At 55.4% G+C, this 111,601-nt stretch carries 112 protein-coding genes and 13 pseudogenes (3 of these 125 cut by a window edge); 67 read left to right on the top strand and 58 right to left on the bottom strand.

Going from position 1 to position 111,601, the window contains the following annotated elements; all coding sequences use genetic code 11:
- The 3 genes in view from ACQG1K_RS23490 to ACQG1K_RS23480 are tightly spaced (at most 60 nt apart) and all read left to right on the top strand, a layout consistent with a single transcriptional unit that may run on beyond the window.
- Positions 1-851: the 3' portion of a DNA cytosine methyltransferase gene (locus ACQG1K_RS23490; RefSeq protein ID WP_000833382.1), read on the top strand. The gene continues 577 nt to the left of window position 1, outside the view; 851 of the gene's 1,428 nt are visible here — the last part of the coding sequence; the start codon falls outside the window, past its left edge; it ends in the stop codon at positions 849-851.
- A 60-nt stretch (positions 852-911) separates the two neighbouring features.
- Complete coding sequence (locus tag ACQG1K_RS23485; protein WP_000220758.1) at positions 912-1,079, top strand: hypothetical protein; 168 nt, start codon at positions 912-914, stop codon at positions 1,077-1,079.
- A 22-nt stretch (positions 1,080-1,101) separates the two neighbouring features.
- Complete coding sequence (locus ACQG1K_RS23480) at positions 1,102-2,421, top strand: DUF1173 family protein (RefSeq protein WP_000078514.1); 1,320 nt, start codon at positions 1,102-1,104, stop codon at positions 2,419-2,421.
- 279 nt (positions 2,422-2,700) lie between these two features.
- On the opposite strand, the gene ACQG1K_RS23475 is transcribed toward ACQG1K_RS23480, so the two are convergent.
- Both ACQG1K_RS23475 and ACQG1K_RS23470 read right to left on the bottom strand, forming a co-directional pair.
- Complete coding sequence (locus tag ACQG1K_RS23475; RefSeq protein WP_001572381.1) at positions 2,701-3,906, bottom strand: hypothetical protein; 1,206 nt, start codon at positions 3,904-3,906, stop codon at positions 2,701-2,703.
- On the bottom strand, positions 3,903-4,721 hold the full coding sequence (locus ACQG1K_RS23470; protein WP_000193209.1) for a DUF4942 domain-containing protein: 819 nt from the start codon (positions 4,719-4,721) through the stop codon (positions 3,903-3,905). Before ACQG1K_RS23470 ends, ACQG1K_RS23475 begins: the two co-directional genes overlap by 4 nt.
- A gap of 204 nt (positions 4,722-4,925) precedes the next feature.
- On the opposite strand from ACQG1K_RS23470, the gene ACQG1K_RS23465 reads away from it, so the two are divergent.
- Entirely contained in the window at positions 4,926-5,093 is a 168-nt protein-coding gene (locus ACQG1K_RS23465) for a hypothetical protein (protein WP_001572379.1), read from the top strand.
- A 93-nt stretch (positions 5,094-5,186) separates the two neighbouring features.
- On the opposite strand, the gene rcnR is transcribed toward ACQG1K_RS23465, so the two are convergent.
- A complete protein-coding gene (gene rcnR / locus ACQG1K_RS23460; protein WP_000019951.1) occupies positions 5,187-5,459 on the bottom strand; it encodes a Ni(II)/Co(II)-binding transcriptional repressor RcnR in 273 nt (90 codons plus the stop codon).
- Between the two features lie 122 nt (positions 5,460-5,581).
- On the opposite strand from rcnR, the gene ACQG1K_RS23455 reads away from it, so the two are divergent.
- On the top strand, positions 5,582-6,697 hold the full coding sequence (locus tag ACQG1K_RS23455) for a nickel/cobalt efflux protein RcnA (RefSeq protein ID WP_001572377.1): 1,116 nt from the start codon (positions 5,582-5,584) through the stop codon (positions 6,695-6,697).
- A 257-nt stretch (positions 6,698-6,954) separates the two neighbouring features.
- Here ACQG1K_RS23455 and ACQG1K_RS23450 read toward each other — a convergent pair whose 3' ends face one another.
- The 4 genes from ACQG1K_RS23450 to catA all read right to left on the bottom strand — a co-directional run bounded on the left by ACQG1K_RS23450 (position 6,955) and on the right by catA (position 10,243).
- Entirely contained in the window at positions 6,955-7,389 is a 435-nt protein-coding gene (locus ACQG1K_RS23450; protein ID WP_000723070.1) for a hypothetical protein, read from the bottom strand.
- 217 nt (positions 7,390-7,606) lie between these two features.
- Positions 7,607-8,845 carry a sensor histidine kinase gene (locus ACQG1K_RS23445; RefSeq protein WP_077269371.1) on the bottom strand — a complete coding sequence of 413 codons (1,239 nt, stop codon included), beginning with the start codon at positions 8,843-8,845 and terminating at the stop codon, positions 7,607-7,609.
- Positions 8,838-9,535 (bottom strand): IS1-like element IS1B family transposase gene (locus ACQG1K_RS23440; RefSeq protein ID WP_095033700.1). Its coding sequence is split into 2 segments (ribosomal slippage): positions 8,838-9,286 and positions 9,286-9,535, totalling 699 coding nucleotides; the frame shifts between segments, so codons are not numbered across the junction. Before ACQG1K_RS23440 ends, ACQG1K_RS23445 begins: the two co-directional genes overlap by 8 nt.
- Positions 9,536-9,568: 33 nt before the next feature.
- On the bottom strand, positions 9,569-10,243 hold the full coding sequence (gene catA, locus ACQG1K_RS23435; protein ID WP_031942326.1) for a type A chloramphenicol O-acetyltransferase: 675 nt from the start codon (positions 10,241-10,243) through the stop codon (positions 9,569-9,571).
- A gap of 278 nt (positions 10,244-10,521) precedes the next feature.
- Between catA and ACQG1K_RS23430 the strand changes: the two genes are divergently transcribed.
- A protein-coding gene (locus ACQG1K_RS23430; protein ID WP_095033700.1) for an IS1-like element IS1B family transposase occupies positions 10,522-11,219 on the top strand; the annotation gives its coding sequence in 2 pieces (ribosomal slippage) (positions 10,522-10,771 and positions 10,771-11,219; 699 coding nt in all).
- A gap of 95 nt (positions 11,220-11,314) precedes the next feature.
- Here ACQG1K_RS23430 and aadA1 read toward each other — a convergent pair.
- Positions 11,315-12,153: pseudogene (gene aadA1 / locus ACQG1K_RS23425) on the bottom strand (ANT(3'')-Ia family aminoglycoside nucleotidyltransferase AadA1).
- Between the two features lie 145 nt (positions 12,154-12,298).
- Here aadA1 and intI1 (ACQG1K_RS23420) point away from each other — a divergent pair.
- Entirely contained in the window at positions 12,299-13,312 is a 1,014-nt protein-coding gene (intI1, locus tag ACQG1K_RS23420) for a class 1 integron integrase IntI1 (RefSeq protein ID WP_000845039.1), read from the top strand.
- A gap of 70 nt (positions 13,313-13,382) precedes the next feature.
- Entirely contained in the window at positions 13,383-14,087 is a 705-nt protein-coding gene (locus tag ACQG1K_RS23415) for an IS6-like element IS26 family transposase (protein ID WP_001067855.1), read from the top strand.
- Here the strand turns inward: ACQG1K_RS23415 and ACQG1K_RS23410 are convergent.
- From ACQG1K_RS23410 to aac(3)-IIe, 3 genes are all read right to left on the bottom strand, one after another.
- A protein-coding gene (locus ACQG1K_RS23410) for an IS3 family transposase (protein ID WP_369700724.1) occupies positions 14,033-15,189 on the bottom strand; the annotation gives its coding sequence in 2 pieces (ribosomal slippage) (positions 14,033-14,922 and positions 14,922-15,189; 1,158 coding nt in all). The genes ACQG1K_RS23415 and ACQG1K_RS23410 overlap by 55 nt on opposite strands.
- Before the next feature lie 91 nt (positions 15,190-15,280).
- Positions 15,281-15,823 carry an AAA family ATPase gene (locus tag ACQG1K_RS23405; protein WP_002063889.1) on the bottom strand — a complete coding sequence of 181 codons (543 nt, stop codon included), beginning with the start codon at positions 15,821-15,823 and terminating at the stop codon, positions 15,281-15,283.
- 12 nt (positions 15,824-15,835) lie between these two features.
- Positions 15,836-16,696 carry an aminoglycoside N-acetyltransferase AAC(3)-IIe gene (gene aac(3)-IIe, locus ACQG1K_RS23400; RefSeq protein WP_000557452.1) on the bottom strand — a complete coding sequence of 287 codons (861 nt, stop codon included), beginning with the start codon at positions 16,694-16,696 and terminating at the stop codon, positions 15,836-15,838.
- 106 nt (positions 16,697-16,802) lie between these two features.
- Here aac(3)-IIe and ACQG1K_RS23395 point away from each other — a divergent pair, with 106 nt between their 5' ends.
- Positions 16,803-17,507, top strand: a complete 705-nt coding sequence (locus ACQG1K_RS23395; protein ID WP_001067855.1) for an IS6-like element IS26 family transposase — start codon at positions 16,803-16,805, stop codon at positions 17,505-17,507.
- Between the two features lie 53 nt (positions 17,508-17,560).
- Here the strand turns inward: ACQG1K_RS23395 and ACQG1K_RS23390 are convergent.
- The 4 genes and pseudogenes from ACQG1K_RS23390 to ACQG1K_RS23375 all read right to left on the bottom strand — a co-directional run.
- Positions 17,561-18,001 (bottom strand): annotated as a pseudogene (locus tag ACQG1K_RS23390) (CatB-related O-acetyltransferase); the annotation flags it as partial.
- Positions 18,002-18,138: 137 nt separating this feature from the next.
- Positions 18,139-18,969, bottom strand: coding sequence for an oxacillin-hydrolyzing class D beta-lactamase OXA-1 (locus ACQG1K_RS23385; RefSeq protein ID WP_001334766.1), 831 nt, complete (start codon positions 18,967-18,969; stop codon positions 18,139-18,141).
- 130 nt (positions 18,970-19,099) lie between these two features.
- Complete coding sequence (locus ACQG1K_RS23380) at positions 19,100-19,654, bottom strand: fluoroquinolone-acetylating aminoglycoside 6'-N-acetyltransferase AAC(6')-Ib-cr5 (RefSeq protein ID WP_063840321.1); 555 nt, start codon at positions 19,652-19,654, stop codon at positions 19,100-19,102.
- Positions 19,655-19,797: 143 nt separating this feature from the next.
- A complete protein-coding gene (locus ACQG1K_RS23375; protein WP_001067855.1) occupies positions 19,798-20,502 on the bottom strand; it encodes an IS6-like element IS26 family transposase in 705 nt (234 codons plus the stop codon).
- A gap of 65 nt (positions 20,503-20,567) precedes the next feature.
- Here ACQG1K_RS23375 and ACQG1K_RS23370 point away from each other — a divergent pair.
- Positions 20,568-21,071 (top strand): annotated as a pseudogene (locus tag ACQG1K_RS23370) (Tn3 family transposase); the annotation flags it as partial.
- A gap of 32 nt (positions 21,072-21,103) precedes the next feature.
- Here the strand turns inward: ACQG1K_RS23370 and ACQG1K_RS23365 are convergent.
- On the bottom strand, positions 21,104-21,709 hold the full coding sequence (locus ACQG1K_RS23365) for a recombinase family protein (RefSeq protein ID WP_000509965.1): 606 nt from the start codon (positions 21,707-21,709) through the stop codon (positions 21,104-21,106).
- A 94-nt stretch (positions 21,710-21,803) separates the two neighbouring features.
- Here ACQG1K_RS23365 and ACQG1K_RS23360 point away from each other — a divergent pair, with 94 nt between their 5' ends.
- From ACQG1K_RS23360 to ACQG1K_RS23350, 3 genes and pseudogenes are all read left to right on the top strand, one after another.
- Entirely contained in the window at positions 21,804-24,701 is a 2,898-nt protein-coding gene (locus ACQG1K_RS23360) for a Tn3-like element Tn5403 family transposase (RefSeq protein WP_001553819.1), read from the top strand.
- A gap of 33 nt (positions 24,702-24,734) precedes the next feature.
- A pseudogene (locus ACQG1K_RS23355) lies at positions 24,735-24,959 on the top strand (nucleotide-binding domain containing protein); the annotation flags it as partial.
- Positions 24,952-25,383: a class II aldolase/adducin family protein gene (locus ACQG1K_RS23350; protein WP_011977770.1), complete on the top strand. Its 432-nt coding sequence runs from the start codon at positions 24,952-24,954 to the stop codon at positions 25,381-25,383. The pseudogene ACQG1K_RS23355 and the gene ACQG1K_RS23350, both read left to right, overlap by 8 nt.
- On the opposite strand, the gene ACQG1K_RS23345 is transcribed toward ACQG1K_RS23350, so the two are convergent.
- A complete protein-coding gene (locus ACQG1K_RS23345; RefSeq protein WP_001067855.1) occupies positions 25,329-26,033 on the bottom strand; it encodes an IS6-like element IS26 family transposase in 705 nt (234 codons plus the stop codon). The genes ACQG1K_RS23350 and ACQG1K_RS23345 overlap by 55 nt on opposite strands.
- A 35-nt stretch (positions 26,034-26,068) precedes the next feature.
- Positions 26,069-26,284: pseudogene (locus tag ACQG1K_RS23340) on the bottom strand (NAD(P)-dependent dehydrogenase); the annotation flags it as partial.
- 248 nt (positions 26,285-26,532) lie between these two features.
- On the opposite strand from ACQG1K_RS23340, the gene ACQG1K_RS23335 reads away from it, so the two are divergent.
- The 4 genes and pseudogenes from ACQG1K_RS23335 (at position 26,533) to ACQG1K_RS23320 (ending at position 31,146) form a co-directional block, all read left to right on the top strand.
- On the top strand, positions 26,533-26,886 hold the full coding sequence (locus tag ACQG1K_RS23335) for a hypothetical protein (protein ID WP_022631167.1): 354 nt from the start codon (positions 26,533-26,535) through the stop codon (positions 26,884-26,886).
- A gap of 25 nt (positions 26,887-26,911) precedes the next feature.
- A complete protein-coding gene (locus ACQG1K_RS23330; protein WP_004199413.1) occupies positions 26,912-29,929 on the top strand; it encodes a Tn3-like element IS3000 family transposase in 3,018 nt (1,005 codons plus the stop codon).
- 75 nt (positions 29,930-30,004) lie between these two features.
- A pseudogene (locus ACQG1K_RS23325) lies at positions 30,005-30,406 on the top strand (helix-turn-helix domain-containing protein); the annotation flags it as partial.
- Between the two features lie 95 nt (positions 30,407-30,501).
- Positions 30,502-31,146 carry a quinolone resistance pentapeptide repeat protein QnrB1 gene (locus tag ACQG1K_RS23320; protein WP_014386481.1) on the top strand — a complete coding sequence of 215 codons (645 nt, stop codon included), beginning with the start codon at positions 30,502-30,504 and terminating at the stop codon, positions 31,144-31,146.
- Between the two features lie 91 nt (positions 31,147-31,237).
- Here the strand turns inward: ACQG1K_RS23320 and ACQG1K_RS23315 are convergent.
- The 3 genes and pseudogenes from ACQG1K_RS23315 to intI1 (ACQG1K_RS23305) form a co-directional block, all read right to left on the bottom strand.
- Positions 31,238-31,969, bottom strand: a pseudogene (locus ACQG1K_RS23315) (SDR family oxidoreductase); the annotation flags it as partial.
- 49 nt (positions 31,970-32,018) lie between these two features.
- The gene (locus ACQG1K_RS23310; RefSeq protein WP_001067855.1) at positions 32,019-32,723 is read right to left on the bottom strand and encodes an IS6-like element IS26 family transposase; all 705 of its coding nucleotides are present in this window, start codon (positions 32,721-32,723) and stop codon (positions 32,019-32,021) included.
- A 545-nt stretch (positions 32,724-33,268) separates the two neighbouring features.
- Positions 33,269-34,282, bottom strand: coding sequence for a class 1 integron integrase IntI1 (gene intI1, locus ACQG1K_RS23305; protein ID WP_000845048.1), 1,014 nt, complete (start codon positions 34,280-34,282; stop codon positions 33,269-33,271).
- 155 nt (positions 34,283-34,437) lie between these two features.
- Here intI1 (ACQG1K_RS23305) and dfrA14 point away from each other — a divergent pair, with 155 nt between their 5' ends.
- The 4 genes from dfrA14 (at position 34,438) to ACQG1K_RS23285 (ending at position 37,780) form a co-directional block, all read left to right on the top strand.
- A complete protein-coding gene (dfrA14, locus tag ACQG1K_RS23300) occupies positions 34,438-34,911 on the top strand; it encodes a trimethoprim-resistant dihydrofolate reductase DfrA14 (RefSeq protein ID WP_004201280.1) in 474 nt (157 codons plus the stop codon).
- Between the two features lie 220 nt (positions 34,912-35,131).
- On the top strand, positions 35,132-35,398 hold the full coding sequence (mobC, locus tag ACQG1K_RS23295; protein WP_001144737.1) for a plasmid mobilization relaxosome protein MobC: 267 nt from the start codon (positions 35,132-35,134) through the stop codon (positions 35,396-35,398).
- Between the two features lie 142 nt (positions 35,399-35,540).
- Positions 35,541-36,305 (top strand): IS6-like element IS6100 family transposase, encoded by a 765-nt coding sequence (locus tag ACQG1K_RS23290; protein ID WP_001389365.1) that lies wholly within the window; start codon positions 35,541-35,543, stop codon positions 36,303-36,305.
- 266 nt (positions 36,306-36,571) lie between these two features.
- Positions 36,572-37,780 (top strand): type II site-specific deoxyribonuclease, encoded by a 1,209-nt coding sequence (locus ACQG1K_RS23285; RefSeq protein WP_001749969.1) that lies wholly within the window; start codon positions 36,572-36,574, stop codon positions 37,778-37,780.
- A 33-nt stretch (positions 37,781-37,813) separates the two neighbouring features.
- Here ACQG1K_RS23285 and ACQG1K_RS23280 read toward each other — a convergent pair whose 3' ends face one another.
- On the bottom strand, positions 37,814-39,247 hold the full coding sequence (locus ACQG1K_RS23280; protein ID WP_001288432.1) for a DNA cytosine methyltransferase: 1,434 nt from the start codon (positions 39,245-39,247) through the stop codon (positions 37,814-37,816).
- Positions 39,248-39,345: 98 nt separating this feature from the next.
- Here ACQG1K_RS23280 and ACQG1K_RS23275 point away from each other — a divergent pair.
- A pseudogene (locus ACQG1K_RS23275) lies at positions 39,346-39,618 on the top strand (IS1 family transposase); the annotation flags it as partial.
- Between the two features lie 10 nt (positions 39,619-39,628).
- Here the strand turns inward: ACQG1K_RS23275 and ACQG1K_RS23270 are convergent.
- The 3 genes from ACQG1K_RS23270 to ACQG1K_RS23260 form a co-directional block, all read right to left on the bottom strand.
- Positions 39,629-39,835, bottom strand: coding sequence for a hypothetical protein (locus ACQG1K_RS23270; RefSeq protein WP_001749967.1), 207 nt, complete (start codon positions 39,833-39,835; stop codon positions 39,629-39,631).
- 4 nt (positions 39,836-39,839) lie between these two features.
- A complete protein-coding gene (locus ACQG1K_RS23265) occupies positions 39,840-40,277 on the bottom strand; it encodes a restriction endonuclease (RefSeq protein ID WP_020325134.1) in 438 nt (145 codons plus the stop codon).
- Between the two features lie 88 nt (positions 40,278-40,365).
- Positions 40,366-41,070 carry an IS6-like element IS26 family transposase gene (locus ACQG1K_RS23260; protein WP_001067855.1) on the bottom strand — a complete coding sequence of 235 codons (705 nt, stop codon included), beginning with the start codon at positions 41,068-41,070 and terminating at the stop codon, positions 40,366-40,368.
- Positions 41,071-41,324: 254 nt separating this feature from the next.
- Between ACQG1K_RS23260 and ACQG1K_RS23255 the strand changes: the two are divergent.
- Positions 41,325-41,528: pseudogene (locus ACQG1K_RS23255) on the top strand (DDE-type integrase/transposase/recombinase); the annotation flags it as partial.
- A gap of 363 nt (positions 41,529-41,891) precedes the next feature.
- Here the strand turns inward: ACQG1K_RS23255 and tetR are convergent.
- The gene (gene tetR, locus ACQG1K_RS23250; RefSeq protein ID WP_013851373.1) at positions 41,892-42,533 is read right to left on the bottom strand and encodes a tetracycline resistance transcriptional repressor TetR; all 642 of its coding nucleotides are present in this window, start codon (positions 42,531-42,533) and stop codon (positions 41,892-41,894) included.
- Between the two features lie 127 nt (positions 42,534-42,660).
- On the opposite strand from tetR, the gene tet(A) reads away from it, so the two are divergent.
- From tet(A) to ACQG1K_RS23230, 4 genes and pseudogenes are all read left to right on the top strand, one after another.
- A complete protein-coding gene (gene tet(A) / locus ACQG1K_RS23245; protein WP_031942321.1) occupies positions 42,661-43,860 on the top strand; it encodes a tetracycline efflux MFS transporter Tet(A) in 1,200 nt (399 codons plus the stop codon).
- A 514-nt stretch (positions 43,861-44,374) separates the two neighbouring features.
- A complete protein-coding gene (locus tag ACQG1K_RS23240) occupies positions 44,375-44,878 on the top strand; it encodes a shikimate dehydrogenase family protein (protein ID WP_013851371.1) in 504 nt (167 codons plus the stop codon).
- A gap of 36 nt (positions 44,879-44,914) precedes the next feature.
- Entirely contained in the window at positions 44,915-45,619 is a 705-nt protein-coding gene (locus tag ACQG1K_RS23235) for an IS6-like element IS26 family transposase (RefSeq protein ID WP_001067855.1), read from the top strand.
- Between the two features lie 54 nt (positions 45,620-45,673).
- Positions 45,674-48,567 (top strand): annotated as a pseudogene (locus tag ACQG1K_RS23230) (Tn3 family transposase); the annotation flags it as partial.
- A 36-nt stretch (positions 48,568-48,603) separates the two neighbouring features.
- Here the strand turns inward: ACQG1K_RS23230 and ACQG1K_RS23225 are convergent.
- The 4 genes and pseudogenes from ACQG1K_RS23225 to ACQG1K_RS23210 form a co-directional block, all read right to left on the bottom strand.
- Positions 48,604-48,774: pseudogene (locus ACQG1K_RS23225) on the bottom strand (TnsA endonuclease N-terminal domain-containing protein); the annotation flags it as partial.
- Between the two features lie 543 nt (positions 48,775-49,317).
- A pseudogene (locus ACQG1K_RS23220) lies at positions 49,318-50,259 on the bottom strand (transposase); the annotation flags it as partial.
- A 34-nt stretch (positions 50,260-50,293) separates the two neighbouring features.
- Positions 50,294-50,845, bottom strand: a pseudogene (locus tag ACQG1K_RS23215) (Tn3 family transposase); the annotation flags it as partial.
- Positions 50,846-50,893: 48 nt separating this feature from the next.
- A complete protein-coding gene (locus ACQG1K_RS23210; RefSeq protein ID WP_001067855.1) occupies positions 50,894-51,598 on the bottom strand; it encodes an IS6-like element IS26 family transposase in 705 nt (234 codons plus the stop codon).
- Between the two features lie 24 nt (positions 51,599-51,622).
- Between ACQG1K_RS23210 and ACQG1K_RS23205 the strand changes: the two genes are divergently transcribed.
- From ACQG1K_RS23205 to ACQG1K_RS23180, 6 genes are all read left to right on the top strand, one after another.
- Positions 51,623-52,126: an IS5 family transposase gene (locus ACQG1K_RS23205; RefSeq protein WP_259420315.1), complete on the top strand. Its 504-nt coding sequence runs from the start codon at positions 51,623-51,625 to the stop codon at positions 52,124-52,126.
- On the top strand, positions 52,108-52,326 hold the full coding sequence (locus ACQG1K_RS23200) for a hypothetical protein (protein WP_306307795.1): 219 nt from the start codon (positions 52,108-52,110) through the stop codon (positions 52,324-52,326). Before ACQG1K_RS23205 ends, ACQG1K_RS23200 begins: the two co-directional genes overlap by 19 nt.
- A 75-nt stretch (positions 52,327-52,401) precedes the next feature.
- Positions 52,402-52,857: a hypothetical protein gene (locus ACQG1K_RS23195; protein WP_000916941.1), complete on the top strand. Its 456-nt coding sequence runs from the start codon at positions 52,402-52,404 to the stop codon at positions 52,855-52,857.
- Complete coding sequence (locus ACQG1K_RS23190) at positions 52,829-53,134, top strand: hypothetical protein (protein ID WP_426721130.1); 306 nt, start codon at positions 52,829-52,831, stop codon at positions 53,132-53,134. Before ACQG1K_RS23195 ends, ACQG1K_RS23190 begins: the two co-directional genes overlap by 29 nt.
- A 25-nt stretch (positions 53,135-53,159) precedes the next feature.
- Positions 53,160-53,453, top strand: a complete 294-nt coding sequence (locus tag ACQG1K_RS23185; RefSeq protein WP_001100635.1) for a hypothetical protein — start codon at positions 53,160-53,162, stop codon at positions 53,451-53,453.
- Between the two features lie 177 nt (positions 53,454-53,630).
- A complete protein-coding gene (locus tag ACQG1K_RS23180; RefSeq protein WP_001287391.1) occupies positions 53,631-54,035 on the top strand; it encodes an H-NS family nucleoid-associated regulatory protein in 405 nt (134 codons plus the stop codon).
- A gap of 606 nt (positions 54,036-54,641) precedes the next feature.
- Here ACQG1K_RS23180 and ACQG1K_RS23175 read toward each other — a convergent pair.
- The 15 genes from ACQG1K_RS23175 to ACQG1K_RS23105 all read right to left on the bottom strand — a co-directional run bounded on the left by ACQG1K_RS23175 (position 54,642) and on the right by ACQG1K_RS23105 (position 67,403).
- Complete coding sequence (locus ACQG1K_RS23175; protein ID WP_000784387.1) at positions 54,642-55,499, bottom strand: HNH endonuclease signature motif containing protein; 858 nt, start codon at positions 55,497-55,499, stop codon at positions 54,642-54,644.
- A gap of 15 nt (positions 55,500-55,514) precedes the next feature.
- A complete protein-coding gene (locus ACQG1K_RS23170) occupies positions 55,515-55,823 on the bottom strand; it encodes a hypothetical protein (protein ID WP_001224686.1) in 309 nt (102 codons plus the stop codon).
- A gap of 548 nt (positions 55,824-56,371) precedes the next feature.
- Complete coding sequence (locus tag ACQG1K_RS23165; RefSeq protein ID WP_000278471.1) at positions 56,372-56,797, bottom strand: hypothetical protein; 426 nt, start codon at positions 56,795-56,797, stop codon at positions 56,372-56,374.
- Between the two features lie 252 nt (positions 56,798-57,049).
- Positions 57,050-57,865, bottom strand: coding sequence for an HNH endonuclease signature motif containing protein (locus tag ACQG1K_RS23160; protein ID WP_001641519.1), 816 nt, complete (start codon positions 57,863-57,865; stop codon positions 57,050-57,052).
- A gap of 12 nt (positions 57,866-57,877) precedes the next feature.
- The gene (locus ACQG1K_RS23155; protein ID WP_000985909.1) at positions 57,878-58,288 is read right to left on the bottom strand and encodes a hypothetical protein; all 411 of its coding nucleotides are present in this window, start codon (positions 58,286-58,288) and stop codon (positions 57,878-57,880) included.
- Positions 58,289-58,388: 100 nt separating this feature from the next.
- Entirely contained in the window at positions 58,389-58,595 is a 207-nt protein-coding gene (locus ACQG1K_RS23150) for a hypothetical protein (RefSeq protein WP_000134171.1), read from the bottom strand.
- Positions 58,596-58,655: 60 nt separating this feature from the next.
- A complete protein-coding gene (locus tag ACQG1K_RS23145; RefSeq protein ID WP_000088044.1) occupies positions 58,656-59,981 on the bottom strand; it encodes a type II toxin-antitoxin system HipA family toxin in 1,326 nt (441 codons plus the stop codon).
- Positions 59,982-59,985: 4 nt separating this feature from the next.
- Positions 59,986-60,279, bottom strand: coding sequence for a helix-turn-helix transcriptional regulator (locus tag ACQG1K_RS23140; protein WP_012477377.1), 294 nt, complete (start codon positions 60,277-60,279; stop codon positions 59,986-59,988).
- A gap of 400 nt (positions 60,280-60,679) precedes the next feature.
- Positions 60,680-62,068, bottom strand: coding sequence for a hypothetical protein (locus ACQG1K_RS23135; RefSeq protein ID WP_000083579.1), 1,389 nt, complete (start codon positions 62,066-62,068; stop codon positions 60,680-60,682).
- Positions 62,069-62,072: 4 nt separating this feature from the next.
- Positions 62,073-62,570 carry a membrane protein gene (locus ACQG1K_RS23130; protein WP_000340139.1) on the bottom strand — a complete coding sequence of 166 codons (498 nt, stop codon included), beginning with the start codon at positions 62,568-62,570 and terminating at the stop codon, positions 62,073-62,075.
- Positions 62,571-62,772: 202 nt separating this feature from the next.
- A complete protein-coding gene (locus tag ACQG1K_RS23125) occupies positions 62,773-63,429 on the bottom strand; it encodes a trypsin-like serine protease (RefSeq protein ID WP_000462754.1) in 657 nt (218 codons plus the stop codon).
- Positions 63,430-64,087: 658 nt separating this feature from the next.
- Entirely contained in the window at positions 64,088-64,480 is a 393-nt protein-coding gene (locus ACQG1K_RS23120) for a hypothetical protein (protein WP_022652193.1), read from the bottom strand.
- Between the two features lie 527 nt (positions 64,481-65,007).
- Positions 65,008-66,081 carry a hypothetical protein gene (locus ACQG1K_RS23115; protein WP_022652192.1) on the bottom strand — a complete coding sequence of 358 codons (1,074 nt, stop codon included), beginning with the start codon at positions 66,079-66,081 and terminating at the stop codon, positions 65,008-65,010.
- Between the two features lie 291 nt (positions 66,082-66,372).
- Positions 66,373-67,014, bottom strand: coding sequence for a hypothetical protein (locus ACQG1K_RS23110; protein WP_015063153.1), 642 nt, complete (start codon positions 67,012-67,014; stop codon positions 66,373-66,375).
- Between the two features lie 176 nt (positions 67,015-67,190).
- Positions 67,191-67,403 (bottom strand): Hha/YmoA family nucleoid-associated regulatory protein, encoded by a 213-nt coding sequence (locus tag ACQG1K_RS23105; protein WP_022652191.1) that lies wholly within the window; start codon positions 67,401-67,403, stop codon positions 67,191-67,193.
- Positions 67,404-67,716: 313 nt separating this feature from the next.
- Between ACQG1K_RS23105 and ACQG1K_RS23100 the strand changes: the two genes are divergently transcribed.
- The 3 genes from ACQG1K_RS23100 to radC all read left to right on the top strand — a co-directional run bounded on the left by ACQG1K_RS23100 (position 67,717) and on the right by radC (position 70,838).
- The gene (locus ACQG1K_RS23100; RefSeq protein WP_014603550.1) at positions 67,717-68,916 is read left to right on the top strand and encodes a tyrosine-type recombinase/integrase; all 1,200 of its coding nucleotides are present in this window, start codon (positions 67,717-67,719) and stop codon (positions 68,914-68,916) included.
- Positions 68,913-69,977 carry a PDDEXK nuclease domain-containing protein gene (locus ACQG1K_RS23095; RefSeq protein WP_016487843.1) on the top strand — a complete coding sequence of 355 codons (1,065 nt, stop codon included), beginning with the start codon at positions 68,913-68,915 and terminating at the stop codon, positions 69,975-69,977. Before ACQG1K_RS23100 ends, ACQG1K_RS23095 begins: the two co-directional genes overlap by 4 nt.
- 351 nt (positions 69,978-70,328) lie before the next feature.
- Positions 70,329-70,838, top strand: a complete 510-nt coding sequence (radC, locus tag ACQG1K_RS23090; protein ID WP_016487841.1) for a RadC family protein — start codon at positions 70,329-70,331, stop codon at positions 70,836-70,838.
- A 66-nt stretch (positions 70,839-70,904) separates the two neighbouring features.
- Here radC and ACQG1K_RS23085 read toward each other — a convergent pair whose 3' ends face one another.
- Complete coding sequence (locus ACQG1K_RS23085; protein ID WP_016487840.1) at positions 70,905-73,361, bottom strand: ATP-binding protein; 2,457 nt, start codon at positions 73,359-73,361, stop codon at positions 70,905-70,907.
- Between the two features lie 392 nt (positions 73,362-73,753).
- Here ACQG1K_RS23085 and ACQG1K_RS23080 point away from each other — a divergent pair, with 392 nt between their 5' ends.
- From ACQG1K_RS23080 to ACQG1K_RS23065, 4 genes are all read left to right on the top strand, one after another.
- Complete coding sequence (locus tag ACQG1K_RS23080; RefSeq protein ID WP_003092327.1) at positions 73,754-74,581, top strand: DUF932 domain-containing protein; 828 nt, start codon at positions 73,754-73,756, stop codon at positions 74,579-74,581.
- 80 nt (positions 74,582-74,661) lie between these two features.
- The gene (locus ACQG1K_RS23075) at positions 74,662-76,731 is read left to right on the top strand and encodes a ParB/RepB/Spo0J family partition protein (RefSeq protein ID WP_006379606.1); all 2,070 of its coding nucleotides are present in this window, start codon (positions 74,662-74,664) and stop codon (positions 76,729-76,731) included.
- Between the two features lie 61 nt (positions 76,732-76,792).
- Positions 76,793-77,002, top strand: coding sequence for a hypothetical protein (locus ACQG1K_RS23070; RefSeq protein WP_016487839.1), 210 nt, complete (start codon positions 76,793-76,795; stop codon positions 77,000-77,002).
- Between the two features lie 770 nt (positions 77,003-77,772).
- On the top strand, positions 77,773-78,087 hold the full coding sequence (locus ACQG1K_RS23065; protein ID WP_001273857.1) for a DUF736 domain-containing protein: 315 nt from the start codon (positions 77,773-77,775) through the stop codon (positions 78,085-78,087).
- 312 nt (positions 78,088-78,399) lie between these two features.
- Here ACQG1K_RS23065 and ACQG1K_RS23060 read toward each other — a convergent pair whose 3' ends face one another.
- Positions 78,400-78,693 (bottom strand): helix-turn-helix domain-containing protein, encoded by a 294-nt coding sequence (locus ACQG1K_RS23060; protein WP_006379425.1) that lies wholly within the window; start codon positions 78,691-78,693, stop codon positions 78,400-78,402.
- Between the two features lie 287 nt (positions 78,694-78,980).
- Here ACQG1K_RS23060 and ACQG1K_RS23055 point away from each other — a divergent pair, with 287 nt between their 5' ends.
- The 9 genes from ACQG1K_RS23055 (at position 78,981) to ACQG1K_RS23015 (ending at position 86,430) form a co-directional block, all read left to right on the top strand.
- Positions 78,981-79,328 carry a DUF2958 domain-containing protein gene (locus tag ACQG1K_RS23055; protein ID WP_016487838.1) on the top strand — a complete coding sequence of 116 codons (348 nt, stop codon included), beginning with the start codon at positions 78,981-78,983 and terminating at the stop codon, positions 79,326-79,328.
- A 342-nt stretch (positions 79,329-79,670) separates the two neighbouring features.
- The gene (locus ACQG1K_RS23050; RefSeq protein WP_006379424.1) at positions 79,671-80,441 is read left to right on the top strand and encodes a DUF2285 domain-containing protein; all 771 of its coding nucleotides are present in this window, start codon (positions 79,671-79,673) and stop codon (positions 80,439-80,441) included.
- 111 nt (positions 80,442-80,552) lie between these two features.
- Positions 80,553-80,837 carry a helix-turn-helix transcriptional regulator gene (locus ACQG1K_RS23045; RefSeq protein ID WP_001247107.1) on the top strand — a complete coding sequence of 95 codons (285 nt, stop codon included), beginning with the start codon at positions 80,553-80,555 and terminating at the stop codon, positions 80,835-80,837.
- Between the two features lie 50 nt (positions 80,838-80,887).
- Positions 80,888-81,709, top strand: a complete 822-nt coding sequence (locus ACQG1K_RS23040) for a replication initiator protein A (protein WP_022580213.1) — start codon at positions 80,888-80,890, stop codon at positions 81,707-81,709.
- 241 nt (positions 81,710-81,950) lie between these two features.
- The gene (parA, locus tag ACQG1K_RS23035) at positions 81,951-82,589 is read left to right on the top strand and encodes a ParA family partition ATPase (protein WP_003092312.1); all 639 of its coding nucleotides are present in this window, start codon (positions 81,951-81,953) and stop codon (positions 82,587-82,589) included.
- Entirely contained in the window at positions 82,586-82,849 is a 264-nt protein-coding gene (locus ACQG1K_RS23030) for a hypothetical protein (RefSeq protein ID WP_022652187.1), read from the top strand. Before parA ends, ACQG1K_RS23030 begins: the two co-directional genes overlap by 4 nt.
- Entirely contained in the window at positions 82,846-83,403 is a 558-nt protein-coding gene (locus tag ACQG1K_RS23025; RefSeq protein WP_426721134.1) for a DUF2840 domain-containing protein, read from the top strand. Before ACQG1K_RS23030 ends, ACQG1K_RS23025 begins: the two co-directional genes overlap by 4 nt.
- The gene (locus ACQG1K_RS23020; RefSeq protein WP_006379345.1) at positions 83,400-83,987 is read left to right on the top strand and encodes a S26 family signal peptidase; all 588 of its coding nucleotides are present in this window, start codon (positions 83,400-83,402) and stop codon (positions 83,985-83,987) included. Before ACQG1K_RS23025 ends, ACQG1K_RS23020 begins: the two co-directional genes overlap by 4 nt.
- A gap of 448 nt (positions 83,988-84,435) precedes the next feature.
- On the top strand, positions 84,436-86,430 hold the full coding sequence (locus tag ACQG1K_RS23015; protein ID WP_016487835.1) for a relaxase/mobilization nuclease and DUF3363 domain-containing protein: 1,995 nt from the start codon (positions 84,436-84,438) through the stop codon (positions 86,428-86,430).
- Between the two features lie 75 nt (positions 86,431-86,505).
- Here the strand turns inward: ACQG1K_RS23015 and ACQG1K_RS23010 are convergent, their stop codons facing one another.
- The 6 genes from ACQG1K_RS23010 to ACQG1K_RS22985 form a co-directional block, all read right to left on the bottom strand.
- Positions 86,506-87,111: an ABC-type transport auxiliary lipoprotein family protein gene (locus ACQG1K_RS23010; RefSeq protein ID WP_223231737.1), complete on the bottom strand. Its 606-nt coding sequence runs from the start codon at positions 87,109-87,111 to the stop codon at positions 86,506-86,508.
- A gap of 92 nt (positions 87,112-87,203) precedes the next feature.
- Positions 87,204-88,133, bottom strand: coding sequence for an MlaD family protein (locus tag ACQG1K_RS23005; protein ID WP_016487833.1), 930 nt, complete (start codon positions 88,131-88,133; stop codon positions 87,204-87,206).
- Positions 88,134-88,224: 91 nt separating this feature from the next.
- Positions 88,225-89,046, bottom strand: a complete 822-nt coding sequence (locus tag ACQG1K_RS23000) for an ABC transporter ATP-binding protein (RefSeq protein WP_016487832.1) — start codon at positions 89,044-89,046, stop codon at positions 88,225-88,227.
- Positions 89,043-90,200 carry an MlaE family ABC transporter permease gene (locus ACQG1K_RS22995; RefSeq protein ID WP_016487831.1) on the bottom strand — a complete coding sequence of 386 codons (1,158 nt, stop codon included), beginning with the start codon at positions 90,198-90,200 and terminating at the stop codon, positions 89,043-89,045. The genes ACQG1K_RS23000 and ACQG1K_RS22995 overlap by 4 nt, the downstream gene beginning before the upstream one ends.
- Positions 90,197-90,817 (bottom strand): DUF3313 family protein, encoded by a 621-nt coding sequence (locus tag ACQG1K_RS22990; RefSeq protein ID WP_016487830.1) that lies wholly within the window; start codon positions 90,815-90,817, stop codon positions 90,197-90,199. The genes ACQG1K_RS22995 and ACQG1K_RS22990 overlap by 4 nt, the downstream gene beginning before the upstream one ends.
- Positions 90,818-90,832: 15 nt before the next feature.
- A complete protein-coding gene (locus ACQG1K_RS22985) occupies positions 90,833-91,321 on the bottom strand; it encodes a TetR family transcriptional regulator (RefSeq protein WP_022652185.1) in 489 nt (162 codons plus the stop codon).
- A gap of 101 nt (positions 91,322-91,422) precedes the next feature.
- Between ACQG1K_RS22985 and ACQG1K_RS22980 the strand changes: the two genes are divergently transcribed.
- From ACQG1K_RS22980 to ACQG1K_RS22965, 4 genes are all read left to right on the top strand, one after another.
- A complete protein-coding gene (locus tag ACQG1K_RS22980) occupies positions 91,423-92,826 on the top strand; it encodes an efflux transporter outer membrane subunit (protein WP_426721136.1) in 1,404 nt (467 codons plus the stop codon).
- A gap of 89 nt (positions 92,827-92,915) precedes the next feature.
- On the top strand, positions 92,916-93,821 hold the full coding sequence (locus ACQG1K_RS22975) for a LysR family transcriptional regulator (protein WP_006378999.1): 906 nt from the start codon (positions 92,916-92,918) through the stop codon (positions 93,819-93,821).
- Positions 93,822-93,853: 32 nt separating this feature from the next.
- Positions 93,854-94,117, top strand: a complete 264-nt coding sequence (locus ACQG1K_RS22970) for an EexN family lipoprotein (protein ID WP_016487824.1) — start codon at positions 93,854-93,856, stop codon at positions 94,115-94,117.
- Positions 94,118-94,175: 58 nt separating this feature from the next.
- Positions 94,176-94,493: a DMT family transporter gene (locus ACQG1K_RS22965; protein ID WP_000539741.1), complete on the top strand. Its 318-nt coding sequence runs from the start codon at positions 94,176-94,178 to the stop codon at positions 94,491-94,493.
- Between the two features lie 335 nt (positions 94,494-94,828).
- On the opposite strand, the gene ACQG1K_RS22960 is transcribed toward ACQG1K_RS22965, so the two are convergent.
- The 3 genes from ACQG1K_RS22960 to ACQG1K_RS22950 form a co-directional block, all read right to left on the bottom strand.
- Positions 94,829-95,335, bottom strand: a complete 507-nt coding sequence (locus ACQG1K_RS22960; RefSeq protein ID WP_006378996.1) for a hypothetical protein — start codon at positions 95,333-95,335, stop codon at positions 94,829-94,831.
- 44 nt (positions 95,336-95,379) lie between these two features.
- Positions 95,380-95,910: a polyketide cyclase gene (locus ACQG1K_RS22955; RefSeq protein WP_016487823.1), complete on the bottom strand. Its 531-nt coding sequence runs from the start codon at positions 95,908-95,910 to the stop codon at positions 95,380-95,382.
- Positions 95,911-96,190: 280 nt separating this feature from the next.
- Positions 96,191-97,096, bottom strand: a complete 906-nt coding sequence (locus ACQG1K_RS22950; protein ID WP_006378991.1) for a LysR family transcriptional regulator — start codon at positions 97,094-97,096, stop codon at positions 96,191-96,193.
- Between the two features lie 306 nt (positions 97,097-97,402).
- On the opposite strand from ACQG1K_RS22950, the gene ACQG1K_RS22945 reads away from it, so the two are divergent.
- The 14 genes from ACQG1K_RS22945 (at position 97,403) to ACQG1K_RS22880 (ending at position 111,290) form a co-directional block, all read left to right on the top strand.
- Positions 97,403-99,400, top strand: a complete 1,998-nt coding sequence (locus ACQG1K_RS22945) for a conjugal transfer protein TraG (protein ID WP_016487822.1) — start codon at positions 97,403-97,405, stop codon at positions 99,398-99,400.
- Entirely contained in the window at positions 99,397-99,873 is a 477-nt protein-coding gene (locus ACQG1K_RS22940) for a CopG family transcriptional regulator (protein ID WP_006378865.1), read from the top strand. Before ACQG1K_RS22945 ends, ACQG1K_RS22940 begins: the two co-directional genes overlap by 4 nt.
- Positions 99,870-100,949, top strand: coding sequence for a P-type conjugative transfer ATPase TrbB (trbB, locus tag ACQG1K_RS22935; protein ID WP_022652184.1), 1,080 nt, complete (start codon positions 99,870-99,872; stop codon positions 100,947-100,949). The genes ACQG1K_RS22940 and trbB overlap by 4 nt, the downstream gene beginning before the upstream one ends.
- Complete coding sequence (locus ACQG1K_RS22930) at positions 100,936-101,322, top strand: TrbC/VirB2 family protein (protein ID WP_006378803.1); 387 nt, start codon at positions 100,936-100,938, stop codon at positions 101,320-101,322. Before trbB ends, ACQG1K_RS22930 begins: the two co-directional genes overlap by 14 nt.
- Entirely contained in the window at positions 101,319-101,588 is a 270-nt protein-coding gene (locus ACQG1K_RS22925) for a VirB3 family type IV secretion system protein (protein ID WP_006378802.1), read from the top strand. The genes ACQG1K_RS22930 and ACQG1K_RS22925 overlap by 4 nt, the downstream gene beginning before the upstream one ends.
- Before the next feature lie 12 nt (positions 101,589-101,600).
- Positions 101,601-104,051 (top strand): conjugal transfer protein TrbE, encoded by a 2,451-nt coding sequence (trbE, locus tag ACQG1K_RS22920; RefSeq protein WP_426721138.1) that lies wholly within the window; start codon positions 101,601-101,603, stop codon positions 104,049-104,051.
- Positions 104,048-104,791, top strand: coding sequence for a P-type conjugative transfer protein TrbJ (trbJ, locus tag ACQG1K_RS22915; RefSeq protein ID WP_006378800.1), 744 nt, complete (start codon positions 104,048-104,050; stop codon positions 104,789-104,791). The genes trbE and trbJ overlap by 4 nt, the downstream gene beginning before the upstream one ends.
- A gap of 12 nt (positions 104,792-104,803) precedes the next feature.
- On the top strand, positions 104,804-105,130 hold the full coding sequence (locus ACQG1K_RS22910) for a hypothetical protein (protein ID WP_006378798.1): 327 nt from the start codon (positions 104,804-104,806) through the stop codon (positions 105,128-105,130).
- Positions 105,127-106,494: a P-type conjugative transfer protein TrbL gene (gene trbL, locus ACQG1K_RS22905; RefSeq protein ID WP_006378795.1), complete on the top strand. Its 1,368-nt coding sequence runs from the start codon at positions 105,127-105,129 to the stop codon at positions 106,492-106,494. The genes ACQG1K_RS22910 and trbL overlap by 4 nt, the downstream gene beginning before the upstream one ends.
- Before the next feature lie 18 nt (positions 106,495-106,512).
- On the top strand, positions 106,513-107,217 hold the full coding sequence (gene trbF / locus ACQG1K_RS22900; protein WP_006378793.1) for a conjugal transfer protein TrbF: 705 nt from the start codon (positions 106,513-106,515) through the stop codon (positions 107,215-107,217).
- On the top strand, positions 107,214-108,206 hold the full coding sequence (trbG, locus tag ACQG1K_RS22895; RefSeq protein ID WP_016487821.1) for a P-type conjugative transfer protein TrbG: 993 nt from the start codon (positions 107,214-107,216) through the stop codon (positions 108,204-108,206). The genes trbF and trbG overlap by 4 nt, the downstream gene beginning before the upstream one ends.
- A gap of 2 nt (positions 108,207-108,208) precedes the next feature.
- Positions 108,209-109,492, top strand: coding sequence for a TrbI/VirB10 family protein (locus ACQG1K_RS22890; RefSeq protein ID WP_016487820.1), 1,284 nt, complete (start codon positions 108,209-108,211; stop codon positions 109,490-109,492).
- Entirely contained in the window at positions 109,489-109,734 is a 246-nt protein-coding gene (locus ACQG1K_RS22885; protein WP_006378741.1) for a DUF2274 domain-containing protein, read from the top strand. The genes ACQG1K_RS22890 and ACQG1K_RS22885 overlap by 4 nt, the downstream gene beginning before the upstream one ends.
- Positions 109,735-110,108: 374 nt before the next feature.
- Complete coding sequence (locus ACQG1K_RS22880) at positions 110,109-111,290, top strand: tyrosine-type recombinase/integrase (RefSeq protein ID WP_015063151.1); 1,182 nt, start codon at positions 110,109-110,111, stop codon at positions 111,288-111,290.
- Positions 111,291-111,314: 24 nt separating this feature from the next.
- Here the strand turns inward: ACQG1K_RS22880 and ACQG1K_RS22875 are convergent, their stop codons facing one another.
- On the bottom strand, positions 111,315-111,601 hold the 3' portion of the coding sequence (locus tag ACQG1K_RS22875) for a hypothetical protein (protein ID WP_015063150.1). 58 nt of this gene lie beyond the right edge of the window; only the last 287 of its 345 coding nucleotides appear in the window; its start codon lies off the right edge, out of view — the gene reads right to left on this strand; the stop codon is at positions 111,315-111,317.
- Positions 111,595-111,601, bottom strand: partial view of a hypothetical protein gene (locus ACQG1K_RS22870; protein WP_022652181.1) — the 3' end only. Its footprint extends 902 nt past the window's final position; only the last 7 of its 909 coding nucleotides appear in the window; its start codon lies off the right edge, out of view; the stop codon is at positions 111,595-111,597. Before ACQG1K_RS22870 ends, ACQG1K_RS22875 begins: the two co-directional genes overlap by 65 nt.

The raw sequence follows: 111,601 nt of genomic DNA, 5'->3' as shown, positions 1-111,601 counted from the left end.
AGAACTCTATGGGTCGCAAACACGGTTTCGAGTGCGACACTCAGGGTACGCTCTTCTTTGATGTGGCCAGGATCATCCGGGCAAAACAACCTGCAATTTTTGTTCTGGAAAACGTAAAAAATCTGAAGAGTCACGATAAGGGTAATACCTTTAACATCATCATGAAAACGCTCGATGAGCTTGGCTACGACGTCGCAAACAGCGAAAGCACGGGCGCGGATGATCCTAAAGTCATCGATGGCCGTCATTTCCGACCCCAGCACCGTGAACGTATCGTCCTTATTGGTTTTCGCCGCGACCTACGTCTGAAAGACGGTTTTACTCTGAGAGACATTAAAGACTTTTATCCGGACAAGCGCCCTTCTCTCTCAGATTTACTGGATCCGAGCGTAGATAGTAAATACATCCTCTCCCCTAAACTCTGGGAGTACTTATACAACTATGCAAAGAAACATGCGGCAAAAGGCAATGGTTTTGGTTTTGGACTAGTAGATCCTTCCAATGTTAATAGTGTCACCAGAACCCTCTCAAGCCGCTATATGAAAGACGGATCTGAAATTCTTATTGATCGGGGCTGGTCTCATGAACTGGGAGAAACTGATTTCCATAACACATACAACATGGACCGTCGGCCACGCATGCTAACGCCACGTGAATGCAGCAGGCTAATGGGCTTCGATAAACCCGGGGAAAGTGTTTTCCGTATCCCTGTGTCCAATACACAGGCTTACAGACAGTTTGGGAACTCCGTGGTCGTTGATGTCTTTGCGGCCGTCGCCAAACTGCTGAAGTCACGAATTGAATTTGCAGCCTCCCAGCGCTTGCGGCAGTTTTACGACGAAGTCAGCTGACCTGAGCTCCTTCATCAATTTAAATGCTTAAGATTGTTGTAATAATGTCAGAGGTCAACCATGACGTATTTCGAATCAGCTGAAGGTGAGACGGTATCTAAAGAACGAGCATTACAAGAACTGTCCAGGCATTGCGTTCCCGAAACAGATTTCGAAGAATTCTTTAGCGACATGGGCGTAAAGGAACAGTATGACGCTCAGGAAGTGTTGCTCTGGTTGGGATATTAAACTTCCTGTTTAGGAGACTACTATGAGCCAAAAATTCGCAGTGATGATTGCTTACGACGACGATCCAAACGTCAAAAGGTATTCACCTGACTTTCAAACGCAGGATGAGTTTGCTAAAGGGTGGCAGTCGGCTCTTAAAAAGGCACACCACACCTCAGGTCAAAAATCAGTCATCACCTGCGGATGTCGTGGAAAAGGAGAAAAGCGACTTTATGTTCGTGCTTTACCGAACGGTGATGCCTTTATTCTCGTCAAAGCCGCTAACACGGGCATTGAGCATGATCCTTCCTGTGTATTCTTCTCCCTTGATGCCCGGCATACCGGCCTGAAAGGATATGCGAGTGGTGTGGTCCGGATTACAACCGAAGGTGATATGGCTGTAAGGCTCGGTATCGGTATGACAGAGAAAGATCCTCCTGAAAAATCAGAAGTGCCTCCCCTGCCCCATGTTCAGCGACCAGAAGGAGGTCAGGCCTCAATGACCCTCCTGGGCTTGCTTAGTCTTTTGTGGACAGAGTCTGGTCTGAATGTCTGGTACCCGAAAATGGCAGGGAAACGTAACGATTCACTGGTACGGTATCGTCTGCTTGAAACCGCTAAACAAATTCGTACCGGCAGAGCCTGCATAGGTGACCATTTATTCATTGGTGTACCTGACCCGAAACAACCTGTCGCTCAGTCGCAAATTCAGCGTCTTTCATCACAGGCGATGAGTGATAAACGTCTCATGCTCCTGTCAGTTTTACCTCGCTACGATGCTGAAAAGCATGAGAAGCCACTTAAATTTTTACCCCTGCGGAATTTTGGGGGGCTACCGCTGATTTTTTTCAATTCAGAAGTCCATTGGGATAGCGTAAAGAAACGATTTTCATCGGAGTACGCAGCATGGAAATCCGGGGCGAAAATAGTTGTCTTTGCGTTGACGTCACCAGCTGCGGTAACCGGCAGAGGCCCTTCTGTAAGAGCTCATCAAATTGTGCTGATGCACGTTAGCGAGAACTGGATACCTCTGGACTCCTCCTATGAGGCGGTTGTTGCAGAAAAGCTGGATGCAGAGCACCGGCAGTACGTTAAGCCCATGCGTTATGATGCGAGTATTAGTGAGGTGTTCCCTGACTTCTACCTGCTCGACACAAAAAGCGATAAGCCGTTCCCGATGGAAGTATTTGGTATGGCCACTCCTGCTTATCTGGCCCGAAAGCAACTCAAAAAAGATTATTACAACCGTGAATATGGGCCTTATGGATGGTGGCACTGGGATGCGACCACAGCATCTGAAACTATGGTGCTGCCTCATTTTCCAGAATCACGCAAACCTCTTTCAACTGACACACCTGCTTAAAATGGAGAAAAAATGTCCTACATGCTTTCGCTAAGCGAACAGACAAAACTGAACGCTTTCCTGTCAGGGATCCTAGATGATTACAAGACTGGGGTTATCACTCAGATACAAGCTGTTGGTAGAATCGGTAACGTGTTTTCTGCTCTGGAAAGTGGAGACTCAAAAAAGGTAGTGCATTTGTTGACTGAAGGACGAAAACTCCTGCGGACGGGCTGAATGTCCGCAGAAGTTCTTATGTGCCAGGGGATGCAGAGAAGTGTATCAACCTGGCTTCATTTATCATGATGTTTTTCTGCTACGCGGCTGTTTTGACTTTCCAGTACCTCCCCCTGCCATTGCACCAGTTAATGTATCAATGGTGCCTTTCAGGGATTCTGAGATTGTTTTCTCCGCCTCCAGGGTAGCTTCCAGCTTCATTACTTTGGCCTGGAGCGTTTTGAGTTCATTGCTTTGTTCAGCCACTTCCGCTTCATAGCCCTGGCTGACCAAAGTTACTTTATTCAGGTCGGCGCTCAGCGACTCGTTTAGTTTATGGAGTTCAGTAAGTTCGGCATTCACCGCCACCAGGTCACCCTCTTTCCCGGACAGTGCACTTTTCAGCTCAGTACAAAGGTTCTGTGCAGCAATCAATTCCTGTTCAAACCTGTCCCTCTCTGCCTTTGTATCTGACACAGTCTGACTTAACTGGTCGCATTGTCTGGAAAGACCGGCGTTATCAGAACGCTGCGTGTTGATCTCTTCGTTCAGCTTTTTTTGATATTCAAGGTGACCAGCGATCTCTGTTTTACGTTCAGCCAGTTGCTGGGAGAGTGAGTCATTTGACTGCTGTGCGAGGCTCAATTCATGCCGTGTGCTATCTAACTGGTGATGGCAGGTTTCGAGTTCTGCTTCGGCAACATTCAGCCTTGTTTCTAACTCCTTGACGGTACTGTCCCGGATCTCTAATCGACCCTGTAGTGCCTGATTCTCAAGTTTCAGCTCATCCATATCGGTAGCGCTTTGCTCAAGCCGCTGTAACAGCTGCGTTACCTCCTCCTCCAGCTGCATGCTACGTGCTTCAGCTTTTTTAACACTATCATTCTGTATTGCGGTATAGCTTCTACGGTAGTGCCAGGTGATGTACGAGATAATATCGCCGAGTGCAACCTTTACCTCATCGGGTATATCCAGGTAACGGGCCTCTTCAGGAACCTCTTTAACATACTTCTGGTACTCCGCGAACATCTCCTGTGACCTTGCAAACGAGCCGCCAACAGCGTTTCTGAGCCAGTGAACTTTGAAGCTCAGATCGATATTTTCCGGGTTAATTTCTTTCTCTTTGCACAGACGTTCGATTGCATTGAAGTAATCGATCATCGCGATAGATGAGTACCTTGAACGACCCATTTCCTTTGATTTTTCAGTGGATTCGCTGCGGATGTCATTCTGCACCTCTGGCGGGGTAGCATCGTTCAGGCTTTTTTCTTTATCATTTTCAATCATCATTTTTTTCCTGCGGCCGGAAGCTGGTTTGCAAAATATATGCTGATAAGATCGTTCAGAGCATTCAGAAGCGAGATACTGTCGATGCAAATATGAACGTTTCCATTCTCAAACAGGCGACACCGCCAGCCATTCTCATCACTGACCTCGCCTGTGAATTCTGTATTTCTCATGGCCGTCAGCCTGTCGACCATACTCAGCCCACCGCCGGTTGCAGGTGTTGGAGTATCAGAACAGATGCATACAATATTCTCAAAGTCGCGTAAACAAAAGTGATTGTCCTGCGAGAAACCGTTGTACCTCAGCACGTTCACACCAGGAAAAATCCCCCGAAGAACAAGCTTTTTTGGCATTGTATATTGCCTGGCATTGCTTTTGAAACTTCGGTCAAGCTTGTTGAGAACATCAACGAAACCTTCTGCAAGGGTGTCTCGTCTGTTAGCCAGTGCATGCTGTAATGTTCCCTTAACAATCTCCAGGGAAGCGACGGGCGGATCCGTACGAAGGGATTCGTTAAAGGCTTCTTTTTGCTTATGGTTCCAGTACCGGTCCATACCTGTTTCTTCAAAGAGCCTTTTCCACGTTTTACGGTCAATTTCCTTACGCCCCTCCTCGATGGTGCGATCCAGTGACGACGGAAGACCAAATGCGTTGGGCTGCATAATTCTGCTGGTGAAGAGAGAGAGACCGCACAGTTCCGACGCTTCCGAGATTAACCGCATCCCTTCTTCGAATTTCTGCATGGCCATATCCCGGGCGCTGATGAGCTGCCCTGTCCGGCTCGCCGGTACTGGCTCAGAACCCTGGTTTTGAGTCATTTTACACTCCATTTTGGTATGTCAGAACATTTTGATTTGAGCAAAGGTAGGTGTACACAGACATTAAAGTTGTCTCCTTTAACATGAAAAAGACTTTAAAGTTGTCTACTTCTTCAGATAGACCTACTTAACAGGATACTAAGTAGGTCATCTCCTTTCTCGCGTAGCATCTCTCGACGTTCACAGCAGAGGACACGTTTCAAAATGTCATCCAAAATTTTTTTCCATTATCTGACGTTGGGTGATTTTGATGGTCAGCGAGTAGAGGCTTTAACAATGTGGGTTGCCCTGAGCAAAGTAAGGGAAGTAGATGTACCAGAAATGTACGCGTTGCCTTGCATGAAGGGGGGCATCTTAAAGCTCATTGATTAAACAAACTCACTATGCCGCTACAAACAGCCCAAAACCGTCACTTGATAACGTGTTATTTAGATAAATTAATGCTCAGGGCTTTTAGCCAAACTGTCACTTGATGTAAGAATCCAGAACCTTCAGCACAACGTCCAGGTCTTCTTCTCGTTTCTGTTCTTCACTTTCATGAACAATATGTTCAGTCAAATGTCCTTTAATCACTTCACGCAATAAACCATTCACGGCACCACGTATGGCGGCTATTTGTTGCAGTACAGCGGCACATTCGTGAGGTTCATCAAGCATTTTTTTCAGCGCAGCAACCTGCCCCTGGATCTTGCTTGTACGTGCTTTCAGTTTTTGTTTATCGCGGATGGTATGTGACATGTGGGCTCTCACTCTCCTGGATATTTTATGTAACTATACCAGCGTTATTCTACTGGGGGGTAGTATATTTTACTGGGGGGGAGTAGAATCCGGCCTACACTTAATAACCAAGAATGATTCTCATGAACGAATTTACGACACTTCTTCAGCAAGGCAACGCATGGTTTTTCATCCCCAGCGCCATTCTGCTTGGCGCGCTTCATGGACTGGAGCCCGGGCACTCCAAAACAATGATGGCAGCATTCATCATTGCTATAAAAGGCACCGTACGTCAGGCCGTGATGCTGGGTGTCGCGGCAACATTGTCGCACACTGCAGTCGTATGGCTGATTGCTTTTGGAGGGATGTATATCAGTAATAAATTTACCGCAGAATCAGCCGAACCCTGGCTACAGATGGTCTCTTCAGTGATCATCCTTGGTACGGCTTTTTGGATGTTCTGGCGAACCTGGAGCGGTGAGAAAAACTGGCTGGAGGGAATGCAGGAGAATGAACATCATCACCATGACGAAACAAGGTTGATCGATACTGGCCATGGAAAAGTTGAACTGTCCATTTTTGAAGAAGGACAACTTCCCCACTGGCGGCTACGCACTCTTAGTGGCCAAAGATGGGCTTCTGAAGATATCTCATTAACCACACTTCGGGAAAACAGTACGATCTCTCAGACTTTTGAATTTGTTGATCATGGTGATTATCTGGAGTCAACATCTCCCATCCCTGAGCCTCACAGTTTCAACGTACGTCTGTCTCTGGGACATCGTGGTCATGTCCATGACTATGATGTGGCGTTCGCTGAACACGACCATGACCATGACCACTCTGAGCTTGATGGGCTGGATGTGAATTCGAAAGAGTATCAGGACGCTCACGAACTGGCTCATGCCAATGACATAAAACGCCGCTTCGACGGGAAAGAAGTAACCAACGGGCAAATCCTGATATTTGGACTGACAGGAGGGCTTATCCCTTGCCCGGCAGCTATAACTGTATTGTTGATCTGCCTTCAGCTTAAAGCGCTTACGCTGGGTGCCACACTGGTTGTTTGTTTCAGTATCGGCCTGGCATTGACCCTCGTAACGGTTGGAGTGGGTGCGGCGATCAGCGTTCGTCAGGTCGCCAAACGCTGGAGTGGCTTCAATACCATCGCCAGAAGAGCCCCCTATATTTCAAGCGCCCTGATTGCTGCTGTTGGGATTTACATGGGTATACATGGCTGGAATGGGCTGGTGCATTAACACCGGTACTGATGACACACACTCTGGGTACTTACAAAGTACATCCTAAGCGCCACCGTTGAGGTTATGAGCAGAAAAACCCGGAATATAAAGCTGCTCTTTCCGGGACTTGTTGCTGAGGCAGGGATTAAGTAACTGATTAAATCCATTCCCATAAGACTCAATGATAAATGAAAGAATAAAAAAAACGCTCCCGGACGGGAGCGTAAGCCAGTGACTTCGGCGTCAAATGAGGGTCTAACAAGTGGAGCTGCGGGTTAATTCTGGGTGATCTGGCTGCGATGCTTTTCAGCCTGCTGCTGATGAATAACGGAAGACTGACCATTATTCGCCTTCTCGTGCACAACAGCGGCTTTTTCATGCTCGTTCATTTCTGAAAATGACGTTGCTGATTCGTTGGTGGCCCCTGGTTTGCCTTTCATCATTTTTTTATGCATCTCCGCCATGTCCTGGTGGGCAGAAGCGTTGCCGTTTTGCATCATTTCATGGGACATTGCAGCCTGATCGTGTCCGCTCATATCCATCATTGTCATACTGTCTCCCTGAACAGCGCTTTTTTCAGAGGTTGACTGCATCTGATGGGCGGGTGCCTGGGCATTATTTACCTGGTCATGCATGTTCATTGTCTCTGCAGCCATGGCGGATGAAGCGACAGCCATAATGGCAACAAATGATACAAGGATCTTTTTCATGGTTGGGTCTCCGGTGTTTTCATACCCAAACAATCAACGGCTTATAACAGAGAAAGCATTTGATCTCAGGGCGGGTTATTCATCACTCCAGGAACCAGGCGATTGCGTTATCACTCTGCTCCTGATTTATGTATGATTATAAAAAACCGCCTCTGTTTATCGCGTGACTGAATGATGACAATTTTGTCACCTTCCAGGTTTCTCCTGAAGAACGGGATTAATCCATTAACAGGCGCACACTGAACACAATTTCCCGCCCCTGCTGTTCTGCTGACAGCTCGCCGCCATGAGCATGAATGATCGACCTTGTAATTGATAATCCCAGCCCCGCGCCTTCCGTGTTGTGGACCCTTGATGAATCAGCTCGATAGAACCGATCAAACAAACGTTCCAGATTAGCGGGAACCTGGCCGGACATCGTATTCGTAATCATCACGTTCACACAGTCACTGTCACGCTCAAGGTGTATCGCTGTACAGGTGTTATCGGGAGAATACTTGATTGCATTGGAAAGCAGGTTACTGAAAGCACGTCGCAGCATATCGCTGTCTCCGGCAACAACGCCCTCTCCTTCAACGGTGATTGTCTTTCCTGTTTCGTCTGCCAGAGGCTCGAACAGCTCACGTAATTCATTCAGTTCGGCGGCCAGATCCACATCATGTTTATCCAGCTGCAGCAGACCATGCTCTGAACGTGCCAGAAAAAGCATATCACTGGTCATTCGTGACAACCTTTTCAGTTCTTCCAGGTAAGCGAATAAGATTTCGCGGTAATGCGAAACATCCCTTTCCTTAGCCAGTGCAAACTGCGTCTGCATCATCAGATTACTGACCGCTGTGCGCAGCTCATGCGCGATGTCAGACGAGAAATCTGACAGTTTCCGGAATGACCCCTCCAGGCGATCGAACATGTTATTGAACTCCTGCATGGTCTCAGAAATTTCCGGCGGAGCCAAATCGGGATTAAGACGCTGATCCAGGCTGTGTACGGTCATGGAGGAAGCCAGACTGGTCATTTCCCGTAGCGGTTTCAGACCAATACGTGTGGTCAGCCAGCCCAGAAAAACAGAAATAAAGACCAGACCGATATTGAACCAGAACAGCCAGGTACTGAGCTTATCCATAAACAGGGTGTGATACCCAGTATCCGTGGCAACCGTAATGATGACATGTTTGCTTTTACCCTGTTCCGGCGTCACGGCAACCCGCCGCGAGATACTGCGGTACACGGTGTTATTTTCTTCCGTCTGGATCATATAGTCGAGAATATCACCCGACTTATTAAGCAGGACCGCTGGAACAACAGAATTTTTGGCATAGAGTTCAACAATTTTTTCATTTTCCATGTTTTTTATAGAAATGAATAAACCATTGTGCCCTACCATCGCATCGTTTATTTTTTCTGATAATGACTTAATATCCGTTTTGTTCCGGGGTAATGACTCCAACTTATTGATAGTGTTTTATGTTCAGATAATGCCCGATGACTTTGTCATGCAGCTCCACCGATTTTGAGAACGACAGCGACTTCCGTCCCAGCCGTGCCAGGTGCTGCCTCAGATTCAGGTTATGCCGCTCAATTCGCTGCGTATATCGCTTGCTGATTACGTGCAGCTTTCCCTTCAGGCGGGATTCATACAGCGGCCAGCCATCCGTCATCCATATCACCACGTCAAAGGGTGACAGCAGGCTCATAAGACGCCCCAGCGTCGCCATCGTGCGTTCACCGAATACGTGCGCAACAACCGTCTTCCGGAGCCTGTCATACGCGTAAAACAGCCAGCGCTGGCGCGATTTAGCCCCGACGTATCCCCACTGTTCGTCCATTTCCGCGCAGACGATGACGTCACTGCCCGGCTGTATGCGCGAGGTTACCGACTGCGGCCTGAGTTTTTTAAATGGCGGAAAATCGTGTTGAGGCCAACGCCCATAATGCGGGCGGTTGCCCGGCATCCAACGCCATTCATGGCCATATCAATGATTTTCTGGTGCGTACCGGGTTGAGAAGCGGTGTAAGTGAACTGCAGTTGCCATGTTTTACGGCAGTGAGAGCAGAGATAGCGCTGATGTCCGGCAGTGCTTTTGCCGTTACGCACCACCCCGTCAGTAGCTGAACAGGAGGGACAGCTGATAGAAACAGAAGCCACTGGAGCACCTCAAAAACACCATCATACACTAAATCAGTAAGTTGGCAGCATCACCCCGCCCTGCCACTCATCGCAGTACTGTTGTAATTCATTAAGCATTCTGCCGACATGGAAGCCATCACAAACGGCATGATGAACCTGAATCGCCAGCGGCATCAGCACCTTGTCGCCTTGCGTATAATATTTGCCCATGGTGAAAACGGGGGCGAAGAAGTTGTCCATATTGGCCACGTTTAAATCAAAACTGGTGAAACTCACCCAGGGATTGGCTGAGACGAAAAACATATTCTCAATAAACCCTTTAGGGAAATAGGCCAGGTTTTCACCGTAACACGCCACATCTTGCGAATATATGTGTAGAAACTGCCGGAAATCGTCGTGGTATTCACTCCAGAGCGATGAAAACGTTTCAGTTTGCTCATGGAAAACGGTGTAACAAGGGTGAACACTATCCCATATCACCAGCTCACCGTCTTTCATTGCCATACGGAATTCCGGATGAGCATTCATCAGGCGGGCAAGAATGTGAATAAAGGCCGGATAAAACTTGTGCTTATTTTTCTTTACGGTCTTTAAAAAGGCCGTAATATCCAGCTGAACGGTCTGGTTATAGGTACATTGAGCAACTGACTGAAATGCCTCAAAATGTTCTTTACGATGCCATTGGGATATATCAACGGTGGTATATCCAGTGATTTTTTTCTCCATTTTAGCTTCCTTAGCTCCTGAAAATCTCGATAACTCAAAAAATACGCCCGGTAGTGATCTTATTTCATTATGGTGAAAGTTGGAACCTCTTACGTGCCGATCAACGTCTCATTTTCGCCAAAAGTTGGCCCAGGGCTTCCCGGTATCAACAGGGACACCAGGATTTATTTATTCTGCGAAGTGATCTTCCGTCACAGGTATTTATTCGGCGCAAAGTGCGTCGGGTGATGCTGCCAACTTACTGATTTAGTGTATGATGGTGTTTTTGAGGTGCTCCAGTGGCTTCTGTTTCTATCAGCTGTCCCTCCTGTTCAGCTACTGACGGGGTGGTGCGTAACGGCAAAAGCACCGCCGGACATCAGCGCTATCTCTGCTCTCACTGCCGTAAAACATGGCAACTGCAGTTCACTTACACCGCTTCTCAACCCGGTACGCACCAGAAAATCATTGATATGGCCATGAATGGCGTTGGATGCCGGGCAACCGCCCGCATTATGGGCGTTGGCCTCAACACGATTTTCCGCCATTTAAAAAACTCAGGCCGCAGTCGGTAACCTCGCGCATACAGCCGGGCAGTGACGTCATCGTCTGCGCGGAAATGGACGAACAGTGGGGATACGTCGGGGCTAAATCGCGCCAGCGCTGGCTGTTTTACGCGTATGACAGGCTCCGGAAGACGGTTGTTGCGCACGTATTCGGTGAACGCACGATGGCGACGCTGGGGCGTCTTATGAGCCTGCTGTCACCCTTTGACGTGGTGATATGGATGACGGATGGCTGGCCGCTGTATGAATCCCGCCTGAAGGGAAAGCTGCACGTAATCAGCAAGCGATATACGCAGCGAATTGAGCGGCATAACCTGAATCTGAGGCAGCACCTGGCACGGCTGGGACGGAAGTCGCTGTCGTTCTCAAAATCGGTGGAGCTGCATGACAAAGTCATCGGGCATTATCTGAACATAAAACACTATCAATAAGTTGGAGTCATTACCCGCTTAAAAATAATAAAAGCAGACTTGACCTGATAGTTTGGCTGTGAGCAATTATGTGCTTAGTGCATCTAACGCTTGAGTTAAGCCGCGCCGCGAAGCGGCGTCGGCTTGAACGAATTGTTAGACATTATTTGCCGACTACCTTGGTGATCTCGCCTTTCACGTAGTGAACAAATTCTTCCAACTGATCTGCGCGCGAGGCCAAGCGATCTTCTTCTTGTCCAAGATAAGCCTGTCTAGCTTCAAGTATGACGGGCTGATACTGGGCCGGCAGGCGCTCCATTGCCCAGTCGGCAGCGACATCCTTCGGCGCGATTTTGCCGGTTACTGCGCTGTACCAAATGCGGGACAACGTAAGCACTACATTTCGCTCATCGCCAGCCCAGTCGGGCGGCGAGTTCCATAGCGTTAAGGTTTCATTTAGCGCCTCAAATAGATCCTGTTCAGGAACCGGATCAAAGAGTTCCTCCGCCGCTGGACCTACCAAGGCAACGCTATGTTCTCTTGCTTTTGTCAGCAAGATAGCCAGATCAATGTCGATCGTGGCTGGCTCGAAGATACCTGCAAGAATGTCATTGCGCTGCCATTCTCCAAATTGCAGTTCGCGCTTAGCTGGATAACGCCACGGAATGATGTCGTCGTGCACAACAATGGTGACTTCTACAGCGCGGAGAATCTCGCTCTCTCCAGGGGAAGCCGAAGTTTCCAAAAGGTCGTTGATCAAAGCTCGCCGCGTTGTTTCATCAAGCCTTACGGTCACCGTAACCAGCAAATCAATATCACTGTGTGGCTTCAGGCCGCCATCCACTGCGGAGCCGTACAAATGTACGGCCAGCAACGTCGGTTCGAGATGGCGCTCGATGACGCCAACTACCTCTGATAGTTGAGTCGATACTTCGGCGATCATCGCTTCCCTCATGATGTTTAACTTTGTTTTAGGGCGACTGCCCTGCTGCGTAACATCGTTGCTGCTCCATAACATCAAACATCGACCCACGGCGTAACGCGCTTGCTGCTTGGATGCCCGAGGCATAGACTGTACAAAAAAACAGTCATAACAAGCCATGAAAACCGCCACTGCGCCGTTACCACCGCTGCGTTCGGTCAAGGTTCTGGACCAGTTGCGTGAGCGCATACGCTACTTGCATTACAGCTTACCAACCGAACAGGCTTATGTCCACTGGGTTCGTGCCTTCATCCGTTTCCACGGTGTGCGTCACCCGGCAACCTTGGGCAGCAGCGAAGTCGAGGCATTTCTGTCCTGGCTGGCGAACGAGCGCAAGGTTTCGGTCTCCACGCATCGTCAGGCATTGGCGGCCTTGCTGTTCTTCTACGGCAAGGTGCTGTGCACGGATCTGCCCTGGCTTCAGGAGATCGGAAGACCTCGGCCGTCGCGGCGCTTGCCGGTGGTGCTGACCCCGGATGAAGTGGTTCGCATCCTCGGTTTTCTGGAAGGCGAGCATCGTTTGTTCGCCCAGCTTCTGTATGGAACGGGCATGCGGATCAGTGAGGGTTTGCAACTGCGGGTCAAGGATCTGGATTTCGATCACGGCACGATCATCGTGCGGGAGGGCAAGGGCTCCAAGGATCGGGCCTTGATGTTACCCGAGAGCTTGGCACCCAGCCTGCGCGAGCAGCTGTCGCGTGCACGGGCATGGTGGCTGAAGGACCAGGCCGAGGGCCGCAGCGGCGTTGCGCTTCCCGACGCCCTTGAGCGGAAGTATCCGCGCGCCGGGCATTCCTGGCCGTGGTTCTGGGTTTTTGCGCAGCACACGCATTCGACCGATCCACGGAGCGGTGTCGTGCGTCGCCATCACATGTATGACCAGACCTTTCAGCGCGCCTTCAAACGTGCCGTAGAACAAGCAGGCATCACGAAGCCCGCCACACCGCACACCCTCCGCCACTCGTTCGCGACGGCCTTGCTCCGCAGCGGTTACGACATTCGAACCGTGCAGGATCTGCTCGGCCATTCCGACGTCTCTACGACGATGATTTACACGCATGTGCTGAAAGTTGGCGGTGCCGGAGTGCGCTCACCGCTTGATGCGCTGCCGCCCCTCACTAGTGAGAGGTAGGGCAGCGGGCACTGTTGCAAATAGTCGGTGGTGATAAACTTATCATCCCCTTTTGCTGATGGAGCTGCACATGAACCCATTCAAAGGCCGGCATTTTCAGCGTGACATCATTCTGTGGGCCGTACGCTGGTACTGCAAATACGGCATCAGTTACCGTGAGCTGCAGGAGATGCTGGCTGAACGCGGAGTGAATGTCGATCACTCCACGATTTACCGCTGGGTTCAGCGTTATGCGCCTGAAATGGAAAAACGGCTGCGCTGGTACTGGCGTAACCCTTCCGATCTTTGCCCGTGGCACATGGATGAAACCTACGTGAAGGTCAATGGCCGCTGGGCGTATCTGTACCGGGCCGTCGACAGCCGGGGCCGCACTGTCGATTTTTATCTCTCCTCCCGTCGTAACAGCAAAGCTGCATACCGGTTTCTGGGTAAAATCCTCAACAACGTGAAGAAGTGGCAGATCCCGCGATTCATCAACACGGATAAAGCGCCCGCCTATGGTCGCGCGCTTGCTCTGCTCAAACGCGAAGGCCGGTGCCCGTCTGACGTTGAACACCGACAGATTAAGTACCGGAACAACGTGATTGAATGCGATCATGGCAAACTGAAACGGATAATCGGCGCCACGCTGGGATTTAAATCCATGAAGACGGCTTACGCCACCATCAAAGGTATTGAGGTGATGCGTGCACTACGCAAAGGCCAGGCCTCAGCATTTTATTATGGTGATCCCCTGGGCGAAATGCGCCTGGTAAGCAGAGTTTTTGAAATGTAAGGCCTTTGAATAAGACAAAAGGCTGCCTCATCGCTAACTTTGCAACAGTGCCAATGTGGGCGTCTGGTGTTGTAGAAGTTCAGATATCGGGCGATGCCAGCGCGTGCCTCGGACACAGTCTTGTAGGCATGGAGGTAGACTTCCTCGTATTTGATCGAACGCCAGAGCCGCTCGACGAAGACATTGTCTCGCCACGCACCCTTGCCATCCATCGAGATGGCAATCTGTGACCTCTTCAGCACGGCGGTGAAGTCGATGGAGGTGAACTGCGATCCCTGGTCGGTATTGAAGATTTCCGGCCTGCCATGACGGGCAAGTGCCTCCTCCACCGCCTCGATGCAGAAGGCTGCTTCCATCGTGATCGACAACCGCCATGACAAGACCTTCCGGCTGAACCAGTCCACGACGGCGCACAGATAGACAAATCCCCGCGCCATGGGGATGTAGGTCAGGTCCATTGCCCACACCTGATTGGGCCGGGTGACTGCCAGCTTTCGTATGTGCCCTGGCGCTGGTTTCGAGGTGTTCGGGCGGCGGTAGATCGCCTTGATGCCCATCTTCTTCATCAGCGTGGCGACGTGTCGCCGCCCGGTCTCCAGACCTTCTCCTCTCAAGAGCCCTTGCAACATCCGACTTCCGGCAAAGGGGTAGTCGAGATGCAATTCGTCAATCCGGCGCATAAGGGCCAGATCGCCGTCAGACACCGGACGAGGCAGATAGTAGACGCTGCCACGGCTGAAGCCGAGAAGCTTCGCCTGGCGCACGACGGATAGCTTGTGCTCGCGGTCGATCATTTCTTTCCGCCCAGCAATCCCGCCTTGCCGAGCGCACCGGATAAAAAATCGTTCTCCAGTGTCAGTTCGCCGATTTTCGCGTGCAGCGTTTTGACATCGATGGTCGGACCCGACGGCTCCGCTTTCGTTTCATCGCCGAACACACCTGTCGCCCCCTCAAGGAGCTGGTCTTTCCATTGCTTGATCTGGTTGGCGTGCACATCGAACTGCTGGGACAACTCCACCAGCGTCTGCTCACCTCGGATGGCGGCAAGTGCCACCTTCGCCTTGAAAGCCGGGCTATGGTTCCGGCGCGGTCGTCTCGTCATGGTCTCTCCTGTTCCCGGCATCTAAGCCGAAGTCAGGCAGAAACTCCACTTATCCCCGCTGTGCAGATTTCCCGAGCCAGCTCTAAGGCGATCAGGTGCGCTGATCGAGTCTGTCGAGCACCATCGCTGCAAGTTCATCGCTGGTGTGTGCACCACTATCGAGAACACGGGTTGTGGACGGAAGCCGTTCCCTTGCGGCCAAGCATCGGGCGACATTCGCTAATCGCCACTCTCGAATCTCCGCATTCCGATTCGGGTCAGGATGCATGGTCTGGTTCGAGATCCGGTGACGCAATAGGTCCTCGTTAAGCATCAGAAAGATGTGCAGCAGCTGATCGTCGATCTGCCTTAACCCGTCGAGTATCTCAGTCAGATAGTCCGGGTGCACGAGCGTCATTGGGATGATGATGTCCTGCGAGTAATTCCTGCGAATCTCGCTGACCGCAGCGATCGTAAGTCCCCTCCACAAGGGGAGATCCTGATAGTCTCCGCTCGCTGGTATGGGGACCGTTTCTTTCACCACGAACCCGATTTCCTCAGGGTCAAAGATCAGCGATTTCGGACGCCGATCGCGCAGCCGCTCAGCGAGAGTCGTCTTTCCGGCGCCGAAAGGTCCGTTGATCCAGATTATCATTGTCGACGGCCTCTAACCGGAAGGCTCGCAAGAGCGCTGGGCGGCTTCGTGTGCTGGCACGATCGGAGTGGCTCCGAAGTGCTTCTCAAGATAGGTGACGCCGAACGTCACGATGTCCTGCGCGTCGAACAGGTAGCACTGAGCAAAGCCCACGACACCTTCTCGATGGCGACCGAGCTTCACGTAAGCATTTGCTATAGTTTCGACCGCATCCGGCTTTCCTTCGATAGCAAAGCAATCGAGAATGCCGTTTGAATCGTATTCTGATGCCGTTTTCCAGGCGACTTCACCGTTTCTTCCAAGCATCGGCATCTCATACGTCACCCATCGTTTGTTGGGGATATCCGCAACCGCCTCGGCGTAGTGCAATGCGGTAACGGAGTTTAGCGGCGCACCCAACAGCAGGGCCTTCCCGCCAAGGCGGACGAACCGCTCGACGGGCGACCCTTCCCCCAAGGCGTGACCGAGTTCGTGAGGCTCCGTCAGCGTTTCAGCTAGCGGACCAACCGCGACCATCGATGCATCGGGGTGCGCGCTGCGCCGCGCGCCGGGGGCTTGAACCAGAAATTGATTCAGCAGGCCGAACCCACGGTAAGTCCCGGCCGTTGCGGGATCGAACGGCGGCCAGGTACGGCGGGCTTTGTCATCCAACCGAGCGCCATTCAGAGTCTCCTCGTAGGGTGATCGGTCCCACGACGCGTATCCCATCACAGTGCCAGTCGGCCCAACCGCGGAGCGTAACGCGGCAACGACCGTCTCCGCTCCTCCTTCGACCGGACCAATCGCTTTAAGTGAGGCATGCACCATCAACAGGTCACCGGTTTGGACTCCTAATTTTCGAATTGCCTCCGTTATTGCCTTCCGCGTATGCATCGCGATATCTCCTCTAAACTGCAAAACACTATACCTATCGAGAGGCACTGTTGCAAATAGTCGGTGGTGATAAACTTATCATCCCCTTTTGCTGATGGAGCTGCACATGAACCCATTCAAAGGCCGGCATTTTCAGCGTGACATCATTCTGTGGGCCGTACGCTGGTACTGCAAATACGGCATCAGTTACCGTGAGCTGCAGGAGATGCTGGCTGAACGCGGAGTGAATGTCGATCACTCCACGATTTACCGCTGGGTTCAGCGTTATGCGCCTGAAATGGAAAAACGGCTGCGCTGGTACTGGCGTAACCCTTCCGATCTTTGCCCGTGGCACATGGATGAAACCTACGTGAAGGTCAATGGCCGCTGGGCGTATCTGTACCGGGCCGTCGACAGCCGGGGCCGCACTGTCGATTTTTATCTCTCCTCCCGTCGTAACAGCAAAGCTGCATACCGGTTTCTGGGTAAAATCCTCAACAACGTGAAGAAGTGGCAGATCCCGCGATTCATCAACACGGATAAAGCGCCCGCCTATGGTCGCGCGCTTGCTCTGCTCAAACGCGAAGGCCGGTGCCCGTCTGACGTTGAACACCGACAGATTAAGTACCGGAACAACGTGATTGAATGCGATCATGGCAAACTGAAACGGATAATCGGCGCCACGCTGGGATTTAAATCCATGAAGACGGCTTACGCCACCATCAAAGGTATTGAGGTGATGCGTGCACTACGCAAAGGCCAGGCCTCAGCATTTTATTATGGTGATCCCCTGGGCGAAATGCGCCTGGTAAGCAGAGTTTTTGAAATGTAAGGCCTTTGAATAAGACAAAAGGCTGCCTCATCGCTAACTTTGCAACAGTGCCCCACATCTTTTGTCACCAACGAGCGGCTGCCTATCACCGCACCGTGCCCGATCTTGATTCCGGGCATGACCATTGCCTCAGAGCCGATCCAAACGTCATTGCCAATGACAGTATTACCTGCTTTTTGGAAGGCATCGAGTGCGCTTGAGAATGCAGGTTCTTCCTGCATATAAAAGAACGGGAAAGATGATGCCCAGTCGTACCGATGCCCCTGATTGCCAGCCATGATAAAGGAAGCCCCACTCCCGATAGAGCAGAAACTACCGATGATCAACTTATCAACGTCATCACGGTCCGGAAACAGATACCGTGCGCAGTCATCGAATGAGTGCCCATGATAGTAGCCAGAGTAATAGCTGTACCGCCCAACTTTGATATTGGGGTTCTTCACTTGCTCAGAAAGCAGCTTGCCTTTGAAGGGGCTATCAAAGTAGTTGGTCATAAGAGATCCCGCGGTCTGTGACTTTGCCGTCTAACGTTTGAAATAAGGGGCGCCGAGCGCCAGCGAGGGGAGCCAAAAGCTTGCTTTTGGCCGTCCCGACTTGATTGAAGGGTTGGGCGATTTTGCCATTAGATTTTTTATAAATTTAGTGTGTTTAGAATGGTGATCGCATTTTTCTTGGCTTTTATGCTTGATGTTAAATTCGACCCCAAGTTTCCTGTAAGTGCGGACACAAAAACATATTTATGTCCTGATTTGCTTATAATAAACCCTTCAAACCATCCGTTTTGTAAGGTTCTATTTGCTGTGAATCCTGCACCAGTTTTCCCATACAGTTTTGTACTATTATCCAGATCTTGTAGATACATGTTCTCTATGGTGTTTTCTATGGCTGAGTTTTTAACTGGGAGATTGTGATTAATAATTTTACGCAGGAATTGAATTTGTTCTTCTGGTGAAATTTTTAAGCTACTTTCGAGCCATGCTTCTGTTAATCCGTTGTTTCTTTCTTTATCTCCAGAGAAGTCTTGATTTCCATAATCAAAATCTTTGAGATAATTCTTGATTTTATTTAATCCAATTTTTTGGGTTATTTCTTGCGAAACCCAAACAACAGAAAATTGCATCCACGTCTTTGGTGTATGATTGCTGTTCCAGATCTCCATTCCTTTGGGGGTTTTATCCCATTTGAATATGGTTTTCTGATCTATTATTTCCGCATCAAATGCCATAAGTGATAATGCGATCTTGAAAGTTGAATCTGGTGCCATTTGCGTTGCACACTTTGCTTTATTGAATTGAGCAATTTCAGCGTTTGTGGATGCATCGTAAAGTAAAAAACAACCTTCAGTTCCTTCAAATAATGGAGATGCAACAGTAGAGATATCTGTTGATGCACTGGCGCTGCTGTAGATAATATTTGCAATTATTAAAAAAATAGCGAAGTTGATATGTATTGTGTTTTTCATAATAAGTATTGGTTTGGTAAAGGGCTTAATTTTAACGGCTAACAATTAATGAGGCTCCGGGTTCGCCCAACGTTTGACATGAGGGGCGGCCAAGGGCGCCAGCCCTTGGACGTCCCCCTCGATGGAAGGGTTAGGCATCACTGCGTGTTCGCTCGAATGCCTGGCGTGTTTGAACCATGTACACGGCTGGACCATATGGGGTGGTTACGGTACCTTGCCTCTCAAACCCCGCTTTCTCGTAGCATCGGATCGCTCGCAAGTTGCTCGGCGACGGGTCCGTTTGGATCTTGGTGACCTCGGGATCATTGAACAGCAACTCAACCAGAGCTCGAACCAGCTTGGTTCCCAAGCCTTTGCCCAGTTGTGATGCATTCGCCAGTAACTGGTCTATTCCGCGTACTCCTGGATCGGTTTCTTCTTCCCACCGTCCGTCCCCGCTTCCAAGAGCAACGTACGACTGGGCATACCCAATCGGCTCTCCATTCAGCATTGCAATGTATGGAGTGACGGACTCTTGCGCTAAAACGCTTGGCAAGTACTGTTCCTGTACGTCAGCAAGTGTCGGGCGTGCTTCTTCTCCGCCCCACCACTCGACGATATGAGATCGATTTAGCCACTCATAGAGCATCGCAAGGTCATGCTCAGTCATGAGGCGCAGTGTGACGGAATCGTTGCTGTTGGTCACGATGCTGTACTTTGTGATGCCTAACTTTGTTTTTGCGTTGCTCATGATGTCTAACTCCCAATTTGTGTAGGGCTTATTATGCACGCTTAAAGGCACTGTTGCAAAGTTAGCGATGAGGCAGCCTTTTGTCTTATTCAAAGGCCTTACATTTCAAAAACTCTGCTTACCAGGCGCATTTCGCCCAGGGGATCACCATAATAAAATGCTGAGGCCTGGCCTTTGCGTAGTGCACGCATCACCTCAATACCTTTGATGGTGGCGTAAGCCGTCTTCATGGATTTAAATCCCAGCGTGGCGCCGATTATCCGTTTCAGTTTGCCATGATCGCATTCAATCACGTTGTTCCGGTACTTAATCTGTCGGTGTTCAACGTCAGACGGGCACCGGCCTTCGCGTTTGAGCAGAGCAAGCGCGCGACCATAGGCGGGCGCTTTATCCGTGTTGATGAATCGCGGGATCTGCCACTTCTTCACGTTGTTGAGGATTTTACCCAGAAACCGGTATGCAGCTTTGCTGTTACGACGGGAGGAGAGATAAAAATCGACAGTGCGGCCCCGGCTGTCGACGGCCCGGTACAGATACGCCCAGCGGCCATTGACCTTCACGTAGGTTTCATCCATGTGCCACGGGCAAAGATCGGAAGGGTTACGCCAGTACCAGCGCAGCCGTTTTTCCATTTCAGGCGCATAACGCTGAACCCAGCGGTAAATCGTGGAGTGATCGACATTCACTCCGCGTTCAGCCAGCATCTCCTGCAGCTCACGGTAACTGATGCCGTATTTGCAGTACCAGCGTACGGCCCACAGAATGATGTCACGCTGAAAATGCCGGCCTTTGAATGGGTTCATGTGCAGCTCCATCAGCAAAAGGGGATGATAAGTTTATCACCACCGACTATTTGCAACAGTGCCACTTCGACGACTACCTGCTGCCGGCCGAGAAGTTCGCCGCACTCAAGCGCGAGCAGGCCCTGCCCCTGGCGATCAACCCGAACAGCGACCAGTACCTGGAAGAGCGTTTGCAGCTGCTGGACGAGCAGTTGGCCACCGTCACCCGCCTGGCCAAGGACAACGAGCTGCCCGATGCCATCCTCACCGAGTCAGGGCTGAAAATCACCCCGCTGGATGCGGCGGTGCCGGATCGGGCGCAGGCGCTGATCGACCAAACCAGCCAGTTACTGCCGCGCATCAAGATCACCGAACTGCTGATGGACGTGGACGACTGGACGGGCTTCAGCCGCCACTTCACCCACTTGAAGGACGGGGCCGAGGCCAAAGACAGGACGTTGCTGCTGTCCGCAATCCTCGGTGATGCGATCAACCTCGGGCTGACCAAGATGGCCGAGTCGAGCCCCGGCCTGACCTACGCCAAGCTGTCCTGGCTGCAAGCCTGGCACATCCGCGACGAAACCTATTCGGGGTCGGTTCCGGCTGAGGGCGAAATGACACCCTAAGCGTTAGCTCTGTGTCGTTGCACGATGTCAGCGACGGTATTCTTGCTGATACCGAGCTCGCGTGCGATCCAGCGATAGCTGCGTCCCTCGGCCCTCATCGCAACCACCTTAGGCAAAAGTCGGTCTGATTTTGGTCGCACTCCGGCCTGACGACCAAGCCTCTTACCACGTGCCTTCGCAACAGCAAGGCCTGACTTGACCCGCTCGCTGATGAGATCCCGCTCAAACTCCGCAATGCCGGAAAGAAACGTCGCCAGCATTCGTCCATACGGCGACGAAAGATCGAACGCCATTCCATTCATGGCTATCACGGAAACCTTCCAGTTCTCCAGTTCACGTAGCGTATTGAGCAGATCGAGCGTCGAGCGCCCCCACCGGGAAAGCTCAGTGACCAGGATTGCATCAATTTGTCTGGACTGGGCAAGCGCCAGGACTTTCTTTCGCTCGGCCCGGTCGAGTTTAGTTCCTGAACCTGTTTCCTTAAATATTCCCACCACGTCGTAGCCGGCACAGCCGGCGAAGGCTCGCAGATCAAATTCCTGGCGTTCACAAGACTGATCCGCTGTTGAAACCCGGCAGTAAATGGCGGCACGATGTCCCAATTGAACCCTCCTGGATTTTTGTATCGGAACGCCCTGATTTATATGGGCTGGCTGTTGTCCAAAACAGACTATACTTCAAAAGGGACGAATTTGTATGTCACGACGCCATATTTTCACCGAACGGCAGCGAGCAGCGCTGTTCGATCTGCCCACGGACGAACTGTCGCTACTGAAGTTCTACACGCTGGGCGATGATGACCTGGAAAACATTAGGCAGCGCCGCAGACCGGAAAACAGGATTGGCTTTGCCCTGCAACTTTGTGCCTTACGATATCCGGGCCGTGCACTGGCTCCTGGTGAGATGATCCCGCGTGAAGTCCTTTCCTTCGTCGGTGCTCAGCTTGGAGTTCCGGCTGATGCGCTTCTCACTTATGCCACACGGCGCCAAACCCGTCAGCAGCACATGGACACGCTGCGCGAAATTTACGGCTACAAGACCTTCACGGGCCGTGGTGCCCGTGATCTGCGGGAGTGGACTTTCGGCCAGGCCGAAGATGCCAGATCAAACGAGGATCTTGCTCATCGTTTTATTGTGCGGTGTCGGGAAACTTCCACCATTCTGCCCGCAGTATCGACAATCGAGCGCTTGTGCGCGGATGCTCTGGTCGCCGCTGAGCGGCGGATTGAAACGCGGATTGCGGAAAATTTAACAGCGGATGTTCGCGATCACCTGGACAAACTTCTGAGTGAAATGCTCGCCGGCAATATCAGTCGTTTCATCTGGCTTCGCAACTTCGAGGTTGGTAACAACTCGGCTGCTGCTAACCGTTTGCTCGACAGGCTCGAATTTCTGCGTACCCTGAATATCAATCATAGTGCTTTGGCCAGCATACCTGCCCATCGCATTGCCCGGCTGCGTCGGCAGGGTGAACGCTACTTCACCGACGGTTTGCGTGACATCACTTCGGACCGCCGCTGGGCGATCCTTGCCGTCTGTGTTGTGGAGTGGGAAGCGGCGATTGCTGATGCCATAGTCGAAACCCATGACAGGATCGTAGGAAAAACCTGGCGGGAAGCGAAGCGCCAGCATGACGAAACAATTTCCGGCTCTAAAGCCACACTCACGGATACGATCCGTACCTTCACCGCGCTGGGAGCTTCGTTGCTTGAGGCCCGCAGTGACGGAACCCCGCTGGAGATGGCTGTCGCCAGTTCGGTTGCATGGGACCGGCTCGCTCAACTGGTAGCGACAGGGACTCAACTCAGCAACACGCTAGCCGATGAGCCTCTTGCATATGTCGGGCAGGGATACCATCGCTTTCGTCGTTATGCGCCCCGCATGTTGCGCTGTCTGAAGCTCGAAGCCGCGCCGGTCGCCGGACCATTGGTAGCAGCAGCTTTGTCGATCGGAGAGATGAAAGGTGTTGCATCGCCAGAAAGGCGTTTCCTGCGGCCCAGCTCCAAATGGAACCGTCATTTACGAGCTCAGGAAAAAGGAGATACCCGTCTTTGGGAAGTGGCGGTACTCTTTCACCTCCGGGATGCTTTTCGTTCCGGAGATGTCTGGCTCGCTCATTCGCGCCGCTATGGTGACCTCAAGCAGGTACTGGTGCCGATGATCGCGGCGCAGGAAAATGCAAAACTGGCCGTGCCTTCCAACCCACAGGATTGGCTGGCAGACAGAAAGGCGCGACTCACGATCGCTCTTAAGCGGCTGGCCCGGGCTGCCCGTAACGGCACTATTCCGCACGGTAGCATAGAAGATGGAACGTTGCGGATCGACAGGTTGACAGCAGACGTGCCGGATGGTGCCGAGGCACTCATACTGGATCTGTATCGCCGAATGCCGTCCGTTCGGATTACCGACATGCTGCTTGAAGTTGATGCAGCCCTTGGTTTCACAGATGCGTTTACCCATCTGAGAACCGGGGCTCCATGTCGCGACCGGATCGGTCTGCTCAACGTCCTGCTCGCTGAAGGGCTCAATCTGGGCCTGCGTAAGATGGCGGAAGCTACAAACACGCATGATTACTGGCAGCTCTCACGCCTTGCCCGCTGGCATGTTGAAAGCGAAGCCATGAACCAGGCATTGGCAATTGTGGTGGCCGCGCAGGGTAAACTGCCGATGTCACGCGTCTGGGGGATGGGCACGTCAGCATCGAGCGATGGTCAGTTTTTCCCGACAGCGCGGCATGGCGAAGCCATGAACATGGTCAATGCCAAATATGGTTCTGTTCCCGGCCTCAAAGCGTATACTCACGTAAGCGACCAGTTCGCGCCATTCGCTTGTCAGTCGATCCCGGCGACCGTGAGCGAGGCACCGTATATTCTCGATGGACTACTGATGAACGAGGTCGGTCGCCATGTTCGCGAACAGTATGCCGATACAGCAGGATTCACCGACCATTTGTTCGGAGCCAGTAGCCTGCTCGGCTACAATCTCGTTCTGCGAATCAGGGATCTGCCATCGAAGCGGTTGTACGTATTTAATCCCGATACGACCCCCAGGGAGTTACGCAAGTTGGTAGGTGGAAAAGCCCGGGAGGATCTTATCGTTGCGAACTGGCCTGATATTTTCCGTTGTGCCGCGACGATGACCGCTGGCAAAATCAGGCCCAGCCAACTCCTGCGCAAGCTCGCTTCTTACCCACGACAAAACAACCTTGCAGTTGCGCTTCGTGAAGTTGGTCGTATTGAACGGACCCTTTTCATTATTGAGTGGATCCTGGATACGGACATGCAGCGGCGTGCTCAGATCGGTCTTAACAAGGGAGAGGCCCACCATGCGCTCAAAAATGCGCTCCGTATCGGGAGGCAGGGGGAAATTCGCGATCGCACGACAGAGGGGCAGCACTACCGAATCGCTGGGCTCAATTTATTGACTGCGGTGATCATTTACTGGAATACCGTCCATCTTGGTCATGCCGTCACGGAGCGGCGGAACGAAGGGTTGGATGTTCCCCCTGAATTTCTTCCCCACATATCCCCATTGGGCTGGGCGCACATTCTACTGACTGGCGAATATCTTTGGCCCAAGGAACCGAAAGCTTAGGGTGTCATTTCGCCCTCAGCCGGAACCGACCCCCTGAAGGCGAACGGATTTACCCGCTTTATTGTGGCCGGAGGGGAAACGTCGAGCATTGTGGCGCAGACCCTGGGGGTTGAGGCGTTCCATATTGGGCCGACCATCTCCCCTGGCGTGCCCTGGGTGCGTGACACCCGCCAGCCGCTCTCCCTGGCGCTGAAGTCAGGTAACTTCGGCGATATCCAGTTCTTTGCCCGTGCCCAGCAGGAGTTTCGTCATGACTGAGCAACAACTGCGAGAGGAAATGGTGCAGATTGGCGCCTCGTTGTTTAGCCGCGGCTATGCCACCGGCTCCGCTGGCAATCTGTCGCTGCTGCTGCCGGACGGCAACCTGCTGGCGACGCCGACCGGCGCCTGCCTCGGCGAACTGCAGGCTCAGCGGTTGTCGGTGGTGACGCTGCAAGGGGAATGGATCTCCGGCGACAAACCGTCGAAAGAGGTCACTTTTCACCGGGCGGTCTATTTGCACAACCCGGCCTGCAAGGCGATCGTCCACTTGCACAGCCACTATCTGACCGCGCTCTCCTGCCTGCAGGGGCTCGGGCACTGTTGCAAAGTTAGCGATGAGGCAGCCTTTTGTCTTATTCAAAGGCCTTACATTTCAAAAACTCTGCTTACCAGGCGCATTTCGCCCAGGGGATCACCATAATAAAATGCTGAGGCCTGGCCTTTGCGTAGTGCACGCATCACCTCAATACCTTTGATGGTGGCGTAAGCCGTCTTCATGGATTTAAATCCCAGCGTGGCGCCGATTATCCGTTTCAGTTTGCCATGATCGCATTCAATCACGTTGTTCCGGTACTTAATCTGTCGGTGTTCAACGTCAGACGGGCACCGGCCTTCGCGTTTGAGCAGAGCAAGCGCGCGACCATAGGCGGGCGCTTTATCCGTGTTGATGAATCGCGGGATCTGCCACTTCTTCACGTTGTTGAGGATTTTACCCAGAAACCGGTATGCAGCTTTGCTGTTACGACGGGAGGAGAGATAAAAATCGACAGTGCGGCCCCGGCTGTCGACGGCCCGGTACAGATACGCCCAGCGGCCATTGACCTTCACGTAGGTTTCATCCATGTGCCACGGGCAAAGATCGGAAGGGTTACGCCAGTACCAGCGCAGCCGTTTTTCCATTTCAGGCGCATAACGCTGAACCCAGCGGTAAATCGTGGAGTGATCGACATTCACTCCGCGTTCAGCCAGCATCTCCTGCAGCTCACGGTAACTGATGCCGTATTTGCAGTACCAGCGTACGGCCCACAGAATGATGTCACGCTGAAAATGCCGGCCTTTGAATGGGTTCATGTGCAGCTCCATCAGCAAAAGGGGATGATAAGTTTATCACCACCGACTATTTGCAACAGTGCCGTAATTAATACCTTGCGCCCATTCAGGCGACCGCTTCCCTGATAGCTGTCTTCTCCATGATCGGGGCGCGGTTGCATTTTCCCCGCCAGCCCGGGAAAGGGCTGCTGCTGCTGTTGAAAAGGCGGCGCCGGAAAACGCGCAGAATTGGTTTTATTGATGGTCTTTTTTTCCTTGTTTAAGCCAGCCATTCAATTACCTCTCATTATTTATCACAAAGACTAATAAGCGTAGACCAAAATGAATGGCATGACCTATATTATCCAGCTACACTTAATTTTCTCGGAATATTACCCCCCCTACTTTCCTCTACCGTTGCGCTTATATCCCCACCAACGTTAGATTTAATTTAAACAATATTATTTGAGACTTATCCAGTTCGCAGTGTTAATAAATAGCAACCACACTTAACATTTCAACCTTGGCAAAAGGAGAACATATGAAATTATCCATAACGCCATTATTATGTTGTTTTTTATTGTCGCCAGCGCTTGCTGATGATAACGGCGGGTTGAAAAATGATACAGCTCCACCGCCAGCCCACGCTCTGGATGAAGGTTATCGTGGGACTGAAGATGCAAGAATCATGACTGTCGAACAGGCCAAAACGATGCATGACGGTGCGACCATTTCTCTGCGAGGTAATCTCATCGAGGATCAAGACGGAGACAAATTTGGGGTTCTAGGGATTTTCCGTCCAAAAACGACAAAGTGCTCTGGAGGCCCCGCCGTCTGTGGCCTCCAGAGGGGTATTACTTTTTTCGAGATCCCTATTTGGGCTCTGTTTGAGTAAGATTTAGTCTTTTTGGGCTAAATCCATGGCATTCGAAGAACGTGTCCAAATCTTGTCCGAGGCAGAACAAGATGAGTTATATGGACCCCCCGCTTTCACCTCCGCCGACCAACGCTTCTTTTTCTCGCTGAACGATAAGGAACTGGCGATCGCTAAAAGCCTCCGTCATCGGGGCCAGCGTTACATGCTGGTGGTACTGCTGGGCTATTTCAAAGCCAAGCCGGTGGTGCTGAATCCCGGCTTTCATCAGATCAAGCAGGACCTCAAATACGTTTATCAAACCGTTCTACCAGGCCCAGGCTGTAGACCCTTTAATCTCACGCCAAAAGAGAACGAACGGATTTACCAACGTGTTTTCCAGCTCTGCAACTACCAGCGCTGGAATGTCAAAGACCATGGAGCGGCGTTGAGAGATTACTTATCCCAGCAAGCCAGAGCCTGGACAGCGCCTAGGCACCTCTTCGATGCGGCCAATGAATATTGTTCGGGGCAGAAGATCGCAATCCCTGCCTACAGCACGCTGCAAAAGATCATCAGTCAGGTGGTGGGAGACGAACAGGAACACATGGCCGCGCACCTTGAGCGTGCAATGTCACGCGGTCTTAAGCAAGCACTGGCGGAGCTCGTGAACGGCACAGGTCCACTGCCGTTCCGACAGTTGCGACAATCGGCTCGTAACTTCACCGGAACCGAGTTGGAGAAAGAACTGATTGTCTATCGCCATATCCAGCATTGGATGCCGGAAGTGGATCTGCTGTTGAGCACGCTATCACTGTCGCAGAAAAATCTGCAACACCTGGCAGAGAAAGTCGACTACTACGGTGCCAAACTGAAACGTCAAACCGTAGGCAGCCAATGGCTGTATTTATTGTGCTATCTTCAAACGCGATGGCAGCAAGCGCTGGAACGTATTGCCGATGGCTTTGTGCATCATGTCAGACAGACCAAACAGAAGGCAAAGGATTATGCGCAGGAAGCGGTGTTTAAGGATTGGCAAAAAGCAGCTAAAAATGTCAGCAAGGCAGCTGAAGTACTGCACCTGTTCATTGATGACAGCATTGATCTGCAACTACCGTTTGCAACAGTAAGACAGCAAGCACTGAGCCTGCTGACCAAAAGGGATCTGGAATCTGTATGTCTCTTCCTGAACGAGCAGCGACGATCGGTCGATGAAGCCATGTGGCAGTACTGCGACGAGAAAGAAAGTCTGCGGAAAGGTTTGCTGCGAGAGTTGTTCCTATGTCTGCGCTTCGAAGGCTGCGACGGCACCCAGCACTTAGCGGCCGCCTTGGCGAAAACACAAAACGAACTCAACGGCCAGGACGCTCAGTTGCAAACTGCCGACACCAGACTCCTTTCCAAAAAATCACGTGAATTCCTGCTGGATGGTGAAGGGAATATCCTGATCGATCGTTATGAGTGGTTCCTCTATCAACAGATTCCTGATCGCCTGAATGGCCAGCTGACGCTGCCTGATATCACTAAATACCGGGCACTCGACGCCGACCTGATCGACGGGGAACATTGGCGAAAAAACAAATATACGCTGCTTCAACAGAGCCATTTTACAAAATTAGCGGAGGAGCCTGAAAAGCTGATCAAACAGATGGCCATGGAATTGGATACCCGTTTGTACGAAGTCGGCGAATATCTTGAACAGGAAGACAACCGGAATATCATCTTGCGTAATCCGCAGGGTAAACGCTTCTGGCGCCTGCCTTCGGCCAGCAAACATCATCTGGTCAACAATCCCTTCTTCCAGCAAATTCCCACAACGGGGATTGCGGATGTACTGCGCATGGTTGATCGTGACACCGGTTTCATTGACTGCTTCGCTCATGTGCTGGGTTCCCAATCCAGAAGCCGTTCCCATGAATATGACCTGTTGGCAATTCTGGTCGGCAATGCAACCAATCAAGGCATTTACGGCATGGCACAGATCTCTGATCGTACCTATGATCAGCTCAGCACTATCCAGGCGAACTATCTTCGCCTGGAAACATTGAATGCTGCTAACGACAACATCAATAACGCGACAGCCAAGCTACCCATCTTCCGGTACTACAACATCCAGGAAGATGTGATCCACGCCAGTGCCGATGGTCAAAAGTTCGAAGCCCGGCGCGAGACCTTCAAAACCCGTTATTCGTCGAAGTACTTTGGCACTCAAAAAGGTGTTTCTGCCATGACCTTGATCGCCAATCACGCTGCGATCAACGCCAGAGTGATCGGCGCCAACGAACATGAATCGCACTACATCTTTGATTTGTTGATGAGCAATACGTCAGACATCATTCCGGATGTGCTCTCAACCGATACCCATGGGGTGAACCATGTGAACTTCGCGTTACTGGATCTGTTCGGATACCAGTTTGCCCCACGCTATGCCCAGGTTGGCAAAGTGATCAATGACATGTTTGATGTCAAGGAAGACAAAGAACACCGAATTCAGCTGTGCTTAAAAAAGCCAATCAATACCCATCGTATTGCGCAGCACTGGGATACCATCCAACGGATTGCAGTATCACTTAAGCAGCGGAAAACAACGCAAGCCACCTTGGTGAGAAAGCTCTCGGAGTACAAGCGCAATCACCCGCTGCTGGAAGCCCTGACGGAATACAATCGCCTGGTGAAAGCGAATTATCTACTGTGCTACATCGATGATGCCAGTTTAAGAAACTATGTTCAGCGCGCGCTGAACCGGGGAGAGGCCTATCACCAACTGCGTCGGGCCGTGAGCAGCGTCAATGGGGATCAGTTCCGGGGCAGTTCAGACGAAGAAATCCAGCTATGGAATGAGTGCGCTCGCCTGGTCACCAATGCCATCGTTTACTTCAACTCCAGGATACTCAGCCAGCTGTTGACCAGCTTCGAATACCAAGGAGATACCAAGAGAATAGATATCGTCAAACAGGCATCCCCTGTGGCCTGGCACAACATTAACCTCAAGGGGACTTACCACTTCGAATTGAGCGAAAAATTGCCAGATCTGGAGGAGCTTATGCGCTCAATCGAGGGATATTTACCCGTCAGCGAAAAGTAATACCCCTCTGGAGGCCACGGACGGCGCGGCCTCCAGAGCACTTTGTCGTTTTTGGACGGAAAATCCCTAGAACCCCATTTTGCCATTCAGATGTGCCGCGAGATCGGATTACCTCTGTTTCCGGGTTTTAGTGCCGAGGCCAGAGAAACTCTCCTCCACTACCGTTGGCCGGGCAATATTCGTGAACTGAAAAACGTCGTGGAGCGATCCGTTTACCGGCATGGAACCAGTGATTACCCGCTGGATGAGATAATCATTGACCCCTTCCGCCGCCACACTACTCAGCCGCAGGCGCCGGAAACTAAACCGATGTCTGTAGGGTTACCGCTGGATCTGCGTGAATTCCAGCAGCAGCAAGAGAAAGACTTTCTACAAACCAGCTTACAGCAGGCAAAATTTAACCAGAAAAAAGCCGCTGAATTACTGGGTCTGACTTACCATCAGCTTCGCGCTTTGCTGAAAAAACACCAGATTTAACGCACATTTGCAGATGTCATATTGGCGGATTTGACGCATAACCTCATCAGGGTTTACCATGACGCCATTACTGTATAAAAAAAACAGGTACAAATATGGCTCTGGCACTCGTTGGCGAAAAAATTGACAGAAACCGTTTCACCGGTGAGAAAATTGAAAATAGTACATTTTTTAACTGTGATTTTTCAGGTGCCGACCTGAGCGGCACTGAATTTATCGGCTGTCAGTTCTATGATCGTGAAAGCCAGAAAGGGTGCAATTTTAGTCGTGCGATGCTGAAAGATGCCATTTTTAAAAGCTGTGATTTATCCATGGCGGATTTTCGCAATTCCAGTGCGCTGGGCATTGAAATTCGCCACTGCCGCGCACAAGGCGCAGATTTCCGCGGCGCAAGCTTTATGAATATGATCACCACGCGCACCTGGTTTTGTAGCGCATATATCACGAATACCAATCTAAGCTACGCCAATTTTTCGAAAGTCGTGTTGGAAAAGTGTGAGCTGTGGGAAAACCGTTGGATAGGTGCCCAGGTACTGGGCGCGACGTTCAGTGGTTCAGATCTCTCCGGCGGCGAGTTTTCGACTTTCGACTGGCGAGCAGCAAACTTCACACATTGCGATCTGACCAATTCGGAGTTGGGTGACTTAGATATTCGGGGCGTTGATTTACAAGGCGTTAAGTTGGACAACTACCAGGCATCGTTGCTCATGGAGCGACTTGGCATCGCGGTGATTGGTTAGCATTCACGGAGCGGTAAGTACCGCTCCCGCCCTTATACAATAGTGTCCGCCCTTGCCTTAAAAGTCACTTTCGACGCACAGATCGTAAACGTTAGAGGGTTCCGGTCCCCCCATCAGAACACCAGACCTGACCAGACGTATAGCTGTTCTCCCGAGCGGCCAGGGTGACATAAAGCGGCGCGATTTCCACCGGTTGACCAGGGCGTCCCAGCGGCGCATTTGCCCCAAATTTCTCCACCTTTTCCTGCGGTTGACCACCACAGCACTGCAGTACAGTCCAGTATGGACCCGGCGCGACGGCATTGACACGGATCCCTTTCGGGGCCAGCTGTTTCGCCAGCGATTTAGTAAATGCCACGATAGCTGCTTTAGTCTGAGCATAATCAAGCAAGATTTCACTTGGCTCATAAGCCTGTACGGAGGAGGTATTAATTATCACGCTGTCTGGTGAAAGATGGGGTATGGCCGCTTTGGTGATCCAAAACATAGCGTAAACATTGGTTTTGAATGTTGCGTCGAAGTCTTCTGTGGTGAGTTCCTCAATTGACTCACAAAATTGCTGACGACCCGCATTATTGACGAGGATATCCAACCCTCCCAGTCCTTTTACCGCCTGTGTTACCAGATGACCGCAAAAAGCCTCATCACGGATATCTCCGGGGATGGCCAAAACATTTCTGCCTGCTTTTTTTATCAGATCGACCACTTCACGCGCATCGTCTTCTTCTTCAGGTAAATAGTTAATCGCAACATCAGCGCCTTCACGAGCATAGGCAATAGCAACAGCACGACCAATCCCTGAATCCCCACCGGTAATTAAGGCACTGTTGCAAAGTTAGCGATGAGGCAGCCTTTTGTCTTATTCAAAGGCCTTACATTTCAAAAACTCTGCTTACCAGGCGCATTTCGCCCAGGGGATCACCATAATAAAATGCTGAGGCCTGGCCTTTGCGTAGTGCACGCATCACCTCAATACCTTTGATGGTGGCGTAAGCCGTCTTCATGGATTTAAATCCCAGCGTGGCGCCGATTATCCGTTTCAGTTTGCCATGATCGCATTCAATCACGTTGTTCCGGTACTTAATCTGTCGGTGTTCAACGTCAGACGGGCACCGGCCTTCGCGTTTGAGCAGAGCAAGCGCGCGACCATAGGCGGGCGCTTTATCCGTGTTGATGAATCGCGGGATCTGCCACTTCTTCACGTTGTTGAGGATTTTACCCAGAAACCGGTATGCAGCTTTGCTGTTACGACGGGAGGAGAGATAAAAATCGACAGTGCGGCCCCGGCTGTCGACGGCCCGGTACAGATACGCCCAGCGGCCATTGACCTTCACGTAGGTTTCATCCATGTGCCACGGGCAAAGATCGGAAGGGTTACGCCAGTACCAGCGCAGCCGTTTTTCCATTTCAGGCGCATAACGCTGAACCCAGCGGTAAATCGTGGAGTGATCGACATTCACTCCGCGTTCAGCCAGCATCTCCTGCAGCTCACGGTAACTGATGCCGTATTTGCAGTACCAGCGTACGGCCCACAGAATGATGTCACGCTGAAAATGCCGGCCTTTGAATGGGTTCATGTGCAGCTCCATCAGCAAAAGGGGATGATAAGTTTATCACCACCGACTATTTGCAACAGTGCCGATTTGCTCACATCCAGCTTTTGTTAGTTCGTCAACCTGGTGCGCCACATCCTGAAGATGCGTAGATTTACGTGCATAGCCGATTTTCATTCTTTTCTCGCTAATTAGTTATGGGGTTATTGTTATGTTGATACAGTAACGAGTTTTGTTACATGAGGGGAGTCATTTTTCGGGAGAAGTCAGGACTTTTCAAGACTGTCACAAAAACCATCGTTTTTGATACATTAATTTAACCAATAGGTTGCAGATCAAATCGCCTGTAACAGCCTTTCTGGCTGTTTGTCGTTTTCAGAAGACGGCTGCACTGAACGTCAGAAGCCGACTGCACTATAGCAGCGGAGGGGTTGGATCCATCAGGCAACGACGGGCTGCTGCCGGCCATCAGCGGACGCAGGGAGGACTTTCCGCAACCGGCCGTTCGATGCGGCACCGATGGCCTTCGCGCAGGGGTAGTGAATCCGCCAGGATTGACTTGCGCTGCCCTACCTCTCACTAGTGAGGGGCGGCAGCGCATCAAGCGGTGAGCGCACTCCGGCACCGCCAACTTTCAGCACATGCGTGTAAATCATCGTCGTAGAGACGTCGGAATGGCCGAGCAGATCCTGCACGGTTCGAATGTCGTAACCGCTGCGGAGCAAGGCCGTCGCGAACGAGTGGCGGAGGGTGTGCGGTGTGGCGGGCTTCGTGATGCCTGCTTGTTCTACGGCACGTTTGAAGGCGCGCTGAAAGGTCTGGTCATACATGTGATGGCGACGCACGACACCGCTCCGTGGATCGGTCGAATGCGTGTGCTGCGCAAAAACCCAGAACCACGGCCAGGAATGCCCGGCGCGCGGATACTTCCGCTCAAGGGCGTCGGGAAGCGCAACGCCGCTGCGGCCCTCGGCCTGGTCCTTCAGCCACCATGCCCGTGCACGCGACAGCTGCTCGCGCAGGCTGGGTGCCAAGCTCTCGGGTAACATCAAGGCCCGATCCTTGGAGCCCTTGCCCTCCCGCACGATGATCGTGCCGTGATCGAAATCCAGATCCTTGACCCGCAGTTGCAAACCCTCACTGATCCGCATGCCCGTTCCATACAGAAGCTGGGCGAACAAACGATGCTCGCCTTCCAGAAAACCGAGGATGCGAACCACTTCATCCGGGGTCAGCACCACCGGCAAGCGCCGCGACGGCCGAGGTCTTCCGATCTCCTGAAGCCAGGGCAGATCCGTGCACAGCACCTTGCCGTAGAAGAACAGCAAGGCCGCCAATGCCTGACGATGCGTGGAGACCGAAACCTTGCGCTCGTTCGCCAGCCAGGACAGAAATGCCTCGACTTCGCTGCTGCCCAAGGTTGCCGGGTGACGCACACCGTGGAAACGGATGAAGGCACGAACCCAGTGGACATAAGCCTGTTCGGTTCGTAAACTGTAATGCAAGTAGCGTATGCGCTCACGCAACTGGTCCAGAACCTTGACCGAACGCAGCGGTGGTAACGGCGCAGTGGCGGTTTTCATGGCTTGTTATGACTGTTTTTTTGTACAGTCTATGCCTCGGGCATCCAAGCAGCAAGCGCGTTACGCCGTGGGTCGATGTTTGATGTTATGGAGCAGCAACGATGTTACGCAGCAGGGCAGTCGCCCTAAAACAAAGTTAACCCAGGATGAGAACCTTGAAAGTATCATTGATGGCTGCGAAAGCGAAAAACGGCGTGATTGGTTGCGGTCCAGACATACCCTGGTCCGCGAAAGGGGAGCAGCTACTTTTTAAAGCATTGACCTACAATCAGTGGCTTCTGGTGGGTCGCAAGACGTTTGAATCTATGGGCGCACTCCCCAATAGGAAATACGCGGTCGTTACCCGCTCAGGTTGGACATCAAATGATGACAATGTAGTTGTATTTCAGTCAATCGAAGAGGCCATGGACAGGCTAGCTGAATTCACCGGTCACGTTATAGTGTCTGGTGGCGGAGAAATTTACCGAGAAACATTACCCATGGCCTCTACGCTCCACTTATCGACGATCGACATCGAGCCAGAGGGGGATGTTTTCTTCCCGAGTATTCCAAATACCTTCGAAGTTGTTTTTGAGCAACACTTTACTTCAAACATTAACTATTGCTATCAAATTTGGAAAAAGGGTTAACAAAGCTATGCAATCGACGGCAAAAAGCTTCGTTCGCTTCGCGCACTACGCCTTTTCCGCGATTGATAGCGACGTTATGTGAATATTGAAATGAGCATTCCAAAGAAAGGAAGTAGAAAAATTATCGTGGGCGAAAATGAGTTTTTGTGGCTCATTAGGTCAAAACTCACATATTCGCAGGACTGTTTAGGTACAGAAATGACTGCGGTCGTTGAACCGGATGCCGGTCCTCACTGATGAAGAAGTGAACACCGTACGGGAATCGTGCCGGCAGCTTGGAGCTATCGGCCGGAACCTCAACCAGGTGGCCAGGGCCTTGAACATCGAGTTCAGGGAAAGTGACAAGCTCAAGCAAGAGGCCATCGAAAAACTGGCCGAACGGATCGACCAGCATTTGGACCATGTGTCTGAGCTGTTCGATAAGACCTGGAGCCGGTGGCACGATTGTCATTTTCAGAAGACGACTGCACCAGTTGATTGGGCGTAATGGCTGTTGTGCAGCCAGCTCCTGACAGTTCAATATCAGAAGTGATCTGCACCAATCTCGACTATGCTCAATACTCGTGTGGGCTCTGTTGCAAAAATCGTGAAGCTTGAGCATGCTTGGCGGAGATTGGACGGACGGAACGATGACGGATTTCAAGTGGCGCCATTTCCAGGGTGATGTGATCCTGTGGGCGGTGCGCTGGTATTGTCGCTATCCGATCAGCTATCGCGACCTTGAGGAAATGCTGGCGGAACGCGGCATTTCGGTCGACCATACGACGATCTATCGCTGGGTCCAGTGCTACGCCCCGGAGATGGAGAAGCGGCTGCGCTGGTTCTGGCGGCGTGGCTTTGATCCGAGCTGGCGCCTGGATGAAACCTACGTCAAGGTGCGGGGCAAGTGGACCTACCTGTACCGGGCAGTCGACAAGCGGGGCGACACGATCGATTTCTACCTGTCGCCGACCCGCAGCGCCAAGGCAGCGAAGCGGTTCCTGGGCAAGGCCCTGCGAGGCCTGAAGCACTGGGAAAAGCCTGCCACGCTCAATACCGACAAAGCGCCGAGCTATGGTGCAGCGATCACCGAATTGAAGCGCGAAGGAAAGCTGGACCGGGAGACGGCCCACCGGCAGGTGAAGTATCTCAATAACGTGATCGAGGCCGATCACGGAAAGCTCAAGATACTGATCAAGCCGGTGCGCGGTTTCAAATCGATCCCCACGGCCTATGCCACGATCAAGGGATTCGAAGTCATGCGAGCCCTGCGCAAAGGACAGGCTCGCCCCTGGTGCCTGCAGCCCGGCATCAGGGGCGAGGTGCGCCTTGTGGAGAGAGCTTTTGGCATTGGGCCCTCGGCGCTGACGGAGGCCATGGGCATGCTCAACCACCATTTCGCAGCAGCCGCCTGATCGGCGCAGAGCGACAGCCTACCTCTGACTGCCGCCAATCTTTGCAACAGAGCCTCCGTCGCCATGCTCACCTCGCTTTGGTGCACACGAGTATTGAGCATAGTCGAGATTGGTGCAGATCACTTCTGATATTGAACTGTCAGGAGCTGGCTGCACAACAGCCATTACGCCCAATCAACTGGTGCAGTCGTCTTCTGAAAATGACACTGTTTGTATATAATCATGAAAAAATGGTGAGTAGAGTTTCAGGGTAACAGGGGATGCTTATGTCGGTTTTCCACAACTGGCTACTTGAGATCGCATGTGAGAATTACTTCGTCTACATCAAACGCCTTTCCGCCAACGATACCGGCGCAACAGGTGGTCACCAGGTAGGGCTTTATATCCCTTCAGGTATCGTTGAAAAACTCTTTCCGTCTATCAACCATACCCGTGAACTGAACCCTTCGGTTTTTCTCACCGCACATGTGTCATCGCATGATTGCCCTGACAGCGAAGCCAGGGCAATTTATTATAACAGCCGTCATTTTGGTAAAACCCGGAATGAAAAAAGGATTACCCGCTGGGGTAGAGGCAGCCCACTTCAGGATCCTGAAAATACAGGGGCTCTGACGCTCCTGGCTTTCAAGCTTGATGAGCAAGGGGGGGACTGTAAGGAAGTAAATATTTGGGTATGCGCCAGCACTGATGAAGAGGACGTCATTGAGACCGCTATTGGTGAAGTTATACCCGGAGCGCTTATATCCGGCCCCGCAGGACAGATTCTAGGCGGACTATCTCTACAGCAAGCGCCAGTAAATCATAAATATATTCTACCTGAAGACTGGCACCTGCGCTTTCCGTCGGGAAGTGAAATTATTCAGTATGCAGCCAGCCATTATGTGAAAAATTCCCTTGATCCGGATGAGCAACTTCTTGACCGCCGGCGCGTGGAGTACGACATATTTCTATTGGTTGAGGAACTGCATGTTCTGGATATCATCCGGAAAGGATTTGGCTCTGTGGATGAATTTATTGCGCTGGCCAATTCTGTCAGCAATCGCCGTAAATCCAGAGCCGGGAAGTCGCTGGAACTGCACCTGGAGCATCTATTCATTGAGCACGGCCTGCGACACTTTGCGACGCAGGCCATCACAGAAGGTAATAAAAAACCCGATTTCCTTTTCCCTTCCGCAGGGGCTTACCACGATACTGAGTTTCCCGTAGAAAATCTGCGCATGCTGGCAGTCAAGACTACCTGTAAGGATCGCTGGCGTCAGATACTGAATGAGGCCGATAAAATTCATCAGGTGCATCTGTTTACACTCCAGGAGGGAGTTTCTCTGGCTCAATATCGGGAGATGCGGGAGTCGGGTGTCAGATTGGTCGTGCCATCATCTCTGCACAAAAAATACCCGGAGGCGGTGAGAGCTGAGCTAATGACGCTAGGTGCGTTTATTGCTGAGCTGACAGGGCTTTACGCAGATATTCCATAGATTATCTCCCGGCATAAATACCGGGAGGAGCGATCAGATTCGTTCAACCTTGCACGAATCGGCATTAACCGCTTTCAGGATATAAGGTTCAAGCAGTTTGGCTACGGCTTCAAACACGGGCACCACTACGGAGTTACCGAACTGCCTGTACGACTGAGTGTCTGACACAGGAATGCGAAAAGGCCTGCCATCTACTTTTTCAAAACCCATAAGGCGCGCGCACTCTCGCGGAGTCAGCCTGCGGGGCCGATGCGCCTGATTTTCTTCGTTCGCGAAGTCTGTTTCACCTGTGGCCATATCCCAGCCACGGTCTATCAGAATTTCAGACCCGTCTTTGTGATAGCGAGCAGAAAGCGTACGGGCAATGCTTTCTTTATTTTCAGGATTAACGAGGCCAAAACCGAATCCGTTACCCTTAGCTGCGTGCTTTTTGGCGTAGTTATAGAGATACTCCCAGAGTTTCGGCGTCAGTATATATTTGCTGTCAACCACGGGTTCCAGCAGTTCGCCAAATGACGGACGCTGTTCCGGATAAAAACGACTAATATCGCGCAGGGTAAAGCCCTGGTGAATGTTCAGATCACGGCGGAAACCGACCAAAACGATACGTTCTCGGTGCTGAGGTAAAAAGTGCTTTCCGTCGATAACTTTAGGATCGTTTTTGCCCATCTCAGCTGCATCCGCAACTTCATAGCCCAGTTCGTCGAGGGTATCCATGATGACTTTAAAGGTTTTACCCTTGTCATGGCTCTTCAGGTTTTTAACGTTTTCAAGAACAAAGATGGCAGGTTTTTTTGCGCGGATAATACGCGCCACATCGAAGAAAAGCGTTCCCTGAGCCTCACATTCGAAACCATGCGCGCGCCCGAGCGAGTTTTTCTTGCTTACGCCCGCAAGGCTAAACGGTTGACAGGGGAAACCTGCTAGAAGTACATCATGATCCGGCACATGCTCATTAATGTAAGCATAGGCATCGTTTTCAGGTACTTCAGGTTTATCACTGAGCGTGACTTCACGAATATCGAGATTGAAAGTGTGTTCCTGAGCATCGTTAAACCAGTTAGCTTTATATGTGCGCACAGCCTCTTTATTCCATTCACTGGTAAAAACGCACTGGCCACCGATGGTTTCGAAGCCCTTCCGTATACCTCCAATCCCAGCAAACAGGTCAATAAACCGGAAGGCATAGTCAGGGTGATGTGCAGGCGCTTCCGGAAGCATTTTTCGTAGAAGTTCCTCTTCGGCTAACGTCAGCGTCTTAGGTGAGCACTTACCATTAATCCAGCGATTAAGAGTCTCGCGACTCCACTCATTTTTACCAACTTTTCTAAGCAGTTCAGCCACGTACTTCTGGTCATAGATTTCCAGCACCTGCCCGAGCAGCTTTTTATCATTTTCCTGTCGCAGTTGTTCTTCCGCTTCTGCTTTCTCAAGCAGATCCTGCGCCAGTAATTCAAATTCAGACATATTGCCTCCATTGGGTCTTATGGGTGAAACTGTATCACTCATTTGACCCAGATTGAATGTTTTTATCTGGATATTTAAACAGGTTTATTGTTAGGTAACGCACGTTGGCCACGCTGGAGCGTCTTCTGGGCCTGCTGTCGGCCTTTGAGGTCGTGGTATGGATGACGGATGGCTGGCCGCTGTATGAACCCCGCCTGAAGGGAAAGCTGCACGTTATCAGCAAGCGTTACACTCAGCGCATTGAGCGACATAACCTGAATCTGAGACAACATCTGGCAAGGCTGGGACGGAAGTCACTGTCGTTCTCAAAATCGGTGGAGCTGCATGACAAGGTCATCGGGCATTATCTGAACATAAAACACTATCAGTAAGTTGGAGTCATTACCGGTTCTCTTTGTCTTTTAGTGATTCTATAAACCTCATTACGTCTGAATATAAAAATCTATTATTTGATTTATGTGGCTCATGAGGTTGTGGGATGGTCTTGTTTTTGAATGTGCCAGTTTTCTTAATGGCAAAGATTAACTCACCTTCTGTTATTCCTAACATTTCAGCAAATGTTTTTGCTTCTATAGTTACTGACTTCATTTAATTAACTCTCATGGTATCGATTTTCTTTACCGGCATCTTTAACAATGGTGCTCGTTTCTAGTGTTGCTGCGGTACGCTTCATCATCGTCTGCGGGGCGGTTGCGATAGTGAAGGAGCTGCCGGGCGTGAGCAAATCTATCAGGCGCTGGCCGCTGATAATCTCCATCCGTTCACTGGCAATACTGACAGATTTTGAACCTGCGCCGGTTTTCCCGGTATGGCAAAACAGACCGCGACAGTTATGACGTTTAAGCAACTTCTCGAACTCCTGTACGTGCTGTAAAGCAATATGGCCGCGATAGCGTTTAGCCTGAATAAGATAGCGATATTTTCCTATTATTACCTGGCCGTCAATGCCTCCATCGCCGGTATAGCGTTTGTTTCTGATGGTTCTGAAGCCATGCGCTTCAAATCCTTCCAGCAACAGTTCTTCAAACACAAAAGGATCAATTTTCCTCAGGTAGTTAATTTTTTGGGCACTGTTGCAAAGTTAGCGATGAGGCAGCCTTTTGTCTTATTCAAAGGCCTTACATTTCAAAAACTCTGCTTACCAGGCGCATTTCGCCCAGGGGATCACCATAATAAAATGCTGAGGCCTGGCCTTTGCGTAGTGCACGCATCACCTCAATACCTTTGATGGTGGCGTAAGCCGTCTTCATGGATTTAAATCCCAGCGTGGCGCCGATTATCCGTTTCAGTTTGCCATGATCGCATTCAATCACGTTGTTCCGGTACTTAATCTGTCGGTGTTCAACGTCAGACGGGCACCGGCCTTCGCGTTTGAGCAGAGCAAGCGCGCGACCATAGGCGGGCGCTTTATCCGTGTTGATGAATCGCGGGATCTGCCACTTCTTCACGTTGTTGAGGATTTTACCCAGAAACCGGTATGCAGCTTTGCTGTTACGACGGGAGGAGAGATAAAAATCGACAGTGCGGCCCCGGCTGTCGACGGCCCGGTACAGATACGCCCAGCGGCCATTGACCTTCACGTAGGTTTCATCCATGTGCCACGGGCAAAGATCGGAAGGGTTACGCCAGTACCAGCGCAGCCGTTTTTCCATTTCAGGCGCATAACGCTGAACCCAGCGGTAAATCGTGGAGTGATCGACATTCACTCCGCGTTCAGCCAGCATCTCCTGCAGCTCACGGTAACTGATGCCGTATTTGCAGTACCAGCGTACGGCCCACAGAATGATGTCACGCTGAAAATGCCGGCCTTTGAATGGGTTCATGTGCAGCTCCATCAGCAAAAGGGGATGATAAGTTTATCACCACCGACTATTTGCAACAGTGCCGGCCGAATGTCTGCAGCTCGGTGAATCGGACTTTACGCATGGAGATCTCCTCAGAGGACATAATTAGTATGTCGGAGGATCTCTAAAAGTGAATGGTTCGTTTTGCAGGGATACTTACATGGGGAAACAAGATGAAACTTGAATATATACAGATAAATTAGTGGTCTGGGCGTTCTCGTCAGAAGCAAACAGCCTGCTTGCAAAAACAAGCGCTGGCAATGGCTTGGCAGGGCCGAGGTTGCCCGGGAGGTATAATTTTCCATTCGGACCAGGGAACCCAATATTGCAGCCTGCCGTACCGGATTCTGGCCGCTCAATATGGAATGATGCTCAGCATGAGCCGCAGCGGGAACTGCTGGGATAATGCTTTGCAGAATGACTGTTCCGCAGTCTGAAATCGGAGTGGATACCACGGGGTGGTTATCGGGACAGGACTGAAGCTGCTGGCGATATTGTTCAGTATCAAGGGGTGAGTCCCGAGAGGCGAGACAAGTCAAGGGCGCAGGCTGCGATGCGCAGCACGACATAGCCGGTATTTCCCTGCGGTGCCCCACAAGTATCAATGAAAGCCTCCAACGCGAGCCATTCGCGAGAGCCTTGAGTCCACGCTAAATCTATCTTATCTGCGCAGGGCAGAATGTGAAGACGGCCGCCCTGGCTCTTGCCCGCCAGGCGCACGAGGCGGTGGAAAGGGGGAGGGGATGTTGTCTATATGGCTCTGCTGTAGTGAGCGGGTTGCGCTCCGACAGCGGTCCTGATCAATCGTCACCCTTTCTCGGCCCTTGAATGTTCCTCGCAACGAGCCTCCTTTTCGCCAATCCATCGACAATCACCGCGAGCCCCAGCTCGAACACTGCGTCCGGACCGGCTTCGTCGAAGGTGTCTATCACGGCCCGCAACAACGGAGCCTGTTCAATGGTGCCGCCGCGCTCACCGGCATCGCTGTCGCCGGCCTGCTCCTCAAGCACGGCCCCAACAGTGAAGTAGCTGATTGTCATCAGCGCATTGACGGCGTCCCAAGCCGAAAAACCCGCCTCGCAGAGGAAGCGAAGCTGCGCGTCGACCACTTCCATCTGCGGTGCGCCCGGTCTCGTGCCAGCATGGATACGCGCGCCATCGCGATAAGCGAGCAGCGCCTGCCTGAAGCTGCGGGCATTCCCGATCAGAAATGAGCGCCAGTCGTCGTCGACTCTCGGCACCGAATGCGTATGATTCTCCGCCAGCATGGCTTCGGCCAGTGCGTCGAGCAGCGCCCGTTTGTTCCTGAAGTGCCAGTATAACGCCGGCTGCTGAACCCCCAACCGTTTAGCCAGTTTGCGTGTCGTCAGAGCCTCTACGCCGACCTCATTCAACAGGTCCAGGGCGACACGGATAACTGTATTAGGCTGCAACTTTATCATGCTTGACACTTTATCACTGATAAACATAATATGTCCACCAACTTATCAGTGATAAAGGATCCGTGAGTTCTATCGGACCAGCGGAGGCTGGTCCGGAGGCCAGCGGAGGCTGGTCCGGAGGCCAGACGTGAAACCCAACAGACCCCTGATCGTAATACTGTGCACTGTCGCGCTCGACGCTGTCGGCATCGGCCTGATTATGCCGGTGCTGCCGGGCCTCCTGCGAGATCTGGTTCACTCGAACGACGTCACCGCCCACTATGGCATTTTGCTGGCGCTGTATGCGTTGATGCAATTTGCCTGCGCGCCTGTGCTGGGTGCGCTATCGGATCGTTTCGGCCGGCGGCCGGTCTTGCTCGTCTCGCTGTCCGGCGCCGCTATCGACTACGCCATCATGGCGACGGCGCCTTTCCTTTGGGTTCTCTATATCGGGCGCATCGTGGCCGGCATCACCGGGGCGACTGGTGCGGTAGCCGGCGCCTATATTGCCGATATCACAGATGGGGATGAGCGCGCGCGGTACTTCGGCTTCATGAGCGCCTGTTTCGGGTTCGGGATGGTCGCGGGACCTGTGCTCGGTGGGCTGATGAGCAGTTTCTCCCCCCATGCTCCGTTCTTCGCCGCAGCAGCCTTGAATGGCCTCAATTTCCTGATGGGCATTTTCCTTTTGCCGGAGTCGCACAAAGGCGAACGTCGACCATTACGCCGGGAGGCTCTCAACCCGCTCGCTTCGTTCCGGTGGGTCCGGGGCATGACCGTCATCGCCGCCCTGATGGCTGTCTTCTTCATCATGCAACTCGTCGGACAGGCGCCGGCCACGCTTTGGGTCATCTTCGGCGAGGATCGCTTTCATTGGGACACGAGCTTGATCGGCATTTCGCTTGCCGCATTTGGTATTCTACATTCACTCGCCCAGGCAATGATCACCGGCCCTGTAACCACCAGGCTCGGCGAAAGGCGGGCACTCATGCTCGGAATGATTGCCGACGGCGCAGGCTACATCCTGCTTGCCTTGGCGACAAGGGGATGGATGGCGTTCCCGATTATGGTCCTGCTTGCTTCGGGTGGCATCGGAATGCCGGCGCTGCAAGCAGTGTTGTCCAGGCAGGTAGATGAGGAACGTCAGGGGCAGCTTCAAGGATCTCTTGCGGCGCTCACCAGCCTGACCTCGATCGTCGGGCCCCTCCTCTTCACGGCGATCTATGCGGCCTCTATAACAACGTGGAACGGGTGGGCATGGATTGCAGGTGCCGCCCTCTACTTGCTCTGCCTGCCGGCGCTGCGTCGCGGGTTTTGGAGCGGCGTAGGGCAACGAGCCGATCGCTGATCGTGGGAACGATAGGCCTATGCCATGCGGGTCAAGGCGACTTCCGGCTACCCGTCTTTCAATCACAACAAGTACAGCAATATTAGGACTGCTTTTCGCTCACAGCGGACCTCTAACCCAGCCATCTTGTCCGCTTCGTTCTAAGAACAGACATCCCTCACTTCAGAATGTGTAGTCAACGGGGGACAGGACAATACGAATGTTCCACTAAAAAATACAGATGAGATAATTATTTACACCAAATTTTGGAGATTTATCGTTGTATCAGGTATTAAAAGTACAATTTAAATCTATTATATCTCGCAATAAGCCTGACATGTAGGTTTCTACAAATTCTCTAATTACGTTATTGACATATGAGCATTTGAAGGCGTAACCTTCAATCACTGTATGTAGATGTGTCTTCCCCTGTTGAGGTGGCTGATACAGCATTTCTACTTGCCATTAAACCAGTCTTTCATGTAATCCTATGTAAAATAGTCTGGTTAATTTATTTTACATACGGGTATCAGTGATGAATGAACTCAGTATTGTTAGTGGTAAATTGCAACTGTTGTCGATCATAGGTGACCCGATCGCTCAGGTCAGCGCTCCACTCATGATAAATGCCGCCATCCTTGAAAAACAAATCCCCGACACTTTGATGGTCCCTCTCCATATAAACTCTGTAGGTCTGCAAACCGCTGTCAATGGTCTGAAATGTATTCAGAATTTTCGTGGTGCCATTATAACGATGCCTCACAAACAACATGCGCTTTCATTAATTGATTCAGCCAGTGAATCTGCTATGGCAATCGGAGGATGCAACGTCATCAGGAGGAATGCTCAGGGCCAACTACATGGGGATATGCTCGATGGTGAAGGTTTCGTATCGAGCCTTTTGAAAAGAGGCTTCGATGTGACAGGTAAAAGAGTCTATCTAGCTGGAACAGGCGGTGCTGGCTCAGCTATTGCTTATGCTATGGCCGCCAAACAGGTTGGAGAATTAATTGGCACTGTTGCAAATAGTCGGTGGTGATAAACTTATCATCCCCTTTTGCTGATGGAGCTGTACATGAACCCATTCAAAGGCCGGCATTTTCAGCGTGACATCATTCTGTGGGCCGTACGCTGGTACTGCAAATACGGCATCAGTTACCGTGAGCTGCAGGAGATGCTGGCTGAACGCGGAGTGAATGTCGATCACTCCACGATTTACCGCTGGGTTCAGCGTTATGCGCCTGAAATGGAAAAACGGCTGCGCTGGTACTGGCGTAACCCTTCCGATCTTTGCCCGTGGCACATGGATGAAACCTACGTGAAGGTCAATGGCCGCTGGGCGTATCTGTACCGGGCCGTCGACAGCCGGGGCCGCACTGTCGATTTTTATCTCTCCTCCCGTCGTAACAGCAAAGCTGCATACCGGTTTCTGGGTAAAATCCTCAACAACGTGAAGAAGTGGCAGATCCCGCGATTCATCAACACGGATAAAGCGCCCGCCTATGGTCGCGCGCTTGCTCTGCTCAAACGCGAAGGCCGGTGCCCGTCTGACGTTGAACACCGACAGATTAAGTACCGGAACAACGTGATTGAATGCGATCATGGCAAACTGAAACGGATAATCGGCGCCACGCTGGGATTTAAATCCATGAAGACGGCTTACGCCACCATCAAAGGTATTGAGGTGATGCGTGCACTACGCAAAGGCCAGGCCTCAGCATTTTATTATGGTGATCCCCTGGGCGAAATGCGCCTGGTAAGCAGAGTTTTTGAAATGTAAGGCCTTTGAATAAGACAAAAGGCTGCCTCATCGCTAACTTTGCAACAGTGCCCTTTCATCAACCTGCGTAGGGGCAGGCATAACCGGTTGGGAATTGCCCTTCAACTCACAACTGCCCGCTTTCTGGGAACCTTCTTGTCCGATCTCATGCAAATACCGCCCGGTGTCCAGTTTTATGTCGCAAGGCAACTTAACATCCGCTATCCAGAGATCATTTCCCGCTATGCTCAAAGGGAAAACACACGTTGGGAGCACCACGGGCTTATCAGGCAGCACTATAGCTATCATGATTTCGGTGATTTCCCGTGGTCGTTCAGACTGAAGCGATTGCTGTATACCCGTGCATGGCTCAGTAATGAACGCCCCGGACTGATGTTCGATTTTGCCACCGCGTGGTTGCTTCAAAATAAAGTGTTGTTGCCAGCCGCATCCACCCTGACGAGAGTCATTGGTGAAATCCGTGAGCGTGCGACCCGCCGCTTGTGGCGAAAATTGGCCGCGCTGCCAAACCGTTGGCAGACCGCACAACTGGCTGGGTTACTTGAAATCCCCGAAGGACAGCGACTCTCAGTGATGGAGCACCTAAAAAGAGGCCCTGTCACTATCAGCGGCCCCGCGTTCACTGAAGCACTTGAACGTTACACTCGCCTGCGCAGCCTGGAGTTTTCCTGTCTGAATTTCACTGGGCTGCCCGCCATACAGCTCCGCAATCTGGCACGCTATGCCGGAATGGCATCGGTGAAATATATCAGCAGAATGCCAGAAGAACGGCGGCTGGCGATCCTTACCGCATTCGTGAAAGCGCAAGAAATCTCGGCGCTGGACGAGGCCGTTGACGTGCTGGATATGCTGATCCTCAATATTACCCGGGAGGCGAAGAAAACCGGGCAGAAAAAGCGACTTAGGACGCTCAAGGATCTTGACCGCGCGGCGTTGCTGCTGGCGCGGGCATGCGCACTTTTACTTGATGAAGATACCGCCGATGATTTGCTGCGAAAGACCATATTCAGCAGTGTGTCTGTCGCCAGACTGGCAGAGTCCGTGGAAAAAGTGAATGAACTGGCCCGCCCCCAGGATACAAACTTTCAGGATGAAATGGTGGAGCAATACGGACGGGTAAGGCGTTTTTTGCCCGCACTACTGCGCGATCTGCACTTCCGTGCGGCCCCAGACGGTGAACATACCTTGGCTGCCATCCATTACCTGGCAGAGCTAAACGGCTCGAAAAAACGGATCCTGGACGATGCACCTGAACATATCATTTCAGGCCCTTGGAAACGCCTGGTGTACGATGCTGACGGTCGGATACAGCGAGCAGGTTACTCGTTGTGTCTGCTGGAGCGACTTCAGGATGCGCTACGCCGTCGTGACATCTGGTTGGAAAACAGCGATCGTTGGGGTGATCCGCGCCAAAAACTTCTTCAGGGGGAGGAATGGCAGGCGCAGCGGGTTCCAGTCTGCCGGGCATTGGGTCACCCCACTAATGGCAGTAAAGCATCGGAGCAATTGGCCGCTCAGTTAGATGAAACCTGGAAAACGGTGGCATCACGTTTTGATCGCAATACCGCCGTGGACATCTGCAATGAAGGTAAACATCCTTCGCTGACCATCAGCAGCCTGGATAAATTGGATGAACCACCGGCGCTGATACAACTGAGCAGCCGAGTCAGACAATTGCTTCCACCCGTTGACCTGACAGAACTGTTGCTCGAGATTGACGCCAGAACTGGCTTCACCCGTGAATTCAGCCATGTCAGCGAGTCAGGTGCCCGTGCGCAGGATCTGCATATAAGCCTGTGTGCGGTGATGCTGGCTGAGGCCTGCAATATCGGACATGAGCCGCTGATCAAGCACAATATCCCTGCACTGACTCGCCATCGTCTGAGCTGGGTGAAACAGAACTACATCCGAGCAGAAACGCTGGTTAGCGCCAATGCGCGGCTGGTTGATTTTCAGTCCTCGTTAGCGTTGGCAGGATACTGGGGGGCGGGGAGGTAGCCTCCGCTGATGGTATGCGTTTTGTCACGCCAGTGAAAACGGTGAATTCTGGCCCCAACAGAAAATACTTTGGTTCAGGGCGCGGCATCACCTGGTACAACTTTGTCTCTGACCAATATTCGGGTTTTCATGGCATAGTGATTCCTGGAACACTGCGGGATTCCATCTTTGTGCTGGAAGGGCTACTTGAGCAACAAACGGGACTAAACCCGGTTGAAATCATGACGGACACAGCAGGTACCAGTGACATTATCTTTGGCCTGTTCTGGCTACTGGGATACCAATTTTCACCTCGTCTGGCGGATGCGGGTGAGGCTGTGTTCTGGCGGGCCGACAAAGCAGCGAATTACGGGGCGTTGGACAAACTGGCGCGGGGTTGTGTTGACCTTTCTAAAATCGAAAGCCACTGGGATGAGATGATGCGGGTTGCCGGTTCGCTGAAGCTGGGCACTATTCATGCGTCAGAACTCATTCGATCGCTATTGAGAAGTACCCGACCGTCAGGGCTTGCTCAGGCAATAATGGAGGTCGGAAGAGTTAACAAGACACTGTATCTTCTCAACTATATTGATGATGAGGACTATCGTCGCCGGATCCTAACACAGTTGAACCGGGGTGAAGGCCGCCATGCCGTTGCAAGAGCCATCTGCTACGGTCAGCGTGGCGAGATCAGAAAACGTTACCGCGAGGGGCAGGAAGATCAGTTGGGTGCGCTGGGTCTGGTGACAAACGCAGTGGTGCTGTGGAATACGCTTTATATGCAGGAAGCCTTGTCGCACCTGCGCAGCATCGGGGAAGGGCCAGAGGATGAACATATCGCGCGGCTTTCGCCTCTGATGCACGGTCATATCAACATGCTGGGACATTATACGTTCACACTACCGGAGGATATTATGAAGGGGGAATTGAGGCCGTTAAATCTCAATTTAAACAATGAATTATCTCCTTAGCGTGGTTTTTTACATCATTGGCCCTCAAACCCCATGATGATGGTTTCGAAACGTCTTAAGGCCAAAGACTATCGAACGGTTTCCACGGGATTTAACGTCCTGAGCTCTAAGCCAGGGCTGATAACTTTGGCCATAGCCCACTCCTATGCCGTCACCTAGCGCATTTTCATAATCCAAATAGGATTTGAGACGCCTACCCCTACCCATGATCGTACCCAAAAAACGACATTGATACGTACCTATATGTGCATTTTATAGTCTCCAACCCTATAACCACACATTCAGTAAGCATACAACATTAGCGTCGTTTTTTGAGAATGGTTACAACTTTAGTGCTTTGTGTACAACTTTATTGTCTTCGGACAGTAGGACCCTCTAAAACCAATAGAATTTACGTAGAAACGCGTTTAGTAAAGGCTTTACTAATTACTAATGACTAACATATTAGCACTTTCAGATCTGTCAGCAATAACCCCGGGCGGCGAAATAATGAGAAGAGTTCTTCCGGAGAGCCTTTTCTTTCTATCTGATTGATTTTTAACACTTTTAAATGTCAGCTTTATGTAAACCTGTGGGATTTACTCCTAATTAAATCCCATAGTATGAAAATTAGGCATTTGCAAACCTTAATGACGTGACGTTGTCACGTAAATCAATGGAATTTAGTCTCTAGTAAAGAGTTAACTAGTGACTAACTGCCTGATCGGTGTGCTTGAAGGGGTTTGAGAGCCAATGGAACGAAAACGTACGCTAAGAAGTTAATTCATTGTTTAAATTGAAATTTAGTTCTCTCAGTTCCCCCTTCAAAATATCCTCCGGTAGCGTAAACGTATAATGCCCCAGCATATTGATATGCCCGTGCATCAGTGGGGACAACCGGGCGATATCTTCAACCCCGATTTCTTCTCCATTACTGCGTATCCAGCTCAGGGCTTCCTGCATATAAAGTGTGTTCCACAGTACCACTGCGTTAGTGACCAGGCCCAGTGCCCCCAGCTGATCTTCCTGACCTTCACGATAGCGCTTTCTGATCTCACCGCGCTGCCCGTAGCAGATCGCCCTCGCCACAGCATGGCGGCCTTCCCCCCGGTTTAGCTGCGTCAGGATCCGCCGACGATAATCCTCATCATCAATATAATTAAGAAGGTACAGCGTCTTGTTGACGCGCCCCACTTCCATGATCGCCTGTGCCAGCCCTGATGGGCGCGAGCTTTTCAGCAAAGAGCGAATGAGTTCTGAAGCATGAATGGTGCCCAGTTTCAGCGAACCGGCGGTTCGCATCATCTCATCCCACTGATCCTCGGCTTTCGACAGATCGGCACAACCACGTGCCAGTTCGTCCAGTGCACCGTAATTTGCCGATTTATCCACTCGCCAGAATACCGCTTCACCGGCATCGGCAAGCCGGGGGGAAAACTGGTATCCCAGCAGCCAGAAGAGGCCAAAAATAATGTCGCTGGTACCGGCTGTGTCTGTCATGATCTCAACCGGATTCAGCCCTGTCTGCTGCTCCAGAAGGCCTTCCAGCACAAAAATGGAATCTCGTAATGTGCCGGGGACAACGATGCCGTGGAATCCAGAGTACTGATCAGAGACGAAGTTGTACCAGGTGATGCCACGTCCGGAACCAAAATATTTTCTGTTAGGTCCTGAATTGACGGTTTTCACCGGCGTGACAAAGCGCATGCCATCAGGGGTCGGTTCCGGCTGAGGGCGAAATGACACCCTAAGCTTTCGGTTCCTTGGGCCAAAGATATTCGCCAGTCAGTAGAATGTGCGCCCAGCCCAATGGGGATATGTGGGGAAGAAATTCAGGGGGAACATCCAACCCTTCGTTCCGCCGCTCCGTGACGGCATGACCAAGATGGACGGTATTCCAGTAAATGATCACCGCAGTCAATAAATTGAGCCCAGCGATTCGGTAGTGCTGCCCCTCTGTCGTGCGATCGCGAATTTCCCCCTGCCTCCCGATACGGAGCGCATTTTTGAGCGCATGGTGGGCCTCTCCCTTGTTAAGACCGATCTGAGCACGCCGCTGCATGTCCGTATCCAGGATCCACTCAATAATGAAAAGGGTCCGTTCAATACGACCAACTTCACGAAGCGCAACTGCAAGGTTGTTTTGTCGTGGGTAAGAAGCGAGCTTGCGCAGGAGTTGGCTGGGCCTGATTTTGCCAGCGGTCATCGTCGCGGCACAACGGAAAATATCAGGCCAGTTCGCAACGATAAGATCCTCCCGGGCTTTTCCACCTACCAACTTGCGTAACTCCCTGGGGCACTGTTGCAAAGTTAGCGATGAGGCAGCCTTTTGTCTTATTCAAAGGCCTTACATTTCAAAAACTCTGCTTACCAGGCGCATTTCGCCCAGGGGATCACCATAATAAAATGCTGAGGCCTGGCCTTTGCGTAGTGCACGCATCACCTCAATACCTTTGATGGTGGCGTAAGCCGTCTTCATGGATTTAAATCCCAGCGTGGCGCCGATTATCCGTTTCAGTTTGCCATGATCGCATTCAATCACGTTGTTCCGGTACTTAATCTGTCGGTGTTCAACGTCAGACGGGCACCGGCCTTCGCGTTTGAGCAGAGCAAGCGCGCGACCATAGGCGGGCGCTTTATCCGTGTTGATGAATCGCGGGATCTGCCACTTCTTCACGTTGTTGAGGATTTTACCCAGAAACCGGTATGCAGCTTTGCTGTTACGACGGGAGGAGAGATAAAAATCGACAGTGCGGCCCCGGCTGTCGACGGCCCGGTACAGATACGCCCAGCGGCCATTGACCTTCACGTAGGTTTCATCCATGTGCCACGGGCAAAGATCGGAAGGGTTACGCCAGTACCAGCGCAGCCGTTTTTCCATTTCAGGCGCATAACGCTGAACCCAGCGGTAAATCGTGGAGTGATCGACATTCACTCCGCGTTCAGCCAGCATCTCCTGCAGCTCACGGTAACTGATGCCGTATTTGCAGTACCAGCGTACGGCCCACAGAATGATGTCACGCTGAAAATGCCGGCCTTTGAATGGGTTCATGTGCAGCTCCATCAGCAAAAGGGGATGATAAGTTTATCACCACCGACTATTTGCAACAGTGCCTGGCACTTTGGCATGAAGGCCCACATTGGTGTCGATGCCAAGAGTGGCCTGACCCACAGCCTGGTCACCACCGCGGCCAACGAGCATGACCTCAATCAGCTGGGTAATCTGCTTCATGGAGAGGAGCAATTTGTCTCAGCCGATGCCGGCTACCAAGGAGCGCCACAGCGCGAGGAGCTGGCCGAGGTGGATGTGGACTGGCTGATCGCCGAGCGTCCCGGCAGGGTAAAAACCTTGAAGCAGCATCCGCGCAAGAACAAAACGGCCATCAACATCGAATACATGAAAGCCAGCATCCGTGCCAGGGTGGAGCACCCGTTTCGCATCATCAAGCGGCAGTTCGGCTTCGTGAAAGCCAGATACAAGGGGCTGCTGAAAAACGATAACCAACTGGCGATGTTATTCACCCTGGCCAACCTGTTTCGGGTGGACCAAATGATACGTCAGTGGGAGAGATCTCAGTAAAAACCGGAAATAACGCCAGAAATGGTGGAAAAAATAGCCTAAATAGGCTGATTCGATGTGTTTGCGGGAAAAAAATCGGCCCAGATCCGCGAAATTTTAATCAGCGAGTCAGCTTGGGAAGAAATGACCTGCTTATTCGCACCTTCCCTAGAGTGCAATATGGTGTGCCTGAATATAAAACTGGCTCAATACATACTTAAAAGTGGTAGTCGTTAGAACTAGACTGTTAATGATACAATTCTCCTGTTATTTTATTTTTATAAAAGGTCTCAAATATGCTCAAAAACAGATTTTCTTTATTGTGTCTTGCTGTGGCATCGTCACTTACTCTTACTGCTTGCGATGTAGTTGATGCTGCCTATGACGAGACTTTAAATGATAATGCACCCGAAATTGTAATAGCTGGAGGATTCAAAATTGATATCCAAGGTAATGCAGTTCCGGTTGAGGGATATGATAATTGCTCTTTGAATACTCTTCAGGGAAGCGTTGATACGGATAAATCAAATTGTATTGTTCTGGATAGAACACGTAAAAAAGTACCGGTTCTAGTTCATTTGTCATCCGGTCCCGTCAAAGAAGAATGGAAGATCGAGCACCAGGTTGAAAAAACCAAATCCGGCAAAAATTTCATCCAAACTCGTATGATTAGACCTGACGGTAACTTTGTAGTGCCTGCATCCTCAGAACGAGGGATCTTTAGTGGCAAACATTACAGTCAAGCCAGCTAAGTCAAGTCTATCCGTTCAAACAGAAAAAGGTTTCTTAAAAATGACGTTATCCGCTGCATTGCAAGGCACTTTTAAAGAGATGAGGAAAGACAATACAGTAGGCATCACAGTTCAAATTTGTTCAGATATTTTTGACAGCAATGTTCCTCCGGCTTATGTTTTCTGGCTTTATCGTCTCAAAGCGGGAGAAACTTTGCCGCGCGGAAGGTTCTTCAGAAAAAGAAAGCCAATCATCAATGTTATGGCAGTTGTTCATGATGCTGCATTCGAAAAATAACTGCGCTATCAGGAAAGTTACTTTTATGAACGTAATTGCAGCTGGAATTTTTTGCTTTATTTTTTACCCTACAGCTTTCGCTTATGCTTGTTATAAAAAGAGATGGCTAGAGTGGATTTTTCTTACTTTAATTATAATTTTTGCTTCTGCCATTTCGATTCAACAATACAATGAAGCGAATTTTGTAAGTGAGTTAAATTACCCTATGTTTATCTCCGCCATATATGGCCTGTCACTGGCATGGTTTCCTTTTCCGATTGCTTATGTTGTTCTGCGCTTCCTTCTTGATGATTTACAGCATGAGTACCCTAAACAGTGAGCAGATTTTAAGACTCATGAACAACATCGAAAGCACGAAACAGTCTGCACAAGGAAGATAAGGAGTATTCTTAGCAAGATATCTTTGTACCTGAAGACATAAAGCTGGCATCTTTTTCCTTATAGAGTGTATTATGATTAAGTAAATCCTTATCAAAGAATTAGAAAGTGAGGTCGTATGTCTGAAGCACTCAAATCGTTAAACAATATTCGTACTCTTCGCGCCCAGGGCCGCGAGCTGCCTTTAGAAGTACTTGAGGAAATCCTCGAAAAGCTTAATGTCATTGTTGATGAGCGTCGTCAGGAAGAATCATCCAAAGCTGCCGAACTGCAAGCTCGTCAGGAGAAACTTGACGCCCTGCGTAAGTTAATGGAAGAAGATGGTATCAACCCGGAAGAGCTGCTTGGCTCATTCCAGGCCAAATCTACGGCTACCAAGAAAAGCCGTGAACCACGCCCGGCCAAATACTCATTTACTGATGAAAATGGCGAAACAAAAACGTGGACTGGACAGGGCCGTACCCCCAAAGCTCTGGCAGAACAAATTGCAGCCGGTAAAAGTCTTGATGATTTCCTGATCTAACTTTTGCCACCAGTTTTGATAGAGGCCACTTCGGTGGCCTTTTCTCATACGGAATCAATTTCAGGTACAGAACATATGAAAAATTCAGAACCTAAGAGCTGTGATCCCTATGTGGACAGTTTGATTAGAAATGCAGATGCAAAGGAAGCCAGGTCATTTCTCAAAATATTGAAGCCCTTACCATTCCTTATCGTTATCATCGCTGTATTCTTTTTTTGGGTATCGTTTTCCCGTTTATTATCCCAGGTCGCGTAAAACCTTTTTAAAGACTCTTCTTTACCAGATATGCTCCCTCACCGGGATGGTTTCAACCTCTTCAGTTTCCCATATTGGCAAAACCTTCAGGAAATAAGACGATACCCTCCACGCTTTCCATTAAAGCGGGATGACGACGCCCAGTTCTTACGACCAGACTCCACGTTTTCGATTAGGATGCCTTTGGGCCCTTCTAACGAGGCCACCTCAACAACTCGCACTTTCCGGATCAGTCTTGGATCCACTTCTTCCCAGATCTGGCCAACTGTAATATCTTTTTGGGTTTGCATTTAATCTCTCGCTGTCATTTAGTGAACAAGACTAATCCTCGCCGTGGTTCAGCTTATGGCTTTATTTACGCTGACGATCCTTAGCCTTAAATTTTTGCCATCGTATCCGAAGGTTTTCGATGTTAACCGGAACCTGCATGCGTGTCGTCTCTATCTCATTCCCATGCCATTTCAGGAGATCATCATCCAACTCCCGGGCCTCCCGGCTGAAGTAAATTTTCATAGTGTCAGGGTTTATGGCGCAATGGTCATTGTCGAACAGTGTATGGATATCACGGCGAAGTAAAATTCCGTTCGTTACGTCGGGAATGCCTTCTTCATGACGTGGCGTTAAGTGCGCGGCCTCAGTACGCCAGGGGGACCTTACGCCGGTGACAACACATCGCCCGTAGCAATTCAACCTAACATCCCGGGCGAAAGGACCTTGGTCAGGACTGGTGACAGAAGTACATTCCTGGCCCTCTTTGTAGATACGCTTCGGGAAGTCGATAGTGGTTTGAGCTGTTTGGGAAAGTGACACATACGTAACCCCTTTGTATCTCTTTATCCCACCATTAAAAGTGGTAGGAATCGAGCTGGTTATGGCCACCAGTTTCACATCGCCCATTTCGACGATCTTAAGGCTCTTATTAGCGGCTACATGTAACTGGATGAATTTACCTACGTACACATCATGGTTCTCATCTTGTCTTTCAACACACAGAACGACATGGTCGAAGGTTCTCTTGTCAGAGATTACCCAGTTGCCGGTTTTCACACGGCCTGCTTCACTCACCCCTGCGGTAAGATCGGGTATGAGCGTCCCCTGCATGCCGTCAGTTCGAATTGAAAGAATTTCACCCGATAAACCCAGCTCTGCAAGCTCACTAATAAACGGTCTTTTCATCCGGCTTACCGGTTTTGGCTTCGTCATTTTCATCTTTGCTGTAACACCTCAGTACCCCATTGCTCGTTCCTGGCGGGACAGCCGTTCATCAGCAGCCTGAAGACGCTCATCACGCCGCCGTGCTGCCAGAACCCGTCGTTCTGAAAAAGACATAGCCGCTACGTTTGGTACGCTGAGCTTACCGTCACCGGCACAAACGTCACAGCGAACATCAAATGCTCCGGCAAAATACTTTTCACGCATTTCTGGCTCCCACTCAGCCATTTCTGATTGGGTGAATCCATTTTCAAAGGCCGGGTTTTCCATGGTCCCGTGGCCTTCGCACTGGTGACAGATTATGTACTTAAATTTGCGCATGTAACGCTCCTGTATATGATGGATGAACCACTCTCGTTCAGGGTTATGGCGAAATGTTTATCGCCGCAGCGAGAGATTCAGTCTTGCTATCAATATTCCTGAAGGTTGTCCGCCTGATTTCAGGGAAAGCATTCATTCACTGGCCGGTTCTACCTTATTATTCATACAGATTAAAGTAGTTGTGCCTACTACTGCGGTCACCTTCCTTGACAAAGTAAGCAAAGTTTGAAAAATTTAACACCGACGAAAGGCCATACCTTCGTTAGTGTGCGAAAGCCGCTTGCGAGCGACGGAATAGGTGAAAGCTTTAGTCAGGGTTAATTACCCTGTCTGCGGTGATGGGATGGCTCAGGCGTATATCATCACTCCTTCCAAAGTCCGTACACACTCTTTCAGCCTTTGCAGAAATGCAGGGGCTGTTTCATATCAGACAAGCGCAATGAAATTTTCAAATGCTTTCCAGAAATTCAAAGGCCTTAAGCTTTATCTGTATCTTACGGTCCCCGCACGGAAAGTAACTTTCCTGAACAGGAACCGCCTTGCCAGCCTTAACTTTCTAAACGGTTAAAGTTACACCAGGCTGTAAATGGTGAAACAGTTTTTGAAGCCCATGAAACACCGCTGTCGGAAAGATAACTAGCCCCAAGACGTCTAACTTCTTTTTGATGTAGAGCTAATTCTTTCGGATCGGCAATATCTTCCACCACGCTCATCATGGCAATCTGAACTCCGGGAGATGCCATTTTATAAGCTGTCGAGCTTGCAACTGAATTTTTCAGGATTGCCAATCTTTCTTTTTCTGGTCGCCCGTTGTCAGACGTATTCGCGTACGTTGTACCCGCAACTAACAATGGAAGACTGGCGTTGGCACAGAACTGCATAACGCGTTTTTGCTGGAGCTGTAATTCAGTGGCTGCAAATGCTTTACTGCATCCGAGGATCCCGATAATCATCACTAATGCTGTTTTATACATAAAATTGAAACCGTCCTTATTGAACTTTAAATGTTGCGGTTAACACTGTGTGGAGATGTATGGACTGGATAATACCCACATGCCTGCGCCTGCCAGTATACCGGCTCAGGTATTAAACCTAAGAGATCTGGTGCACCGGATTTTACCTTTTCATTTCGGTTTTATCTTGAGCCTGGCTCTTGAGTTTAAATTTAAAGGTATGGCGCATGCAGGTTTCACTGACGGGTTTTCACACATCCCGGCTGTAACCCATCATTGTTCATGAGCCAGGCCCTGGTATCCTGCCCAGCGTACGGCCAGCCGCTCTAAGTCCAGATCGTACACCAGCGGTGTGATTTTACGGCCTTCAAACAGCTCGCCCAGCTCAATGCCTGGCTTAAAATGAACGGTCAGGGTGGCCGGATCTATGCCCATAAGATCGGCATCAAACAGAGCATGCATTGTTGGAGTCATCAGGATGCCATTAGACGGATTGTACCGGGTTCCATGTTCAATGTGTGCCGCATCCAGGACACCGCCATTAACCCAACCGGTTACCGCACAACGGCCCGCGAAATTCTCGATGAGCAGAGCTTTAAATTTACCCTGTGCCACGCCACTACGTTGCGTCACTACGCGCTCGCAGTGCTCACCCTGGATATCTACGTCAGGTTTCCGCTTTGGTTCGCTGGTGGCCGTCTCAGCTTGTTTTAGGGTGGAACGTGGATAGGCCAGGTTATATGCTGCGCCTGTGGTCATTTGCTCGATGACCGCAGGTGCATAACCTTCTGCTTCCAGCTTACGATATGCAGCCCGGTAGTCTCTTTGGGTTTTCAGCGGGTATATCTTTCCGCCTTTACCATCGAAAGCGATAAACCAGAAATCGTCCGTGCCAGTTTCCAGATTTCTGCAACGTTTCAGATGCCATCCGCCTTCTCTCGCCCAGATGGTACGGTTATTTCTGGCATTCGTTTTGTCATAACCGTTCTCGTCAAGCCAGCTATCAAAGCTGGTCAGCCCCAGATCCTGAACCTCCAGAGAAGGCACTCGAATGACCTGCAAGGTATGGCGGGGTCTTGGCTCTCTCATCTTGATCTCTTCCTAGCGCTGGTCTGGGAAATACGGATATTGCGGGCCATATTCATAGTCATGCGGGCCTGGCTCAACTTCCCAGAATGGACGGCCGCTAATTGTCTTTGGACCGCGCTCGTTTACGATGTCTTCTACATCCTGAATATTAAATGGCATCGTTGCCAGTAACAGCTGATCTTCGGGTGTCAGCGTCACAGTTGCACCGTCGATACGGCTGTAAAGGTCGGCAAACTGTTTACCTGCACCGTGCAACCGGTGCTCCGCTACACTTCTGATTGCGTGTAAGTCCAGCTCCGCCGCTTCCATGCGATCCACGTATAGTTTCATTTCTTTACGCAAAGCGCTCAGCTCACGGGCTTTAATAAACCCGCAGGCGTACCCACCCAGGGCGATAACTGCAATGATTGCTAAAATTGCCATTTTTTTCTCTCACGTGATTGCGGCCGTTACTCTAGTCTTAATGTGAAGTCTGGGAATTCGCTGGATGTTAAGTACGTTTTCATCCCCAGACTGACAGATGCTAAGGCGCGATCCCAACACTCCATTTGTAAGTATCAGGCCCATCTTCTCCGCTGGTGGCATCTGCTACAATCTGTGCATAACGTTCTCCAGCAAGTTCTCTTACCATCTGATCCACGACCCATTGCAGATGATGCATTTCATCGGTTCCGCCGTAACGACAAGCCAACTCAATAGCCCGCTCTATTCTTTTTTGTTCTTCAGTCATACTGAATCCTCACGCTTACATCAGCTATTCTGAAAACATGCACACTATAAATTGCGGCTGTCATTTCTCAGCCAGGCGCCTGCATTGCTGCCTCATTCCATCAAAAATACTTTCCGCAAGCTGCTGGGGGAACTGGTCCGGAAGAAGCCCGCTAACACGTTCAATGACACCCGGGGTTCTGGCGATGATTTCCTCTATCATCGCCTCTGTCTGCTGTTTACTCAGGCCGGTTATCTCACCATGCCTGATCCAGTGGCGTCGTTGTATTCGATATATCTGGTAATAGTTGCTACTGCCACGTACGGCCATCGCCAGTTTGCACTTCTGCCAGGATATCTGATTGTTCCCATGACCGATCACCGGCCATGCCGACAACACATCATAGAGTGGTGTAAGGTGATAACGTCCCTGTGGCCCAATAGAAATACTGAAATTTTTAGCGTGGCCATCTGTTGCGGCCATCATCCAGAAAACTATCTGCGTCATAAAAAACTGCGCTTTGTCACGCTCAGCACGGTCTGAATTACTCAGAACTTCCATAATTTCCGATATACCTGGCCCGCCGTCCGCCTGATATTTTCGTAATGGCGAAATGCCCAGGGCCTGACACATATCCTCCTGGGGTAAACGAATGATCCATTGTCCGTTTCCTGACCATTTTCGGTCAAAACGTTCTACCACCAGCGCTTTCTGATCTTCAAAGTGAGCAATCTGCGTTCTTGCCACGGGGAGCCCGTACTGTTCGAGAAGTACCGAGCAGAGCCATTCATTTTCAACCGACGAGCGCATGTCGGCTTTCATGTTCCCCACAAGTCCGAGCGGTAGCTTGAATATATGCGTCGTTGGTGTATTACCCTCCGGCATACACCACCGATCTTCATGCCACAGTAGGGCTGTTTTCTCCTGAGCACCGGCAATAGATAAACGTAAGTCGTCGTTATCTTCTGGCCTGCCCGGTAGCAATGTCTCCGTGGTATTACGCAAAGTTGCCGCAATTTCTGATTCAGTAAGCGGGTGATACTTCACGGAATATAAATCTGTGGGTTCATCTCCGTCATGAAGCAGCTGTATCGCGCCCACGCAGTCTTTTCCCAGCTCCGTCAGAAGATCAAAAGGCTCCAGGCTATCGGCCTTGTAACGCATTGCCAGACGTCTGCGTATGCCTTCGCTGTCCGGGAGTAAATTATCAAAATAGTCACGTACCACATTTCCACGCCAGACCTGGTTCCCGGGAGTAAAAGGAAGGGACAATGACAGCGGCCTTCCCTGTTCGTCTGCACTCCAGTCAGGAAGGTATTGTAAGCTGTCTACCCCTTTACTTTTTTCCCAGTATCCGACTTTGATTCCGTTCATCCAGATTGCCAGACGCTGCTGTTTCCGGCTCATATCGTTACCATTTCTCCTGTCGTGCAGGTGAGTTTGATTTAAGCATTTCTTCCGTCTGCTTCCCCTCTGAAGAGGCGGTTGTCGAGGAGAAGCTGATTTTTACGCCCAGGATAGAAAACACCTTGAATAGCCGTTCAATGCTCGCACTGGCAGGGTTGGCTTCCAGACGTGAGTATGTCTGTTGAGTGACCCCTAACCTTTCGGACAGGTCTTTTTGCGTCAGGCCATTCGCCTTGCGAAAACCAATGAGCAAGGGACGCAACTGGTTGAGCGTGTTTAACGGGTAATCATTATTGATCATAAGCTGGCCTCAGTAGTTCCTCTGATACACCTTGTACGCTGTTTTCTAAACATACACCCTAAAAGCTGTAATATCAAATTAACAGCCTAAAAGCTGTTAAATAGAGAGTACAACCTTTAGGCTGTTACTAAGTGGCAGCATAAATCTTTATGAGGTTTGATATGAGAGAACTATCAATAATAAGCCGTTACGCTCGTACAGCATCCGGTAAGAGAGCTGACAGATCAGGATCATCGGTAAACGAGAAGCGGAGTATCTTATGGCCCTGTTGTGAGCTGTATAAATAACTACGAGCTACTCTCTGCCTCGGGGAGGAGGCAGAGAGAGTATTAAAAGCAAAGGCAGACATTTTTAGCAGCTGGTGGGCTATGGGGTTCCGGAGGTGCTCCGGTGAATGTTACTTGACTGGCAAGTTTCCTGCTCTGATGGTCAATGCCTCGATGCTGTCTATATTGTTCTGAAGCCGTTCCAGTTCTGCCTTTTCAATACCGGCCCAAAGCTTTAAGTGTCGCTGATAAAGGGACCACTTGAGTGAGTGAAAACCATTCCAGGCCAACCCCATCCAGGAGGCGTAATTCGCATTGAGAATATTGCCGGTGATATACATTTTACCTGCGTTAACAGCACTGGAAGTTCCATAACCCAGGGCAAGCATCATCCGGAAGCGTGGATTTAGCCGCAACGGCATGGTATCCAGTAAGGTCTCCCCAAAAGCTCCTTTTCCCAGCGATACCTGTTTCGCCACATAGAAAACCCGCATCAAAACTTCCATTATGCTCATCGGAATACTTGTCACGATAAACTGACGAAAGTCATACCCGTTGACATACATGTACTCTATTTGTTTGCCGAAGTTAGAACTCCCCACAGGGATCCCCTCAAGCATACGAAGTAGCCCCATAAAAGGAGCCGGTAACCCCATGCCACGGTTTCCTTTTGCTGAGGGGGCATTAACATCCGATGCCAGGTGTCCAAACATTCTGGCGATGAGCCTGAAAATATTGGTTTCGTCTGTAACGCCTTTACTGGAAGGATAAACCACGATCTGTCCATTCTGAACCACCGTACAGGTCCCGTTCAGCATATCCTTTATACCGAAAATAATGCCCAGTACGGGATCGTGTGACAAAGCTCTTAAGCGGTGATTTGTGGGAGACAAAACGCCACCGGCCGCACCCACTAAATCGCTGCTGATCGAACTGTCTGGTGCCCCTATAGGGAACAAATCTGAGAGTTTTGTACTCAGGTCCTCCGGCAAAATGGCATTGAAGGCTTTCTGCACCTGTTTATTGAAAATACCATCCACTTCTGCCGTAAAGCTCACCGTAGGTTTTGGCGGGGCTCTGACGCAAAGTAAATCCAGCATGGATGCTATGAGCCCGCATCCGCAGGCAATAGCATAATCCCAGGCGTCGAGTGCGTAGCGATCATTAAATTCTTTAATATGATTCTGGATCCGGGCATCTACAACAGCCAAGTCATCCGTGGAGAGTATTGTGGCCAGTCCAATATCACCGCATACACGCTGGTTAGCCTCGCTATATATAGTCTTGAGACCAGTAGAATGCATGGCAGTATCTGAAGGGGTCATTTCTCGCAGATGATGTTCTTTAAGCGCCAGATGCTCCGCTTCATCAAGTTCAGTGCCGCTGATTAGCCCGGTCAACTGTGCCTTAAGGCTCTCTATATCACTGTTAATTGTCTCGTGAGCGTTCGCGATATCCTGACCACGGAGCTGAATATAACGGATGGCCCTGAACTCATCATCATAAGGAGACTGACTCATGTGTTTACCTCACCGCGACCAGGCTACCTTTTGGAGCTTTCTTAGTAAGCATGTCGATTGTTGCCTTGATGCCAGCAATTTCTGCCTTAAAATATTCCGCATTCGACATCAACCTTTCCTGAACTTCGTAGAGCTTTTGGATGGCCTGACTAAGGGCGGCAGTCAGTTTCGCATTTTTTTTGTGTTTCACTATCGCGTACCCGCCAATCCCTAACACAGCTACAGGTGCGGCCAATACCGCAATGCCTGCAACCATACCGCCACCGACGATAGACCCTGCTGTAGCGAGCCCGGAGGTTATGCCTGCTGCTGACACTCCCGTTGTACCAAGCGTATAGAGAGCACCGAAGGAAGCCGCTGCGCCTACGCCTGACCCCGCCAAAGCTGCTGCGCCCTCAGTAATACCCGGGAACTTATTTTCAAGCGCCTGAAGAGCACTTGTAACTTCATCCATTGCCTTCTTGCGAATTTTTTCGAGCTCTTCAGTTTCGGTAGCGTCCATTACAGGCCTCGTATTCATAACTTGCTGTGTGATAGGTGAAAAAGAGCACCATAAAAGTGATGAAGAAATCATGACTTACTATTGTGGCACTTTCGAGTTCATGTTTGTCAGTTTCAATGCTGTTGCTGTTAGTAAGGGCAGACGCCATATCGGGCAGACCCAAAATAACTATCGTGCCAGCGTCATTTTGGAACTGACTTTGCTAAAAATCAGTAGCGGACTGAACAGACATGTGTGGATTTGAATCTGGGCAGGTTCCAGACATTATTCCAACCAGACTTCCAATGACAAAATGCTCGTCATTCTCGGAGACGACATAGGGTCCACCAGAGCAACCATCGGTGTTGAAATGTGCTATTACAAAGCGAGTTGTGAGATGTTGGGGAGAATGATTTGAGCAATTTAAAGGCCAAATGCCTGAAACTTCACCAGGGAATGTCGAAATTGTTGTCTCATTCATTGGATATCCGACACCCAATGTACCCATGCCAGCTGCGGGAGCCAGGACCTTAAAGTAACTACTTACAGGCTGTTGTATTCCAGCTGGTAATACGATTTCTGCACTGTCAACAAACGGAATGCCGTCTTTAAAGTCTGCCCTGTCATTAGCCTCATTGAGAATGAAATCGACTAGAACAGGCTCTTCGTTCACCAGTCCTTGATGGTTAAGAAATTTGACGTAAAGTTTAAGTGTATTGCTGACGGGATAAATTTTTCCAAGAGCATTGGTAACAACATGGGCTGCGGTGAGAATCTTTTGCTGCTGACCATTATCGAAACCAAACGCAGTTGCTTCGAGATGGCTACTAAAATGAGGATCATTGCTTACATAGATTTTACAAACGTAGTTTTCAAACATTATTTCCTCCTTTTGCCGGTACCTAATCAGTTACACGGCTGCATGTTATAAACAACTAAACTCGCTTCCTGATATTTGAGTTTGTATGTTTTGCCAGGCACCAGCTCACCTCTGAAACACGGTTAGTCTCCTCCATGACATGGTTATGGCGATGGTCAGAAACTGTTATCGACGAAAGGCTGGAATTCCTTTAATGGCATTATCCATTTCAAGTCGTATGTCCTGAACGGGAGCGTATATTTTTATGATTCCAGATCTTAACCCTGAAACATTCCCCGTATCAAAACTGACCCGTTACAGATAAGTCACCACCGGTGCTGTCGATTAATTTAGTGAATTGCATGTCCTCATCCCATAAAGGGTAGGGCCTACCCCCGGCATCGAGCAAACCTGACCACCCTGCCCTTATTAAGACCCCACATGCGGCAATGGTGCCCTGTCCACGCCGCCCGCGAACTTTGAGGAAATGGGGAGAAAATAAAAAGAAAACAAAAAGTTATCGGCTGAAGTACCGGCGCAGATCGGGAATCAGGCGAAGCCTGACAGCACGTTGGGGCCTGGCAGGGGGCTTGAGGGATGAGGACATGCAATTGTGTTATCACGTCCGCACCAACTGTCGTGGAAATCATCCCCGGCCGGTTAACCCGGTTTCGGATGTTCACCAGTTTTCCGGGTAGCAAGGCCAGCTCATCCAGACATCGAGCACCTCGGTATCACTGACCGCCGCAGCGTAAATCCCGGCACCCGGGAAGAAATAGACAGGCAGGCTGGCGGCGGGTGACGTGCTGTCATCCGTCAGGGAGCCGACAACCTCATGCGGCCCCCGGAGTAAATCACCCAGGTAGTCATCCGGCCTGATGCCGTTGCGGGATGCAGCCATCTCCACAAACTCCGCCAGCGGATGGCGGGTCGGATAACCCCTGAACACTTCATACGATGGCGAAACACATTCGCCGCTGGTGGACCGCCCCCAGTACCCGGCCAGTTGTTCCGGACCGAGTCCACAGGCATGTTGGGTGACCTGTGCTTTAAACTGTTCGAACGTATTCATTCCTGAAGTCCCTGTAGGGTATATTTGGCAAACCTCCCTGCCAGCGTCACTACCGGCAGGACACCGCATTGTCAGACGCGACCACCGGCTATGAACCGGCAAGACGTCAGTCGCCCGCCAGCCCGGGTGAGGTGGAATACAGTTTACCAGTTCCGGCCGACTGACTTTGCCGCCAGGAGACGCTAATTACACTATTATTGAATCTTTGCATCTTCGATGACCAATATCGCCCCGACGCTGAACGCTACTGGAATGCATCTCTTGCCACGATTGAAAGGATCAAACACACCTACCGCGCAAAAATCCGGAACTCCTGATCCAGTCTTTCGGCCATAACAGCCCAACGCTAATGTATGTCCATTAGCGTTGGGCTGTTATGATGGCTGTGCCAGTTTATATTACCGGACTGATCATGATAGGTACTCTGAGACCATGTAAGAAATGAACAACCCATTACTGCTTAAGGCGAGCAAGTAGATTTTGTTTACGTTTCCATGCCCGCCAGGCCCGTAACTCACCAGCCCCCTTCAGAGCAATGAGAAATTTGTTGGTCCTTCAGTTGTTGCCACCTTACTGTCTTCGCAGGCCGTCAGGCAGACACTTTTAAGTCGGTGGTTGTAGAGGCCAATACGGGCGATTTCCTGGAGATAATCCCGTTCCTCCATCGTTAGCGACTGCCCTTCCTGTGATTTTGTGATCATGTCCTGCCAGTTCAGCAATTTCTCGTAATTCACATGCTCACTGGTGTCGAGACAATGCAGACGGAAGTAACGTATAAACAGCGGAAATTCATCAGTCTGGGCTATATTGGATGCTCTGACGGTGAGCCGACACAAACAAACGATGGTGTCCTGCTGCATTCTTATCAGCGTATTCATGCTCTGGGGTAAGATGTCCGGCAGCTTCATGTAGCAGTCGGAAAGACGCTGGAGAAGTGGTCCTGCTTCCGCAGGCTCACGGCCCTGATAAACCTTCAGGGGTTCAGTCCCCAGTTCCTGCATCATGGGATGATACAACCACTCTCGTGACTCCGTCTCATCAATGATAATTTTCTCGATACGTTCGCTGTAGGTTCCATCTCGCCTGCCAAGTTGTACCTGACTGATTTCGTATTCTATATCCGGCAGATCGATACGTAATGCTGCTACCATTTCCGAGGGATGGAGATGGTCGAACGTCAGCTTCCCGGCCACGCTGCGATCGGTATCAAGAAACACGGCGACACAGAGGTCGTTAACCTTCACAAACAGATCTGCCGTGGCGCCGAACATGCTTCCGCTGCCGCTTACCTCATCAAGTGGCACCTTCCCGCCTTCATAACCGGCCAGAAGATGCGGGAAACCGAGAAGATGTCTTTCCCGGACAACTTCAATAATTTTTCCCCGAATCGCCTCCATCAAGCCGTCACAATCACCGAAGAGGTCCGTGGTGTGGCTATAGTGCCAGAGTTTGACCTCACCCTGCCTGGCGATCAAATCCGTACGACACCCGGGGCAGATACAGTTGCATGCACTCCCTCTGCTTACTTCCGTGATGTCCAGATACCGTCCAGTTTCGCGATGGAGTCCGAAAGGAATCCCATAGGTATAGCTCTTTCGCATGTTATTTCCCCCGCAGCATACAGACATTCACTATATCGGACGAAAGCAGTATGACATTTCGATAAGAGGTCTTTTTTCATGAGTTTTTAAGTTGCTTTTATTACTGTGGCAGGGGCAAATGGATAAAGCGATGGCAATTCTATGCTGGTAAAAAGCTACTTTTCCGGTTGCCCGTCCCTCCACCAGCAGTGAGACTTATTAATACGGACGGAACCGGAATTAGTGAGCATTCCAACAGTGGGCTCACTTTCAGGACGAAAGCTGATTTAATATAAATACTGGACCCTACATTCAATGCAGTTTGTGTTGATCAATATAACCCATCATAAATTGCATAAGTTCCGGGTCACTCCGGGCAGAAAAAAGTACAGTCACTACGTTTTTCATCGCACTTGTCGCATTGCTGGCGTCAATAGCATTCTTGTCATTTATAATTGCATTATTCCCAATTTTATTAATCTGATTAATTACTTCATCCTCACTGATGCTTGTACTCCGGATTGAATCAAAAATCGGGTAGGCCTGCGCCGCATATTCAGTGAAGCGGACAGCATCAAGGCTCGATGCCAACGCCGCCTTTTCCTGTCGGGAATATACCGCCAAAGCGGTCTGACTCAGCAACTCCGAAGGCGTCTCGCAGGCCGCAGTACTGGTGTTCCCCTGGATCATGCCCATTCTGAAAAAATTCGAGACAACCTTGTTTATTTCATCATTCATTATCTGGCTGAAACCAACTTTTGGGTCTGAGGTAGTGAAATTTGCCCTGTAGTTCTCAAGCGCCAGAGAGGCAACCTCTGCGTTGCCCGTCTGAGTTGCGTTACAGGCGTAACGGTAACCTTCATCCAGTTTTTGACTGAACTCGTTTAGGCTCGCCGCGTTTAAATAAAAGGAGATGAATGGAAGAGTTAAAATTAATAAAGGTTTAATTCCCATGCGTTTTACCACAACAGAGCAAGTAAAGCATTTTAAGTGAAGTTATTACTTTTCTGATTAAACTAATTCCCAGAGGTGGTAATAAATAATTTAATAAATTTATATGTTCAACAGACGATTTCATAAACCTCTTTTTGTTAAACGTCGGCTGTATAATGGTTCCCGGGATTTTCATTTTACTGACGAACCAGGGTCCATACACTGGCGGGGACTTTATCGTAGAGTTTTTTCATTGTCAGTTCAGCTTTTCGATGGTCATATGCCCCGGAAATTTCTAGTGAAACTATACCAACATTCTTTTCACAGAGTCGTTCAAATACTTTTTCCAGTGTGTCAAATGAAGAGCACTTACGAAATTTCATCAAATACGCCTGTTTAGTTTCGGACATGGTCAACCTTAAGTTATTTTCAGCAAAAGTACAGTATCCCAATCTTATGTGGATTTGTTCCGGGAATCTAATTTTTTTTGCAACTATTTGACGTATAACTCCGGCTCGTTGCTGAACTGGCGGGCCCCCTTTTTTTGTTTCACGATGACTCCAGCCCGGTAGTTCGCTGGACTGCGACGTAGCCCGATACAACAGGTTTATCAATAGCTTACGCGCGTCCATCATATGCCGGTGCTTTCTGAAACTTGACCCGGTTCTCCCTCGCGCCGCTCCTATCTGGCTCCTGGAATCCGGGTCGTTCCAAGGAGTCATCATGGCAAAGATCAAGCTCACCAAGACCGCCGTAGAGTCGGCGCAACCCCAGGCGAAGGACATCGAACTACGGGATACCGTCGTGCCCGGCTTCCTTTGCAAGATTACCCCGACGGGACGCCGGGTGTTCATGCTCCAGTACCGCACGAACTCTGGCCAGCCCCGCAAGCCCTCGCTGGGACTCTACGGGGAGCTAACCGTCGAACAGGCGCGGGTCAAAGCGCAGGACTGGCTGGCCGAGGTTCGCCGGGGTGGTGATCCCGGCGGTGCCAAGGCCGAGGCGCGCAAGGCGCCCACGATGGCCGAGTTGTGCAAAAAGTTCATGGAGGACTACTCCAAGAAGCGCAACAAGGTCAGCACGCAGGACGGCTACCAGGGCGTCATCGACCGCAACATCATCCCGCTGCTGGGCCGCAAGAAGGTGCATGACGTGAAGCGGCCCGACATTGCGGGGCTCATGGAAAAGCTGGCCTACAAGCCGACCGAGGCCAACAAGACCTTCGGCGTGCTGCGCAAGATGTTCAACTTGGCCGAAGTCTGGGGCTTCCGCCCGGACGGTACGAATCCGTGCCGCCACGTCCCGATGTACCCGCCGGGCAAGGAAACCCGGCTCATCGTGGACGAGGAAATGGTGCGGATCTTCCGCCAGTTGGAGAAACTGGAGGCGGAGGGGCTGGAGAACTACGTCATCCCGTTGGCGATCCGGCTGCAATTCGAGTTTGCGGCGCGGCGCTCCGAAATCTGCCCGCTCGAATGGAGCTGGCTGGACTTCGAGAACCGGCGCGTGGTGTGGCCCGACAGCAAGGTTGGCGGCATTTCCAAGCCCATGAGCGAGGAAGCCTATCGGCTGCTTTCGACGGCGCCGCGTCTGGAAGGCTGCCCTTACGTCCTGCCGTCGCCGAACGACCCGGCCAAGCACCTGACCTTTGGCGAGCACTATGGCGGCTGGTGCCGGACGCTCAAGGCCGCCAGCGTGCCGCACGTAGGCACGCACGGCATCCGTCATCGCTCGACCACCGACATTGCCAATTCCGGTGTGCCGACCAAAGTGGGAATGAAGCTGACGGGCCACAAGACCGTGGCGATGTTCATGCACTACGTCCACACCGAGGACAAGCCGGTGCGCGAGGCGGCCGAGCTGGTGGCCAGCCGCCGCCAAGCCATCACGGGCGCGCGGCAGCTTGCGGAGGCGGTGGCATGAACGGGCGCCGGCCATCAGCAGCATCGCTCGCAGCGCCCGCGGCGCTGCTGGGCGACATTCGGGCACTGATCGAGGCGGCGCGCAAGCGCGCCGCCTCGACGGTGAATAGCGAGCTTACGATGCTCTACTGGCGCATCGGCCAACGCATCCACACGCAGGTCTTGGACAGGCGCCGGGGCGCCTACGGCAAGGAAGTTCTGCCCACCTTGGCTGCGCAGTTGGTGGAGGAGTACGGCAGCAGCTTTGCAGAGCAGAACTTGCGCCGCATGGTGCAGTTCGCCGCCACCTTCCCCGACGAGCGAATTCTCGTATCACTGATACGAGAATTGAGCTGGACGCACTTCATCGCCCTGATGCCGCTGAAAGACCCGCTCCAGCGGGACTACTACGCACAGATGGCCAGCACCCAACGCTGGAGCGTGCGGACGCTGCGCGAGCGTATCGACTCGATGCTGTACGAGCGCACGGCGCTTTCCCAAAAGCCGGAAGAAACCATAGCGCAGGAGTTGGCGACCCTGCGCGATGCGCAGCGCATGTCGCCGGCCCTGGTCATGCGCGACCCGTACATCCTCGACTTCCTGGGCCTGCGGGACACTTGGCAGGAAGGCGACTTGGAAGCGGCGATCATCCGTGAAATGGAGTCCTTCCTGCTGGAGCTGGGCGCGGGCTTCTCATTCGTCGCCCGGCAGAAGCGCATTCCGATCGACGACGAGGATTTCCACCTTGACCTTCTGTTCTACAACCGCAAGCTGCGGCGGCTGGTTGCGGTGGAGTTGAAGGTAGGTGACTTCAAGGCGGCCTACAAAGGGCAGATGGAGCTTTACCTTCGGTGGCTAGACAAGCACGAACGGGAGCCGGAGGAAGCCTCGCCGCTCGGGATCATCCTTTGCACCGGCAAGAAGCGCGAGCAGATCGAATTGCTGGAGCTGGACAAGTCCGGCATCCACGTTGCCGAGTATCTGACCGCCTTGCCGCCGAGGGGCGTGCTGGTGGAGCGGCTGCAACAGGCAACGCAACGGGCGCAGTTGCAAATCGAGCAGCGCAAGACGGACAACGAGTAGTCCTGTCCCAAGCAGTCGGGCGTCCCGGCGTGCCGCCGTCGCGCTGTCGTGCTGCGCATCGAGCTTCGCTGCGCGAGTCTCGCCCCTGTCGGGCTTCCATCACTGACGCCTCCGTCCCGGCTCGTTGATCCGGGCCTGCGCGCTCCGCTTGCCAAAAATCGACTCTGTGCAGTGGGCGGGTGTGGGCGGTCTTGCTGTTCCCTTCACCGTATCACGGCGTTCTCGCCGTCAAGGGCGGCGCGCGCCATGCGCGCTTGCGTCCTGGCGGCCGTCTGCGACCCCTGACTGCTTGCGCTGCGCCGTGCTGCCGCCGGTTCCGGGCAATTCCGCCCGAGCAACCGGAGCACGATCATGTCGCAACTGTCCTTTCCCTCGTTCGATTCCTGTCTGCTGGTGCGCGACGCGCACGGGCGCTATCTACCGGCATCGGCCGACGACATTCTGGAAGCTGCGCGCCAGGTCATTGACCGGAAAATGCAGCGCGGAGCAGAGTTCACTTCGCCGGCGGCGGTCAAGGAATACTTGCGTACAAAGTTGGCCAGCTTCGAGCATGAGGTGTTCGTAGTGCTGTTCATGGATACGCGCCATCGTCTGATCGAATACAGGGAGATGTTCCACGGCACTATTGACGGTGCGTCGGTGTATCCGCGCGAAGTGGTCAAGGAGGCGCTGCGGCTCAATGCGGCGGCGGTCGTCGTTTCGCACAACCATCCGAGCGGAAACCCCGAGCCGAGCGCGGCTGACCGGGCGCTGACCCAGCGGCTCAAGGAAGCGTTGGGTCTGGTGGACGTGCGCGTGCTCGATCACATCATCGTTGCGGGCAACGAAACGGCATCGTTCGCCGAGCATGGGCTGATCTAGCCCAAGGGGCTTCGGCCCCTTTTTGCTGCGCCTGGTGGCATAGCTATGGCCCTCGCGGCCTGATGCTCAGGCCGTCGCAACCTGAATCATCTCGTCGTAATGTTTCTTGTCCACCTCTTCCAGCCACTGGAAGATGTTCCCGATGACGCTGTGGCTTTCGCCTGCCAAGTTTTCTGCGGATTCCTCTGTTATCTCAATAACGTCGCTATGTGAATACTTATTGATAAAGCGGTAGATTTTTTCTTTAAGCTCTGGTGTCGTGATGGTGCAATCTTTTAGGCCAGCCTCCATCAATTGACTAATGTCGCTTCGCCGCCTTGGATATTTGAAGGTAAAAAACGATTCAACAAGCTTTCGGGCGAGGTTGGCGGTCAAGAACGCCTCATCTCGATTGAGTGTCGTGTGCGCCCTATATTCGTAAAGCTTCTTGAAGATATAGTGGTACTCGGAACCGTAGTTCTTGAGTGAGTCGTCGGCATCCACAAGTAGGGAGTGACGAGGGGAGCCAGGTGGCGCATCCAGGCGATAAAAGAAGCAATTCTCGGCGTTGCCTTTTTTGACTCGATTCCTATTGGTGCCAGTGAACCAGTCTCTCACTAGCTTAAAGTAAGTGAAGTTGTGAGTCAGCACAAAAAGTTGCTTGGCTTCAGTGCATTGCGTTCTCAAAAACGAGTAGGCGTGAAACAAGTGATTAGAATCAAAGCTTGAGACCGGATCGTCAACGACGACGATCGTATCCTTGATGTTATTTCCATTTTCTTTGAGCTTCGTGATGAAATAGACAAATGCAATCGCAGTCTTCTCACCTTCGCTCAAATTCCCATCGTGCTCACCAACCCCGTTTCTGATGATCTCATAGCCTTTCTTCTTCTGATTGAAGTTCAGGCAAAGCTCAGAGCGGCCAATGAAGCGATGCAGGATGTCATTGAACTCCTTTGCCCCGACCGTTTCATTCGAGAGCGCCGCTTCTATGGCTCCGACCTCTAGACTAATTTTTTCAATTTCCTTATGGTCGTTCTTTGCTTCTGACTCAAGGTCATTGCACTTCTTCTCACTTCCAGCATAGTCAAACTCTTGCACCTCAGCCGCAGCAAAGTGAAGCTCCAGTGCCACCTTGCTTTTTGAGGTCTCAGATTTGAAATTTGAAGTCTTATTGTTGTGCTTTCCAACGAGAGCAACAATCGACTTCAGGATGTCATTGAAATTGGTGACATCGTCTTCAACCACATCCGAGATCTGAATGTCTGTCTTCCCAGGGTCTGTGATCTTGGCCTTCAGGGCTTCCCGCCAGGCGTCCATTTGCTGGTCGATCTTTTCAGCAGCAGTTGCGTAGTCCTTTTGAAGCTTTTCTGCCTCGGCCGATAGTTCTTTATAAAACTCGGTCGATGCGGGAAACTGATTAGCTGGAGCGCCTTGAGATTCAATCCATGTCGCCGCATTCTGAAGTCGGCTCTGAAACTCCGTGAACTCCTTGCTGAAGTGGGCAGCAAGCGCCTCGGCACGAAGCTGGGCGAACGGAGAGCCGCAGAACTCGCAGGATTGCGAGTCGTGGTTTTTATGGATTTCCAAGCCTGCTTGAACCCATTCGCGGATGTCCGGGTTATCGGTAAGCCGCTGGATTGCTTGATTGACCGCCGTAGTCCCAATCAAATCTCTGATGCGGCCCGCCGCTTTCTTAAAGTAGTCCGGCTCAATGGCCGTTGAGGCGAAAGCAATGCTTGGAAGCTGATCTGGCTTGGCGGCATTCGTAAGGTCGATAACCCTCTCATCTGGAAGAACCGACTCCGCCTTGATAATTGTCTCGCCGTTATTCTGTATGAAGTTGGAGAGCTTGCGGCGGTCGTAATTCAAGTAATAACTGTCGCTCGTATCAATCGCCTGAAGTCCAAGCTTCATTTTCTTGGCAGCATTGGTCAGGAACTTCTCTAATGCCTCACGCTGCTTCTTGATATCGCTTTGCTTGTCGTCGTGAGCCTTCTTTTTCGACTGAAGCTCGCTCTTCAGCTTCTCCAGCTTCTGCAAGTCATCAATCTTCTCTTTCGCAATAAGAAGGATGCTCTTTACGGATTTGTCCCAATCAATGTTCTCATGCACGAAGCGTTGATTGAAAACATGAATATTCAATTGGGATGAGTGGAGTGTGGATTCCGTGATCGTTGAGCCATCCTCCAGAACTACTGAAAATTGGCCCGTGCTGAAGCGGGGAACCATCGAGCGAAGCTCAAAGCAAGAGAATAGATTCGATAACGTTGACTTGCCTGTTCCATTCCAACCATAGACCAGGTTGTACCGGCCGAACTTTTGGATCTTCGTTCCATTGAAGTCGCTGAAGATTCCGAACTGTTTGAGGCGGTTGATGCAGACAATCATCTCTAGATCTCCGTGTTCTTGCTTTCCCATCATTAGCTTGCGAAACAAATGGTAAACGAAGAGTCCTCTTGCGTCTCCGCTTCGCGGATCGCGCTGCTCCAGGTTCGCTAGTCGCTCATCCCTGGCGGGACTGGCTTCGCCAGCCTTCCGCATCGCTGACGCCTACGGCCCGGCTTCCAGCTTCGGGCCTGCGCGCTTCGCTTGCGTGCGGTCAGCACAAAGGGATGGCCGTTGCCTTGTCCAGCCGTCTCCCCTGACTTCATCACCTTACCCGCGACCGTAGCCCGCGCCCGTGTGCCGTCAAGGCGCGCAGGGCCGTGTCCTCGGCTGCGCCTGCGGGCCGCACCCACCCTGCGCTTGGCTCCTTGACGGCCCCCGTCCGCGCGCTCCTTTGGCCGCGGGCGATGAACTCAGGAAAGACGGTGGCAACAGGGCCAACCGGGTTCCTCGTGCCGACCGCACCAAACAGCCGAAAGGCTGGGCTCCGAATCTAGAAATCCGGTGTGCGGTGTGAACAGCAAACCTCTTTTGTCAGGAGAAAGACCATGCAACTCGCATCCCGTTTCGCTTTCCGCTCCCCCTCGCTGCGCAGCGATTACCCGCTGTCCGACGACCAGATTCACCGCGTGGCCCCGTCCATCTTCGCGGATGCCCCGCACGAGAGCCGTTCGCAGCGGTACGCCTATATCCCCACCGCCGCCGTGCTGACCGAGCTTCGCAAAGAAGGCTTCCAGCCTTTCATGGTGACGCAAACCCGCGTGCGCGACGAAGGCAAGCGCGAGCACACCAAACACATGATTCGCTTGCGCCATGCCAGCCAGATCAACGGCGCGGAGGCCAACGAAATCGTGCTGCTGAACTCGCACGACGGCACCAGCAGCTATCAGATGCTGGCCGGAATGTTCCGGTTCGTGTGCAGCAATGGCCTTGTTTGCGGCAACACCGTGGCCGATGTGCGAGTGCCCCATAAAGGCGACGTGGCCGGTCTGGTCATTGAGGGCGCTTACGAAGTCTTGAGCGGTTTCGATCGGGTGAAGGAATCGCGCGATGCCATGCGCGGCATCACCTTGGACGATGGCGAATCCGAAGTGTTCGCCCGCGCCGCGCTCGCCCTCAAGTACGACGACCCCGACAAGCCCGCGCCCATCACGGAATCGCAAATCCTGATGCCGCGCCGCTTCGACGACCGCCGCCCCGACCTGTGGAGCGTGTTCAACCGCACCCAAGAAAACCTGACCCAAGGCGGGCTGCGTGGCCGCAGCGCCAACGGGCGCCGACAGCAAACCCGCCCGGTGCAGGGCATCGACCAAAACATCCGACTGAATCGCGCCCTCTGGCTGCTGGCCGATGGCATGCGCCAGTTGAAAGCCTGAATCCCCACGCGGCAGGGGCAGGCAGCAGCCCTTGTCGCTTTCTTCGCTGCTGCATTCCTGAACCGATAGGAGTTATCACCATGAACGCCGTTACCCAAACCGAAGCCCGCGCCATCAACACCGCCGCCGCTATCCCGCTGGAAGCCGCTGACCCGACCAAGAACCTGATTCTGGTTCCGCTGTCGCGGCTGGTGTCGCGCCCCACTGGCCGCAACGTGCGCAAGACCCCGCGCATGTCCATTCCCGAACTCGCCGCCAGCATCCAGCGTGTCGGCCTGCTGCAAAACCTCATCGTGATTGCCGCCGCCGACGGCGAGCATTACGAAGTCGTGGCCGGTGGCCGTCGCCTCGCAGCGTTGAAGCTGCTGGCGAAGAAGCACCGCATCAGCAAGGAATGGGAGGTGCCTTGCCTGCAGGTGGCCGATGGCACCGCACGCACGGCCAGCCTGACCGAGAACGTGCAGCGCGAAGCCATGCACCCCGCCGACCAGTTCGAGGCGTTCGCCGCGCTGGTGGCCGAAGGCCGCAGCATCGAGGATATCGCAGCGGATTTTTCCGTCACGCCGCTGGTGGTGCAGCGCCGCTTGAAACTCGCCAACGTCTCGCCGCGCCTGCTGGCCGACTATCGCGCCGAGGCCGTGAGCCTTGACCAGTTGATGGCCCTTGCCATCACCGACGACCACGCCGCGCAGGAAGCCGCGTTCTACGATGCGCCGACATGGCAGCGCAGCCCGCACAACCTGCGCGACCGTCTGACCGAACGCGAAATCGACGCCTACCGGCATCCGCTGGTGCGCTTTGTCGGGCTGGACGGCTACGAGCAGGAAGGCGGTGGCATCCGCCGCGACCTGTTCGCGGAGGGCGACAAAGGCGTGTATCTGACCGATGCCGCACTGCTGGAACGGCTGGCGCAGGACAAGCTGGCAGGTATCGCCGCCAAGGTGCAGGCCGAGGGCTGGGCGTGGGTGGATGCCACGCCGGGCATGACCCATGCCGATCTGCAAGCCTTCCAGCGTGCGCCAAGGGAACGCCGCAGTCCGAACAAGCGCGACGCGCAGCGCATCGAGAAGCTGCAAACCAAGCTGCACGAACTGGCCGAAGCCGTGGATGCCGCGCTGGACGACGAAGACGAAGAAAAGGCCGATGCCTTGCAGGAAGAAGGCGAACGCCTGGGCGAGCAGTTGCAGGCGCTGGAAGAAGGCTTGCTGGACTATGCGGCCAATGTGAAGGCCGCAGCCGGTGCCATCGTCACCATCGACCGCGACGGGCAGGCCGCGATTCATCGCGGGCTGCTGCGCGAAGCCGAAGCCAAGGCGCTGCGCACGCTGGAACGACTGCGGCAGGGTTTCGGCAGCGAAGGCGAAGCCGCAAACGAGGACGAAGGCGAGGACGACGAGCAGCCCAAGACCGCCACCATGTCCGACCGACTGGCGCAGCGGTTGAGCGCGCACCGTACCGCCGCGCTGCAAATCGAAGTGGCCCGGCATCCGCAAGCCGCGCTGGCCGCCGTGGTGCATGGCATGGTGCAGACCGTCTTGCAGGAAAGCCACTACGGCCACGACCTGCCGCTGGGCGTGCGCCTCACGGTGCAAGACCGGCTGGAAGGCATGGCCCCGGACTGGCCGGAATCACCCGCCGCCGTGGCGCTGCGCGAACTGCAACAGGTGGCAGGCGAAACCTTGCCGGAGGACAGCGCCGAACTGTTCGCCGCGCTGCTGGCGAAATCACAGGATGAACTGGTGCGGCTGCTGGCCGTGTGCTTAGCTTCCACGGTGGACGTGGTGACGCCTCGCGCCACGCCGCACCAGCCCGGCGCGGAACTGGCGCAGGCCGTGGGGCTGGATATGGCCGCGTGGTGGCAGCCCACCAATGAGGGTTACTTCCGGCATGTGCCGAAGGCCGCGATTCTGGAAGCCGTTGGCGGGTTCGCGCCCTCGCACGTCACCCGACTGGCGAAGTTGAAGAAGGGCGACATTGCCAGCGAAGCCGAACGGCTCGCCGCTGGCACCGGCTGGATGCCCGCCATCTTCCGCACCGAAGGCCCGCAGCAGGCCGGGCAGGACGCGCCGGCGGATGGCGAAGCCGAAGCACAGGAAGAAGCGGCCGCCGTGGCGGATGTCCAGCCGCAGGCCGAGGCTTTGGCCGCGTGACTTCGCACCGTAGATAGCGCCCCGGTTCCGGCCGGGGCGCTTCATATTGAGGATGCCTGCCATGACCCACCAACCCGCAAACCGCCCCCGTATGGCTGCGACCTATGCCTCCGGCACGGTGCGCGCCCGCCGCTGGCACGGCGACGGCGACGTGCGCGGCTACCGTCCGCCGCGTGGCTGGACGGCCCGCGCCGACCTGACCGATCTGCATCCCCTCACGGGCCGCGCCTTGCCGCGCGCCGTGTGGTGGATCATCGAAACCAAGAAATAACGAGCCGCACCGGCCCCAAGCCGTGCCGCCTTGGGGCCGGTGGTCGAAAACTCCGGGCGCGGCGGTGGCCGCGCCCGGTTTCACTGCTAAAAAAAAGCCCCATCGCCGCCTTCGGTCGGCGGCGATGGGGCCACGCACAAGGGCGCTCGTGCGCGAAATCCACGAAGCCAGCAAGTGTGGCGGCGCATCGCGCCGCCAACGATTCGACCGAGCCCCGCCGCAATGGGCGGGGCTGGTGTGGCTACGCCCCGGCTTGCTGCGGCAGGTTGCACGAAAGCGTGCCGTCCCCGACGCTGGCGGTTCGTTGTCTGTACGTCACGAAAGACGGTTCACCGACACGCCGCCCAGCCTCGCTTCTATGGAGCTTCCACACCACGCCTCAGTATGTGGCCGTGAGCTGCGGCAGGGGCGCTCTGGCCTTGTCGTCGGGGCATTGACCTGGCCCGCGTCAGGGCGCAAGCCGGTGCAGCCGTCACGCGGGGATGCCGAGTTGGCCACGTCTCCATTCGGGAGCGGGCGGCCTGTGCGTCCTTGTCTTGTTGTGAATCCTGGCGGTGGCGCGGCTGCGCCTTGGGCTTCATGGCCGCAACCTTGCAGCGAAAACAATTTCCCCTGCGCTGCGCGCATTCCTCGCGGGACAAATTCTTTTCGCTTCCAGGTTCTCCACGTTGTTGCGACCGCTGCGCGGTGCGACCAGCCCATCCCCCGCCGGCCGGATCACAACAAGGACGCACTGGCGCGACCTTGTTCAACCCGAAAGGAGAAACATCATGGCTAACATCGGCACCTTCACCGCAGAGAAAGACGGCTTCACCGGCACGCTTCGCACCCTGACGCTCAACGTCAAGGTCAAGCTGGTTCCCAACGACAAGGGCGACACCGAGAACGCCCCCGACTTCCACCTGCAAGCGGCTGGCCACGAAGTCGGCGCAGCGTGGAAGAAGACCAGCGAGGCCGGGCGGGAATACCTGTCCGTATCCATCGACGACCCTTCGTTCCCGGCGACGGTCTATGCCCGCCTGATCGAGAACGAGGACGGCACGCACGACCTGATCTGGTCGCGCAACAAGCCGAAGGCGGCCTGACAGCCGCTTACCGCGTCCCGCCCACTGCGGCGGGGCGCGATGCTGCTGATCGCAGCACCGCACGCGCAGGATTTCTGCTGCTGCCGCGTGCTGGATACGCCCGTCACCGCGGGCCTGCATGCGTGCCTTGTGGCTCGCAATCCGTGTCAACGAGCGGTGTGTGGCGTGTCGGCGATGTAAGCGCCGCCGGGCTTTCGGGCTTCGCCCCGTGCCGGCAAGCCGTCACGGCCATCCGGCTTCAATCCCTCACGCCTTCGCGCCTGCGGCGCTGCGCGCTCCGCTTGCTGCAATTCAGTACCACACGCCAACGCGCTACGGCGTGTCGGGCTCTTCCAATATCGCCCTGAGTTCCTGGCGCACCTGTGCCAGCAATTCATCAGCTTCGCGGGTGCTGTCACCGGCATAAGCCAATGTGAGCAGCGTGAGCGGATGCACTTCCATGACCTCGCACAGATCGGCCAGCTTCTGGATGGTTGGGCTTTTCAGGTCGCGCTCCAGCGTGCTCATGTAGGTGCGACTGGACACGTTGGAGAACGCTTCCTGGCTCAAACCACGCGCCTTCCTTACCGTCCGAATCGCCGCTGCCAATGAGTTCTTCGCTGCCACCTATGGTTTCCCCAAAAAACCAAGATGACAGCCCATTGCGCCCTATAGGACTACAATCTATAGTGTTCATTTGGTGGTGATGTTTTCCTTTTCCGTGCTTTTACGGAGATCCGCATCTGCGGATTTCCTCAGACCCAGGGAACCGCGTCCGTGTCTTTCCTGACTTCCACCAATACGCCTTCGTGCCTCTCCGCTTTTGCGGCTTCGTGCGCTTGCGCATACGTGCATCCGTCCGCAGGCACAGATGCGCCTCGGCGATTGCGTGTGTTCGTGGAAGGGGCGCGGCCTTGACCACGCTTGTCACCGAGGAAGACCGGGTGCACCTACTGGCCCACGGCCTCACCCGCGCCGCAGGCCAGGAATGTGACCCGCTGCCCGTGGTGCGCCTGTTCACACCGGACGCACATGCGACCTGGCTATTGGCCGCGCTCGATCCGACCGATGGCGATACGGCCTACGGCCTGATCGACCTCGGGATCGGGATGCCTGCCCTGGCGACGGTGAAGCTGTCCGATCTGGCGTCCATCGTCGGGCCGCTCAAGCAGCCCGTGATACGAGATCGGTACTTCCAGCCGACGCGGCCGCTGTCGGAATACGTTCGACTGGCTCAGGAAAACGGTTCGATCACCGATTGACGCATTCCAGCGCGACCAGGCAAAAAGTATCGCATTGTGACTATTTCGGTCTTAGCCAAGACCTGGCAAGTCTTGATCCGCATGCTTGCACCAGGGTGGTGCGCTCCTGACCAAAACAGTCATGATGCCAGGCGCGAGATTCGGCACGGTGTTCAATGCTGCACCCCATTTCCGGGCGGTGCAGTCGTCGCATTTAGACGATTTCGGCAATGCACTGGAGCGAATCTGTCTTGACACCAGCAGTTAAAGCGTAACCCGAGTTTGATGACCACTTGATGGCGATTCGATAGCTCCCGCACAGCGGAATTGTGGCGACGTTCCCAGAAACAGGGAGGTTTCGCCATGACTGACCGCAGCAGCCAACACTGGTATCCCACGGCCGCGTATCTCTACACGCTGCACCTCGATGGCCCAGCGCTGGCTTGGGAGTATTTGCGCAGGAATGCAAGCTACCGGCGCGACTGGCTACGCCGGCGTCGCAAGCCAGATGCGGCGCAGGCCTGGGGCCTGCGCCTGCTGGAAGATCCCGGCCTGGATGCGCGCGATGCACATCCTGCTTGGTTCCCCGATCACGACGGCGTGGTGCAGCTATACCCCGACGCCGACCCACCACCCGATGCGCATACCTTCGAGTTCTGGCGCATTCCTGGGCGCAAGCAACTGACCCACGACGGCAAGCGCCTGGTGCTTGTATCGCATTGGCCAGGCTGCTGCGTTCGGCTCGCACTCGCACCCGACCTAGAAGATGGCTCGGCCTATCTCTACGCCACACGCGCCTGCGCCACGCCCTGTGCGCGCTACCGCACGCTCGCTGCGAAGCTGGATGCGCTATCTGCCGCAACCGTGGCCGCGCCTGTGGCAACAGCCCGCTCTCGCCCCACGCCCGCCGCGCTGCTGGAACTGCATACCTTGCAAGCGCTCGACGCGACCCTCGCGGGAGCCTCTTTGCGCGAAGTGGCCGAAGGTCTGTTCGGCGCGGATGCCGTCGCGGCCGACTGGCACAAAGACAGTGCATTGCGTGCCCGCGTGCGGCGGCTGGTACGCCGCGGCGATGAGCTGATGCACGGCGGCTACCGCCGACTAGCGCAGCTTCCAATGTTCCCGTCGCATTAGGGGGGACGTTTCTCGACCCGTGCGAATCGTCCCTTAGCAAGAAGCCTTGCTTTCTTGAGAGTGCCTCTATCCGGCCGCGTGGTGTGGCCGGGCTTGATGGAGGTACATCCCATGCGACCTGCTCCCTCGCGGCCTGCCGCCGCTGCCGTCACTGCGACCTCGCAGCCTCAACGCTACCTGACAAACGACGAAGCCGCCGACTACCTGCGGCTGTCGCCGCGCACGCTGGAGAAGCAGCGGGTGATCGGCGGCGGCCCCAAGTTCCGCAAGTTCGGCCGCCGCGTCATGTACGCGGTGTCCGACCTCGATGCCTGGGCCGACCAGCGCAGCTACGAGGCCACGTCCGATCCCGAATACGCCGAGCGCCACGCGGGCGACTACCGTGATGGCCGCTGATCGTCGGCGCGTGGGTGGCCTTCGCCATGTCCAGCCCGCCAGGGCAAGCCTTGCCGCAGCGCGAACAGCTCGATCTGTTCCGAGCGCTGCCGGGCGACATGGCGCCACGCGATTCCCAGGACTTGATGGCCTTTCCGTTCTTCTCGCTTGCCAAGTCGCGGCGCACGGCGCCGATCGACTTCCGCAGCGGGAACGTCACCATTCGCGTGGAAGGCACGCAGGAGCACGGCATCGCAACGATATGGGATGCCGACGTGCTGATATGGGCCGCCTCGCAGATCGTGGAGGCGCGCGACGCGGGCCTGCGCCCGTCGCGCTGGATACGCGCCACGCCTTACGAGATTTTGCGCTTCATCGGGCGCGGCACGTCCCTCAACGACTACCAGCGCCTGAAGGCCGCCCTCGACCGGCTGCAATCGACCACGGTGGCCACGTCCATCCGCGAAACCACGGGAAGGCGCTTGCATCGCTTCTCGTGGATCAACGAGTGGAAGGAACTCGCCGACGCCAGCGGCACCCCGCTGGGCATCGAGCTGATCTTGCCGGACTGGTTCTATGCCGGCGTGCTCGACGCCGCCCTGGTGCTGACCATCGACCCGGCCTATTTCCGCTTGAAAGGCGGTATCGAACGCTGGCTGTACCGCCTGGTGCGCAAGCATGGCGGGCGGCAGGAGCACGGCTGGCAATTCGACTTCCGACACCTGTACCGCAAATCCGGCAGCGCGGCCCGCTTCTCGGACTTCGCCTACGACGTGCGCGCCCTGGTGGCGCGGCAGTCGTTGCCCGGCTACGTCCTCGGCATCGAGCGGATGCCGGACGACAACACCGAGCTGCTGACCTTCCGGCCCGTGCCGCACGCGGCACGGGGATAACTGCGGGAGAACCTGTGGACGGCCTCGTGCTATCAGGAGTACCGGGTATCGTGCTATCAGGAGTACGACCCTCGTGCTATCAGGAGTACGAAAACGCCGGAAAGCCAACAACGGCGCGGGTTTGCGTTCCCTCTAACTTACCTAACAAGAAATACATAACTTTTAGTAGAAGCGCGCCGTTTCGGTGGACAACCACGAAATGGCACGCCCAGGCCGGCTTTCCAGCTCGGAGGGCCGCGCCATGATCTTCGCGTTTCTCAACCAGAAAGGCGGCGTCGGCAAGACCACGCTCGCCACGCACATCGCCGGCGAACTGGCGATGCGCGGCCTGCATGTCATCCTGCTGGATGCCGACCCGCAGGGGTCATCGCTCGACTGGACGCAGCGGCGTAGCCAGCAGGGCCTGCCCCGTCTGTTCAGCGCCGTGGGCCTTGCCCGCGAAACGCTGCATCAGGAAGCGCCAGAACTCGCCAGGCGGGCCGATCACATCATCATCGACGGCCCGCCGCGCATCGCCGCCCTCGCGCGCTCCGCGCTGCTGGCGGCCGAGCGCGTGCTGATCCCCGTGCAGCCCAGCCCCTACGACGTATGGGCTTCTGCCGAGATGGTCGCACTGATCCGCGAAGCACAGGTGTTCCGGCCAGCGCTACGCGCGGCCTTCGTCATCAACCGGCGCGTCAGCACCACCATCATCGGCAGGGAGGCACGGCAATCGCTGGCCGAACAGCCGCTGCCCGCGCTGCGCTCGGAGATCCACCAGCGCATCGTCTTTGCCGACAGCGTAGCCGCTGGCCGGCTCGCCCGCGAAACCGCGCCCGACAGCGCCGCTGCCCGCGAGATCGCCGCGCTCACCGACGAACTGCTGCGGTGGCCGACATGACTGGAAAGCCATCACCACGCAGCAAGCGCGTCGGCATCGGTGTACGTCCCCCAGCGAATCCGCACGCCGAAGCGTGGATTCGCCAGGGCGACGCAGATGCCTTGCAGAAAGGCGACCTCTACACCGCTCGACTGACGCTTGACATCACGCCCGCCATGCGGGCGCGCATCAAGGTGTCGGCCTTCACGCGAGGCGTGACCGTAGCCGAACTGCTGCGCAGCCTGCTGGAGCGGGAGTTTCCCCCGGAGGGCACGCCGTGAACGCATCCGCTTCGACCGCCCACACCCCCAAAGCAAGTGCGCCCACGGCTGCACCGCCGCCGGCGCCTTCGACACTCGCCGGCCAGGCCGGCAACGTGCCGCTGACGCGCGTGACGCTGACCTACATCGAACCCCGCTTCAAGCTCTACCTGCGCTTCGGCGAACCGGCGCGCACGCTCCAGCTCGACCGCTGGCGGCGCTGCGCCGTGTTCCTGCCGAACGCGGTTCTGTGCCGCATCCGTTGGCAGGCCAACGACTACGGCACGATCCGCTGGCAGCTCATGGTGATGCAGACCGCCACGCCGCTGGACGCCGTGCAACGCATCCCCGGCGTGCAGCCGGGCGCGCGTCTGCTGTTGCACGCCGAAGGCGATGCCAACGTTCGCGCCGTGCTGGAACGCATCGACGACATCGAGGCGCTGGGCATCGCAGCCGCAGACACATCGCCCGCGTACTGGCGCACGCTCGCGAACCGGCTCGCAGCGCGCTCGGCGTTACCCACATACACCACAGAACGGCACGCCGCCTGGCTGGCAGGGAGGGCATTGCCATGACCACGATTTCCACGACCGGCCCCGTGCCGCATCCTCGCTCGCGCCTGCGCACTCGCCTCGTGCTGGCAGGCTTCGCCACCGTCGGCCTCGCTGCGCTGGCCTGGGCTGCGTTCGTGCAGCCCCTGCCGCGAATGGCCTACAACCCGTCCGACAGCGTGGCGGTCGGTTGGTATCGCATCGAACCGTTCGACCCGCGCACCGCCTCGCGGCCACGTCCGCTGTCCGTGGACAGCATCGTGCTGGTGCCGCTGCCCGACAGGGCCGCCATGCTGGCTGCGCAGCGCAGTTACCTACCGACCCGCGTTCCGCTGCTCAAACGTGTGGGCGCAGTCGCGCCACAACACGTCTGCATCGTCGCCGGCCAGGTTCGCATCGACGGCGTGCCGGTGGCCGCCGCCCTGCCTGCCGACCGGCAGGGCCGACCGCTGCCATCCTTGCAGCTTTGCCGCCGTCTCGAACCGGGCGAACTGTTCCTCTTGAGCGTGACCAACCCAGCGTCGTTCGACAGCCGCTATTTCGGGCCGGTCAGTGCATCCACCGCGATCGGCGTTGCGCATCCGATCTGGCTGGAGACACGTCCATGATGGCCGCCGATTCGCTGCACTTTGCCGCGCCTCTCATCGTGCCATCGGGCATGTCGTTCTACTGTTCGTCGCCTTGTCATCGCACGTGCAGTGCGGGTGCATTCGCACCGCACTTCGCGCTGCCTTCGGCGCAGCCGTCCAACGTGCAGGCGTCTTGCCTCGAACGCGCCTGGCCTGCGGCCATTGGCGTGTTCGCCGGCGGGCTGGCTGCTGGTGCAGCAGCGCCGCCGGGCCGCCGATGCCCGGAGCGGGAGCGAGGGGCAAAGGCGGAAGGCAAGACAAAAGGACGCGGCACCGGGCCGCGTCGAAGGCCTGTCTGCACATGGGGGTGGCGCGGCACGGAGCGGCTTTGCCGCCGTGCCGCGTGGGGCGCGAGGCCCGCGCCAATGCAGGCATGTCCGCGTGCTTCGCACGCCCGGAGACGCCGGAGCTTGCCAGGGGCGCTGCCATGACCGACCGCCGCGACGACGATTTCCGGGTGCGCCCTGGCGCGCCGAAGAACCGAGGCAAAGGCCAGGGCCAGAGCTTCGTTTCCAAGGTGCTCAAGCGGGCTGGCAAAGCCAGCGGCGGCAAGTCGGCGGTGCGCCGTCCTGTCGCTGGCGGGAGCGGCCAGCACGCGGGCCAGCGGCCCGGCTCACGGCTTGGGCGCGGCCATACGGCAGCGCGCTTCGCAGGTGCAAAGCTGACACCCATGTCACGGCGCGTGACCGTCAAGACGCTGCTGGTCAACCAGCGCAACGCCAGCCCGCAGTCGCTCGCCAAGCACCTGCGCTACATCGAGCGCGACGGTGCCGGCCGGGACGGCGAGCCGGGCCGTGCCTACGGGCCGCAGACCGACCATGCCGACCTCGATGCCTTCAAGGAACGCTGCCAGGACGACCGACACCATTTCCGTTTCATTGTTTCCCCGGAAGACGGAGCCGAGCTGGACGACCTGCGCACCTACACCCGGCACCTGATGAACCGCATGGAGGCCGACCTGGGAACGCGGCTGGATTGGGTGGCGGTCGATCACTGGAACACCGACAACCCGCACACGCACCTGATCGTGCGCGGACGCGACGATACCGGCAGAGACCTCGTCATCGCGGGCGACTACATCGCCCACGGCTTCCGCCATCGCGCCGCCGAGCTGGCGACGGAATGGCTGGGGCCGCGCACCGAACTGGAGATCCAGCAGACCTGGCAGCGCGAGGTGAAGCAAGAGCGGTGGACGAGCCTCGACCGCACGTTGCAGCGCGAGGTCGGCGAGGATGACCGGGTGCGGATCGAACGCTTCAACGAACCGACGTTGCAACGCCAGCGCCTGCTACTGATCGGCCGGCTGCAACGCTTGCAGCGGCTCGGCCTGGCCGACGAGGTGCAGCCCAGCACCTGGGCCATCCATGCCGACGCTGAGAAGACCCTGCGTGCCCTGGGCGAGCGTGGCGACATCATCCGCACCATGCAGCGCGCCATGAGCGGCCAGCCGCGCGAGCTGGCGGTATTCGAGCCGGCCGACGACGGCCGTACCCTCGTCGGCCGCGTGGCCGCCAAGGGGCTGGCCGACGAGCTGCACGACCGCGGCTATCTGGTCATCGACGGCGTGGACGGCAAGGCCCACTACGTCGCTTTGAACGCCCGCGACGAACTGGCGAGCTACCCCACCGGCGCGGTGGTGGAGGTGCGTGGTTCCGCCGAGGTACGGGCGGCGGACAAGAACATCGCCGCACTGGCGAGCGATGGCCTGTACCGTACCGATCATCACCTGGCGATCGAGCAAGGCCGAGCCAAGCCCGGCCGCGACCCGCAGGAAGTCGTCGCGGCCCACGTCCGACGGCTGGAAGCCCTGCGCCGGGCCGGCATCGTGGAGCGCGTGGCGGAAGGGCTATGGAAAGTGCCGGACGACCTATCCGAGCGTGGGCGCCAGTACGATGCGCAGCGACTGGGCGGCGTGGCCGTGGACCTGAAATCTCACCTGCCGATCGAGCGGCAGGCCCGCGTGATCGGCGCCACCTGGCTCGACCAGCAACTGATCGGCGGCGGCCGGGGATTGGGCGACCTGGGCTTTGGTGGCGATGCCAAGCAAGCCTTGCAGCAGCGCGCCGACTTCCTCGAAGAACAGGGGCTGGCCCAGCGGCGTGGGCAGCGGGTGATTCTCTCCCGGAATCTGCTGGAAACGCTGCGCAATCGGGAGCTGGCGCAGGCCGCCCAGCACATTGCCGCCGATAGTGGGTTGGAGCATCGGCACGTCACAGACGGGCAGCGCGTAGCCGGCATCTACCGGCGCTCGGTCATTCTCGCCAGCGGTCGCTATGCGCTGCTCGATGACGGCATGGGGTTCAGTCTGGTGCCTTGGCGGCCGATAATCGAGCCACGACTGGGGCAGCAGATCGCCGCGACTGTACGCGGCGGCGGTGTGTCATGGGAGGTTGGACGGCAACGAGGTCCTGGGATTGGATAGGGGCCGTAGGCTGTCGTACCGAGTTAAGGTGTCGAGCAGCGTTCTGGCCCTAGCTTCTGTGCTCCGTTAAGGCGACTAGTCTGTGCTTATCGCCGACGCTGTGGGTGCATGGTTGCTTGCCGATTCCGGTGCAACTCGCAAACGCGCTGCCCCGACCTGAACTGCCCATTCAACGATCTGCCCGGCCAACACGTCCGTCGCGACACCGAACGCGCTCACCACATCTGCCTCTCGCTTGCTGCCTGTAGCTTGGATTGCTTCGAAGCGTCTACTGGCAATAGCAGTCCGTTTGGCCGGATCGACCAGTTGCACATCGAGCCGAACCCGAACCGCGGCGATCGCTTCAGTGCCGCGGTATTCGAGCTGGAACGCCCGTAGCGTACTGCGCAACTCCATATCGGCGCTCATTGGCGTGCTATCGGTAATCACCGAAGTCGACCGCCCATCGCGCATGAAGGCTTCGACGATTCGGTCGCGTAGCAGCACCGGTGCGGGGTCGGCCCAACGCACTCCTTGCCAAGCCGACAAGCGACCATCGGGCTGCGCAATGAAAAGCCGCTCCGAATCCAGGACGCGACTACTCTCAGGGGCGTAGACGCGCAGCGCCCCAGGTCCAGGAACGGCGCGTGGCGTACTCTCCGCCTGGGCGATGTGATAGTCGGGCAGTTTGTAGGTGACCATTGGAGCTGTTTTGGGAAGCACACTGCACGCGGACAAGCCGAGTACTAGCGTCATAGTCGCGGCAGCGACGGGAATCATCCTGGCGGAAGTGTTCACGGCTTGGTTTCCTCAATGTTCTCTCCACCGAGCAGGTATTGCGCCGGATTGCGATCCAGTCGGCGCAGCACGGTGTTTAGATTGGCCAGCGCCTGCTGGAGTTCGTGCATGGCAGGGCCTGTGGCGGCCATGCCTTGGTTCAGCGATTCCTGATTGTTTTGCAGTAGCGTCTCAACCCTGAAAGCGGCGCGTTCGAGGGATGCCGTTGCATCACGCGTGTTCACCATGATTTGCTTACCATCGTTATTTAGTAGCAGGTTGGCATCGCGAAGAGTGCTATTTGCTTGGCGCACGGCAGCTGTCGATTCTCTGCTTGCTTCGGTCAGATTGCTGATTAACGTCGCGATCTCGGCCCTCTGGTCAGCGACCGCGCCCGTAGTCTGTTCGAGATTCACTAGACTGCGGTGCACAAGAGCCAAATTCTCCTTCGACAGTAACTCCTGCGTGCGCAGCAAGATGCCGTTGAGTGTCGTCATGCTGTTACCCTCGCCGGAGACCAGGGATGCCATCGCCGAACGTGGCGCGAGGATCAACGGTTCCTCGTCCTCTTTCCGATCCAGCAATGGCACGTTTGGCCCACCGTCGCTCAACTCGATCACCGCGTTGCCGGTAATTCCCGTGATGACCAATTCAGCGCGGGTATCCTGCCGGACCGGGATGGTGGCATTGATACGCACGCGCGCTATCGCCCGCCTTGGGTCAGGCGGCGAAAGAGAAAGTGCAACGACTTCGCCAATCGTGATTCCGCTGTACTGAACCTGGCTGCCGGGCGTAAGCCCGGTCACTGGCTCATCGAACATGATCCGGTAATACTGGTAATCGTGGTCGGAACGTGTGTCGCTGAGCCAGAGCGCGAAGCCGATACCAATCGCACCGAGCAGCACGACGAACAGACCAATGAATACATGATGGGCACGTGGCTCCATGATCAGACCACCTCGTTTTCAGAGTGTAAATATTGCGTGCGCCCAGCCCAATGCGTGCGCGACGGAAGAATGATGCAGATGCGGAAGGGTTTCATGGCTGCGTCTCTTGGCTGGAAGCACCAGTGGCCTGTGCGGCCGCACGGCCACGGGGGCCGTGAAAGTATTCCTGTATCCACGGGTGCTTGAATCGCTCGACTGCCTCGATGCCGTCGTTGATGAGTACCTTCTGGTTCGCCAGGACCGCGACACGGTCGCATATGGTGTACAGCGTATCGAGGTCGTGGGTTACCAGAAACACCGTGAGACCCAGTGCATTGCGCAGGGTCAGAATCAATTGGTCGAAAGATGCAGCCCCGATTGGATCCAGTCCTGCGGTGGGTTCGTCAAGAAACAGGATGTTCGCATCAAGCGCCAAGGCTCTCGCCAGTGCTGCTCGTTTCACCATGCCTCCGGACAACGAGGCCGGATATTTGTCTCCCGCTCCGGCAGGCAACCCCACCAAGCCCAGCTTGCTTCTTGCCAAACGCTCGGCAAGAGGCCGCGCCAGACCGACATGCTCGATTAAAGGAAGAGCGACGTTCTCCAAGACGGTCAGCGATGAATACAACGCGCCCTTCTGGAACAGAATGCCGAACCTTCGCTCCATACGCGCGCGTGCAAGCCATTGGGCTCGCAGTAGGTCGCGCCCCCCGATACGGACCACGCCCGAATGCGGCTTCTGCAGCCCGACGATGCTACGCAAGAGCACGGATTTCCCGGTGCCTGATCCTCCCACCACGCCAAGGATTTCCCCGCGTCGCACGTCCAGGTCCAGGTCCTGATGGACCTGCTGGGTTCCAAACCTGTTGTCTAGGCCGCGCACTTCAATAGCGTGTCGCACACCGTTGTCGGTGTCTTCCTTCACCGCGCTCACCAGCCCATCTCCATGAAGAACAGTGCAGCGATGGCATCGATCAGGATCACCATGAAGATTGATTGCACAACACTAGAAGTCGTGTGGTCGCCTACCGACTCAGCGCTACCGGCGACCTTGAACCCTTCATGGCAGCCGATAGCGGCGATCATCACCGCGAAGAGCGGGGACTTGCTCATTCCGACAAGAAAATGGCGCACCTCGATTTTTTCCTGCACGATGGCAAGGAACTGTGCAGGAGGAATCTCCAAGCTCAGTGCGCATACAGTGGCGCCGCCCACAATGCCAGCCAAGATGCCTACTAATGTGAGCAGTGGCAAGGACACAAGAAGCGCCAGCACGCGTGGCAGCACCAGCAACTCGATGGGGTCGAGCGCGTTGGAGCGAAGCGCATCGATCTCTTCATTTGCCTTCATCGAACCGATTTGGGCGGTATACGCGCTTGCGGTACGGCCTGCAATCAATATGGCCGGGAGCAGCACTCCGAACTCGCGCATGAACGAGAAGGCGACCAGATGCACCGAGAAGATGCTCGCACCGAAGTTGGCCAGCACCGTTGCGCCCAGGAACGCCACCACCATTCCTACCATGAAGCTCAGTAGCGCCACGATGGGAATGGCGTCCACCGCTGACCGCTGGATTTGAGCGATCACCGAGGTCGTGCGCCAGCGACGCGGGTGACGAACGGTACGGCTCCATGTTTCGATGATCTGACCCACGAACCCGGCCAGACCAAGACACGCACGACAGCCCTGTTCCACGGTCAGGCCTATGCGTCCCAGACCGCGGAGCAGAGGATTCCCGCTCACCGCTGCTTTGTCCGTCTTCTGCTGAGCGGTAGCAGCGGCGGCAAGCGCTTTCATTAGGGCGAGGCGATCCGGGGACAGATTTGGAGCTGCCTCCGGCCGGTCGAGTATCGAGTCTGGCCCGAGAATTTCCACCAGCAGAGCCGCGCCGGCGGTGTCCAGTCTCTGGACTTGCGTCCAGTCGAGCAAGGGAGTGGCGTACCCCTCGGCATGGCTGATGCGGGCGGCGGACACGGATTTTGCCAGACTGGCGTAGTGCTCTATCGTCCAGTCGCCACCCGCCAGCCATTTGTGATCACCGCCGACCATGGCATCCTGCCGGAGCCAAGCCTGTGAAGCGTTGCTCATGGCTGCGTGTCCCGCCAAGCGCTGTCGATGCGCTCGATGCAGTTCGTGATCGCCGCTTTGGCATGACCCAGCAATGTGTACGAACCGGCGAACTCTTTAATGACGTTGCCGCGCTCGAAGCAACTGGCGGCAGCAACGCGTCGTCCCGTACTTACATCGACTGCTTCGAACTCTAGGCTGGCACCGCCCGTCGTCACGGGTCCAACCAGCAGGGTCGTCATTGCATTGACTGCCCGATTCGGTGTCTGCAGTTCGGTGACCGCTACACGCACCCGAACCTGTCCCGTGCCACCTGGGGTGGCGGGACTTTTGCCTTCCTGGCGTTTCAGTTCGCTCGTCACATGGTCTAGCACTTCACGCTGCTGCGCGTCATCGAGCCCATCGATGCGACCCGAGGCGGTCTTGATCTGCGCATCTTCCACCACGACAGCGGCATAACGCTTGGGCTCGAATCCCGCTGCGCGGTACATCAGTACGTTCTCGTATCGTGTCGGCGATAACTTCTCGTAGTCGCCGAGAAATCCGGAGCGCGTCATGCTGTTGGTCGCGCATCCAGAGAGCGCGGCTGCTACGCAAAAAAAAATGCCGCCGCGGATCAATGCAGTTTTGCTCTTCATAATGGGTCTCCTTGATCAAACGAAACTAAGACAGGCAATGCCTGCTGCGATGAGGGCGGTGCCAGACCAGCGCGTCACTGATGCGAGATCGCCTAGCAAGAGGGCGCCGATACCCAAGTTTCCAAGTAGCCCGATTCCTGCCCAGGCTGCAGAGGCCGCGCTGATCGGAATCCGCTTGAGCGCGAGCCACAAATCTCCGGCAAACCTGCGCTCGTGATTGGCTTGTACCGCGTCGAACGCCCGGATCATCTCGTCGATCAGTGTCACGAACAAATCGCGTTTGGTCTTGAAATGATAGAGAAACGCCCCTTTGCTCAACCCGGCCCGCACGACGACGGCGTCCAGCGTCAGACGACTGGCGCCTTCCTCCAGCACCAGTTCGCGAGCGGCCTGCAGGATGCGCTCGCGAGTTAGCTGGGCTCCTTGCTGGAGAACGGGCTGCGCATCGGTGCTGCTATGGGCGGTGGACGGGGGGGGCAACTTTGTTTTCGCGCGAGGCGGCATGGTCGTGCTCCAAAAAAAGCTTGAGTCATATACAGTCCAGACGGTATAGTAGAAGGCGTAAAACAGTCCGTCAAGACTTTTTCGGAATGCAAGGACCTGCCATGTCTCAAATTCTTGAACGCTATCGCCTCATGGCCATGATTTCGCCGCTAATGCTTCTTGCGGCTTGCAGCCATGCTCCGCACTCTGCCGATCCGCCTCGCCTGGATGTACCGGCCCATTTCTCAAATGAAGAGGGAGGTGAAGGCATCCTGGACAAATCATCCCGCCGTACTCTTCCCGTCGACTGGTGGACGGCCTACGGCGATCCACAGCTCAATGTCCTAGTCCGGGCGGCGCTGGAGCGCAACACCGAACTGTCGATTGCGCGCGCGCGCGTCGACGAGGCCTCGGCCGCCACGCGGCGAGCACGGGCCTCCCTGCTCCCCTCGTTGTCCGCGGGCACGCAGGCAACTCGAGGACGCGACTATTCAGAGAACGTTGCGATCGGCAATGATGGCCGCGCCACGTTGTCTGCATCGTGGGAGGCAGACCTGTCGGGGCGGCTTTCGCAGGCAGCAGAAGGTACGCGCCTGGATGCGGTGGCAGCCGAACAAGCGTGGGTTGCCACGCGTTGGCAGGTCGCGTTTGAAACAGTGTCGGCGGCTGTGCAGCAGCGCCAAGCCAGTGAACTCGAAGCGCTCGCCACGGCGCGGCTGGCATCCGCCGAGCGACTCGTCTTGCTGACACAACGGAAGTTCGAGGCCGGACAAGCTACCGGCTTCGACATCGAGCGAACCCGCTCCGGCGTCGTCGCACTGCGTGTGGAGCAAGAGCAACTTCGGCGTGCGCGCGGCGAGGCGACGCATGCACTTGATGTACTAGCGGGACAAACGCCCGGAGCGTCTGCAGCTTCTCCGACTCTTGCTTCACTCGCCGCCCCCAATTGGACACCGACACGCATACCTGCGGACCTGCTGAGTGAGCGGCCCGACGTGCGCGCCGCCGAAGCGAAGTTCGCAGCCGAAACCGCGCGCTGGAACGCAGCCGAAGGCGAACGCTTCCCTAAGCTGGTGTTGGACCTGAGCGGCGGACGGCAGCGCGTTGAGAGTGCGGGGACGCGCATTACCGGCAACATTTTTTCACTTGGGGCCGGGGTTTCGTTGCCGATCTTCGATGGTGGCGCGATCCGTGCCGGCATCGAGACCGGAGAGGCGCGCAGCCGAGCTGCGCGCGCGGAGTTCGAGCGCACTTTGTTGAGTGCATTGCAGGACGTAGAGAACGCATACCTCGGTTGGCATACGCAGCACGCCGCACTGGAGCATCAGACCGAGGGGGTCGCAGTCGCGGAGCGTCAGCTCGATCGCAGCCGCCGTCTGTTTGAGGCGGGACAAGTGGACGCCACGGTGGTGGCCGAGGCTGAGGCGGGGGTGATGTCAGCGCAGGCTTCGCTGATCCGCACGCGGGCCGAGACAGCCGTGCAATGGGGTGTGCTGGCAAAAGCACTATCCGGCCCACCTGTTTGATCGGGGAAGCTTGCTGGAGCAGCTTGCGAAGGCTAGATAGCGTGGCGCAAGGCGAAGGTGGTGAGGCCTAAGTGAGGAGGAATGCGAACATGGAAATTCGGCATCTGCGCTACTTTCTAGCGGTGGCAGAGGAACTGCACTTTGCCCGAGCCGCAGAGCGCCTCCACATCGAGACATCGCCGCTGTCGCGCGCCATCAAAGAGCTTGAAGAGGAGTTGGGCGTAGCGCTATTTGCGAGAACCACTCGGAGCACCCGCTTGACTCGTGCAGGCAGACTCTTCTTTGAGAGCGTACCCCGTGTCTTCGCAGCTTTGCAGCAGGCGCGCGACAGTGTGAACGCCGCAGCCAATGGCTTTCATTGCCAGCTCCGTATTGCATTGTCTGATGGAATCACGCCATCGCGCCTGCCTGCGTTGTTGGCGCTCTGCCGGCAGGAAGAGCCGGAAGTGGAAGTTCGCTTCTTCGAAGTGCCTTTGTCACAGCAAATCAAGGGATTGTGTGGCGAACTGTACGATCTCGGCTTCGCTCAATCGGATGAAGTCGGCGAAGGCATCATCGCCGTGCCGGTGTGGAGTGACCCTCTGATGGTAGCTGTGCCCGCACGGCACCCCTTGCTATCCCACAAACAGATTCCCCTGGAAGAGCTGTTGCGGTATCCGCTGGTGCTCTGCGACGCGGTGGCGTGTGAGGGCCATGCTCGGCAAGTTGAACGGGTGCTACGTCGCGTGGACATTGAGCCTCTAATTGCCGAACGCGTGACTTCCAGCGATCTAATGATGGTCCTGGTTTCGGCGGGACTTGCACTAGGCCTCACAGGAGGTGCGCATATTACTGCCAGCAGGGAACAGGGTGTGGTCGCACGGCCGCTGACTGGAGGTTCGCCCATGCTCACGACCTATCTGCTACGACCGGCCAGCGAGCCGTCAGAAATACTGACTCGCTTCATGGAACGCGTTCATTCGATCAAATCTCCAGACGCCAAAAGTCGGCGGTAAACCATCACACAATCTCCCAAGGAAACTTAACCATGAAGAAGATTGCTCTCATATTGCTTTCCTCGACACTGGCAGCCTGCAGCCCATCCGGGAAACCAGATAAAGGCAACCTTCCGACGGTCGATGAATTAGCGCTCAATCCTGAGCGGCTGAAAAAGTTGCGCCAGCAATGCAAGTTGGATCGTCCTATGCTGGGCGACCAACTATGTAACCGGGTTGCCGAGGCTACGCGAAAGCGCTTTTACGAAGATGGCGATGTGCCCTACACCACACCTAAAGAGCCGCCGAAGTTCTAAGCTGGTGGTCACGCTGGAGTATGTATGCCGGATATGAAAAACTTGAAGGAGAATTGCAATGGGCTGGATCTATCTTGTTTTGGCTGGATTGTTTGAAATCGGATGGCCGGTCGGGCTGAAAATGGCGCAAGAGCCAACATCGCGTTGGAGTGGGGTCGCAGTAGCCGTCTCTTTCATGACAATTAGCGGCGCCTTCCTATGGCTTGCTCAGCGTCAGATACCGATTGGGACTGCTTATGCGGTGTGGACGGGTATCGGAGCGGCGGGAACGTTCTTAGTCGGAATTCATTTCTATGGCGACCCAACCTCCCTGATGCGATACCTTGGCGTGGCGCTGATCATCCTGGGCGTTATCACGCTCAAGTTATCGAGTTGAGTACTAGCTCCTTTGATAGCGTAGTCACTGGGACACCCTGCGACACAGACTGGATCGGGTTCTGGGAACTCGCACGGTCACCTCCTCCTAGTCGTTATATGTGGTGAGCTTGCCGCAGCCTCGGGAGAGTTCGAGCCAGTGCGCGTAAGGCGGTGGAGCAGCCATTCCGGGTGCTCCACCTTCAGCTCCTGCAAAGGTGGAGAAAGAGTGTGGGTTGGCTAGCATGGCGCGGCCAAGAATCACCAAACCCATCTACCTGCCAGCGATCACGTGCTCGGCCATTCGCGGATCGTCGATGCCCCAACTCACTGCCACAGGTAGCCCAGTCTCGCGGCTCATGCGTTTGGCAAAGGGGCTGACGCGACGGCCGGCAACCAGCGGCTGGCCATTCGCTTCCTTGACATTAACCAGTCCGGCTCGGCCGTGGCAGGCCGCCGCGACCACCCTGCCGTCAGCCCAAGCGCCCGACAGCAGATTGACGAGCGCCCCGCTCCGGGTAAGTCCCACATGGTGCCATGGCCGCCGGGCAGGAACATCACCGCACCCCCTTCCGGGGCGATGCTGTCGATCTTCAGCGAGCCTTCGAGCTTGTCCATCGACACCTTGTCATCGAGGAAGCATTCCACGCTCGGCGGGTTCATGCCTTCGCTCGCTATGGAATGAGGATCCACCGGAATCTCGCCGCCGGCGATTGACGCAATATCCACATTGGCACCTGCATCGACCAAGGCGTAGTACGGGGTGGACTGTTCCTCGAACCACACGCCGGTCAGGCGCGGGTCGTCGCCCATCGTTGCCTGCGAAGTCAAAACCAGCAGAATCTCGAGGGGAGTTCCCATCATGGTTTTCTCAGTTCAGACGCTTGGGATCAAGCGGCCAGCGACCATTACGCCTGCTTGGCTTTGCGCGCTGTCTCGACCAAGCTGTCGAGCCAGTCCTGATGGCCGTTGATCATCGGGTTGGGTTTGGCGTTGTGCAGCTCCTCGGCCGGCTTGCCCTTCTGCGTTTCCTGCGTGAGGATGCGCACGCGCCCGCCGTCCAGGTTCTCGACCAGCCAGGCGTGATGCACATCCAGGCGCGTATCTGTGCCTTCCTCGCCGGACCAGCCGTGCCAGGCCACGCGGCCGGGTTGCCCATCCGCAGGTGCCACGTACTCGTTGCACTGCCCCTCTACCGGGAAGCCGAAGGTCTCGAAATAAAATCGATCGCCGTCGGCCAGTACCGGGCCTTTGCCGCCATGAAAGCGCACGTTAGCCGAGTTGGCGTAGTAGCTTGGCCACAGCGATGGTGTGACGAGTAGCGGCCATACGTCGGCCGCGCTCAAGCCGGCGGCGATGATCTCATTAGAGGCGAAATTCTCAGTAAAGCCCGGCGTGTAGCCTTCGGGCCAGAGGATGGCGTTCTGTTGCTTGCTCATATCGAAGCTCCTTCACAAAATGTCAATGACGCAACAGGGGTGGCTGCGTCATTCAAGTGGTCATAGAGCAATCATGAGCCTCCCTGTGAAATAAGTGAAATCCTAATTTTTTATTTTTGAAATCATATAATTTGATATCAGCGTCTAGGTTCTGCCATCCGCCGACAAGGCTATCTCGCAGCGGTGCTACGAAAGGGTCCGTCTCCAATTGAGCCGGCTGATTGCATATTTGTAGTGCGAGGCAGAGTTGTGCTGAGCATGACGATGAGAGCCATCTTGCCTACTTGTTGTTAGCACAGGAAGTGAACAGCAGTGCTCGTATCCAGCGATGTGCTGGATCGTGATGGGTGCGTTCGTGCCAAGCAGCCGTCTTGGTGAACCCCGGTATCTTCATCGGCGGCAGGGAGATAGCCAGCTTGTCCATACCGGCGACCAAGCGGCTCGGCAAGATCGCGACCATGTCACTGGCACGCAGGATGTCTGGCAAGATCAGAAAGCTCTTGACCGACAGTGTGACGCTTCGTTGTTTGCCCAACTGTTCTAGCGCATCGTCGGTGACGCCGCGGAAACCTCCACCATCGTAGGAAACAAGCGCATGGTCGAGAGCACAGAACTGCTTAACTGTCAGCTTGCGCCCCATAGCCGCTGGATGGTCTTCCCGCAGGACACACACGTAGTGCTCCTTGAATAGCTCTCGGGCATGCAGATTTGGCGGAGTGATCTCTGGCGTCAGGAGGGCTAGATCGATTTGACCGCGCTCAAGCTGGTTCTGTAGCAGTCCGCTCTCGACTGGCACTAATGAGACTCGAACGCGCGGTGCGTGCTGTTTGAGTGCCGATAGAAATGGGACAGCAATGGCACGCAGCGCATAGTCCGTCGCGGCGATGGAGAAGGTCAGTTGTGCGGTGGCCGGGTCGAAAGAAGGTGGCTGGAGCAGCGCGTCGATTTCCGCTAGCACCTGTTTGACAGATATCCCTATGTCTAGCGCCCGCTGCGTCGGAACGATGCCCCGCTGCGCACGCGCGAACAGCGGGTCGCCGAAGCTTTCACGCAGCCGCGCAAGCATGCCGCTCAAGGCCGGTTGGGTTAGTCCAAGACGTGCTGCCGCCCGTGTCACGTTGCGTTCGTCCAACAATACGTCCAGCGCCTTGAGTAAGTTGAGATCCATGCTCTTGATATCTTTCATTCTTATCCAGATTTCAATAAATAATTCTTTCCCATGATATCTAGATTCTGCTCATGAGGGGAGCGAGACCCAGCGAGAATTTTTTTCTGGGCAACCTCTTGGAAACTCCAAATGCGCCATAGGGTGCTTTAGTTTGCGGCGTTTGTCTTCGACTCGCCCCGCCGCTCATTCTTTCTTTTCCCTCGACCGTTGTGCTCAAAACGGTCTTTGACGGGCACCCACGCGGCACCGATCCTCGCTCTATGCGGCACGTTCCTGTGCCGCTTTTGAACGAGGAATCAGTGCAGGGAAATCGGAGGCCAGTCAATGCAAGCTCAGGGCGTACTGTTCGGGCAGATCGCCGCCGTATTCGGCATCGTGATCGCCGGCGTGTGGGGTGCAACGCAATGGACAGCCGCCGCCCTGGGCTATCAACTACGCCTTGGCTCGCCATGGTTCGACTTCTTTGGAACCCCGGTCTATCACCCTTGGCGGCTGTTCGAGTGGTGGTTCTTCTTTGATGCCTACGCGCCGCACGTCTTCGATATCGGCGGGGCCATCGCGGGTGGAAGTGGTCTGGTGGCCGTGGTGGTCGCCATCGCCATGTCGGTGTGGCGCTCGCGGCAAGCGCGCCTTGTCACCACCTACGGTTCGGCACGCTGGGCCGATGCGGAAGACATACGCAAAGCTGGGCTGATCCAGCCCGACGGGGTTTTCCTCGGGCTGCATCGCGGCCAGTACCTCCGCCATGAAGGCCCGGAACACGTCCTGACCTTCGCACCAACGCGCTCGGGCAAGGGTGTGGGCCTGGTCGTTCCCACCTTGTTGAGTTGGCCCGCATCCGTCGTCGTTCACGACATCAAAGGCGAGAACTGGACGCTCACCGCAGGCTGGCGTTCGCGGTTTAGCCACTGCCTCCTGTTCAACCCCACGGATGCGCAGTCGGCAGCCTACAACCCGCTGCTGGAAGTGAGGCGCGGCGCGCACGAAGTGCGCGACGTGCAGAACGTGGCCGACATTCTTGTCGATCCCGATGGCGCACTCGAACGCCGGAACCATTGGGAAAAGACCAGTCACGCGCTGTTGGTCGGCGCCATCCTGCATGTGCTGTACGCAGGCGAGGACAAGACGCTGCGCGGCGTCGCCAACTTCCTCAGCGACCCGGCGTGTCCGTTCGAGCTGACGCTGCACCGGATGATGACGACGAAGCACCTGGGCGATGCGCCTCACCCGGTTGTCGCATCCGCTGCCCGCGAAGTGCTTAACAAGTCGGACAACGAGCGATCGGGCGTGCTCTCCACCGCCATGTCGTTTCTCGGCCTGTACCGCGACCCGACCGTGGCCGAAGTCACATCGCGCTGCGATTGGCGCATCGCCGACCTGATTTCCGCCGAGCACCCGGTATCGCTCTATCTGGTGGTGCCGCCCTCCGACATAAGCCGCACCAAGCCGCTGATCCGGCTCATCTTGAACCAGATCGGGCGGCGGCTGACCGAATCGCTCGACGGCAGCGATGGCATCGCGCGCCGGCACAAGCTGCTGCTGATGCTGGACGAGTTTCCGGCGCTGGGCCGCCTCGATTTTTTCGAGTCCGCGCTTGCCTTCATGGCCGGGTACGGCATCCGCAGCTTTCTCATCGCTCAAAGCCTGAACCAGATCGACAAGGCGTATGGGCAGAACCATTCCATCCTCGACAACTGCCATGTCCGGGTGACTTTCGCCACCAACGACGAAAGGACGGCGAAAAGGATTTCAGAAACCCTCGGCACCGCCACCGAGCTTCGCGCGCAGCGCAACTACGCCGGCCACCGGCTCGCTCCGTGGCTGGGGCACCTGATGGTGTCGCGTCAGGAAACTGCACGGCCGCTGTTGACGCCCGGCGAGGTGATGCAGCTTCCACCTGATGACGCCGTGGTCATGGTGTCCAGCGTCGCCCCGATCCGCGCGAAGAAGCTGCGCTACTACGCCGACGCCAATTTCAAGAATCGCGTCCTGCCACCGCCCGCGCTCGTAGCCGGGAGGTACGCCGACGCGCCGCCAGCCCGCCCCGACGACTGGAGCGGCTTGGCGATCCCGGCCGTACCTGCGGCGCCGGCCTCGGCATCCGCCGATGGCCTGGGCGGCACCGATGACGGCGGCCCACGCCGCCAGCCCGAACTCTCCGAAACCGTCGCCTACGACCCCGAGCCGGACGCACATGCGAACGACCTGGCGCTGCTCGATGACGACGACCTGGCGCTGCCGCTTCCCGGCCAGCTCGACCCGGCCATGCAGCGCACGGCCCGGCTGGCTTCCCTCGACCCCAACGACGGAATCGACCTATGAGCCAATACCGCCTCAATCTTTTCATCCAGCCCGAGCACGCCCAGCGCCTGGACGAACTGGCCGCCAAGAAAGGCGTGTCCAAGTCGTCCATCGTCGCAGCGGCCTTGGCGTCCTGGCTGTCGCCCGATGCTGGCGACCAGCGCGAGGCCGCCATTGCCAAGCGGTTGGATCGACTGTCGCGGCAGACCGAACGCCTGGAGCGCGACCAGAACATCCAGATCGAAACGCTGGCGCTGTTCATCCGCTACTTCCTGACCGTCAGCACGCCGGTGCCCGAAGCCCATCAGGATGCGGCACGCGCCCAGGGCAAGGTGCGCTTCGAGCAGTTCGTCGAACAGTTGGGTCGCCACCTTCTGCGTGGCCGCAGTCTGGTGCGCGACGTGGTGGAGGAACTGCACCCCGATCCGATGCAGATGGATGACGCAGCAGCGATGGCCTCCGCCCATGAACGAACTGCGGAGCGTGCGTCATGAGTGCCGTTCCACAGATCCAGCCCGAACCTCGCTCATCCGCAGCAGCGTCCCAGGATCGCCGCATCCAGATGCTGCGCACTGCAATGGGGCCGCTGATCGCCGCTGCGCTCGAAGACCCGGATGTGGTGGAAATCATGCTCAACCCCGATCGCACCCTGTGGGTGGATCGGCTGTCGTCGGGTCGCTCGCCGCTGGGCGTGGAGATGCCCGAGGCCGATGGTGAACGCATCATCCGCCTGGTCGCCGCGCATGTCGGCGCGGAGGTGCATCGCGGCCAGCCGCTCTTGACCGCCGAGTTGCCGGAAACCGGCGAGCGTTTCGAGGGCATCCTGCCTCCGGCCGCCCCGGGGCCAGCCTTCGCGCTACGCAAGCGGGCCGTGAGCATCATCGGCCTGGATCGCTACGTGGCCGACGGCATCCTGACCGCCGGGCAGGCCGAGTTCCTGCGCCGCGCCGTGCGCGAGCGGCAGAACATCCTAATCGCCGGCGGCACCAGCACCGGCAAGACCACGCTGGCGAACGCGCTGCTGGCCGAGATCGCCGCCACAGGCGACCGCGTGCTGGTGCTCGAAGACACCATCGAGCTGCAATGCGCGGCCCGCGACCATGTGCCGCTGCGCACCCGCGCCGGCGTCGTCACCATGACCGAGCTGGTGCGGGCCACGATGCGCCTGCGGCCTGACCGCGTGATCGTCGGCGAGGTGCGCGGCGGCGAAGCCCTCGACCTCATCAAAGTGTGGGGCACCGGCCACCCCGGCGGCATTGCGACCATCCATGCCGGCTCCGCGCTGGGCGCGTTGCTGCGCCTCGAACAGTTGATTCTCGAAGTCGCTGTGAATCCGCCGCGGGCGCTGATCGCCGAGGCGGTCAACGTCGTCATCAACATCGCCGGACGCGGCCGCAAGCGCCACGTCGAAACCATCGCCCGTGTCGTCGGCTTCGACGGCACCGGCTATCGCCTGGCGGACGCACTGGAAACGCCGTTTCCCGAGCTGACGCCGGTTCCTCTCGCAGCCGACGCCGCTGCACATTCCCGTCCCCCAACCAACTTGGAGAACTGCCATGACGCACGTTGATTCTTTCCGCTTTTCCGTAAATCCGCTTCCTCGCCTGTCCGGCCTGGCGCGGCTGCGCAGCCTCACCCGCCCTGCGAGGCAGGGGCTGCTGCTGGCCGCGCTGCTGCTGTTGCTGGCCGGAACGGCGCAAGCCGCCGGTTCCTCGATGCCGTGGGAGGGGCCCTTGCAGTCGATTCTGGAGTCGATCCAGGGGCCGGTGGCACGCATCGTCGCGGTCATCATCATCATCGCCACGGGCCTGGCGCTGGCCTTCGGCGACACCAGCGGCGGCTTTCGCAAGCTGATCCAGATCGTGTTCGGGTTGAGCATCGCGTTCGCCGCTTCCTCGTTCTTCCTGTCGTTCTTCTCGTTCTCCGGCGGGGCCGTCGTATGAGTACGGCCAGCGACCTTCCAGGCTTCGAGGTGCCGCTGCATCGCTCGCTGACCGAGCCAATCCTGCTGGGCGGCGCGCCGCGCACCGTGGCAATTGCCAACGGCACGCTGGCCGCCGCCGTCGGGCTGGGCCTGCAACTGTGGATTCCCGGCGTGGTGCTCTGGATCGTCGGCCACTCGCTGGCCGTATGGGGTGCGCGCGTCGATCCGCAGTTCATGCAGGTCTTCGCGCGGCATATCAAACACCGCCCGCTTCTGGACGTGTGAGGGGAGGACGCCATGCTGAACCTTGCCGAATATCGTCAGCGCCCGGCCTTGCTTGCCGACTGGCTGCCCTGGGCCGGGCTGGTCGCGCCGGGCGTTGTGCTGAACAAAGATGGTTCGTTTCAACGCACGTTCCAGTTTCGCGGCCCCGACTTGGACAGTGCGACACAGGGCGAGCTGATTGCCACGTCGGCGCGGCAGAACAACGCGCTTCGCCGTACCGGGTCTGGCTGGGCCTTCTATATCGAGGCCGAGCGGATGCGGGCATCGAGCTATCCGCAATCCTCCTTTCCCGAACCACTGCCCTGGCTGGTGGATGAGGAGCGACGCGCGGCGTTCGAGGAGTCGGATGGCCATTTCGAGAGCGTCTATCACTTCACGTTGCAACACCTACCGCCGCAAGAGTCTCGCGCCCGTGCGGCTGGGATGCTGTACGAGAACCGGCCCACTGAGGGTGTGGACTGGCGTGGTCGGCTTGATTCCTTCGTGGCAGAGACCGATCGCGTGTTCGACCTGCTCGATGGTGTGATGCCGGAGATTGCCTGGCTGGACGATAGCCAGACGCTGACCTACCTGCATGCCACAGTCTCCACCCGGCGCTATCGCGTCGGCGTGCCCGACGTGCCGTTCCATATCGACGCACTGCTTGCCGATGCCGCGCTGGTCGGCGGCCTGGCGCCCATGCTGGGCGATCAGCACCTGCGCGTGGTGTCGGTACGAGGCTTCCCGACCTCGACCTGGCCGGGGATCTTGGACGACCTCAACCGCCTGGGCTTTGCGTATCGCTGGAGTACGCGCTTCCTGTGCCTGGACAAAGCCGAGGCGGAACGGGAATTGGGGCGCTTGCGGCGCCAATGGTTCGCCAAGCGCAAGAACGTCATCGCGCTGCTGCGCGAAACGATCTTTCAGCAGGAAAGCCCGCTGGTCGATACCGATGCCAGCAACAAGGCCGCCGACGCCGATGCCGCCTTGCAGGAGCTGGGCAGCGATCAAGTCGCCTTCGGCTACCTCACCGCCACGGTGACGGTGCTCGACGCCGACCCGGCCGTGGCCGACGAGAAGCTGCGCATGGTGGAGCGCGTCATCCAGGGCCGGGGTTTCGTGACCATCCCCGAAACCCTCAACGCAGTCGATGCCTGGCTGTCGTCCGTCCCCGGCAACGCATACGCGAACGTGCGTCAGCCCATCGTTTCGACGCTGAACCTGGCGCACATGATGCCGATGTCAGCGGTATGGGCTGGGCCGGAGAAGAACGAACACCTCGATGGCCCGCCGCTGATCGTCACCCGCACCGATGGCGCGACGCCGTTCCGGCTGGTGACGCACATCGGCGACGTGGGGCACACCCTTGTCGCCGGGCCGACCGGCATGGGCAAGTCGGTGCTGCTCGCCATCTTGGCCATGCAGTTCCGGCGCTACTTCGGCTCGCGGATCTTCGCCTTCGACATGGGCCGCTCGATGCGCGCCACCATCTTCGGCCTTGGCGGTGAGCACTATGACCTCGGCGCCGATGGCGGCATCGCCTTCCAGCCACTCGCGCGAATTGCCCACGAGGGCTACCGCACCTGGGCCGCCGAATGGGTGGAGGGCCGGCTGCTGCACGAAGGCGTGACGGTCGGCCCGGACGAGAAGGCTGCCATCTGGTCGGCGCTGAGAAGCCTTGCCGGTGCGCCGGTGGAGCAGCGCACCATGACCGGCTTGTCGGTGTTATTGCAGTTTAACGCGCTGCGCCAAGCGCTCGCGCCCTATGTGCTGGGCGGCGCACACGGCAAGCTGCTGGACGCTGACCACGACCGGCTGGGCATGGCCGACGTGCAGGGCTTCGAGATGGAAGAACTGATGCACAGCCCGGCCGCCGTGCAAGCGGTGCTGCGCTACCTGTTCGCCCGCTTCGACGAACGTTTCGACGGCGCGCCCACGCTGTTGATCCTCGATGAAGCGTGGCTGTTCCTCAATGAGCCGTCCTTCGCGGCCCGCATCCGGCAATGGCTCAAGACGCTCAGAAAAAAGAACGTCAGCGTCATCTTCGCCACGCAGTCGCTGGCCGACATCAAGGACTCGACCATCGCGCCAGCCATCATCGAAAGCTGCGCGAGCAGGATCTTCTTACCTAACCCGCAGGCCACCGAGCCGCAGATTCGCACGATCTACGAAGGCTTCGGCTTGAGCAGCCGCCAGATTGAGATCGTGGCGACCGCCCAGCCCAAGCGCGATTACTACTACCAGTCGCGCCTCGGCAATCGCCTGTTCGACCTCGACCTGGGGCCTGTCGCGCTCGCATTCGCGAGCGCATCCACCCCTCAAGACCAACGCGACATTGACCGCGTGCTGACGCAGGCCGGCGCTCCCGGCTTCGCCGGCGCGTGGCTGCGCCATCGCGGCCTCGGCTGGGCCGCCGACCTGCTGCCGTCCGCTCCGGCGGCAGCTTCCTTTCTCGCTTCTCAACCGCTGGAGGTTTCGCCATGATGACCAAGCCCCGTTTGCTCTCTGTCTCACTCGCTGCTGTGCTGTCGGTATCGCTGTTGGCCGTGCAGCCCGCATCCGCGCTGACGGTGTTCGACCCGTCCAACTTCGTGCAGAACACGCTGACCGCCGTGCGCACGCTGGAACAGATCAACAACCAGATCAACCAGCTCCAGAACGAGGCGCAGATGTTGATGAACCAGGCCAGGAACCTGGCAAATCTCGACTTCAACATCGTCAACCGCCTGCGCTCGACGCTCGCCACCACCGAGCGCCTGATCGCCGAGGCGCGCGGCTTGGCCTACGACGTGCAGAGCATGGATGCCACGTTCGCCCGCCTGTACCCGGAACAGTACGCCTCCACCATCAGCGGCGACCGCATGGCACAGGATGCCCGCGAACGCTGGCAGAACACCTTGAACGGCCTGCACACCGCGATGCGGATGCAGGCGCAGGTGTCGCAGAACCTCGCCCAAGACGAAAGCGCGCTGGCCGACCTCGTGAGCCAGAGCCAGTCGGCCACCGGCGCGCTGCAAGCGATGCAGGCGACGAACCAGCTCCTGGCTTTGCAGGCCAAGCAGTCGATCCAGGCGCAGCAGCTCCAGATCACGCAAGACCGGGCCGCTTCGCTGGAACTGGCGCGGCAAGCGGCGGCTATGGAGCGCGCCCGCGAAGTGCGGCGGCGCTTCCTCGGCACCGGCACGCCGTACACGCCGCAGTCCGTCAACTTCTACAACAACTGACCGGAGGCGGCCATGCGATGCGCTTCCGTCCTGCTGGCCGTGCTGCTGACCGCGTGCGGCCAGCAGCCGGCCGAGAACCTGGCCGACGCCCTGGCCGCAGATCCGGTGCGGCTCAAGGCGTTGCGCGGGCAATGCGCGGTCGACCGGCAGGCCATGGGCGAGGATGCCTGCCGCGCCGCCGCCGAAGCCTTCCGGCGGCGCTTCTTCGCCGGCCATACCGGGCCGGATGAATACAACTCGCTGGCTGAACTCCCGCCGATTCCGCCGAGCTTCGATACGCCCGCAGATGAATTGCCAGAGGGCGCCGTTCCGCTCACTCCGCCCGAGGATTCGCCATGAACGACGTGACCATCATCGACCGTTTCCTCGATACGTTCTCGCGCTACATCGACTCGGGCTTCGGCTTATTGCAGGGCGAAGTGGCATTTCTCACCGCCACGCTCATCGTCATCGACATGACGATCGCTGGCCTGTATTGGGCCATGAGCCACGCCACCGGCCAGGGCGACGACGTGATCGCCAAGCTGCTGCGCAAGGTGCTCTATGTCGGCGCGTTCGCCTACATCATCGGCAACTTCAACTGGCTGGCGAGCATCGTGTTCCGCTCGTTCGCCGGCTTGGGAATCACCGCTACCGGCTCGGCCATCACGATGGAGAACTTTCTTCAGCCGGGCCGGCTGGCGAAGACCGGCATCGACGCAGCCGCGCCGATTCTGGAACAGATCGGGGACATGGCTGGGTTCCCCGAGGTGTTCGTGAACATCGACCCTATCGTGGTTCTGTTCATCGCCTGGCTGGTGGTGATCCTCTGCTTCTTCGTGCTGGCCGTACAGCTTTTCATCACGCTGATCGAGTTCAAACTGACTACGCTCGCCGGCTTCGTCTTGATCCCGTTTGCACTCTGGAACAAGACCTCGTTCCTCGCGGAAAAGGTGCTAGGCAACGTGGTGTCGTCAGGCATCAAGGTCTTGGTGCTGGCCGTCATCGTCGGCATTGGTTCCGGGCTGTTTGCCGAGTTCCAGGTACATCCCGACGAACCATCAATCGACCACGCGCTGGTCGTGATGCTGGCCTCGCTCGCGCTGCTGGCGCTGGGCATTTTCGGCCCCGGTATCGCCACCGGCCTGGTGTCCGGTGCGCCACAGCTTGGTGCGGGCGCGATGGCTGGTGCTGCGGTCGGGGCTGTCGGCACCGGCGTTGCCATCGGAGCCGCCGCAACGGGAGTGGGCGGCGCCGTCATGGCTGGGGCACGAATGGCCCCGGCGGCCGCAAAGCTGGCCGGTGCCGGCGCGCGTGCCGCGACTTCGGCGGCCGGCAGTGCCCGATCGGCGTTCCAGGCCGGTTCCGCTGCGGCCGGCGGCGGTGCCAAGGGCGCGGCGGCTGGCCTCGGCAATGTCGCCAAGACCGGCGCACAAGCCGCAGGCCGCAGCGTCACCTCTGGTGCTTCCGCTGTTGGGCAGAAGGTGGCCGACTCCTTCCGCGCTGGCTGGAACGGCACAGAAGCCGGCAGCGACGGTGCTGGCCGCGGCCAGACCGCAGACGGCACCGCAGGCTCGCAGAAGCAAGAGCAACCGGCCTGGGCCAAGCGGATGCACCGCCGCCAGCAGGCTACCCATGCCGCGACCACTGCCGCCCACACGCTGCGCGGGGGCGACGGCGGCGGCTCCGGGCAAGGCCCGAGCCTGCGGGATTCCGATACCTAACCTTCAAGGAGAACACCCATGCGATTCAAACGACCGCAGGTGCGCTACGCCGATACGCCGCAGCCTGCCACCCCGTATCAAGCCGCCGCCCAGGTGTGGGACGACCGTATCGGCTCCGCCCGCGTGCAGGCGAAGAATTGGCGCCTGATGGCCTTCGGCTGTCTAGTGCTCGCGCTGTTGATGGCCGGCGGCCTGGTGTGGCGCTCGGCGCAGTCCATCGTGACGCCCTATGTCATCGAGGTCGATCAGGCCGGGCAGGTGCGCGCTGTAGGTAAGGCCGCTACGCCGTATCGGCCCGGCGACGCGCAGATCGCGCACCACCTGGCGCGCTTCGTGACGCTGGTTCGCTCGCTGTCCATCGACCCCATCGTGGTGCGGCAGAACTGGCTCGATGCCTACGACTACACCACCGACAAGGGCGCGGCGGTGCTCAACGACTACGCCCGCACCAATGACCCATTCGCCCGCATCGGCAAGGAATCGGTAACGGTGCAAATCACCAGCGTGGTTCGCGCCAGCGACACGTCTTTCAACGTGCGCTGGACAGAGCAGCGCTATGTCAACGGTGCGCCCGCCGGCACCGAACGCTGGAACGCCGTGCTTTCGACCGTCCTGCAAACCCCGCGTACTGAACAGCGCTTGCGCAAGAACCCATTGGGTATCTACGTCAACGGCCTGTCATGGAGCCGCGAACTGGATTCTTCCGAAGGAGCCAAACCATGAAACTTCGTTTCTGCCTTTACGTTTTTCCTTTGACGCTGCTGGCCCTCGCGGGCTGCGCCTCGCAGGGCAAGCCGCCGCCGTCCATCTCGCTCGACGAGCCGGTGCTGGCCCAGCCATTGCCCGAACCGCCCAAGCCCGTCGAAGTCGTCGCCGTCCCTGAACCGCTGGCGCTGCCGGCGCAGTTGAAGCCGCTGCCGGAACTCGATGAGGCCCCCGTTGCGCCGGAGCCGGCCGACGAAAAGGTGCGCGTTTCCCGTGCCAATGCAGAAGCGCGTATCGCGCCTACCCGTGAGGGCTACGTCAACGCGATTCAGGTGTGGCCGTTCACCGATGGCGCGCTTTATCAGGTCTATGCGTCGCCGGGGCGCGTGACGGTGGTTTCGCTTCAACCGGGCGAGGAACTGGTGACGGTCGCCGCCGGCGATACCGTGCGCTGGATCGTGGGCGACACGTCCAGCGGCGGCGGGGCCGATCTGCGCGTCAATGTGCTGGTCAAGCCCATCCGTTCCGGCCTGAAAACCAATCTCGTCATCACCACCAGTCGGCGCACCTACCTGCTGGAGCTGACCTCGACCGAGAAGGCATGGATGGCGTCGGTATCCTGGGACTACCCGAAAGACCGGATGCTCGCGTTGCAGCGCCAGGCGCAGGCTGCGCAGGCGACAACGCCTGTCGATACGGGCCTGTCGCTGGACAAGATCCGCTTCCGCTACGCGGTATCGGGCAGCAACCCGCCGTGGAAGCCGCTACGCGCCTTCGATGATGGAGAGAAGGTCTATATCCAGTTTCCGGCGGGCATCGCCCAGGGCGAGTTGCCGCCGCTGTTTGTCATCGGCGCGCAGGGCGACGGGCAATTGGTGAACTACCGTTTCCGCGCGCCGTACTACGTCGTGGATCGCCTGTTCGGCGCGGCCGAACTGCGGCTGGGCGGCGACGGCGGCGACGTGGTGCGGATCGAGCGCACCGATGGCGTTGCGCGGAGGAACTGACCATGAGCCAGGATGACACTCCCGACCTTGCCGCGCCGCAGGCGGCGGGCAAGATCGCTCCCGAGGCGGTCGCGCTTCGCGCCCAGCCGCGCCCGGTCACGCGCCTGAATCGGCGCACGCTGGCCATCCTCGCCGGCGTCCTGGCGGTGGCCGTGCTCGGCGCGGTGATGTGGTCGCTGCAACCTCAGCGGCGCGGTGCGGGCGAGCAGACCGAGCTTTACAACGTCGATCGTGTCTCGAAGTCTGAAGGACTGGATGCGCTGCCGACGGACTACTCCAAGCTGCCGCCGGCGTTGCCGCCTGCCGTTCCCGAACTGGGGCCGCCGCTGCCGGGCGATCTTGGCCCGGCCATCGTGAAGTCGCAGCAGCCGGCGACGGCCGCCTACGCGGCCCCCGGCCACGACCCGAACGATGCTCTGCGCAAAGAAGCCGAAGCGGCCGCGGCCTCGTCCGTGTTCTTCCGCTCGGGAGGGCAGAATGCGGCGCCGGTGGCGCAGACACAGGTGGCCGCTGCGCCGGGCTTCGCCGCCAATGCGGTGTTTGACCCGCTGGCGGCCGGGCCGGTCTCCACGGCGGCCCAGCCTGCTGACCCGACAGCGGTGCAAAACCGGCAAGACCATAAAGAGGCTTTCTTGAAAGGTGGCTCCACTGAAACCCGTAATTCCGGCAATCTGACCCTGCCAACTTCGCCGTATCAGGTCATGGCCGGAACGGTGGTCGCAGGTGCCTTGGTGACGGGGATTAAGTCGGACTTGCCCGGCGACGTGATCGCCACGGTGACGGAGCCGGTCTATGACACAGCCTCCGGGCGCTTCCTGCTGATTCCGCAGGGTTCGCGCATCCTGGGCAAATACAACAGCCAGGTCAGCTACGGGCAGAGCCGCGTTCAAGTCGTCTGGAACCGGATCATCCTGCCGGACACGTCTTCGCTCACGCTCGACAACCTGGCCGGCACCGACCCAGCCGGCTATGCCGGGCTGGAGGACGATGTGGACTACCACTGGGGCCGCATCTTTGCCGGTGCGGCACTCACCACGCTGCTGGGCGTCGGTGCCGAGCTGGCCGCGCCGGAGAACCGGCAGGATGGTGATCGCGTCATCATCGCTGGGCGCGACAGCGCGCAGGACAGCATCAATCAGGTCGGCCAGGAGATGACCCGGCGCAACCTCAACATCCAGCCGACCTTAACGCAACGGCCGGGCCTGCCGGTTCGCATCATCGTCAACCGGGATCTGGTGCTGCGGCGGTACCAGCCGCTGTTCTTCAACCGGGGGACTTCACGATGAGCACGACCAAGAAGCTGCGGCTCGGCCCGCTGCCGAAGACCGAGAGCACCAAGCTGACTTTCGTTTGCCCGACCAGCTTGAAAGCCGACCTCGACCGCTACGCCGCGCTACACGCGCAGGCGTATGGCGAGGCCGTTGATGCGGCGACGCTGATCCCGCATATGCTGGAAGCGTTCATGGCGGGGGATCGAGGATTCAGGAAGGGCACGGCGACCCGCAGCACACCACCGAAGCCGCCATGATTGCACCGCATGCTATTCAACGGCATCCATCGAACGCGCAGCCCAGGCTGCGCGTTCTTCATTCTGGATGCCGCCGAGCCTGTTGGGCTATGATGATGCGACAGGCCCGCCGTTCCTCGGCAATCCAGCACTACACAGTGCGATGCGGCTTTCTCTCCCAACGCTCCTATGTCGCTCCTAGCCGACAACGCCGCTCTTCTTCTAAGCGGCCCCGAAAGGAGCTAACCTACTGTCCCATATACGGTTTCAAGTCCTTCTTGATTTGCGCGAAAGACTTGACACCGGCACTTTTTTGTTGCCCGGAACCTGTTCATAAGCAGGTACCGCAATGCTAAAATGGCTGTAAATAAAAACAGTGTATTCAGGTGGACACAATGAATAGCCAGCCAGTAACCAGACGGTTTGCAGACAACGATCTCCATCAACAATTGTCTACGGTTAAAGTTAATGACAAGCAACTGATGCGCCTCATCCGCTATTTTTCTCACCTGAAATACCATACGGCTAAGACGTATCTCCATTGGCTGCGTTCCTGGAATGAGTGGTATCAGGCAAATGCAGGAAAGGAGGTGAACGAAGATTGGCCCGCCAGCTCTCTCCCGGTGACTGAAACTCCACTGCTGGCCTATTTAGACCATCTTCAGAAGTCACTGTCACGAAGCAGTATTAAAGGGTGCCTGCATGCCCTGAACAGTATCCAAAGGAAAGCACTCGATCAGCCTGGGATCATCACATCTGAAGTGGGTTATATTCTTGCGGCCCTCGAACAGGCTGAAGCCCGAAAGCAGAAAGTTACCCGCCAGGCTACGCCATTCATGGTGACGGATCTAAAGGCATTGATTAAAGCACACAGTACGACGCAGTCGGTGCGCAAACTCCGCGACCTTTGCCTAATTTGGACAGGGTTTGAAACACTGCTTCGCTCAGCGGAGATCAGGCGAATTCGGATGGAAGACCTTGTGCTGGATGAAAAGACCGGCAGCTTTACCTTGACGGTATACCGGACAAAATCCACTGTCAGTACCCTGCTCACCTATCATCTGACCCCTAACCTCACAGCCACACTGAGAAGGCTGATGGGTATGGTCGGAAGGGATCAATACAGCCATCCGAAGGACTATCTCTTTCAGGCCGTTAACTTTCAGGATAACGGATATATGCCACCTGAATGGGGTTTACGAAGCCAGGGTAACGAAATCAATGCGCTGCTGAGAAACCATAACATGCCCTATCTGCCTACCCGAACCCCGCTCGGGGGAAATGGCGAACCCATTCCCGTCGAGGATGAGGGTATGCTTAGTAAGAACACGCTACTCCGGGCCTTTGAAGCGCTTTGGGAAGAGCTTCATCCGCAGGAAACGGGCACCCGATGCTGGACCGGTCACAGCGTCCGCGTAGGCGGTGCCATCGAACTTGCTCATGCCGGGTATACGCTCTTGCAGATCATGGAGATGGGTAACTGGAGCAACGCGGAGATGGTTTCACGCTATATCCGTAACATTGAAGCTGGTAAAAAAGCGATGACGCAATTCATGCGCGGAGCGCTGGATGAGTAGCGCCCATGCGGGCGCTGCTGAGGGTTATTTCTTACGGAAAGGATTAAACCGGTTCAGATCCTGAAGGGCGTCTTTCGGCGGCAGCATACCTGTGCGTTTCATTTTATAAACGCCGTTAAGCTTCATAGTTTGCACACCCAAGTTTAACAGTGCCACCAGCTTAAGCGTATACAGAAACGTGAATGCCGGGGCCATCTGGATAAAAATAAACAACAAACCGGCACACATCACCCTCAGCCACGCCGCATATTCCATGCTCAGCGGTCGCTTAAAATAATGGATTTCCAGTAATCCCACCGCCTTGTTACTGA

This window comes from Enterobacter cloacae complex sp. 402C9, from assembly GCF_050030745.1.
GTDB classification, from domain to species: Bacteria; Pseudomonadota; Gammaproteobacteria; order Enterobacterales; family Enterobacteriaceae; genus Enterobacter; species Enterobacter intestinihominis.
The sequence above is the reverse complement of the archived record's forward strand: the minus strand, read 5'-3'. Positions and strand labels throughout refer to the sequence as shown.

Bases quoted from the DNA above. Each gene is read 5' to 3' on its own strand.
- parA (WP_003092312.1), top strand. From the start codon at position 81,951: ATGATCTTCGCGTTTCTCAACCAGAAAGGCGGCGTCGGCAAGACCACG.
- ACQG1K_RS23310 (WP_001067855.1), bottom strand. From the start codon at position 32,723: ATGAACCCATTCAAAGGCCGGCATTTTCAGCGTGACATCATTCTGTGG.
- ACQG1K_RS23415 (WP_001067855.1), top strand. From the start codon at position 13,383: ATGAACCCATTCAAAGGCCGGCATTTTCAGCGTGACATCATTCTGTGG.
- ACQG1K_RS23470 (WP_000193209.1), bottom strand. From the start codon at position 4,721: ATGACTCAAAACCAGGGTTCTGAGCCAGTACCGGCGAGCCGGACAGGG.
- ACQG1K_RS23030 (WP_022652187.1), top strand. From the start codon at position 82,586: ATGACTGGAAAGCCATCACCACGCAGCAAGCGCGTCGGCATCGGTGTA.
- ACQG1K_RS22910 (WP_006378798.1), top strand. From the start codon at position 104,804: ATGCGATGCGCTTCCGTCCTGCTGGCCGTGCTGCTGACCGCGTGCGGC.
- ACQG1K_RS22925 (WP_006378802.1), top strand. From the start codon at position 101,319: ATGAGTACGGCCAGCGACCTTCCAGGCTTCGAGGTGCCGCTGCATCGC.
- ACQG1K_RS23045 (WP_001247107.1), top strand. From the start codon at position 80,553: ATGCGACCTGCTCCCTCGCGGCCTGCCGCCGCTGCCGTCACTGCGACC.
- ACQG1K_RS23330 (WP_004199413.1), top strand. From the start codon at position 26,912: ATGGCATTCGAAGAACGTGTCCAAATCTTGTCCGAGGCAGAACAAGAT.
- ACQG1K_RS23100 (WP_014603550.1), top strand. From the start codon at position 67,717: ATGGCAAAGATCAAGCTCACCAAGACCGCCGTAGAGTCGGCGCAACCC.
- ACQG1K_RS23105 (WP_022652191.1), bottom strand. From the start codon at position 67,403: ATGTCCGAAACTAAACAGGCGTATTTGATGAAATTTCGTAAGTGCTCT.
- ACQG1K_RS23185 (WP_001100635.1), top strand. From the start codon at position 53,160: ATGAACGTAATTGCAGCTGGAATTTTTTGCTTTATTTTTTACCCTACA.
- ACQG1K_RS22970 (WP_016487824.1), top strand. From the start codon at position 93,854: ATGAAGAAGATTGCTCTCATATTGCTTTCCTCGACACTGGCAGCCTGC.
- ACQG1K_RS22995 (WP_016487831.1), bottom strand. From the start codon at position 90,200: ATGAGCAACGCTTCACAGGCTTGGCTCCGGCAGGATGCCATGGTCGGC.
- ACQG1K_RS23270 (WP_001749967.1), bottom strand. From the start codon at position 39,835: ATGAAGTCAGTAACTATAGAAGCAAAAACATTTGCTGAAATGTTAGGA.
- ACQG1K_RS23125 (WP_000462754.1), bottom strand. From the start codon at position 63,429: ATGTTTGAAAACTACGTTTGTAAAATCTATGTAAGCAATGATCCTCAT.
- trbG (WP_016487821.1), top strand. From the start codon at position 107,214: ATGAAACTTCGTTTCTGCCTTTACGTTTTTCCTTTGACGCTGCTGGCC.
- ACQG1K_RS22965 (WP_000539741.1), top strand. From the start codon at position 94,176: ATGGGCTGGATCTATCTTGTTTTGGCTGGATTGTTTGAAATCGGATGG.
- ACQG1K_RS23080 (WP_003092327.1), top strand. From the start codon at position 73,754: ATGCAACTCGCATCCCGTTTCGCTTTCCGCTCCCCCTCGCTGCGCAGC.
- ACQG1K_RS23205 (WP_259420315.1), top strand. From the start codon at position 51,623: ATGATAAGTTTATCACCACCGACTATTTGCAACAGTGCCTGGCACTTT.
- ACQG1K_RS23240 (WP_013851371.1), top strand. From the start codon at position 44,375: ATGAATGAACTCAGTATTGTTAGTGGTAAATTGCAACTGTTGTCGATC.
- mobC (WP_001144737.1), top strand. From the start codon at position 35,132: ATGCCGGTCCTCACTGATGAAGAAGTGAACACCGTACGGGAATCGTGC.
- ACQG1K_RS23375 (WP_001067855.1), bottom strand. From the start codon at position 20,502: ATGAACCCATTCAAAGGCCGGCATTTTCAGCGTGACATCATTCTGTGG.
- ACQG1K_RS23210 (WP_001067855.1), bottom strand. From the start codon at position 51,598: ATGAACCCATTCAAAGGCCGGCATTTTCAGCGTGACATCATTCTGTGG.
- ACQG1K_RS23395 (WP_001067855.1), top strand. From the start codon at position 16,803: ATGAACCCATTCAAAGGCCGGCATTTTCAGCGTGACATCATTCTGTGG.
- ACQG1K_RS23285 (WP_001749969.1), top strand. From the start codon at position 36,572: ATGTCGGTTTTCCACAACTGGCTACTTGAGATCGCATGTGAGAATTAC.
- rcnR (WP_000019951.1), bottom strand. From the start codon at position 5,459: ATGTCACATACCATCCGCGATAAACAAAAACTGAAAGCACGTACAAGC.
- ACQG1K_RS23110 (WP_015063153.1), bottom strand. From the start codon at position 67,014: ATGGGAATTAAACCTTTATTAATTTTAACTCTTCCATTCATCTCCTTT.
- ACQG1K_RS22985 (WP_022652185.1), bottom strand. From the start codon at position 91,321: ATGCCGCCTCGCGCGAAAACAAAGTTGCCCCCCCCGTCCACCGCCCAT.
- ACQG1K_RS22945 (WP_016487822.1), top strand. From the start codon at position 97,403: ATGCAAGCTCAGGGCGTACTGTTCGGGCAGATCGCCGCCGTATTCGGC.
- ACQG1K_RS23020 (WP_006379345.1), top strand. From the start codon at position 83,400: ATGACCACGATTTCCACGACCGGCCCCGTGCCGCATCCTCGCTCGCGC.
- ACQG1K_RS23150 (WP_000134171.1), bottom strand. From the start codon at position 58,595: ATGACTGAAGAACAAAAAAGAATAGAGCGGGCTATTGAGTTGGCTTGT.
- ACQG1K_RS23170 (WP_001224686.1), bottom strand. From the start codon at position 55,823: ATGCGCAAATTTAAGTACATAATCTGTCACCAGTGCGAAGGCCACGGG.
- ACQG1K_RS23155 (WP_000985909.1), bottom strand. From the start codon at position 58,288: ATGGCAATTTTAGCAATCATTGCAGTTATCGCCCTGGGTGGGTACGCC.
- ACQG1K_RS23005 (WP_016487833.1), bottom strand. From the start codon at position 88,133: ATGGAGCCACGTGCCCATCATGTATTCATTGGTCTGTTCGTCGTGCTG.
- ACQG1K_RS23015 (WP_016487835.1), top strand. From the start codon at position 84,436: ATGACCGACCGCCGCGACGACGATTTCCGGGTGCGCCCTGGCGCGCCG.
- ACQG1K_RS22890 (WP_016487820.1), top strand. From the start codon at position 108,209: ATGAGCCAGGATGACACTCCCGACCTTGCCGCGCCGCAGGCGGCGGGC.
- ACQG1K_RS22950 (WP_006378991.1), bottom strand. From the start codon at position 97,096: ATGAAAGATATCAAGAGCATGGATCTCAACTTACTCAAGGCGCTGGAC.
- ACQG1K_RS23120 (WP_022652193.1), bottom strand. From the start codon at position 64,480: ATGAATACGTTCGAACAGTTTAAAGCACAGGTCACCCAACATGCCTGT.
- intI1 (WP_000845039.1), top strand. From the start codon at position 12,299: ATGAAAACCGCCACTGCGCCGTTACCACCGCTGCGTTCGGTCAAGGTT.
- ACQG1K_RS23260 (WP_001067855.1), bottom strand. From the start codon at position 41,070: ATGAACCCATTCAAAGGCCGGCATTTTCAGCGTGACATCATTCTGTGG.
- ACQG1K_RS23320 (WP_014386481.1), top strand. From the start codon at position 30,502: ATGGCTCTGGCACTCGTTGGCGAAAAAATTGACAGAAACCGTTTCACC.
- ACQG1K_RS22880 (WP_015063151.1), top strand. From the start codon at position 110,109: ATGAATAGCCAGCCAGTAACCAGACGGTTTGCAGACAACGATCTCCAT.
- ACQG1K_RS23485 (WP_000220758.1), top strand. From the start codon at position 912: ATGACGTATTTCGAATCAGCTGAAGGTGAGACGGTATCTAAAGAACGA.
- ACQG1K_RS22885 (WP_006378741.1), top strand. From the start codon at position 109,489: ATGAGCACGACCAAGAAGCTGCGGCTCGGCCCGCTGCCGAAGACCGAG.
- ACQG1K_RS23085 (WP_016487840.1), bottom strand. From the start codon at position 73,361: ATGCGGAAGGCTGGCGAAGCCAGTCCCGCCAGGGATGAGCGACTAGCG.
- radC (WP_016487841.1), top strand. From the start codon at position 70,329: ATGTCGCAACTGTCCTTTCCCTCGTTCGATTCCTGTCTGCTGGTGCGC.
- ACQG1K_RS23280 (WP_001288432.1), bottom strand. From the start codon at position 39,247: ATGTCTGAATTTGAATTACTGGCGCAGGATCTGCTTGAGAAAGCAGAA.
- ACQG1K_RS23130 (WP_000340139.1), bottom strand. From the start codon at position 62,570: ATGGACGCTACCGAAACTGAAGAGCTCGAAAAAATTCGCAAGAAGGCA.
- trbJ (WP_006378800.1), top strand. From the start codon at position 104,048: ATGATGACCAAGCCCCGTTTGCTCTCTGTCTCACTCGCTGCTGTGCTG.
- tetR (WP_013851373.1), bottom strand. From the start codon at position 42,533: ATGATAAAGTTGCAGCCTAATACAGTTATCCGTGTCGCCCTGGACCTG.
- ACQG1K_RS23475 (WP_001572381.1), bottom strand. From the start codon at position 3,906: ATGATGATTGAAAATGATAAAGAAAAAAGCCTGAACGATGCTACCCCG.
- ACQG1K_RS23455 (WP_001572377.1), top strand. From the start codon at position 5,582: ATGAACGAATTTACGACACTTCTTCAGCAAGGCAACGCATGGTTTTTC.
- ACQG1K_RS22940 (WP_006378865.1), top strand. From the start codon at position 99,397: ATGAGCCAATACCGCCTCAATCTTTTCATCCAGCCCGAGCACGCCCAG.
- ACQG1K_RS23290 (WP_001389365.1), top strand. From the start codon at position 35,541: ATGACGGATTTCAAGTGGCGCCATTTCCAGGGTGATGTGATCCTGTGG.
- ACQG1K_RS23075 (WP_006379606.1), top strand. From the start codon at position 74,662: ATGAACGCCGTTACCCAAACCGAAGCCCGCGCCATCAACACCGCCGCC.
- trbL (WP_006378795.1), top strand. From the start codon at position 105,127: ATGAACGACGTGACCATCATCGACCGTTTCCTCGATACGTTCTCGCGC.
- ACQG1K_RS23115 (WP_022652192.1), bottom strand. From the start codon at position 66,081: ATGCGAAAGAGCTATACCTATGGGATTCCTTTCGGACTCCATCGCGAA.
- ACQG1K_RS22955 (WP_016487823.1), bottom strand. From the start codon at position 95,910: ATGAGCAAGCAACAGAACGCCATCCTCTGGCCCGAAGGCTACACGCCG.
- ACQG1K_RS23070 (WP_016487839.1), top strand. From the start codon at position 76,793: ATGACCCACCAACCCGCAAACCGCCCCCGTATGGCTGCGACCTATGCC.
- ACQG1K_RS23350 (WP_011977770.1), top strand. From the start codon at position 24,952: ATGACTGAGCAACAACTGCGAGAGGAAATGGTGCAGATTGGCGCCTCG.
- ACQG1K_RS22980 (WP_426721136.1), top strand. From the start codon at position 91,423: ATGTCTCAAATTCTTGAACGCTATCGCCTCATGGCCATGATTTCGCCG.
- ACQG1K_RS23180 (WP_001287391.1), top strand. From the start codon at position 53,631: ATGTCTGAAGCACTCAAATCGTTAAACAATATTCGTACTCTTCGCGCC.
- ACQG1K_RS23135 (WP_000083579.1), bottom strand. From the start codon at position 62,068: ATGAGTCAGTCTCCTTATGATGATGAGTTCAGGGCCATCCGTTATATT.
- ACQG1K_RS23450 (WP_000723070.1), bottom strand. From the start codon at position 7,389: ATGAAAAAGATCCTTGTATCATTTGTTGCCATTATGGCTGTCGCTTCA.
- ACQG1K_RS23235 (WP_001067855.1), top strand. From the start codon at position 44,915: ATGAACCCATTCAAAGGCCGGCATTTTCAGCGTGACATCATTCTGTGG.
- ACQG1K_RS23010 (WP_223231737.1), bottom strand. From the start codon at position 87,111: ATGGTCACCTACAAACTGCCCGACTATCACATCGCCCAGGCGGAGAGT.
- ACQG1K_RS23160 (WP_001641519.1), bottom strand. From the start codon at position 57,865: ATGAGAGAGCCAAGACCCCGCCATACCTTGCAGGTCATTCGAGTGCCT.
- ACQG1K_RS22960 (WP_006378996.1), bottom strand. From the start codon at position 95,335: ATGATGGGAACTCCCCTCGAGATTCTGCTGGTTTTGACTTCGCAGGCA.
- ACQG1K_RS22930 (WP_006378803.1), top strand. From the start codon at position 100,936: ATGACGCACGTTGATTCTTTCCGCTTTTCCGTAAATCCGCTTCCTCGC.
- intI1 (WP_000845048.1), bottom strand. From the start codon at position 34,282: ATGAAAACCGCCACTGCGCCGTTACCACCGCTGCGTTCGGTCAAGGTT.
- ACQG1K_RS23050 (WP_006379424.1), top strand. From the start codon at position 79,671: ATGACTGACCGCAGCAGCCAACACTGGTATCCCACGGCCGCGTATCTC.
- ACQG1K_RS23175 (WP_000784387.1), bottom strand. From the start codon at position 55,499: ATGAAAATGACGAAGCCAAAACCGGTAAGCCGGATGAAAAGACCGTTT.
- ACQG1K_RS23165 (WP_000278471.1), bottom strand. From the start codon at position 56,797: ATGTATAAAACAGCATTAGTGATGATTATCGGGATCCTCGGATGCAGT.
- ACQG1K_RS23405 (WP_002063889.1), bottom strand. From the start codon at position 15,823: ATGATAATCTGGATCAACGGACCTTTCGGCGCCGGAAAGACGACTCTC.
- ACQG1K_RS23345 (WP_001067855.1), bottom strand. From the start codon at position 26,033: ATGAACCCATTCAAAGGCCGGCATTTTCAGCGTGACATCATTCTGTGG.
- catA (WP_031942326.1), bottom strand. From the start codon at position 10,243: ATGGAGAAAAAAATCACTGGATATACCACCGTTGATATATCCCAATGG.
- ACQG1K_RS23360 (WP_001553819.1), top strand. From the start codon at position 21,804: ATGTCACGACGCCATATTTTCACCGAACGGCAGCGAGCAGCGCTGTTC.
- ACQG1K_RS23335 (WP_022631167.1), top strand. From the start codon at position 26,533: ATGAAATTATCCATAACGCCATTATTATGTTGTTTTTTATTGTCGCCA.
- trbF (WP_006378793.1), top strand. From the start codon at position 106,513: ATGCGATTCAAACGACCGCAGGTGCGCTACGCCGATACGCCGCAGCCT.
- ACQG1K_RS23195 (WP_000916941.1), top strand. From the start codon at position 52,402: ATGCTCAAAAACAGATTTTCTTTATTGTGTCTTGCTGTGGCATCGTCA.
- ACQG1K_RS23480 (WP_000078514.1), top strand. From the start codon at position 1,102: ATGAGCCAAAAATTCGCAGTGATGATTGCTTACGACGACGATCCAAAC.
- trbE (WP_426721138.1), top strand. From the start codon at position 101,601: ATGCTGAACCTTGCCGAATATCGTCAGCGCCCGGCCTTGCTTGCCGAC.
- ACQG1K_RS23465 (WP_001572379.1), top strand. From the start codon at position 4,926: ATGTCATCCAAAATTTTTTTCCATTATCTGACGTTGGGTGATTTTGAT.
- ACQG1K_RS23065 (WP_001273857.1), top strand. From the start codon at position 77,773: ATGGCTAACATCGGCACCTTCACCGCAGAGAAAGACGGCTTCACCGGC.
- ACQG1K_RS22975 (WP_006378999.1), top strand. From the start codon at position 92,916: ATGGAAATTCGGCATCTGCGCTACTTTCTAGCGGTGGCAGAGGAACTG.
- ACQG1K_RS23385 (WP_001334766.1), bottom strand. From the start codon at position 18,969: ATGAAAAACACAATACATATCAACTTCGCTATTTTTTTAATAATTGCA.
- ACQG1K_RS23095 (WP_016487843.1), top strand. From the start codon at position 68,913: ATGAACGGGCGCCGGCCATCAGCAGCATCGCTCGCAGCGCCCGCGGCG.
- ACQG1K_RS23145 (WP_000088044.1), bottom strand. From the start codon at position 59,981: ATGAGCCGGAAACAGCAGCGTCTGGCAATCTGGATGAACGGAATCAAA.
- trbB (WP_022652184.1), top strand. From the start codon at position 99,870: ATGAGTGCCGTTCCACAGATCCAGCCCGAACCTCGCTCATCCGCAGCA.
- ACQG1K_RS22990 (WP_016487830.1), bottom strand. From the start codon at position 90,817: ATGAAGAGCAAAACTGCATTGATCCGCGGCGGCATTTTTTTTTGCGTA.